The sequence below is a fragment of the Serratia sp. JSRIV004 genome, assembly GCF_019968705.1.
Lineage (GTDB): Bacteria > Pseudomonadota > Gammaproteobacteria > Enterobacterales > Enterobacteriaceae > Chania > Chania fonticola_B.
Window position 1 is genome coordinate 2,586,057 of the sequence record NZ_CP074140.1, and the last position, 114,568, is coordinate 2,700,624.

At 53.6% G+C, this 114,568-nt stretch carries 111 protein-coding genes (1 of these 111 running past the window's edge); 55 read left to right on the forward strand and 56 right to left on the reverse strand.

Translation table 11 applies throughout. From position 1 onward, the window contains the following. Positions 1–237: 237 nt before the first annotated feature. Complete coding sequence (locus tag KGP21_RS12365) at positions 238–651, reverse strand: Exc2 family lipoprotein (protein ID WP_223538368.1); 414 nt, start codon at positions 649–651, stop codon at positions 238–240. A 144-nt stretch (positions 652–795) separates the two neighbouring features. On the opposite strand from KGP21_RS12365, the gene KGP21_RS12370 reads away from it, so the two are divergent. The 3 genes from KGP21_RS12370 to KGP21_RS29635 all read left to right on the forward strand — a co-directional run bounded on the left by KGP21_RS12370 (position 796) and on the right by KGP21_RS29635 (position 1,924). Next, positions 796–1,101, forward strand: a complete 306-nt coding sequence (locus tag KGP21_RS12370; RefSeq protein WP_021804748.1) for a hypothetical protein — start codon at positions 796–798, stop codon at positions 1,099–1,101. Positions 1,102–1,220: 119 nt separating this feature from the next. After that, positions 1,221–1,724: a YlaC family protein gene (locus KGP21_RS12375; protein WP_059200541.1), complete on the forward strand. Its 504-nt coding sequence runs from the start codon at positions 1,221–1,223 to the stop codon at positions 1,722–1,724. A gap of 68 nt (positions 1,725–1,792) precedes the next feature. After that, positions 1,793–1,924: a hypothetical protein gene (locus KGP21_RS29635; RefSeq protein WP_021178340.1), complete on the forward strand. Its 132-nt coding sequence runs from the start codon at positions 1,793–1,795 to the stop codon at positions 1,922–1,924. A 417-nt stretch (positions 1,925–2,341) separates the two neighbouring features. Here the strand turns inward: KGP21_RS29635 and KGP21_RS12380 are convergent, their stop codons facing one another. The 3 genes from KGP21_RS12380 to mdoC form a co-directional block, all read right to left on the reverse strand. Continuing rightward, complete coding sequence (locus KGP21_RS12380; RefSeq protein ID WP_021804745.1) at positions 2,342–4,063, reverse strand: potassium/proton antiporter; 1,722 nt, start codon at positions 4,061–4,063, stop codon at positions 2,342–2,344. Between the two features lie 278 nt (positions 4,064–4,341). Beyond that, entirely contained in the window at positions 4,342–4,566 is a 225-nt protein-coding gene (locus KGP21_RS12385) for a hypothetical protein (RefSeq protein WP_021178338.1), read from the reverse strand. 310 nt (positions 4,567–4,876) lie between these two features. Then, positions 4,877–6,004, reverse strand: coding sequence for a glucans biosynthesis protein MdoC (gene mdoC / locus KGP21_RS12390; RefSeq protein WP_223538370.1), 1,128 nt, complete (start codon positions 6,002–6,004; stop codon positions 4,877–4,879). 252 nt (positions 6,005–6,256) lie between these two features. On the opposite strand from mdoC, the gene KGP21_RS12395 reads away from it, so the two are divergent. The 3 genes from KGP21_RS12395 to KGP21_RS12405 all read left to right on the forward strand — a co-directional run bounded on the left by KGP21_RS12395 (position 6,257) and on the right by KGP21_RS12405 (position 10,700). Further along, positions 6,257–7,825 carry a glucan biosynthesis protein G gene (locus KGP21_RS12395; RefSeq protein ID WP_037374882.1) on the forward strand — a complete coding sequence of 523 codons (1,569 nt, stop codon included), beginning with the start codon at positions 6,257–6,259 and terminating at the stop codon, positions 7,823–7,825. Then, positions 7,818–10,379 (forward strand): glucans biosynthesis glucosyltransferase MdoH, encoded by a 2,562-nt coding sequence (gene mdoH / locus KGP21_RS12400; protein WP_037374880.1) that lies wholly within the window; start codon positions 7,818–7,820, stop codon positions 10,377–10,379. The genes KGP21_RS12395 and mdoH overlap by 8 nt, the downstream gene beginning before the upstream one ends. A gap of 81 nt (positions 10,380–10,460) precedes the next feature. Continuing rightward, a complete protein-coding gene (locus KGP21_RS12405) occupies positions 10,461–10,700 on the forward strand; it encodes a YceK/YidQ family lipoprotein (RefSeq protein ID WP_021804741.1) in 240 nt (79 codons plus the stop codon). Positions 10,701–10,703: 3 nt separating this feature from the next. Here KGP21_RS12405 and KGP21_RS12410 read toward each other — a convergent pair whose 3' ends face one another. Together KGP21_RS12410 and KGP21_RS12415 are read right to left on the reverse strand one after the other, a co-directional pair. Further along, positions 10,704–11,252 carry a GNAT family N-acetyltransferase gene (locus KGP21_RS12410; protein ID WP_209527595.1) on the reverse strand — a complete coding sequence of 183 codons (549 nt, stop codon included), beginning with the start codon at positions 11,250–11,252 and terminating at the stop codon, positions 10,704–10,706. A 98-nt stretch (positions 11,253–11,350) separates the two neighbouring features. Continuing rightward, a complete protein-coding gene (locus tag KGP21_RS12415; RefSeq protein ID WP_021804739.1) occupies positions 11,351–11,728 on the reverse strand; it encodes a MysB family protein in 378 nt (125 codons plus the stop codon). Positions 11,729–11,903: 175 nt separating this feature from the next. On the opposite strand from KGP21_RS12415, the gene leuA reads away from it, so the two are divergent. Next, positions 11,904–13,571 carry a 2-isopropylmalate synthase gene (gene leuA / locus KGP21_RS12420; protein WP_021804738.1) on the forward strand — a complete coding sequence of 556 codons (1,668 nt, stop codon included), beginning with the start codon at positions 11,904–11,906 and terminating at the stop codon, positions 13,569–13,571. On the opposite strand, the gene KGP21_RS12425 is transcribed toward leuA, so the two are convergent. Further along, on the reverse strand, positions 13,543–14,343 hold the full coding sequence (locus KGP21_RS12425; RefSeq protein WP_209527593.1) for a helix-turn-helix transcriptional regulator: 801 nt from the start codon (positions 14,341–14,343) through the stop codon (positions 13,543–13,545). The two genes, leuA and KGP21_RS12425, sit on opposite strands and share 29 nt — an antisense overlap. A gap of 132 nt (positions 14,344–14,475) precedes the next feature. On the opposite strand from KGP21_RS12425, the gene KGP21_RS12430 reads away from it, so the two are divergent. Next, entirely contained in the window at positions 14,476–14,874 is a 399-nt protein-coding gene (locus tag KGP21_RS12430) for a VOC family protein (protein ID WP_115158359.1), read from the forward strand. A gap of 47 nt (positions 14,875–14,921) precedes the next feature. Here the strand turns inward: KGP21_RS12430 and KGP21_RS12435 are convergent, their stop codons facing one another. The 4 genes from KGP21_RS12435 to KGP21_RS12450 form a co-directional block, all read right to left on the reverse strand. Further along, positions 14,922–16,475: a peptide MFS transporter gene (locus KGP21_RS12435; RefSeq protein WP_037374874.1), complete on the reverse strand. Its 1,554-nt coding sequence runs from the start codon at positions 16,473–16,475 to the stop codon at positions 14,922–14,924. Positions 16,476–16,952: 477 nt separating this feature from the next. Continuing rightward, entirely contained in the window at positions 16,953–18,188 is a 1,236-nt protein-coding gene (mdtG, locus tag KGP21_RS12440) for a multidrug efflux MFS transporter MdtG (RefSeq protein WP_021804734.1), read from the reverse strand. 187 nt (positions 18,189–18,375) lie between these two features. Continuing rightward, entirely contained in the window at positions 18,376–18,660 is a 285-nt protein-coding gene (locus KGP21_RS12445; RefSeq protein WP_021804733.1) for a YciI family protein, read from the reverse strand. 59 nt (positions 18,661–18,719) lie between these two features. Beyond that, complete coding sequence (locus KGP21_RS12450) at positions 18,720–19,640, reverse strand: Kdo(2)-lipid IV(A) acyltransferase (RefSeq protein WP_024486561.1); 921 nt, start codon at positions 19,638–19,640, stop codon at positions 18,720–18,722. A gap of 327 nt (positions 19,641–19,967) precedes the next feature. On the opposite strand from KGP21_RS12450, the gene KGP21_RS12455 reads away from it, so the two are divergent. Further along, positions 19,968–20,129: a hypothetical protein gene (locus tag KGP21_RS12455; protein WP_059200549.1), complete on the forward strand. Its 162-nt coding sequence runs from the start codon at positions 19,968–19,970 to the stop codon at positions 20,127–20,129. A 19-nt stretch (positions 20,130–20,148) separates the two neighbouring features. On the opposite strand, the gene KGP21_RS12460 is transcribed toward KGP21_RS12455, so the two are convergent. Next, positions 20,149–21,246 (reverse strand): NADH:flavin oxidoreductase/NADH oxidase, encoded by a 1,098-nt coding sequence (locus tag KGP21_RS12460; protein ID WP_021804730.1) that lies wholly within the window; start codon positions 21,244–21,246, stop codon positions 20,149–20,151. A gap of 208 nt (positions 21,247–21,454) precedes the next feature. On the opposite strand from KGP21_RS12460, the gene KGP21_RS12465 reads away from it, so the two are divergent. Beyond that, positions 21,455–22,507: a rhodanese-related sulfurtransferase gene (locus tag KGP21_RS12465; RefSeq protein WP_021804729.1), complete on the forward strand. Its 1,053-nt coding sequence runs from the start codon at positions 21,455–21,457 to the stop codon at positions 22,505–22,507. 71 nt (positions 22,508–22,578) lie between these two features. Here KGP21_RS12465 and KGP21_RS12470 read toward each other — a convergent pair whose 3' ends face one another. Together KGP21_RS12470 and KGP21_RS12475 are read right to left on the reverse strand one after the other, a co-directional pair. Next, entirely contained in the window at positions 22,579–23,157 is a 579-nt protein-coding gene (locus tag KGP21_RS12470) for a YceI family protein (RefSeq protein WP_021804728.1), read from the reverse strand. A gap of 26 nt (positions 23,158–23,183) precedes the next feature. Next, positions 23,184–23,738: a cytochrome b gene (locus KGP21_RS12475; RefSeq protein WP_223538371.1), complete on the reverse strand. Its 555-nt coding sequence runs from the start codon at positions 23,736–23,738 to the stop codon at positions 23,184–23,186. Positions 23,739–24,165: 427 nt separating this feature from the next. Here KGP21_RS12475 and KGP21_RS12480 point away from each other — a divergent pair, with 427 nt between their 5' ends. Next, complete coding sequence (locus tag KGP21_RS12480; protein ID WP_021804726.1) at positions 24,166–25,224, forward strand: AI-2E family transporter; 1,059 nt, start codon at positions 24,166–24,168, stop codon at positions 25,222–25,224. A 3-nt stretch (positions 25,225–25,227) separates the two neighbouring features. Here KGP21_RS12480 and KGP21_RS12485 read toward each other — a convergent pair whose 3' ends face one another. The 7 genes from KGP21_RS12485 to rne form a co-directional block, all read right to left on the reverse strand. Then, complete coding sequence (locus KGP21_RS12485) at positions 25,228–25,869, reverse strand: LuxR C-terminal-related transcriptional regulator (protein ID WP_037374869.1); 642 nt, start codon at positions 25,867–25,869, stop codon at positions 25,228–25,230. A 214-nt stretch (positions 25,870–26,083) separates the two neighbouring features. After that, entirely contained in the window at positions 26,084–27,196 is a 1,113-nt protein-coding gene (solA, locus tag KGP21_RS12490) for an N-methyl-L-tryptophan oxidase (RefSeq protein WP_166734775.1), read from the reverse strand. Positions 27,197–27,341: 145 nt separating this feature from the next. Next, positions 27,342–27,596, reverse strand: coding sequence for a biofilm formation regulator BssS (gene bssS / locus KGP21_RS12495; RefSeq protein ID WP_024485935.1), 255 nt, complete (start codon positions 27,594–27,596; stop codon positions 27,342–27,344). A 241-nt stretch (positions 27,597–27,837) separates the two neighbouring features. After that, a complete protein-coding gene (locus KGP21_RS12500) occupies positions 27,838–28,116 on the reverse strand; it encodes a hypothetical protein (RefSeq protein WP_021178316.1) in 279 nt (92 codons plus the stop codon). Between the two features lie 134 nt (positions 28,117–28,250). Next, positions 28,251–28,490, reverse strand: coding sequence for a DNA damage-inducible protein I (gene dinI, locus KGP21_RS12505; RefSeq protein WP_021178315.1), 240 nt, complete (start codon positions 28,488–28,490; stop codon positions 28,251–28,253). A gap of 74 nt (positions 28,491–28,564) precedes the next feature. Beyond that, positions 28,565–29,614, reverse strand: a complete 1,050-nt coding sequence (gene pyrC / locus KGP21_RS12510; protein WP_223538372.1) for a dihydroorotase — start codon at positions 29,612–29,614, stop codon at positions 28,565–28,567. Between the two features lie 251 nt (positions 29,615–29,865). Then, entirely contained in the window at positions 29,866–33,180 is a 3,315-nt protein-coding gene (gene rne / locus KGP21_RS12515; RefSeq protein ID WP_223538374.1) for a ribonuclease E, read from the reverse strand. A 553-nt stretch (positions 33,181–33,733) separates the two neighbouring features. Between rne and rluC the strand changes: the two genes are divergently transcribed. Next, on the forward strand, positions 33,734–34,702 hold the full coding sequence (rluC, locus tag KGP21_RS12520; RefSeq protein WP_021178312.1) for a 23S rRNA pseudouridine(955/2504/2580) synthase RluC: 969 nt from the start codon (positions 33,734–33,736) through the stop codon (positions 34,700–34,702). 2 nt (positions 34,703–34,704) lie between these two features. Here rluC and KGP21_RS12525 read toward each other — a convergent pair whose 3' ends face one another. Continuing rightward, complete coding sequence (locus tag KGP21_RS12525) at positions 34,705–35,286, reverse strand: nucleoside triphosphate pyrophosphatase (protein WP_059200556.1); 582 nt, start codon at positions 35,284–35,286, stop codon at positions 34,705–34,707. 141 nt (positions 35,287–35,427) lie between these two features. Between KGP21_RS12525 and yceD the strand changes: the two genes are divergently transcribed. The 14 genes from yceD (at position 35,428) to ptsG (ending at position 47,706) form a co-directional block, all read left to right on the forward strand. Further along, positions 35,428–35,949 carry a 23S rRNA accumulation protein YceD gene (yceD, locus tag KGP21_RS12530; RefSeq protein ID WP_024485941.1) on the forward strand — a complete coding sequence of 174 codons (522 nt, stop codon included), beginning with the start codon at positions 35,428–35,430 and terminating at the stop codon, positions 35,947–35,949. 16 nt (positions 35,950–35,965) lie between these two features. Beyond that, positions 35,966–36,133: a 50S ribosomal protein L32 gene (gene rpmF, locus KGP21_RS12535; protein ID WP_004943042.1), complete on the forward strand. Its 168-nt coding sequence runs from the start codon at positions 35,966–35,968 to the stop codon at positions 36,131–36,133. Between the two features lie 12 nt (positions 36,134–36,145). Beyond that, positions 36,146–37,180, forward strand: coding sequence for a phosphate acyltransferase PlsX (gene plsX, locus KGP21_RS12540; protein ID WP_071680507.1), 1,035 nt, complete (start codon positions 36,146–36,148; stop codon positions 37,178–37,180). A 6-nt stretch (positions 37,181–37,186) separates the two neighbouring features. Beyond that, positions 37,187–38,140 carry a beta-ketoacyl-ACP synthase III gene (locus KGP21_RS12545; RefSeq protein WP_179248035.1) on the forward strand — a complete coding sequence of 318 codons (954 nt, stop codon included), beginning with the start codon at positions 37,187–37,189 and terminating at the stop codon, positions 38,138–38,140. Between the two features lie 18 nt (positions 38,141–38,158). Then, positions 38,159–39,088, forward strand: coding sequence for an ACP S-malonyltransferase (gene fabD, locus KGP21_RS12550; protein WP_021804717.1), 930 nt, complete (start codon positions 38,159–38,161; stop codon positions 39,086–39,088). A 12-nt stretch (positions 39,089–39,100) separates the two neighbouring features. After that, on the forward strand, positions 39,101–39,835 hold the full coding sequence (gene fabG, locus KGP21_RS12555) for a 3-oxoacyl-ACP reductase FabG (protein WP_021178306.1): 735 nt from the start codon (positions 39,101–39,103) through the stop codon (positions 39,833–39,835). Between the two features lie 154 nt (positions 39,836–39,989). Beyond that, on the forward strand, positions 39,990–40,226 hold the full coding sequence (acpP, locus tag KGP21_RS12560; protein ID WP_004719003.1) for an acyl carrier protein: 237 nt from the start codon (positions 39,990–39,992) through the stop codon (positions 40,224–40,226). 81 nt (positions 40,227–40,307) lie between these two features. After that, positions 40,308–41,549 carry a beta-ketoacyl-ACP synthase II gene (gene fabF / locus KGP21_RS12565; protein ID WP_024485943.1) on the forward strand — a complete coding sequence of 414 codons (1,242 nt, stop codon included), beginning with the start codon at positions 40,308–40,310 and terminating at the stop codon, positions 41,547–41,549. A 121-nt stretch (positions 41,550–41,670) separates the two neighbouring features. Then, positions 41,671–42,468, forward strand: coding sequence for an aminodeoxychorismate lyase (pabC, locus tag KGP21_RS12570; protein ID WP_209527579.1), 798 nt, complete (start codon positions 41,671–41,673; stop codon positions 42,466–42,468). A gap of 13 nt (positions 42,469–42,481) precedes the next feature. Next, positions 42,482–43,507 carry an endolytic transglycosylase MltG gene (gene mltG, locus KGP21_RS12575; protein WP_223538376.1) on the forward strand — a complete coding sequence of 342 codons (1,026 nt, stop codon included), beginning with the start codon at positions 42,482–42,484 and terminating at the stop codon, positions 43,505–43,507. After that, a complete protein-coding gene (gene tmk, locus KGP21_RS12580; RefSeq protein WP_021804713.1) occupies positions 43,497–44,135 on the forward strand; it encodes a dTMP kinase in 639 nt (212 codons plus the stop codon). Before mltG ends, tmk begins: the two co-directional genes overlap by 11 nt. Beyond that, positions 44,135–45,142, forward strand: coding sequence for a DNA polymerase III subunit delta' (holB, locus tag KGP21_RS12585; protein WP_059200558.1), 1,008 nt, complete (start codon positions 44,135–44,137; stop codon positions 45,140–45,142). Before tmk ends, holB begins: the two co-directional genes overlap by 1 nt. 14 nt (positions 45,143–45,156) lie before the next feature. Next, positions 45,157–45,933 (forward strand): metal-dependent hydrolase, encoded by a 777-nt coding sequence (locus tag KGP21_RS12590; protein WP_021804711.1) that lies wholly within the window; start codon positions 45,157–45,159, stop codon positions 45,931–45,933. A 339-nt stretch (positions 45,934–46,272) separates the two neighbouring features. Continuing rightward, positions 46,273–47,706 carry a PTS glucose transporter subunit IIBC gene (gene ptsG, locus KGP21_RS12595; RefSeq protein WP_021804710.1) on the forward strand — a complete coding sequence of 478 codons (1,434 nt, stop codon included), beginning with the start codon at positions 46,273–46,275 and terminating at the stop codon, positions 47,704–47,706. Between the two features lie 133 nt (positions 47,707–47,839). On the opposite strand, the gene KGP21_RS12600 is transcribed toward ptsG, so the two are convergent. The 3 genes from KGP21_RS12600 to KGP21_RS12610 form a co-directional block, all read right to left on the reverse strand. Further along, a complete protein-coding gene (locus KGP21_RS12600) occupies positions 47,840–47,992 on the reverse strand; it encodes a type I toxin-antitoxin system Hok family toxin (RefSeq protein ID WP_021804709.1) in 153 nt (50 codons plus the stop codon). 443 nt (positions 47,993–48,435) lie between these two features. Beyond that, on the reverse strand, positions 48,436–48,588 hold the full coding sequence (locus tag KGP21_RS12605) for a type I toxin-antitoxin system Hok family toxin (protein WP_021178298.1): 153 nt from the start codon (positions 48,586–48,588) through the stop codon (positions 48,436–48,438). 441 nt (positions 48,589–49,029) lie between these two features. Then, on the reverse strand, positions 49,030–49,182 hold the full coding sequence (locus KGP21_RS12610; protein ID WP_021178298.1) for a type I toxin-antitoxin system Hok family toxin: 153 nt from the start codon (positions 49,180–49,182) through the stop codon (positions 49,030–49,032). Positions 49,183–49,497: 315 nt separating this feature from the next. On the opposite strand from KGP21_RS12610, the gene KGP21_RS12615 reads away from it, so the two are divergent. Then, positions 49,498–50,094, forward strand: a complete 597-nt coding sequence (locus KGP21_RS12615) for a GNAT family N-acetyltransferase (protein WP_059200561.1) — start codon at positions 49,498–49,500, stop codon at positions 50,092–50,094. Positions 50,095–50,159: 65 nt separating this feature from the next. Here the strand turns inward: KGP21_RS12615 and KGP21_RS12620 are convergent, their stop codons facing one another. Further along, positions 50,160–50,915: an SDR family oxidoreductase gene (locus KGP21_RS12620; protein ID WP_059200562.1), complete on the reverse strand. Its 756-nt coding sequence runs from the start codon at positions 50,913–50,915 to the stop codon at positions 50,160–50,162. 167 nt (positions 50,916–51,082) lie between these two features. Between KGP21_RS12620 and KGP21_RS12625 the strand changes: the two genes are divergently transcribed. The 10 genes from KGP21_RS12625 to KGP21_RS12670 all read left to right on the forward strand — a co-directional run bounded on the left by KGP21_RS12625 (position 51,083) and on the right by KGP21_RS12670 (position 58,927). After that, a complete protein-coding gene (locus KGP21_RS12625) occupies positions 51,083–51,391 on the forward strand; it encodes a helix-turn-helix domain-containing protein (RefSeq protein ID WP_024485953.1) in 309 nt (102 codons plus the stop codon). A gap of 130 nt (positions 51,392–51,521) precedes the next feature. Then, positions 51,522–51,872, forward strand: coding sequence for a purine nucleoside phosphoramidase (gene hinT / locus KGP21_RS12630; protein ID WP_021178295.1), 351 nt, complete (start codon positions 51,522–51,524; stop codon positions 51,870–51,872). A gap of 12 nt (positions 51,873–51,884) precedes the next feature. Continuing rightward, positions 51,885–52,274 carry a YcfL family protein gene (locus tag KGP21_RS12635; RefSeq protein ID WP_021178294.1) on the forward strand — a complete coding sequence of 130 codons (390 nt, stop codon included), beginning with the start codon at positions 51,885–51,887 and terminating at the stop codon, positions 52,272–52,274. Positions 52,275–52,299: 25 nt separating this feature from the next. Beyond that, on the forward strand, positions 52,300–52,881 hold the full coding sequence (gene lpoB, locus KGP21_RS12640) for a penicillin-binding protein activator LpoB (protein WP_037374848.1): 582 nt from the start codon (positions 52,300–52,302) through the stop codon (positions 52,879–52,881). After that, positions 52,862–53,725 (forward strand): phosphotransferase, encoded by an 864-nt coding sequence (locus KGP21_RS12645; RefSeq protein WP_037374846.1) that lies wholly within the window; start codon positions 52,862–52,864, stop codon positions 53,723–53,725. Before lpoB ends, KGP21_RS12645 begins: the two co-directional genes overlap by 20 nt. Positions 53,726–53,762: 37 nt before the next feature. After that, positions 53,763–54,782, forward strand: coding sequence for a beta-N-acetylhexosaminidase (gene nagZ, locus KGP21_RS12650; RefSeq protein ID WP_037374844.1), 1,020 nt, complete (start codon positions 53,763–53,765; stop codon positions 54,780–54,782). A gap of 76 nt (positions 54,783–54,858) precedes the next feature. Continuing rightward, entirely contained in the window at positions 54,859–55,401 is a 543-nt protein-coding gene (ycfP, locus tag KGP21_RS12655) for an alpha/beta hydrolase YcfP (protein WP_021804703.1), read from the forward strand. 332 nt (positions 55,402–55,733) lie between these two features. After that, positions 55,734–57,038 carry an NAD(P)/FAD-dependent oxidoreductase gene (locus KGP21_RS12660; protein ID WP_037374843.1) on the forward strand — a complete coding sequence of 435 codons (1,305 nt, stop codon included), beginning with the start codon at positions 55,734–55,736 and terminating at the stop codon, positions 57,036–57,038. Positions 57,039–57,388: 350 nt separating this feature from the next. Further along, positions 57,389–58,069 (forward strand): hypothetical protein, encoded by a 681-nt coding sequence (locus KGP21_RS12665; RefSeq protein ID WP_196482473.1) that lies wholly within the window; start codon positions 57,389–57,391, stop codon positions 58,067–58,069. A gap of 321 nt (positions 58,070–58,390) precedes the next feature. Continuing rightward, positions 58,391–58,927, forward strand: coding sequence for a glycine zipper 2TM domain-containing protein (locus tag KGP21_RS12670; protein ID WP_021804702.1), 537 nt, complete (start codon positions 58,391–58,393; stop codon positions 58,925–58,927). 111 nt (positions 58,928–59,038) lie between these two features. Here the strand turns inward: KGP21_RS12670 and mfd are convergent, their stop codons facing one another. Further along, the gene (gene mfd / locus KGP21_RS12675) at positions 59,039–62,515 is read right to left on the reverse strand and encodes a transcription-repair coupling factor (RefSeq protein WP_209527576.1); all 3,477 of its coding nucleotides are present in this window, start codon (positions 62,513–62,515) and stop codon (positions 59,039–59,041) included. A 337-nt stretch (positions 62,516–62,852) separates the two neighbouring features. Next, a complete protein-coding gene (locus KGP21_RS12680) occupies positions 62,853–63,833 on the reverse strand; it encodes a threo-3-hydroxy-L-aspartate ammonia-lyase (RefSeq protein ID WP_071680493.1) in 981 nt (326 codons plus the stop codon). Positions 63,834–64,077: 244 nt separating this feature from the next. Between KGP21_RS12680 and lolC the strand changes: the two genes are divergently transcribed. Genes lolC through cobB form a run of 5 tightly spaced genes read left to right on the forward strand, consistent with a single transcriptional unit; the run spans position 64,078 to position 69,043 of the window. Continuing rightward, on the forward strand, positions 64,078–65,280 hold the full coding sequence (gene lolC / locus KGP21_RS12685) for a lipoprotein-releasing ABC transporter permease subunit LolC (protein WP_094981845.1): 1,203 nt from the start codon (positions 64,078–64,080) through the stop codon (positions 65,278–65,280). Further along, positions 65,273–65,977 (forward strand): lipoprotein-releasing ABC transporter ATP-binding protein LolD, encoded by a 705-nt coding sequence (lolD, locus tag KGP21_RS12690; protein ID WP_021178283.1) that lies wholly within the window; start codon positions 65,273–65,275, stop codon positions 65,975–65,977. Before lolC ends, lolD begins: the two co-directional genes overlap by 8 nt. Further along, positions 65,977–67,224 (forward strand): lipoprotein-releasing ABC transporter permease subunit LolE, encoded by a 1,248-nt coding sequence (gene lolE, locus KGP21_RS12695; RefSeq protein WP_021804697.1) that lies wholly within the window; start codon positions 65,977–65,979, stop codon positions 67,222–67,224. Before lolD ends, lolE begins: the two co-directional genes overlap by 1 nt. Before the next feature lie 52 nt (positions 67,225–67,276). Then, positions 67,277–68,194 carry an N-acetylglucosamine kinase gene (gene nagK, locus KGP21_RS12700; protein WP_223538377.1) on the forward strand — a complete coding sequence of 306 codons (918 nt, stop codon included), beginning with the start codon at positions 67,277–67,279 and terminating at the stop codon, positions 68,192–68,194. Between the two features lie 9 nt (positions 68,195–68,203). Beyond that, complete coding sequence (gene cobB, locus KGP21_RS12705; RefSeq protein WP_021804695.1) at positions 68,204–69,043, forward strand: Sir2 family NAD+-dependent deacetylase; 840 nt, start codon at positions 68,204–68,206, stop codon at positions 69,041–69,043. A gap of 60 nt (positions 69,044–69,103) precedes the next feature. Here the strand turns inward: cobB and potD are convergent, their stop codons facing one another. The 4 genes from potD to potA form a co-directional block, all read right to left on the reverse strand. Then, positions 69,104–70,150 (reverse strand): spermidine/putrescine ABC transporter substrate-binding protein PotD, encoded by a 1,047-nt coding sequence (gene potD / locus KGP21_RS12710; RefSeq protein WP_223538379.1) that lies wholly within the window; start codon positions 70,148–70,150, stop codon positions 69,104–69,106. 118 nt (positions 70,151–70,268) lie between these two features. After that, the gene (gene potC / locus KGP21_RS12715; protein ID WP_021804693.1) at positions 70,269–71,045 is read right to left on the reverse strand and encodes a spermidine/putrescine ABC transporter permease PotC; all 777 of its coding nucleotides are present in this window, start codon (positions 71,043–71,045) and stop codon (positions 70,269–70,271) included. Continuing rightward, positions 71,042–71,902, reverse strand: coding sequence for a spermidine/putrescine ABC transporter permease PotB (gene potB, locus KGP21_RS12720; protein ID WP_059200570.1), 861 nt, complete (start codon positions 71,900–71,902; stop codon positions 71,042–71,044). Before potB ends, potC begins: the two co-directional genes overlap by 4 nt. Beyond that, on the reverse strand, positions 71,886–72,992 hold the full coding sequence (gene potA / locus KGP21_RS12725) for a spermidine/putrescine ABC transporter ATP-binding protein PotA (RefSeq protein WP_059200571.1): 1,107 nt from the start codon (positions 72,990–72,992) through the stop codon (positions 71,886–71,888). The genes potB and potA overlap by 17 nt, the downstream gene beginning before the upstream one ends. Positions 72,993–73,325: 333 nt before the next feature. Between potA and pepT the strand changes: the two genes are divergently transcribed. After that, positions 73,326–74,558 carry a peptidase T gene (gene pepT / locus KGP21_RS12730; protein ID WP_024485244.1) on the forward strand — a complete coding sequence of 411 codons (1,233 nt, stop codon included), beginning with the start codon at positions 73,326–73,328 and terminating at the stop codon, positions 74,556–74,558. A gap of 54 nt (positions 74,559–74,612) precedes the next feature. On the opposite strand, the gene KGP21_RS12735 is transcribed toward pepT, so the two are convergent. The 3 genes from KGP21_RS12735 to phoP all read right to left on the reverse strand — a co-directional run bounded on the left by KGP21_RS12735 (position 74,613) and on the right by phoP (position 77,949). Beyond that, on the reverse strand, positions 74,613–75,734 hold the full coding sequence (locus KGP21_RS12735) for a cupin domain-containing protein (protein ID WP_021804690.1): 1,122 nt from the start codon (positions 75,732–75,734) through the stop codon (positions 74,613–74,615). Between the two features lie 80 nt (positions 75,735–75,814). Beyond that, on the reverse strand, positions 75,815–77,272 hold the full coding sequence (gene phoQ / locus KGP21_RS12740) for a two-component system sensor histidine kinase PhoQ (protein ID WP_021804689.1): 1,458 nt from the start codon (positions 77,270–77,272) through the stop codon (positions 75,815–75,817). A gap of 5 nt (positions 77,273–77,277) precedes the next feature. Continuing rightward, the gene (gene phoP / locus KGP21_RS12745; protein WP_021804688.1) at positions 77,278–77,949 is read right to left on the reverse strand and encodes a two-component system response regulator PhoP; all 672 of its coding nucleotides are present in this window, start codon (positions 77,947–77,949) and stop codon (positions 77,278–77,280) included. Positions 77,950–78,301: 352 nt separating this feature from the next. On the opposite strand from phoP, the gene KGP21_RS12750 reads away from it, so the two are divergent. From KGP21_RS12750 to KGP21_RS12760, 3 genes are read left to right on the forward strand one after another with little or no spacing between them, the layout of a single operon-like run. After that, complete coding sequence (locus tag KGP21_RS12750) at positions 78,302–79,552, forward strand: nucleoside permease (RefSeq protein ID WP_223538381.1); 1,251 nt, start codon at positions 78,302–78,304, stop codon at positions 79,550–79,552. A gap of 51 nt (positions 79,553–79,603) precedes the next feature. Next, a complete protein-coding gene (locus tag KGP21_RS12755) occupies positions 79,604–80,623 on the forward strand; it encodes an ADP-ribosylglycohydrolase family protein (RefSeq protein WP_059200573.1) in 1,020 nt (339 codons plus the stop codon). Then, entirely contained in the window at positions 80,620–81,594 is a 975-nt protein-coding gene (locus tag KGP21_RS12760) for a PfkB family carbohydrate kinase (RefSeq protein ID WP_021804685.1), read from the forward strand. The genes KGP21_RS12755 and KGP21_RS12760 overlap by 4 nt, the downstream gene beginning before the upstream one ends. On the opposite strand, the gene KGP21_RS12765 is transcribed toward KGP21_RS12760, so the two are convergent. The 4 genes from KGP21_RS12765 to KGP21_RS12780 form a co-directional block, all read right to left on the reverse strand. Beyond that, positions 81,581–82,345: a GntR family transcriptional regulator gene (locus KGP21_RS12765; RefSeq protein ID WP_021804684.1), complete on the reverse strand. Its 765-nt coding sequence runs from the start codon at positions 82,343–82,345 to the stop codon at positions 81,581–81,583. The two genes, KGP21_RS12760 and KGP21_RS12765, sit on opposite strands and share 14 nt — an antisense overlap. A 129-nt stretch (positions 82,346–82,474) precedes the next feature. Next, positions 82,475–83,743: a cytochrome c gene (locus tag KGP21_RS12770; protein ID WP_021804683.1), complete on the reverse strand. Its 1,269-nt coding sequence runs from the start codon at positions 83,741–83,743 to the stop codon at positions 82,475–82,477. 17 nt (positions 83,744–83,760) lie between these two features. Beyond that, positions 83,761–85,539, reverse strand: coding sequence for a GMC family oxidoreductase (locus tag KGP21_RS12775; RefSeq protein ID WP_223538383.1), 1,779 nt, complete (start codon positions 85,537–85,539; stop codon positions 83,761–83,763). Beyond that, the gene (locus KGP21_RS12780) at positions 85,540–86,259 is read right to left on the reverse strand and encodes a gluconate 2-dehydrogenase subunit 3 family protein (protein WP_080670565.1); all 720 of its coding nucleotides are present in this window, start codon (positions 86,257–86,259) and stop codon (positions 85,540–85,542) included. It lies immediately after the preceding gene. 360 nt (positions 86,260–86,619) lie between these two features. On the opposite strand from KGP21_RS12780, the gene KGP21_RS12785 reads away from it, so the two are divergent. Beyond that, complete coding sequence (locus tag KGP21_RS12785) at positions 86,620–87,321, forward strand: GNAT family N-acetyltransferase (RefSeq protein WP_021804680.1); 702 nt, start codon at positions 86,620–86,622, stop codon at positions 87,319–87,321. A gap of 41 nt (positions 87,322–87,362) precedes the next feature. On the opposite strand, the gene KGP21_RS12790 is transcribed toward KGP21_RS12785, so the two are convergent. The 4 genes from KGP21_RS12790 to ebgR all read right to left on the reverse strand — a co-directional run bounded on the left by KGP21_RS12790 (position 87,363) and on the right by ebgR (position 93,725). Continuing rightward, positions 87,363–88,778 carry an amino acid permease gene (locus KGP21_RS12790; RefSeq protein WP_021804679.1) on the reverse strand — a complete coding sequence of 472 codons (1,416 nt, stop codon included), beginning with the start codon at positions 88,776–88,778 and terminating at the stop codon, positions 87,363–87,365. A 90-nt stretch (positions 88,779–88,868) separates the two neighbouring features. After that, on the reverse strand, positions 88,869–89,321 hold the full coding sequence (locus KGP21_RS12795) for a beta-galactosidase subunit beta (protein ID WP_223538384.1): 453 nt from the start codon (positions 89,319–89,321) through the stop codon (positions 88,869–88,871). A 3-nt stretch (positions 89,322–89,324) separates the two neighbouring features. After that, complete coding sequence (gene ebgA, locus KGP21_RS12800; protein ID WP_223538386.1) at positions 89,325–92,396, reverse strand: beta-galactosidase subunit alpha; 3,072 nt, start codon at positions 92,394–92,396, stop codon at positions 89,325–89,327. 345 nt (positions 92,397–92,741) lie between these two features. After that, on the reverse strand, positions 92,742–93,725 hold the full coding sequence (gene ebgR, locus KGP21_RS12805; RefSeq protein WP_223538388.1) for a transcriptional regulator EbgR: 984 nt from the start codon (positions 93,723–93,725) through the stop codon (positions 92,742–92,744). Positions 93,726–93,979: 254 nt separating this feature from the next. On the opposite strand from ebgR, the gene KGP21_RS12810 reads away from it, so the two are divergent. From KGP21_RS12810 to KGP21_RS12825, 4 genes are all read left to right on the forward strand, one after another. Next, a complete protein-coding gene (locus tag KGP21_RS12810) occupies positions 93,980–95,071 on the forward strand; it encodes a LacI family DNA-binding transcriptional regulator (protein ID WP_223538389.1) in 1,092 nt (363 codons plus the stop codon). Between the two features lie 134 nt (positions 95,072–95,205). Next, entirely contained in the window at positions 95,206–98,298 is a 3,093-nt protein-coding gene (locus KGP21_RS12815) for a beta-galactosidase (protein ID WP_223538390.1), read from the forward strand. A 214-nt stretch (positions 98,299–98,512) separates the two neighbouring features. Beyond that, positions 98,513–99,775, forward strand: coding sequence for an MFS transporter (locus KGP21_RS12820; RefSeq protein ID WP_021804673.1), 1,263 nt, complete (start codon positions 98,513–98,515; stop codon positions 99,773–99,775). Between the two features lie 23 nt (positions 99,776–99,798). Then, positions 99,799–100,407, forward strand: a complete 609-nt coding sequence (locus tag KGP21_RS12825; RefSeq protein ID WP_037374931.1) for a maltose acetyltransferase domain-containing protein — start codon at positions 99,799–99,801, stop codon at positions 100,405–100,407. Positions 100,408–100,512: 105 nt separating this feature from the next. Here KGP21_RS12825 and purB read toward each other — a convergent pair whose 3' ends face one another. The 5 genes from purB to rluE form a co-directional block, all read right to left on the reverse strand. Continuing rightward, positions 100,513–101,883: an adenylosuccinate lyase gene (gene purB, locus KGP21_RS12830; protein ID WP_021804671.1), complete on the reverse strand. Its 1,371-nt coding sequence runs from the start codon at positions 101,881–101,883 to the stop codon at positions 100,513–100,515. 21 nt (positions 101,884–101,904) lie between these two features. After that, on the reverse strand, positions 101,905–102,531 hold the full coding sequence (gene hflD, locus KGP21_RS12835; protein ID WP_223538391.1) for a high frequency lysogenization protein HflD: 627 nt from the start codon (positions 102,529–102,531) through the stop codon (positions 101,905–101,907). 2 nt (positions 102,532–102,533) lie between these two features. Beyond that, positions 102,534–103,637 (reverse strand): tRNA 2-thiouridine(34) synthase MnmA, encoded by a 1,104-nt coding sequence (gene mnmA / locus KGP21_RS12840; RefSeq protein ID WP_021178255.1) that lies wholly within the window; start codon positions 103,635–103,637, stop codon positions 102,534–102,536. Between the two features lie 95 nt (positions 103,638–103,732). Next, positions 103,733–104,179: an NUDIX hydrolase gene (locus KGP21_RS12845; protein WP_223538392.1), complete on the reverse strand. Its 447-nt coding sequence runs from the start codon at positions 104,177–104,179 to the stop codon at positions 103,733–103,735. Positions 104,180–104,188: 9 nt separating this feature from the next. Continuing rightward, the gene (rluE, locus tag KGP21_RS12850) at positions 104,189–104,815 is read right to left on the reverse strand and encodes a 23S rRNA pseudouridine(2457) synthase RluE (RefSeq protein ID WP_037374930.1); all 627 of its coding nucleotides are present in this window, start codon (positions 104,813–104,815) and stop codon (positions 104,189–104,191) included. 140 nt (positions 104,816–104,955) lie between these two features. On the opposite strand from rluE, the gene icd reads away from it, so the two are divergent. Together icd and KGP21_RS12860 are read left to right on the forward strand one after the other, a co-directional pair. Further along, on the forward strand, positions 104,956–106,209 hold the full coding sequence (gene icd, locus KGP21_RS12855) for an NADP-dependent isocitrate dehydrogenase (protein ID WP_021804667.1): 1,254 nt from the start codon (positions 104,956–104,958) through the stop codon (positions 106,207–106,209). A 235-nt stretch (positions 106,210–106,444) separates the two neighbouring features. Then, a complete protein-coding gene (locus tag KGP21_RS12860; protein WP_223538393.1) occupies positions 106,445–107,344 on the forward strand; it encodes an HNH endonuclease in 900 nt (299 codons plus the stop codon). A 472-nt stretch (positions 107,345–107,816) separates the two neighbouring features. Here the strand turns inward: KGP21_RS12860 and KGP21_RS12865 are convergent, their stop codons facing one another. The 8 genes from KGP21_RS12865 to KGP21_RS12900 all read right to left on the reverse strand — a co-directional run bounded on the left by KGP21_RS12865 (position 107,817) and on the right by KGP21_RS12900 (position 114,149). Next, complete coding sequence (locus tag KGP21_RS12865) at positions 107,817–108,554, reverse strand: hypothetical protein (RefSeq protein WP_223538394.1); 738 nt, start codon at positions 108,552–108,554, stop codon at positions 107,817–107,819. A 1-nt stretch (position 108,555) separates the two neighbouring features. Beyond that, positions 108,556–109,938, reverse strand: a complete 1,383-nt coding sequence (locus KGP21_RS12870; protein WP_223538395.1) for a DUF3696 domain-containing protein — start codon at positions 109,936–109,938, stop codon at positions 108,556–108,558. Between the two features lie 392 nt (positions 109,939–110,330). Then, positions 110,331–111,458 carry a site-specific integrase gene (locus KGP21_RS12875; RefSeq protein WP_223538396.1) on the reverse strand — a complete coding sequence of 376 codons (1,128 nt, stop codon included), beginning with the start codon at positions 111,456–111,458 and terminating at the stop codon, positions 110,331–110,333. After that, on the reverse strand, positions 111,439–111,684 hold the full coding sequence (locus tag KGP21_RS12880; RefSeq protein ID WP_223538397.1) for an excisionase: 246 nt from the start codon (positions 111,682–111,684) through the stop codon (positions 111,439–111,441). Before KGP21_RS12880 ends, KGP21_RS12875 begins: the two co-directional genes overlap by 20 nt. Positions 111,685–111,727: 43 nt before the next feature. Next, the gene (locus KGP21_RS12885) at positions 111,728–112,063 is read right to left on the reverse strand and encodes a hypothetical protein (RefSeq protein WP_223538398.1); all 336 of its coding nucleotides are present in this window, start codon (positions 112,061–112,063) and stop codon (positions 111,728–111,730) included. Beyond that, the gene (locus tag KGP21_RS12890; RefSeq protein ID WP_223538399.1) at positions 112,056–112,679 is read right to left on the reverse strand and encodes a 3'-5' exonuclease; all 624 of its coding nucleotides are present in this window, start codon (positions 112,677–112,679) and stop codon (positions 112,056–112,058) included. The genes KGP21_RS12885 and KGP21_RS12890 overlap by 8 nt, the downstream gene beginning before the upstream one ends. 266 nt (positions 112,680–112,945) lie before the next feature. Continuing rightward, the gene (locus KGP21_RS12895; protein ID WP_121606627.1) at positions 112,946–113,176 is read right to left on the reverse strand and encodes a hypothetical protein; all 231 of its coding nucleotides are present in this window, start codon (positions 113,174–113,176) and stop codon (positions 112,946–112,948) included. A gap of 328 nt (positions 113,177–113,504) precedes the next feature. Next, on the reverse strand, positions 113,505–114,149 hold the full coding sequence (locus tag KGP21_RS12900) for a LexA family transcriptional regulator (protein ID WP_179247989.1): 645 nt from the start codon (positions 114,147–114,149) through the stop codon (positions 113,505–113,507). A 101-nt stretch (positions 114,150–114,250) separates the two neighbouring features. Here KGP21_RS12900 and KGP21_RS12905 point away from each other — a divergent pair, with 101 nt between their 5' ends. Together KGP21_RS12905 and KGP21_RS12910 are read left to right on the forward strand one after the other, a co-directional pair. Continuing rightward, positions 114,251–114,460: a Cro/CI family transcriptional regulator gene (locus KGP21_RS12905; RefSeq protein ID WP_179244685.1), complete on the forward strand. Its 210-nt coding sequence runs from the start codon at positions 114,251–114,253 to the stop codon at positions 114,458–114,460. Positions 114,461–114,487: 27 nt separating this feature from the next. Next, on the forward strand, positions 114,488–114,568 hold the 5' end (the start) of the coding sequence (locus KGP21_RS12910; RefSeq protein WP_021805917.1) for a YmfL family putative regulatory protein. It continues 453 nt past the right edge of the window; only the first 81 of its 534 coding nucleotides appear in the window; the start codon lies at positions 114,488–114,490; its stop codon lies off the right edge, out of view.

Genomic DNA, 114,568 nt, shown 5'->3' on the forward strand with positions numbered 1-114,568 from the left:
TTAGCGTTATCTGGAGCTTGAATCAAACCGAGTAAAAAAAGTTATGTTTTTCAGTGACTTTTACGGCGGGAAAGTCTGAGGGATGGGTGGATTTTCATCAATAAAGGGGGTTGAAAAGTGTTCAGTATGTCCCCGAACACCTGTCTACGATGTCCCCGAACAGTACAGGAATGATACAGAGTTAAGGCCCCCACACAGACGCAAGAGCAGAGGCGGTGCTGTTAGCTGGTCGTCTGGTTAAGGCTTGCCGTCATAGCCATCCCAGTAAGTGGCGATAGCATTTTCGAGCAGGATCTCGCGCTGTTTTTTCGGCGAGTCAGCCGTATAGGATTGATTATACATCGTCGCCTTTTGCTCTGATTCAGGTAAAAAATCAGGGTTGCGGAACTCATTCACCCTTTGCTGTGCCTGTTCACGGGTCAGTCCATCTTGGCGATCTTTTTTTCCTGTCTGGTAGAACTGCTCAAAGAATGGGATGGCGGCTTTCGTCGATTTTGAGATATCGGTGCGCGTATCAGGGCCGAAATGCGCCTCCGCCAACTGGAAGGTGGCATGGCGAGCGTGTCTTTCAACGCTACTTTGTGAGGCGGAGCAGGCGCAAAGCAACAGCGCGGCAAGCAACGGGATAGAACGATAACGTTTTGATGGCATGTGATGCTCCTTGTTATAGGTATTGAAGGTCCCAAAGGATGTGCCGCTATTCTATCCCAGTAGCAACATATTGAAACCCATCATGATAGCGCAACCCTTGCTACACTTATTACAGGCAGCATTGCCTGGTGAGTGGAGGTGGATATGTCTGATACCGAACTGCTTCAAGTGCTTTTGCAGCGTATAGAGGCATTGGAAGCCCGTGAACAGGCACTCACTGCGGCCTCCAATGCCTACCAGGCAATCATCACCACCATTTTGGGTAATATGGATAAAACAGCGTGCGACAAGGTGATTTCGATGATCGATCAGGCACATGAAATCGCCTATGTACGTGCTGCACATCGCTGTGACGAACCGCAGAAACGTAAAATCAAGCAGGCGGATGATGTTGCACAGCGTATGTTTATGGTCGCGCAGGGGCAGGGAAGGGCATCACAGTCACGCTGATCCTATAACAGTTTGCGGCGAATAATGCAGGAATTGATCTACCTCAATAAACTGTCATTGTGATAGCTTGGGCTGAGATTGGTGATAGTCACGATGCGCTGAGGCATTAAGGTATGGCGATGGATACGATTAAGAACATCCTGGTTGCGGAGATAGAACAGATTAACCGGCGGGAAGGGCGTGATGGTAAGCCGCGCTTCAACAGCGAGTTTGCACGTACCCATCGCTGGCTGTGTTTTGCCATGTTCGCTGGCTATTTTGCGGTGATCGCGGTGATGTACCCGGTGCCCTACATGGGGCTGTATTCGTTCCTGGGTTTTACTGCCTTTGTGCTGTTTATGTTTGCCATGCTGCTGATAGAAATCAAGCCGGTTTACCGCTTTGAGGACATCGGCGTACTGGATCTGCGAGTTTGTTACAATGGGGAATGGTACTTTACGCGCGCACTGTCGCCGCAGGCTATTGAGGCACTGTTGAACGAACCTACGGTAAGCTCGGTGTTGAAAACCCGTATGCAGGAAATCATCGCCAACAAGGGCGAGATTGATTTCTATGACGTTTACGATCTGGCTTATGCCAAAAAATTAGCTACCCCGTCAGTGCCACAAGCCGCGCTGAGCTGAATAGGTTGCACCGGTGTCGAGGTTGGCTATAATAGCCGTTGGCATGAGACTATTCTTAGGAAATAGCGATGAGTGATGATATTTTTGATTTTGACATTGATGATGAATTAGCCAAAGCAGAAAAAAATGCGGCACAGAAGGCTAGGGAAGTTCCTGAAATTCTTGAGGATGAAGAAGACTGCGAAGGCTGCAAAATCTGATTGAATTGCCAAAAAAACCGCTGCGGCGGTTTTTTTATGCCCGCCCGCCAGACATAGCCTCAATCCAGCACAAAACCCCAGATCAACAGCCCGGCCACGGTAACGAGGCACAGGGCAGAAACGGTCAGCAGCACCTTTCCCAGTAAATCTTTCTCTTGTTGTTTTTGCATCAGGTTACATCATCCAAGTAGTATTCGATGGACCAAATCGGCGATACCCAAATCCAGCAAGGCAACGCTTAAAGCGATGACGGTCAAGGCTGAAAAGAACTTCGTTTTGCTGCTCAAGATCTTATCCGACGGTTGATGTGCCGCAAACGGCCCACCTCAACGCTGGGGCGGGCATTAATGACTGTCATTAAGAGTTTTCCGGGCCGGATTAGTTCCCGCAAGGGAATGGTTAATGGCGATTAACGGGTTAATCGGTGACGATCTTGACGCCTATCTTGCTGATTTGATTAGCATCCATCTCCGCGATAGTCCAGGTCAAACCATCCCATTCCACCTGATCCCCCACCACGGCTTCGCCCCCGATTAACCGGCTAACGAACTGGCCGAGCGTTTGCTGATCGTCCACACCGTCTTGCAGATTCAGGCCGTAGACCTGAGAGATATCACTCAGGCGCGCATCAGATTGCAGAATGAAATCACCGAAGAACCGCTCATCCAGCGTAACCGTAGGTGCCTGGCTGAACAGTTTACCCAACGCAGGCAAATCGTGTTCATGGCCAATAACGCACAGGGTATCGCCTTCCAGCAAGCGGGTGCTGCCGCTAGGGTGTAACAGTTCTTTGCCACGGAACAGCGCGGCAATGTGCGTTCCCGGTGGCATCTTGAGTTCGCGTAGCGCCGCGCCAACGCACCAGTTTTCTGCGCTTAGCTGATAGACAAACTGCTCCCATTGGTTTTCCTGATGAACATCCAGCCCCACGCGGGAGATCGGGGCTAATGCCGGTGGCACCACCACCTTGGCCTTTTTGGCGGCAAAGGACAGCGAAGTGCCCTGCAACAGCAGTGAAACCAACACCACAAAGAACGCGACGTTAAAGAACAGATTGGCATTGGGTAGCCCGGCCATCATCGGAAACACCGCCAGGATCACCGGCACCGCGCCGCGTAAACCCACCCAGGAGATAAACATGCGTTCGCGCAGGTTGAAGTTGCGAAACGGCAGCAGGCCGATAAACACCGATATCGGGCGGGCAAACAATATCATCCACAGCGAGAGCAGCAGGGCAGGGATGGCGATAGGCAACAGGTCGTGCGGGTTAAGCAACAGCCCGAGCACCAGAAACATGCCGATTTGGCTCAGCCAGGCCAGGCCGTCGAAGGTTTGCACAATGCCGTGGTAGTTACGGATTGGGCGGTTACCCAGCAGCAGGCCGCACAGATAGACCGCCAGAATGCCGCTGCCATCCAGGGCCGTGGTCAATGCAAAGATCAAGATGCCGCCGCTTACCGCCAGCAGCGGATACAACCCTTCCGCCAGCTTGATGTGATTGATTAGCGTTATCAGCAACCAGCCTCCGCCCAGGCCGAGTACGATGCCCATGCCGAACTGTTGCAAGAGATGGACGATGAACATCCAGCTTAGCGAGGTTTCGCCAGCGGAAATCATGGCAATCAGGGTGATGGTTAAAAACACCGCCATCGGGTCGTTGCTGCCGGACTCAATTTCCAGCGTCGCGCTGACACGCTCGTTCAGGCCTTTGCCACCCAACAGTGAAAACACCGCAGCCGCATCGGTTGATCCAATAATGGCACCGATCAGTAGCCCCTGGATCAAATCGAGGTTAAACAGCCAGGCGGCGGCCAGGCCCGTCAGACCGGCGGTGATCAGTACGCCGATGGTAGCCAGTGACAATGCTGGCCACAGCGCGACACGAAAGGAGCTGACGCGAGTACGCATACCGCCGTCGAGCAGGATCACGGCCAGAGCCAGGTTACTGACCAGATAAGCGACGGGATAGTTATCGAAGGCGATGCCTCCAGGGCCGTCAACACCGGCCAGCATGCCTATCGCCAGGAAGATCACCAGAATGGGAATACCCAGGCGTGAAGAGAAAGAACTGAGCAGAATACTTGCTCCCACCAACACGGCACCGATGATGAACAAGCTATTGATCGTGCTGGCATCCAAAATAATGTTCTCCTGCGAGTTGAGCTGAAAGGGGGGGCGCCAAAGCAAAGACACCGCATCATAATAGCCTGTTTGTCCTGTGCAACGCCAAGGCTGATTGCCAAAAAAACGGTGTCATTATGGCTACTTGCCGCAAATTTTGATGAAAAGAGAGGTGAAAGGTGGGTATTGCGGTTTTTGTGCCTATTTATCAGCTCATTGAGGACGGTAGGAAACAGGTTATTGATGAAAAACCATTAACCCCCCAGCAGGAGGCTTAATGGTTAGCAGGCGGGAGGTTAGTGATCGAGTGATTGCAGAGCACGCTTGATTAATTCGGCTGCCAGTTTCCTTTCGGCCTCAGAGATCCCGTCCAGGTTGAGGCTGGAAAGCTCGGTGACCAATACGCTGCGATCTTTGCCACTGATAGAAGAATCCAGTGCGGACAGCAGTCTACCCAAGATTTTCAGTAGTGTGGCGTTTTCTGCTACGGCTTCGGTTGCCGCGGTCGGTTTATCGGTCATTAAAAATCCTCTCTGTCGTGACGGAAGGGAAATGTTACCGGCGCACGCGATGGTGATGCGCCATCCCTTAGGGTTCGTGAGCCCAATCGCTACCGTAAGGCAGGGATGTGGATTTTTTCTTATGCACGGTAGTTATAACAACTCACCGCAATATGCTCCAGCACAACTTTGCATCAACGGGTCGTGATAGGTTGAGCACTATGTGCCTGACCACCGATCAATTATAGCTAAGCGGGCGCAGCATGCGGTCTCCTTGAGAGGGCCACATTATGTTTGCAGGGCGCTGCAAGCAACGCCCTTACACAGGAGGTTAGGCTTTACCAGAGAACAGGAAGCGTAACAGCGGGATGCGCTTGTGCAATTCATATAACAGGAAGGCGCAAGCAAAGACGAACACCAGACCCAGCAGGAAACCCAGCAGATTATTATAGATCAGCGGAGTCACGAAGGCGCCGTATATCAGCGTCAGCGGATGGTGAACCAGATAGATAAACAGCGAAGCGTTGACCAGATAGGTAATGCGGGGCGAATGGAAATCGAGCAGCGCATGGCCAAATGCGAACACCACGTTGGCCATCAGGACCCCGAGCACGGCTTTGATCATGATCTCCAGTTCAAACCCGAAGCTGCTGTGCGCCAGCAGTTTCTGGTTGAGCATGTAGGCTACCAACAGCAGCAGTGAGCCCAGTACGGCTGGCCACGAGGGTTTGAGGAACACCGCTTTCAGCCAGGAGTACTTAAACGCATAGGCACCCACAATGAAGAACGGCAGGTAGAACAGGGTTTCCATCACCACGAAGTTGAACAGACCGTTAGACAGTAAATGCGGGGCGGTGATTAAAATAATGCGATGAAACACGCCGTATATAAAGGCATACAATAAAAACCACAATGAGATATTGCTGAGAGTGGTCATTTTATTTATTGGCCGCGGTGCCATCGGCGTTTTTATCGCCTTAATTTTTTTAAACAGATAAAAACAGGCGCAGGTCAATAAGCACAAGGTTAATAAAAACCACAGATGGGAGACCAACTCCCAAACCGCCACGTTTATTTTTTGATAAAGGGTAAAATCATCCCAACCGGTTAATTTATCGGTGTAGTTCTTGAGTAAAAAAAACTGTGGCAGGGTAATCAATGGGATAGAGCTCAACAGCGGAATGGCAACCCGCTCCAGGCGTACCTTCAACCAGCGGTGGCTGTCATAGCGTTCATACAGCATGTAGGAGAAGTAGCCGGAGATAATGAAGAACACCTGCATGCGAAAGGCGTGAATAAAGTCGTTCAGCACCGTCAGCGAAAACGACGGGGCCGCGCTGTTTACCGCCCACGAGTGGCTGGAGTAAATCAGAGAAAGATGAAAAGGAATGCCCAGCAGCATCAAATAGGCCCGGATCGAATCCAGGAAAAACTCGCGCTGGTTAGTGCTGTTAGTCATAGGTTACCGCTGGTGGTTGCATCAGGGGAGTGTAAACCCGCTTAATAAGTCGGCAATGGGGTAATCGCAAACTCAAACCCTACTATAGCGACCGACATTTTTCCATAGCGTCTTGGAGCACGGCTTGCTACGCTGCACAACTGCTTAAACTCTAGGCCGTAAACATCAGCACACGTTTATCATGTTGTCGGCGAGCAGAATAATCCATTAATATGGATTTTGAATATTTTGAGCACACGAATAGGGGGGGATGTGCTAGTAAATCTATTATCAAAAAAACCACACGCCACGAGCGTACGTTGGTTAGGTGCTACCGTTTTATGCACGTTGTTGAGTTCGCAGGCTTGGGCTTTTTCTATCGACGATGTGGCCAAACAGGCACAGGATCTGGCAGGAAAAGGCTTTGAAGCCCCGAAGAGCAACCTTCCTTCTCAGTTTCGCGATATGAAGTTCGCGGACTATCAGCAGATCCAGTTCAATCACGATAAAGCCGTGTGGAGTAAGCTGAAAACCCCTTTCAAGCTTGAGTTCTACCATCAAGGGATGTACTTCGACACGCCGGTTACCATCAATGAGGTCACGGCCACCAGCGTCAAAGAGATCAAATACAGCCCGGACTATTTCAACTTTGGCCCCGTCAAGCACGATCCCGACTCGGTGAAGAAGCTCGGTTTCGCCGGGTTTAAAGTGCTCTATCCGGTCAACAGTGCGGATAAGAACGACGAAATCATGAGCATGCTGGGCGCCAGCTATTTCCGCGTAGTGGGTAAAGGGCAGGTTTATGGGCTTTCTGCCCGTGGGCTGGCGATTGATACCGCCTTGCCATCTGGCGAAGAGTTCCCGCGTTTCCGCGAGTTCTGGATCGAACGTCCTAAGCAGGGCGACAAACACCTGGTGATTTATGCCTTGCTGGATTCTCCACGTGCTACCGGCGCTTATCGTTTTGTGGTTTACCCCGGCCGCGATACCACGGTAGATGTCCAGTCCAAAGTGTTCCTGCGCGACAAAGTGGGCAAGTTGGGTATGGCACCGTTGACCAGCATGTTCCTGTTCGGGCCGAGCAATCCTTCGCCAACGCTGAATTACCGCCCGGCGCTGCATGACTCCAACGGTCTGTCTATCCATGCCGGTAACGGCGAGTGGATCTGGCGTCCGCTGAACAATCCTAAGCACCTGTCCGTCAGCACTTACAGCATCGAAAACCCGAAAGGTTTTGGTCTGCTGCAGCGTGGCCGTGATTTCCGTGATTACCAGGACCTGGACGATCGTTACGATCTGCGTCCAAGCGCCTGGGTTGAGCCGCGCGGCGATTGGGGCAAAGGCAAGGTTGAGCTGGTAGAGATCCCAACTGCGGATGAAACCAACGATAACATCGTGGCGTTCTGGACGCCGGACGTGTTGCCTGATGCAAAAACGCCGTTGGCCTTGAACTACCGCCTGTACTTCACCCGCGACGAAGAGAAGCTGCATTCACAGGATATCGGCTACGTGGGTAAAACCATGCGTTCAACCGGTGATGTGAAGCAGTCAAACCTGATCCGCGAGCCGGACGGCAGCGTGGCCTTCCTGGTTGACTTCGTCGGTCCGGCACTGAAAGCGCTGGATGCCGATACGCCGGTGGCTTCTCAGATCAGCATTGGTGACAACGGCGAAATGGTGGAAAACAGCGTTCGCTATAATCCGGTCACCAAAGGCTGGCGTTTGACGGTGCGTCTGAAAGTGAAAGACGAGAAACAGCCGGTAGAAATGCGTGCTGCGTTGGTCAACGGTGACAAGACCTTGACGGAAACCTGGAGCTATCAGCTACCTGCCAATGAATAAGTCTACTGAAACTGCCCAGGAATATCTTGCGGCAATGCCCCTGACCGATGAGCGGTCAGGGGTGCTCAAACAACAAGTGATGGCGGGTGATACCCCGGCACTGGAGGCTTTGCATCGGCAGATGGGAGCCGCTGATGTCAATGTGGCGTCGCTGCCTGCCGATGACATTGCCCTGGCCTCGGTCAAGGCACGCATCAGCCAGGCTTGGCCGGATGCTGTCGATGATGACGATTTTGATTGTGACCCGGAAGGGCGCACCATCCTGAAAGCCACGCCGCCGGTAAAACGGACCACCATGTTCCCTGAAGCCTGGCGCACCAACCCGGTGGGGCGTTTCTGGGATACTCTGCTGGGCCGTAAGACGCACAATCGTCATGCCAGCAAAGAAGAAGCCGAGGCGGAAAACCGCTGGCGTATTGTCGGTTCAATGCGCCGTTACGTGCTGTTGATCCTGATGTTGGTGCAAACCGGTATCGCCACCTGGTACATGAAAACCATCCTGCCTTATCAGGGCTGGGCGCTGATCGATCCTATCGCCATGTTCGATCAGGATCTGATGCAGTCGATGTTGCAAATATTACCTTATCTTTTGCAGACCGGTATTCTGATCCTGTTTGCCATTCTGTTCTGCTGGGTCTCTGCCGGTTTCTGGACGGCGCTGATGGGGTTCCTGCAACTGCTGATTGGCAAAGATAAATACAGCATTTCTTCGACTATCAAAGGTGATGAGCCGATCGACCCAGCGCACCGTACCGCGTTGATCATGCCGATCTGTAACGAAGATGTCGAACGGGTCTTTGCCGGGTTACGGGCAACCTATGAGTCGGTGAAGGCGACGGGTCAGCTCGAGCATTTCGATATCTATGTGCTGAGCGACAGTTACGATCCCGATATCTGCGTCGCCGAACAGAAAGCCTGGATGGAACTGTGCCGCGATGTTGAGGGCCACGGCCGTATCTTCTACCGCCGTCGCCGCCGTCGTGTGAAACGCAAGAGCGGCAACATCGACGACTTCTGCCGTCGTTGGGGCGGTGAGTACAGCTACATGGTGATCCTGGACGCGGACAGCGTGATGAGCGGCGAGTGCCTCACCGGTCTGGTGCGCTTGATGGAAGCCAACCCGAACGCCGGTATCATCCAGTCTGCGCCAAAAGCCTCAGGCATGGATACGCTGTATGCCCGTGTGCAGCAGTTCGCCACGCGCCTCTATGGCCCGTTGTTCACCGCTGGTCTGCACTTCTGGCAGTTGGGCGAATCCCATTACTGGGGTCATAACGCCATCATCCGGGTAAAACCCTTTATCGAGCACTGCGCGTTGGCACCGTTGCCGGGTGAGGGCTCGTTTGCCGGTTCCATCCTCTCCCATGACTTTGTGGAAGCCGCACTGATGCGTCGTGCTGGCTGGGGCGTGTGGATCGCCTACGATCTGCCGGGCAGTTATGAAGAGTTACCGCCTAACCTGCTGGACGAGCTGAAACGCGACCGCCGCTGGTGTCATGGCAACCTGATGAACTTCCGTCTGTTCCTGGTAAAAGGCATGCACCCGGTACACCGCGCAGTGTTCCTGACAGGCGTGATGTCCTACCTGTCGGCACCGTTGTGGTTTATGTTCCTTGCGCTGTCCACTGCCTTGCAGATAGTGCATACCCTGGTGGAGCCACAATACTTCCTGCAACCCCGGCAGTTGTTCCCGGTGTGGCCACAGTGGAAGCCAGAGTTGGCGATTGCGCTGTTCTCTACCACCATGGTGCTGCTGTTCTTACCGAAGTTGCTGAGTATCGTGCTGGTCTGGGCAAAAGGCTCGAAGCAGTACGGCGGGCCGATCCGGCTGCTGATCTCCATGCTGATGGAAGTGATGTTCTCAGTGCTGTTGGCGCCGGTGCGCATGCTGTTCCATACCGTGTTTGTGGTCAGCGCCTTCCTGGGCTGGGAAGTGGTGTGGAACTCGCCGCAGCGTGATGATGATGACACCCCTTGGGGCGAAGCCTTCAAGCGTCACGGTTCGCAAATGTTGCTGGGGCTGGTTTGGGGCGGCGGCATGGCATTGCTGGATCTGAACTTCCTGTGGTGGCTGTCACCGATCGTCTTCTCGCTGATCCTGTCACCGTTTGTTTCGGCGCTGTCGAGTCGCGCTACGCTCGGTCTCAAGAGCAAGCGAGCCAAGCTGTTCCTGATCCCGGAAGAGTACGATCCGCCGCGTGAGCTGGTTGCCACAGACACCTATCTGCAGCTTAATCGCCAGCGTGCCTTGCGCAACGGTTTTATGCATGCTGCGGTGGACCCGTCCTACAACGCCTTGGCTGCCGCGCTGGCAACGGCTCGTCACCATCTGCGCGCCATTATCGATCGGACGCGGGAAGAGCGGGTGAACGAGGCGCTGGAAGTAGGGCCAGAGAAGTTGGCGAAAGCCAAACGCCTTGAGCTGCTAAGCGATCCGGTGGCGTTGTCACGCCTGCATCAGCGCATTTGGCTGCTGCCGCAGGGCGAGGCTTGGCGCGAACATTATCGGCAATTACCGCATAATGAACTGGCTCACCCCGTCGGCCAACGCTGACGATTAGTATTAATTAAAGGGGAATGCGCACTGCGTGTTCCCCTTTTTCGTTTCAATCTCAAAAAAGTTTGGATGTTGAAAATGGCTTCACTAGTCCGTCTGGCACTGTTGGCCGCTATGGCGACGACATTATCTGGCTGCGGTAGCATTATCAGCCGTACGGTGCCTGGTGCAGGCCACGGGCACCAATATTATCCAGGGGTGCAATGGGATTTGCGTGATACTCCCTGGCGCAGTGTTATGGTGATTGATGTACCGCTCTCGCTGGTGGTGGATACCTTTATGCTGCCGTTTGATGCTCAGCACGGGCCTTACGAATAGGTTCTAGCCTCTGGTTGCGAAGACCACCAGTTGATAGCTTTGGTTATTGCAATCGAAAGTGGTCAACGCCGTCATTCCCAGGCCAGCGACATGGGCGGCCAGCGAGTGCGGGTTATCCTCATTAACAAACAGCGCGCCAACGTCAAAATCCTGCTGAGTTCGCGCTTTCACCGCTGTAAACAACTGGCGTAGCACGCCTTTTCCCCGCCAATCGGCACTCAGGCATACCGGGCCGTACAGAAATACCCGTTGTTGATCCAATGCCTGGTTTTGAAACCGCTGTGTGGCCAACGTGTGCAGCATGGCATCCACTACCGGCGGTCGGGGTTGGGCGTCGGTTGGCATCAGGCAGACAAAACCAGCCAACTGTTCTTCTTCGGTAGCGATCAAAATACCCAGGCCGCTGTTGATACTTGCCAGCTGTTTTTCGTTCATCTGCGAGACGATAAAGCCCTGTTGCCGCTGCTGGGGGCTAAGTTGCTCTGGAGTATTTTGCGCCTGTAGCGCCAGAATTGCGGGATAATCACTGGGAACCGCTTGCCTGATGAGCATGATACCTGCCTGTGTCAAGGGGGAGAATGTAGTAGCATGCAATGCGTAGCCAGGGGCGTCAAGGCGAGGGTGGGCGACCAGGCGCCCACCCAACTGGCTCAACGTTCATCCCATTCGTCGGCAGCGCTCTGGCCTTCTTCAGTATCCAGCGGAGGATCGAGCTGAAAATCCCCTTCCTCCCACTCATGCAGCGTATTTTCGTTGATCCACTCGGCGCGGATCTCAATTTCGTCGTAGTCACCGTCAAAAATGGCCTGGGCGGCAGCACCGCTGCGCATCGTCATGCATTCGACAGACTCACCTTCCTCTTCGAAAAACTCGGCCTGCCACATCGTATCGCCATCCAGCATGATGTATTTCTGCAGGTTAAACTGTTGGGGTACCGGCGGCTCATCATCATCGCCGCCTTCCGCCGTTTCGATAAACTCTTCGCGAGCGGCTTCGATCGCTTCTTCCAGCGTGGCATACAGGCTCATGCTCATCTCCTTTTTCAATCATCTTGGGGAACATCAGCATTAATTGTTGTCGCATCGTCGCAGGATGCAAATTTTTTGTTGTCCGTTTTGCGACGATGATTGTCCATCAGCCGGGAGACGCCTGGCTACGGGCAGGAAATAATGGCTACCCCCTTTGGTCTGTAGGAGAATCAGGATGTTAGCCAACCCAGCAAGCAAGTACCGGCCGTTCCCGGCCATCGATTTACCCGATCGTCAGTGGCCGGGGCGTACCCAGCAGCAGGCACCGCGCTGGTGTTCCAGCGATCTGCGTGACGGCAATCAGGCGTTGGCCGAGCCGATGGATAACGCTCGCAAGCTACAGTTCTACCAACTGTTACTGGCCTGCGGGTTTAAGGAAATCGAGGTGGCTTTTCCTTCCGCATCGCAAACCGATTTTGACTTTGTGCGTCACTTGATCGAGCAACGGCTGATCCCGGATGACGTCTCAATCCAGGTGCTGACGCAGTCGCGCGACGATCTGATCGATCGCACGATGGAGTCGTTACAAGGGGCTCCACGTGCCATCGTGCATCTGTATAACGCCACCGCCCCGATGTTTCGCGATATCGTTTTCAAGCAGGACAAGGCCGCTACCGTGGCGCTGGCGGTGAATGGCGCACGCCGTATTCGCCAATGGTGCGATCGACATCCGGAAACCGACTGGTGCTTCGAGTACTCTCCAGAGACTTTCTGCTTTACCGAGCTGGAGTTTGCCCTGCAAATCTGTGAGGCGGTGGCGGACGTGTGGCAACCTGAACGCCTGCGGCCCATGATTATCAACCTGCCGGCCACCGTGGAGGTAAGTACCCCGAACATTTATGCCGACCAGATCGAATGGTTCTGTCGCCACTTCAGCCAGCGGAAGCAGGTGACCATCAGCGTGCATCCGCATAACGATCGCGGTACCGGTGTTGCTTGCGCCGAGTTGGCCATGCTGGCGGGGGCTGACCGAGTGGAAGGCTGCCTGTTTGGCAACGGCGAACGCACGGGCAATGTCGATCTGGTGACGTTAGCGCTCAATTTGTACACCCAGGGCATCGCGCCAGGGTTGGACTTCAGCCGGTTGAAGGAAGTGGTTGAAGTGGTGGAGCAGTGCAACCAGTTACCGGTACATCCGCGCCATCCTTATGCCGGTGAGTTGGTGTTTACCGCGTTCTCGGGTTCGCATCAGGACGCCATCAAGAAAGGCTTTGCCGCCCAACAGCAGCGTGAAGATGGGTTATGGCAGGTGCCTTATCTGCCGCTTGATCCGGCGGACGTGGGGTGCAGCTATGAGGCGGTGATCCGCGTTAACAGCCAGTCTGGCAAAAGCGGTGCCGCGTGGTTGCTGGAGCAGAATCATGGATTGCGTTTGCCACGTGGCTTGCAGATCGATTTCAGCAAAGTGGTGCAACAGGCCACGGATGAAAGCGGCAAGGAGATGACGGTGGCGGAAATCTGGCGACTGTTCCGCAACAGTTACGGATTGGTGGAACAGCCGCGCTTACAGCTGCTCAGCTATCAAACGCAAAGCCAGGGTGGGGCGGCTTACAGCTTTACGGCGCAGGTGGCTCTGGCGGGGGAACCCATGCAGTTGCAAGGCAGCGGTAATGGGCTGTTGTCCAGCGCGGTAGATGCGTTATGCCAGCGCTTTGGCCTGGTGCTGGCTATCGACGATTACCATGAACACACCCTGGGGCATCAGAGCCATAGCCGGGCAGTAACCTATATCCGTTGTACCCCAGCAAGGGGGGAGGCAATTTACGGCGTAGGGATTGACGCCGACTCGGCCAGTGCCTCGCTCCAGGCTCTGTTCAACGTGGCTGGCCGCTGTTTGCCGTGATCGCTGGCTGAGCCTGGGCAAAATAGGTGCTGGGGGAAACGCCAAGCAGGCGGCGGAACATGGCGCTAAACGCGCTGGGGCTGTCATAGCCCAGATCCAAAGCCACCTCCAGCACCGATCTTCCGGCGGCCAGGGCGTTGAGCGCCGCCAGCAGGCGGGCACGACGCACCCAGTCGCTAAAGCGTAGGCCAGTCTCACGTTGGAAGCGACGGGACAGCGTACGGCCACTGACGTTGATGTGCTGCGCCGCCAGCTCCAACTCCCAAGGCTGCGCCAAAGATTGCTGAATGTGCTGGCACAGGGCCAATAAGACGCCATCGCGTGGCTCGGGAAGGTGTAGGGGCAGGATCGGCAGCATACGCAACTCATCGAGGATCAGTTCCATAATACGTTCTTCTCGTCCGCCGGGCCGGTAGCCGAGCTGAATATCCATCGCGCTGATAATCAGTTCACGCAATAAGGGAGAAATCTGCACAACCTGGCACTGAGCAGGTAAATCGGCACGGGCCAGGGGATCGACGAACAGCGTGCGTATCGCCACGTTACCGCTAAAACGCAGATTATGTTCCACTTTGGCCGGTAACCAAACGCCACGGCCTGGGGGGGCTACCCAACTGCCCACGTGTGTATTCACCTGTACCACACCGCTAAGGCTATGGATCAGTTGAGCGCAGTTGTGGCTGTGATCCGGTTCGCTATCACCATCCTGATAGTCCTTTGAAAATGGCACGATAGACTGATTCTCTGGGAGAAAATCGACGTTAAACAGCATTGTTTCTCCTCTGGATCCTGATGACGTGTCTGTTGCAGCATGCCATGTCTTGCCGCTACCGCAAAGCGCATTTCCTGTACGCCGTTTTGCCATGAAACGGCTTAGGCTAGCTGTTTGCCAACGGGAGGAAATATGGAGCTTGCCAACGCGGTATTACGGATCGCCCGGCCCACCGATCATTTGGCCGCGATTGCCAAAATGTATTGCCAGGGGCTCGGGTTTGAACAACTGGGTGAGTTTGCAAATCACCAGGGGTTCGATGGCATTATGCTTGGCCATCCGCGCCATGCCTATCATCTGGAATTCACTCATCACCGTGGTGTACTGGTTGGACGCGCACCGACACAGGACAACCTGTTGGTATTTTATGTGCCGGAAATAACATGTTGGCAGAGAAGGTGCGATCGGATGCTAGCCAGTGGTTTTGAACGAGTGCAGGCCTACAACCCTTATTGGGATGTGCATGGACAAACGTTTGAAGATTTGGATGGTTATCGCGTGGTGTTGCAAGCACGTGCCTGGCAGGCATAAAAAAGCCAGCGCTTTGCGCTGGCTAAAGGCTGATTACTTAGTGTCTATCAGGCATGCGTGACCGGTTTGTCACCGCTTTTGCCCTGGGTGTTTTCCAGCATGCGGCGGATCGGGACGATCAGCAGGATAAGCACGGCGGCACAGATCACCAGAGCAATAGAGCAGCGGGCGAACAGGGTTGGCAGCATGTCCAACTGATCCGCTTTCACGTGGCCACCGATCAAGCCCGCGGCCAGGTTGCCCAGCGCGCTGGCACAGAACCACAGGCCCATCATCTGGCCACGCATTCTATCCGGTGCCAGAAGCGTCATGGTCGCCAGGCCAATCGGGCTCAGGCAAAGCTCACCCAGCGTCAGCATCAGGATACTGCCCACCAGCCACATCGGTGACACGCCAGCGCCGCCATTGCCCAACACTTGTTGCGCGGCCAGCATCATCAGGCCAAAGCCTGCGGCGGCAAACAGAATACCAATCACGAATTTGGTGATGCTGCTCAGGCGGATTTTGTTACGGGCCAGAGCCGGCCAGGCCCAACTGAAGATTGGCGCCAACAGGATAATGAACAGTGCGTTAATCGATTGGAACCATACCGCCGGGATCTCGAAGTCGCCGATCATGCGGTTGGTGTAATCGTTAGCAAACAGGTTGAACGAGGTCGGTTTCTGTTCGAAGGCCGACCAGAAGAAGGCGGCAGAAATCAGCAGGATAAAACAGACCAGCAGACGCGCACGTTCTTTACGGCTCAGGCCGGCAAAGAAGAACAGGTAGATAAAGTACAGCGTGACCGAGGCGGCGATGACGTAAACCAGCATACTGGCAACGGCGACCGGATTAATGACGATGATGCCTTGTGAGATCATAATCACGATCGCGGCAACGCCTACGGCCAGCGCAATCAGCCAGGCACCCACGCCATTTTTCTTGGCAACCGGGCTATTCCAGGTTGAGTCCAGACCCACTTCGCTGTCATAGCGCTTCATGGCCGGTACGGCGAACACACGGAAAATCACCAAGGCCACCAACATCCCGATACCACCGATGCCAAAGCCCCAGTGCCAACCGTGTGAGCGGATCAGCCAGCCGGAAATCAGCGGGGCGATAAAGGAGCCCATGTTGATACCCATGTAGAACAGCGAGAAGCCACCGTCACGGCGTGCATCGCCTTTTTTGTACAGGGTACCGACCATCACCGAGATACAGGTTTTGAACAGGCCGGAACCGAGCACGATAAACATCAGGCCGACGAAGAACAGGTCGTTGCCCATAATAGCGGACAGGGCAATCGACAGGTGGCCCAAAGCGATCAGAATCGAACCGTACCAAACGGCTTTTTGCTGGCCGAGCCAGTTATCGGCTAACCAGCCACCCGGCAGTGCCGCCAGGTACATACTGCCAGCAAAGATACCGACGATCGCCGAGGCGTTTTCGCGCGCCAAACCCATGCCGCCGTCATAAACCGTGGCGGCCATAAACAGGATCAGTAACGGACGAATGCCATAAAACGAGAAGCGCTCCCACATTTCAGTGAAGAACAGCGAGCCGAGAGGATATGGATGGCCGAGGAACGTCCGGCTTTCTTTCTGATTAACAGAGGATTGCATAAAGTCTTCCCAATATAATGTGCTGCGCGCCGGCAGCAGATACTGTGGTATGTCTGTGTCTGTAAGTGAGGTAATCCCGCTGATGCGGATTACCTGACAAAACCTCAGCCGCAGTGCCTATTAAGCTTGAAAACCCTGCAGGCTATTTTATTCACTTGGTCAGAATGTTACTTCTGGCGTGATATTATTTAACCATTTGATAACTGAATGGTGGCTTTGTCTAGTACCTGTATCCCATTTTTTAGACGAAAAGTCGACAAACATCTACTTTATTGGTTTTTATGTTGGTTGTGGCGTTATTTTCATTGACAGGTGGTTTATTGCTCTGTTTGTGATTTTTATGTATAAAAACAAGGTGTTAATAATATTATTCTTCGAGATTGGGGGCGGGATGAAGCGGGATGGTAACAATAGTAAAAGTAAGGGAAACGGGGTTTGGGCAATATTTATCAGAACAACTGGCGATAAATAGCGCTATTACTCTTCTTGCAACGTGTCTTCACGCGTTCTGGCTGGCCGCCGCTGCAGACACCACCAGGAATAGAACGCGTTAAATAGCACCACCAGCGCTGTCATGCAGAATACCGCGCGGAATCCATAGCTGGCAGAAACGGCAGCGCCGAGCAGTGGGCCGCTAACGTTGCCGATATCTCGGAAAGATTGGTTATAGCTGAATATTCGCCCGGCAACCTGATTGGTACAGTTGTAGATGAGTAAGGTTTGCACAGCAGGCAACAGTGCGCCATCGGCAGCGCCGAGCAGGAAGCGCAATACGCCGAGTTGCCACGGTGTCTGGACAAAGGCCATCGGGATCAGCAACAGCACGGAAATCACCAGCATAAACACCAGGATCCGCTCTGGGCCGATCCTGTCGCCCAGTTTTCCCAGCCGTGGCGCACTCATCAAGGCGGCAACGCCGGGTACCGAAGCGATCAAACCGCTGACAAATGCCAGATTACTGATGTTGCCCGCCAGTTCGCGCACGTAAAGCGTGAGGATTGGGGCAATCGAGCCAGTGGCGATCTGGATAATCATGGTGGTAACAAACAGGCTGAGGATCAGCTTGGGGCTTTTGAGCGAGGCAAACACCTGGCGCGCATGCAGCATGTCTTTTTTCTGTACCGGAGTGAACTGTTCTCGTACGCAGAACAGCGTCAGCAGGAAACAGATAAACAGTACCGTGGCGGTGATGAAGAACACGGGGCGCAGGCCATATTGGTCAGCCAGCAAACCGCCAATCAATGGGCCAATCAGGGCGCCACTGACGCCGCCGGTCGATAGAGTGCCCAGCGCCCAGCCGCTGCGATGGCGCGGCACCTGGGTAGCAATCAGCGCATTGGCGTTGGGAATAAAGCCGCCGAGCAGCCCCAGCACCGCGCGCAGTGCCAGAAACTGCCAGATGTTCTGCGCCATGCCCATCAGCACCATTACAATGCCCATTCCCAGCGCAGAACGCAGCAACATCAGCTTACGCCCACGGCGATCGGCGAGACTGCCCCAGAACGGTGAGGCAATAGCGGAGAACAGGAAAGTGATACTGAATACCAATCCGGACCACATATTCAGCGACTGATGGCCGGTAACACCAAGAGCTTCAACGTAAAGCGGCAGGAACGGCATGATCAGGCTAAAGGCCGCACCGGTCAGAAAGCAGCCCAGCCAGGTGATGAACAGGTTACGTTGCCAATTGATAGGTTCTGCTGCCGGGGCCATAGGTTTCCGTGCGGGGGAAGATATGCCTGGCGATTACGCAAGGCAAAAAAAGTTAGCCTGGTAAGTATGCGCCTAATAACGCAGGTTATCAATTGAGCAACTGTGTGATTTTGCGTGAAAATGAAATAAAGTTTTAAAACAGGGAATGACAATTATTCCCGCGCAGGACAACGCGGGAACGAGGGTTTCAGACACCGGCCAAGGCTTCGAATCCGGCGTTGGTGGTGGTGAGAGCGACGTTTGTCACCTCATAATTGGCCACGGCGACGAAGGGATCTTCTGCCAGGATGGCATCCAGCTTGGAGCGCTCCATGTCTTTTACCAGGATCACGCCGCCAGTACGTGGGTTCTTACGGCCAGAGGCAATAAAGCTGCCAGCTTGAAAATGGTGCTTCAACCAGGCGATATGCCCTTCAAGATGGCCTTCTACTTCTTCAATCGGGCGGTGGTAGGTCAGGCTGACGATATACATAGAAGCTCCTGTTGCTGGGAAAGCGACAATATCATGCGGGCCATCTCGGCCCGTAGCGATTAATAGAGAGAAGGCTCACCTTCTGGGCGGGTCTTGAAGCGGCGGTGTAGCCACATATATTGATCCGGCGCCATCAGGATCTCTTTTTCTACCACCTTGTTCATAAAGGCTGCAGCCTCGACTTCGTTATCCAGCGGGAAATTTTCCACTGCTGGCTGCATGATGAGTTCGTACCCTTTACCTTCTGGCAGGCGGCGTGGCGTAAAGGGAATGATCGCCGGTTTCCCCATGCGTATCAACACATAGCTGCCGGTGGTGGTCGCTGCTTTTTCCACTGCAAACAGCGGGGCAAACACGCTGCTGCGCGGGCCGTAGTCATGATCCGGTGCGTACCAGATGATCTCACCCTGTTTCAGGGCGCGGATCATCCCTTTGACGTCTTTACGATCCAGCATGGATTTGTTCGAGCGCATACGGCCCCAGGTCTGTAGCCAGTCCATCAGCTTGTTGTCGTGTGGACGGTAGACGCCGATCCCCGGATTGTGGATGCCAAAGATACGAGCACCCAACTCCAGCGTCAGGAAGTGCAGGCCGATCAGCAGCACCCCTTGATGATTGTCCCGTGCCTTTTGAATGTGCTCCAGGCCGCTGACGCTGAACCAGCGCTCGATACGCCAGTTGGGCCAAAACCAGGCCATGCCGGTTTCAAACAGCCCCATCCCCACGGATTCGAAGTTCTTGGCGATCAACGCATCACGTTCGGCTCTCGGCATATCCGGAAAGCACAGCTCCAGATTACGCTCAGTTATCGCTCGCCGGCGTTTGAGGAAACGCATTGAAAAGCGACCTAATCCGGTCCCCAAACGATAAATGATTGGGTAGGGCAGCAGGACCAGCAGGTAGAGTAAGGCGATGCCAAACCAGGTAAGCCAGTAGCGTGGATGCAGTAAAGATCGATTGAAAGAAGGAACTTGCGTCATAGGTTCTCAGCTTAGAAGCAGTCATTTAACAGTAATAACAGATAAAATGCATAGGCACGTCGAGTTGCCATAAGTCTTGTTGTGGGTCGCCATCAGAATTTTTTGCTGGCCACGGGTTGCTTGAACGACTCGGTCTATGCAATGGTTTTCTGCCGTTTATAGTAGCGTATTGTGACATTTTTCTTATGTAACAGGAAAACTCACCGCATTAAAACACCCTTTTTAGGCCTAAATTAGGTGCGGTTGTTGGTTTTTTGGCCAAATGAAGTAAGAATCGGCCTATAAGTCAGGCAGTGTTTTATCCGTTTATTGATTCAGGAGGTAACTATGTTGACATCATGGTTAAGCGCTGGGCTATTGGTGATCGGTGGGTTACTTGGCTGTCTTGGTGCCTATATGCAGTACAACCCTTTGCTAGCCGTAGCGGGGGGCGGACTGCTGGCTGGGGCGGTTATTTCTGGGGCAACGGAATGGTCAAGCGGGCGCTAGACACCCGCTTGAGGCCGTTTTAATGGTCTTTGAACAATCCTTTCACCCGGTGTGGTTCTGAGCGCCAATACTGCGGCGGAGCCTGCACTTGGGCCCCCAGTTTGGCGGCTGCGTGCCACGGCCAGCGTGGGTTATAGAGAATACCGCGCGCTAGCGCGACCATATCGGCCTGACCGGTGGCGACGATCGCTTCTGCCTGCTCCGGTTCGGTGATCAACCCCACGGCGATGGTTGGTATCCCTACTTTATGTTTGATGGTTTCGGCAAAGGGGACCTGGTAGTTCGGCCCCACCGGGATTTTTTGCTGCGGCGACAGGCCGCCGCTGGAAATATGAATGTAATCGCAGCCCAATTCCTTTAAAGCGCTGGTCAGCTCAACGGACTGCTGTTCGTTCCAGCCGCCTTCAACCCAGTCACTGGCGGAGATCCGCACGCCAAGCGCTTTGTTGGCGGGGAACACCGCCCGCACCTCGCTGAAAATTTCCAGCAACAATCGCATCCGATTTTGCAGACATCCGCCGTATTGATCGGTGCGCTGATTGGCCAGTGGCGAAAGGAACTGGTGCAACAGGTAACCATGTGCCCCGTGCAGTTCGATCAGATCGAAGCCGAGACGGTCGGCACGCCGTGCCGCTGCAACAAATTGCGCCTTCAACTGCTCAATTTGCTCCAGGCTCATGGCCTGTGGAGCCTCATCCAGAGGGTTAAAGGGCTGGGCAGAGGCAGAGAGCGTTTGCCAACCGCCCTCACTCCTGGCCAACTGGGCTCCACCTTGCCAGGGAAGAGCGCAGGAAGCTTTGCGGCCAGCGTGTCCCAGTTGGATCCCCAAAGGCATGGTGGCGTGTTTTTTCACCGCCTGTACCACGTCGGCAAGTGCCTGTTCGGTAGCGTCGTCCCACAGGCCCAGATCCCCCGGAGAAATACGTCCTTCTGGTGATACCGCAGTGGCTTCCACAATCAGCAAACCCGCCCCGGAAAGAGACAGATGGCCAAGGTGCATCGTATGCCATTCGGTGGCTTTACCGTTGTCGGCAGAGTACTGGCACATGGGGGCGATAATGATACGGTTAGGCAACCGCAGTAGCCCCAGGGTGATCGGAGTAAACAGCTGGCTCATAATTTCCTCATGGTCCGTCAAAATTCGTTGCTACAACTTGCACTAGGCTTATCGGTATTTGCCAATAACGTCAAGCTTTGTGCGGAAATCATTGCCGCCGGGTTAATGCTGTGTTGCAGCCTATTTTCGGGTATGATGTGCGCCGCGCGCGGGCTAACGGCCCGTGGGCACTCAATCAGTCACCTCCCGAAAGACAGGAAAGTACACCATGCCAGTGTTACATAACCGAATTTCTAATGAGGAACTGAAGGCGCGTATGCTGGCCGAAACCGAGCCACGCACCACAGTTTCTTTTTATAAATATTTCACCATTGACGACCCCAAAGCATTTCGCGATAGCCTGTATATTCAGTTCGATAAGCTGAAGGTGTTTGGCCGTATCTACGTGGCCAAAGAGGGCATCAATGCGCAGATCAGCGTGCCGCAGAGTCACTTTGACGCGTTCAAAACCGTGTTGTTTGCTTCGCACCCGGCTCTGGACCAGGTGCGCCTGAATATTGCGCTGGAAGACGATGGCAAATCCTTCTGGGTACTGCGTCTGAAAGTGCGTGAACGTATTGTGGCCGATGGGATTGAAGATGAGACCTTCAACCCTGCCAATGTGGGTGAGTATCTGCAGGCCGATCGCGTTAACCAGATGATCGACGATCCGAATACGGTGTTCGTCGATATGCGCAACCACTATGAGTACGAGGTCGGGCACTTTGAGAAGGCGATCGAAGTGCCTTCCGACACGTTCCGCGATCAGCTACCGATGGCGGTGGAGATGCTACAGGAGCAGAAAGACAAAAATATTGTCATGTACTGTACCGGTGGGATCCGTTGTGAGAAAGCCAGCGCCTATATGCTGCATAATGGCTTCAAAAACGTCTATCACGTGGAAGGCGGTATTATCGAGTATGCCCGCCAGGCGAAGGCGAAGGGGTTGCCACTGAAGTTCATCGGCAAGAACTTTGTGTTTGACGAGCGCATGGGGGAACGTATCTCAGAGGACGTGATCGCCAACTGCCATCAGTGCGGTGCGCCATGTGATACTCACACCAACTGCCTGAACGACGGCTGCCATCTGCTGTTTATCCAGTGCCCAAGCTGTGCCGAGAAGTTTGCTGGCTGCTGCAGCGAGACCTGCCGTGAAGAGCTGAAATTACCGCGTGAAGAACAGCGAGCCCGCCGGGCTGGCCGCGAGAATGGCGTAAAAATCTTCAATAAGTCCAAAGGGCTGTTGCAAACCACCATGCATATCCCAGAACCGAAAGAGTAGGGTGTTGCGCGTAGGATAGAAATAGAAACAAGGGCGCTGAAATTCAGCGCCCTTGTTGTATAAAGAATGTATTACTTCTCGCGAACGCCTTCGACCGAGATGATCAGCTCAACTTCCTGGGAAGCCGGGCCGAGGTCGGTGGTGATGCCAAAGTCTTTCAGCTTGATTTTACCGTTGGCTTCGAAACCGGCGCGGTAACCGCCCCAAGGATCTTTACCTTCGCCGACCAGTTTGGCTGCCAGCGTGACCGGCTTGGTCACGCCGTTCAACGTCAGGTTGCCGACTACGGCATAACCTTCACCGTCTTTTTTCACTTCGGTAGAGGTAAAGGTAGCCTGCTTGTTCTTTTCGACGTTCAAGAAATCGGCGCTGCGCAGGTGTTTGTCACGCTCGGCGTGGTTGGTGTCTACGCTGGCTGTGTTGATGGTTACGTTGACTTTATCGTTAGCAGGGTCTTTTTCATCGAAGGTGAAGCCACCGTCAAAATCTTTGAAAGAGCCATAAATCCAGCTGTAGCCCAGGTGCTGGATGCGGAATTCGATAAAGGCGTGCTGGCCTTGTTTGTCGATTTTATAGTTGGCCGCCAGAGCGGAACCGGCGTTTAACAGCAGGGCACCCGCGGCCAAGCCTAATACGGTTTTCTTCAACATAGCAATATCTCCATAAATCCAAAGGGTTAATCGGTGCTGCGTCCCAGCATCCGTTTCAAAGTCACATCACCATCAATAAAGTGATGTTTAAGCGCGGCCAGGGCGTGCAGTACTGAAAGCACGACGACGGCCCAAGCCAGATAAAGGTGGATAGTCCCGGCGGTGTCGGCCTGCTGTGGCAAATCGGTCACGCTGGCCGGTACGTCAAACCAGCCAAATACGCTGATTGCCTGACCATCGGCGGTCGAGATCAGGTAGCCGCTGATCAGGATGGCGAACAGCACGGTATAAAGTGCGATATGGGCGAGCACGGCACTGATATGCGTAAGACGGCTATAACTTGCCAGGGGCTTGGGCGGCGGCGAGATAAAACGCCAAACCACTCGTACCACCATGACGATAAATAGCAGCGTGCCAATACTTTTGTGGATCTCCGGCGCCTGGTGATACCAAACGTCGTAGTAGCCCAGCGTCACCATCCATAATCCGAGGGCGAACATGCCGTAAACGGTCAGCGCCACCAGCCAGTGGATCAGTACAGAAACGTGACCAAAGCGGTCGGCGGTATTTTTCCAGAGCATCAGTTTTCCTTACAAAACTCATTTACCGACAGCAATACTTAAACTTTAAGAAACATAAATCAATAATAAATTTAACTAAGTAACATCATAAAAATATTAATCAGTAGATTTGTTTGAGTTGTGGCAAGTTGGTCAAAGGAATCGTTGGAGAGGGTGTTTTTTTGGCGATGTTGGGGAAATGCTGGCCAATTGAAATCTATCGACTTTATTCTTCATTGTCAGCTTTTGTCATTTTTCGTAAATACCACCAAAAACCTTGGCAAATAATTGAATAACGACTAGCGACGATTATTTGTTCACCCTGTCGACCAAGATTAATTTAATTCCTTCAGCAACTTGAGGATGATATGCCTGCGACAGCAAGGAATAATTTGCTAACATGTATTTATCAATGGCCTGGCGGGCCTGTATCACACAAGGAACTTTCATGGGCATACCCGAGTTTAATGACCGCAAGCTACGTTTGATCATGATGCTGGCCATGCTGGTGGTGATCCTGGCTGGCATAAAGGCGGCGGCAGATATTGTGGTGCCATTCCTGCTGGCGGTGTTCTTGGCCATCGTGTTAAATCCGCTGGTGCTGCTACTGGAACGCTTTCGGGTGCCCAGAGCGCTGGGGGTGACGCTGTTGGTGGTTGCCATCGTCGTGCTGTTGCTGACCTTGATTGGTATGCTGGGGGCTTCATTAAATGAGTTTGCTCGCTCCTTGCCACAGTATCGAGGCATGATGCTGGAGAAGTTGAGTGAACTGCAATACCAGGCGCAACGCTTCAATCTGGATATTACCTTCTCGGCAGATGCGGTGGTCAAATATGTCGATCCTGGCGCCACCATGAACCTGGTGACCCGCCTGCTAGGGCAACTTTCCGGCGCGATGACCAGCATCTTCCTGTTATTGATGACGGTGGTCTTTATGCTGTTTGAGGTAAAGGTCTTGCCCTTTAAGCTGCAGCAGGCGCTGGATAATCCCACCGAAGGGATGGCCACTATCCGCAGGGCCTTGCAAGGGGTCACGCACTATCTGGTGATCAAGACCGCCATCAGCCTGGCCACAGGTCTGATCGTCTGGGGCTTTTTGAGCTGGGTTGGCGTTCGTTTTGCCTTTATCTGGGGCATGATGGCGTTCATGTTCAACTATGTGCCCAATATTGGTTCGATCATTGCCGCTATTCCGCCGCTGATCCAGGCTTTGCTGTTTAACGGCTTTGCCGATGCGGCCGTGGTGGCTGCGGGTTATATCCTGATCAACCTGATCATCGGTAATATGCTGGAACCGCGGATCATGGGCCGTGGGCTGGGGCTTTCTACGTTGGTGGTGTTTCTTTCCCTGATCTTCTGGGGCTGGCTGATGGGGCCCGTGGGGATGTTGCTTTCGGTCCCCTTGACCATTATCGCGCGCATCACGTTGGAAACCATGGATGGAGGACGCAAGGTGGCCATGCTCCTCGGCGATGGGCGCCAGATAAACGAAATCACGCCGAAATAAGGCTTAAACGGCGGCCCGCAGCTCTAACGAAGCCGAACCCACCGGCTTAAAGGTGGTGGGTTCTGGCGGATAGAAATAACGCAGTATGTTATACAGTGAATAAAATTCAAGCCGGTTACGCACGTTGATTTTCTCGGTGATATGGCGTTTATGCACGTACACCGTATGGGCGCTGATCTGTAATTTTTTGGCGATGCGATAATTCGGCATTTCGGACATCCAATAGCGCATTACCGTCAATTCTTGCGGGCTGAAAAGCGAATGAGCCTCTTCATCCTTCATTAGCTCACTTGGGCTTTTACTTAGCGTTTTTAGCGCAATGGGTAGCACGGTTTTGTTGAATAAAAAAGTATTGCTGGCAATACGCAGCGGGCTTTCACTGTAGGGATAAGGAGCATCCAGATAAATATATACCGTTGCACGCCAGGCCGCCGTGATAAACGCTGAAAGCAGTTGATTGTCTGTTGTGCAGCGGCAGTAGTTGGACAGATTCACCAAAATATGGCTGGGTTTGAAACTGGCCAGTAGAGGAAGCGCGGTGTCGATGTCTGGGCAGCAGTTTACTGACGCAAACACGTTGTCAGTAAAGTGGTTGGCGATCCCAATACGAGTGAAACAGCATTCGTCCACAACGAGTAGTTTCATAGTGACGTCCTTGTTGAAGATACAAAACGGCTAGAGCCTAATTATGTAAAATAGGCCTTACCCGGTTGTGGGATCAATTCGGAAATCCAGTGGCTATAGGAAGATATTTCCGTCCATAGCTTATTTTTCATTAATATCAGTAGGTTGGTGTATTCATATCGCTGGGGTTTTCCCCTGCCGCTGGCCAGAGCGGGGCGAACAGGGGATTGAACGGTCAGAAACGCCGCAGGCTGAAGGGCGTGATATCCAGGGATGAAGGCTTATCTTGCGCAAACAGCGCGGCTATCTCACCCAGTACGCTGGCAAACTTAAATCCGTGGCCACTCAGGCCGGTGATCACCATCAGGCGTTGGCAGCCAGGCAGGGTGTCGATAATAAAGTCTTCATCCGGGCTCATATCATAGCTACAGGCTTCACCGTGCAGACAGACGCCAAGCCCTGGCAGGAAGTGGCGCAGAAAGCCGAATACTTCGGTACCGTCGCTGGCCAGGGAGCCGAACGGCTTGCGCTGATCCGCTGTCTCCATCGGTTGTCCACCATCATGTTTACCGACCTTTAAGCCGTCATTCTCAGAGGGGAAACCGTAGTAGTGGCAGCCGTCTTGCGCTTCAACGGTGAAAGCCGGAAAGCGGTTGTTTTCGCTGTAACGACCATCTGCCTGATACCACGAAAACACCTTACGCACCGGTGAAACAGGAAGCTGTGGTAACAGATTTTTGACCCAGGTTCCCGCGCAGACCACGGCTTTACGCCCTTGGTAGCGCCCCTCTGAAGTCACGACCTCAACCCCCTGATCGATTGGCTCGATGGCGGTTACCGGACAATTAAACAGTTGGGCGCAGCCCGCTTCTCTGGCCAATCTGACGTAGCTGGCAACAATCAGTTCCGAGCGCAGTATCCCTGCATCTGGTTCGAACAGGCCGACATAACCCGCTGGCGCGGTGAACTCTTGCCAGCGTTGTTGGATCTGTTCGGCGCTCAGTAACTCGGTATTGAGGTTAAAGTTTTTGGCACTGCGCTGTGCCGTGGTGACAAATTCACTGTCTTGTGGCCCCAGGGTGAGCACGCCACAGGGATGAAACAGCTTGTCGCCGCTTTTCTGCTCTAATCCATTCCACAGTGCCTGGGCACGCAGCAGAAAAGGCACATATTTTTCGCCCTCGCCGTAAGCATGGCGGATGATACGGGTATCGCCGTGGTGGCTGCCCTGACGATGCGGGGGGAAAGCGCTGTCGATCATTAAGACCTTAAGGCCTGCGGCTGTCGCATAATAGCCTGCAGCAGCCCCAACTGAGCCACTACCCACGATGATCAAGTCATATTCCACGTGCCATGTCCTTTCTTTGATGTGTCGCTGATGGCAGATATGATAAGAGTTTGGCGGCGGTAATGCACCATGAACCGATGCGGGTCGATACAAAAGAAAAGGCGCCGGTTAATTGCCGACGCCTTAGCGGTTGAGGGTGAATGGGTTAATGTTTTCTTCGATCAAGGTCTAAATAATCCGTAGATTCTATCTTGGCGATGCCAGCCTCTAAAATATTGATCAATTGGCGAGCAACGTCTGTGGTTAGCCAAAGAGTCCGATCCACTTGCGCTTCTTCGGCTGTTTGGTCTAGTGAAGACAGGTAATGAAGGCGAATCATCATGGCATCATAAACATCGACGGTACTGATATCCCAGCCAACAAGCGGATGTGTCTGTATTACTTCATCATTTCTGTCCATAAAGACCCCTTATCAAGTAGTGACTAGCTGGAGTTACTAACGAGGATCAATGTGTCTCACCTTCATGGTGAGCTTTTACAGTATACGCATTCAGGATCTGGCGTGGGGTGTTTTCCTGCGGTTTATTGCAAATAAATATTTTTTGCGTAATTAATCGGCTAGCGGAGTGGATAGCTGGGGGTTTTAGGTAAAGGGTTGGGGCAGCTGCATGCTGCGCCCGTGCTTAAGTCATCTAACAATATTACTCTTCGGCGGCAGGAGGAAGTTTCACGTGCGCATGACTTTCCAATTCGGCTGCCAAATGGGCGAAATGCTTTTGCATTTCAGGATCGCGGTTCTGATTTTGTGCTTCCAGTTTCAGGCTGTGGATCAGCAACTGGTTGGCTTTGTCATTCAAGCCAAAAGACAAATAAGAGAAAGCGACCTCGAGTACGCTCAGTCGCCGTTTTTGATCGGCGATCAGGGCCAGCAACTCGCCAAAGGTCATCGCTTCTTCGGGCTTGTCTTTATCAGGAACCATTGTTTATACCTTTGTTGCACCATAAGTTGTCTAATCATTACAGACCACAAGTGCTGTTTCTTCCAGGCAAAACGACGATACGGCAGAAACAAAAAAGCCGGAGAGCGACCCCCGGCAACAACGACATTGCAGAATTATTCTGCACTGAACCAATCGTCGGCACTTTCCCAGGTTTCCTGGAGTATCTCCTCGATCAGGTCTTTATCTGTTTTGGCACCGCCCATGACGGAAAGGCCATTGGCACCGGCATAACGGATCTGGACGGTAGTGTCAGGAAACTGGCGATTGACCCGTTTACTGAATTCGCCGGTCAGGGCTTCGATAGCCCCCGGCGGCAGTGGTTTGGTTTTATCTATAGTGACTTCAACACGCATAATTGCCCCCGGAACTGTCTACTGGATATTTATACAGTCAACTGGCGCCGGAGGCAAGAGCAGAAATAAAATATTTAGCAGTCGGTCACTGACCAGTTAATGGTCTCACCGGCCAGGAAGGGCACCACGGCTTCATTACCCAACGTGATCTCCTCTGGCTGGGCCACCGGCAGGCGTTGCAGCGTGATAAAGTCCTGGTTAACCGGCAAGCCGTAGAAGCGGGGGCCATTCAGCGAGCTGAAGGCTTCCAGGTGCTCCAGCGCGCCTAATTGTTCAAATACGGTGGCATAGGCGGGCATTGCGTTCGGGGCGTTAAATACCCCTGCGCAGCCACAGTTGGTCTCTTTACGGTGTTTGGCATGAGGTGCCGAGTCGGTGCCGAGGAAGAAGCGGTCACAACCGCTGGCAACGGCGCTGCGTAACGCTTCCTGATGGATGTTACGCTTGAGGATTGGCAGGCAGAACAGGTGTGGCCGGATCCCGCCTACCAGCATGTGGTTGCGGTTAAACATCAGGTGCTGTGGCGTAATGGTGGCACCAAGGAAACGATTGCCTTCCTGCACGTACTGAGCGGCTTCCCGGGTAGTGATATGCTCGAATACGATTTTTAATTCCGGGAACTGGCGGCGTACCGGCTCCATCACCTGTTCGATAAAGCGAGCCTCGCGATCGAAGATATCCACGCTGGCATCGGTGACTTCACCATGGATCAGCAGCGGCATACCCATCTTCTGCATCTGCTCAAGCAGGGGATAAATCCCGGTCACATCGCTCACGCCGTGGCTGGAATTGGTGGTGGCATTGGCTGGATAGAGCTTGGCAGCGGTAAACACCCCTTGCTCAAACCCGTTGACCAGCTCTGCCGCAGCGAGGGAATCCGTCAAGTAGCAGGTCATCAACGGCGTGAAGTTATGTTCTGCGGGGAGCGCAGCCAGAATACGTTCACGATAGCTACGTGCCGAGGCAACGGTGGTGATCGGTGGGGCCAGGTTCGGCATCACAATCGCCCGGCCAAACACCTGACTGGTATAGGGCAGAACCGTTTTCAGCATGTCGTCGTCACGCAAATGGATATGCCAGTCGTCAGGGCGGCGGATTTTCAGGGCTTGGGGTTGTGCGGTCATGGTGCAGAGCTCCGGCGGTCAAAAAATCTTAATAAAAGCGAATAAACGGGGGTTATTCACGCCGGGGTGAAAGGATAAGCGGAAAACGGTTTGGATGCATCTGTTAGTTAATGACAAGTTGAAATCAGTTGGCTTAGGCGAACAGAGCAACTTGGGCATTGGGCGTTAACAAACTGAAAAGAAGGGCATGAGTTTTCAGTAGTAAGAAAAAACCCGCCATCTAGGCGGGTTTTTTTATGGCAGGGATTAACTTAGTCGTTAACCGGCTGCGGTTTGGTCGCTGGAGCAGTGGCCTGATTCGCCGCTGCATGGCCGCCAGCAGAACCTTTTCCGTCAAAGTTGAAGGAAGGGCGCTGCCACTCGCTGGTCTTCGCGGCTTCCGGCTTATAATCCGGCGCAGGCGCTTTGGTCATCGGGGCGGTAGCGATATGCTTGTAGAGTGCCGGTTGTGGTTGTGCAACCACTGGGGCCGCTTGCACTGGAGCTGGAGCAGCCTCTGGCTGTGCTGACACGACTTCCGGCTCTGCGGTTACAGTAGCCTCTGCAGGGGCGGCCACAACGGCTTCCACTACAGTTTCTTCCACTACAGGCTCTTGCACTGCGGGCTCAGCGATAACGGGTTCAGCTTGTACCGTGGCATCTGCAACCTTCTCATCCTCAGTTGTTTCACTGACAACGGTTTCATCTACCACAACAGCGGCTGGCTCGGCAGCGACGACAACGGTTTCAACCGGTGCAGTTTCTACCGGGGCTTCAACTACCGGTGCTGCCACCGATTCAGCCACTGCCGGAGCGGTTTCAACGACGCTTGGCGCTTCGTTGACTACAGGCTGAACAGGAGCGGCTTCAACAGCCACCGGTGCAGCAGCAACGGCTACGGTTTCTACCGCCACTGGCGCTTGAGCTTCTTCGTGTTCAACGTAGACGGCGGCTTGTGCCACAGGATAGCTGACCCAAACCTTGCCTGAAGCCATCTCTGGTGAGGCAAACGCCCCGGCCAACGGCATTGGCGACTGGTTCGGATAACGCTCGTCACGATAGCGACGACGGCGCTGACCACTGACGCGCAGATGGCGTGGAGAACGACGAGAACGACGTGGCATGCCGTTTTCACCGTTTCCACGGTTATCAGCTTGCGCGTCATCTTCAGACTGGGCCGCAATGGTCTGTGGCAACAGTTTAACGTTCTCAGCCACTACCGGAGCCTGGCTTTCTTCTACCTTGGCAACTGGCGCTTTAGGCGCTAACAGCTCTTCAGCGGCGCGATGCAGTTCTTCTTCCGCCGACAGGACGCGAACTTTCTGCGTGAGTGGACGGCGTTGACGACGCTGCGTTGGCTGCTGATGACGGTCTTCATCTTCGTCATTGCTATGGCTGGCAACAACGACTTCCGCAGTTTCTGGCACTTTGACGTCTTGCGGAGCCTGGCGCTTTTCTTCCTGACGACGGCGTTGACGCTCGGCACGCTGTTCCCGGCGCTGTTGCTGATCTTCGCGCTGTACCTTGGCTGCTTCTTCAGTCTGCACTTCGGTATTGGCAGCCGCTGGTGCGGTCTGTTGCTGTGCGTTACGGCGGTTGTTGCGGCGCTGGTCGTCACGGTTTTCACGTGGTTCACGCGGCTCGCGATTTTCGCGTGGCTCACGATCACCACGTTCACGGTTGTCACGCCCTTCGCCACGTTCTTTACGCTCGCCACGTTCACCTTTACGGCCAGAACCCTGGCGGCGTTGGCCACGACGATCCTGACGGCGATTGTCGCTGTCTTCTGTTTTCTCAGCTACAACAACCGGCTTAGCTTCAACCACTGGCGTTTCTTCACCGGCGAACAGTGACTTCAAGCCACCAAACAGACGGCTCAATAGGCCAGGTTTGGCTTCAGCAGCAGGGGTTGATGCAACTGCCGGTTTGGCGGCAACGGCAGGCTTGCTAACCACAGGCTCTTCTTCCTGCGGAGGAGCATCCTGTGACAGAGAGAAGGAAGCCAGAGCCGGTTGCTCGCGTTTGCGCTCGACTGGCGCATCATCCTGCGGCTGGGCCATTTCTTCTTCATGCAGCTTCGGCAGCAGGTAGCTCAGGGTTGGTGTTTCTTCACCCTTGCGTACGCGCAGCACGGAGTAATGCGGAGTCTGCATCTGATCGTTTGGCACGATGACCGCTTTCACGCCACCCTGGCGCTTCTCGATCGCGCTGACAGAATCACGTTTTTCGTTCAGCAGGTAGGAAGCAACCTGAACCGGTACGATGGCGTGAACTTCTTTGGTGTTCTCTTTCAGCGCTTCTTCTTCGATCAGGCGCAGAATAGACAGCGCCAGCGATTCGTTATCACGGATGGTGCCGGTACCGGTACAGCGCGGGCACACGTGGTGGCTGGACTCACCCAGTGACGGGCTGAGGCGCTGACGGGACATTTCCAGCAGGCCGAAGCGAGAGATACGGCCAATCTGAATGCGGGCACGATCCTGGCGGACGGCATCGCGCAGACGGTTTTCCACTTCACGCTGGTGACGAACTGGGGTCATATCGATAAAGTCGATAACGATCAGGCCACCCAGGTCGCGCAGGCGCAATTGGCGAGCAATTTCATCTGCGGCTTCCAGGTTGGTATTGAATGCGGTCTCTTCGATGTCGCCACCGCGGGTTGCTCGCGCGGAGTTGATATCGATAGCGGTCAAGGCTTCGGTGGTGTCGATCACGATGGAACCACCGGAAGGTAGACGCACTTCACGTTGGAACGCGGATTCGATCTGCGATTCGATCTGGTAATGGCTGAACAGCGGAATTTCGCCACTGTACAATTTGATCTTGCTGCTGAAGTCCGGGCGGCCCAGGGCAGCGATGTGCTCTTTGGCCAGATCGAGTACCTTCGGGTTGTCGATCAGGATTTCGCCGATGTCCGGACGCAGGTAATCGCGGAATGCTCGCACGATAACGTTGCTTTCCTGGTGGATCAGGAACGGAGCAGGGCGGCCTTCGGCGGCTTTTTTAATCGCTTCCCAGTGCTTGAGGCGGAATGACAGGTCCCATTGCAGAGCGTCGGCAGATTTGCCAACGCCAGCGGTGCGGACAATCAGACCCATGCCGTCTGGCAATTGCAGCGAGGAGAGCGCTTCTTTCAGTTCGGTACGGTCGTCACCTTCGATGCGGCGGGAAATACCACCGGCACGCGGATTGTTCGGCATCAGAACCAGATAGCTACCGGCCAGGCTGATGAAGGTGGTCAAGGCAGCGCCTTTATTACCCCGTTCTTCTTTATCAACCTGAACGATGACTTCCTGGCCTTCACGCAGCACATCTTTGATGTTTGGGCGACCATGGGAAGAGTAATTGCTTGGGAAGTATTCGCGAGCGATTTCTTTTAGCGGAAGGAAACCATGTCGTTCAGCGCCGTAATCAACGAACGCGGCCTCGAGACTAGGTTCAATTCGAGTGATTTTGCCTTTGTAAATATTCGCTTTTTTCTGCTCATGGCCAGGGCTTTCAATATCCAGATCGTACAGCCGCTGTCCATCTACAAGGGCAACACGCAACTCTTCCTGCTGAGTTGCGTTAATCAACATTCTTTTCATCTTAACTTACTCGTTTTTTTTACATTATCGACAAAGCTGCGGGCAAAATAACCTCATGGCCAGGTTAAAACCGAAAACCCCGTGTCTTCTCGCAAAGCCGTCAACCTCACGGTTGTCGCCTGCATAGGGGCGCATTATCTCGGTAAGCCTGTATTTCTTTGTGAAACACAGCGCTTTTGACTCAGGGAATAGCCTCTGATGTATGTTGACAGATCTGATTCCATTTGCCGGCCAAGCTGCAACCCGCAGCCCGCTAATTGTTTGATTTCACATTACGTCTTACGCCATTGCTGCGTTTTTGTGCAACCAGACAAACTGTATAATTCCGCAATTCTCCTCGTTTCAAGGGGATCGGCACGGAAAGTTACAGCATTATTCCATTGCAAGTACCTTTATAGCAAGGTGACTTTGCGCTAACTGTGGCGGAAACCGCAAACGATCAACCTGGCTTGCTGCCTTATTGTTCGCTGGCGTTTCTTTCACAGTCTGAGAGACAGTTAAGCACATAAAAAGAGGTGGCGCTATTGACGCGCTCTATTTAGAATCCCGCCCCATGAAAACGAACATTCCCGCAGTACAATTAGTGACGATTTCTGACGATGAAGCCGGTCAGAGAATCGACAATTTTTTGCTTGCCCGCCTGAAAGGCGTGCCGAAGAGCATGATTTATCGCATCGTGCGCAAAGGCGAGGTGCGGGTCAATAAAGGCCGCATCAAGGCTGAATATAAACTGGCGGCGGGCGACGTGGTGCGCATTCCTCCGGTTCGGGTCGCCGAGCGTGAAGATGCGCCGGTTTCTGCCAAGCTGGATAAAGTTGCTGCCCTGGCGGATTGCATCCTTTATGAGGACGATCACCTGTTGCTACTCAACAAACCTTCGGGAACGGCGGTGCATGGCGGCAGTGGCCTGAGTTTTGGCGTGATCGAAGGATTGCGGGCATTACGTCCGGAAGCACGTTTTCTGGAGCTGGTGCACCGTCTGGATCGCGACACCTCCGGCGTGTTGATGGTGGCCAAGAAGCGTTCGGCGCTGCGTTCGCTGCACGAGCAGTTGCGCCTCAAGGGGATGCAGAAGGATTATCTGGCGTTGGTGCGCGGCGAGTGGCAGTCGCACTGCAAAGCGGTGCAGGCACCGTTGCTGAAGAATATTTTGCAGAGCGGGGAGCGCATTGTCCGCGTCAACAGCGAAGGCAAACCTTCGGAGACCCGCTTCAAGATCGAAGAGCGCTTTGAACATGCCACGCTGGTGAAGGCCAGCCCGATCACCGGGCGTACCCACCAGATTCGTGTGCATACCTTGCATGCTGGGCATCCGATCGCCTTTGATGACCGTTATGGTGACCGGGAGTTCGATCGCCAATTGGCGGGCACCGGCCTGAAACGCCTGTTCCTGCATGCGGCAGCGCTGCGCTTTGAACATCCTGCCACCGGCGAAACGATGCGCATCGAAGCGCCGATGGATGACGAACTGCGTCATTGCCTGCAGGTATTGCGCCAACGGACCGCTGCAGCCAAAAAATAAGCTTATACCAGCGGGTTGACCCCTTCAGCCCGCAACATTTCCAACAATGCGATCAGCGGTAGACCAATCAACGCATTCGGGTCGCGGCCCTCCAGCTTCTCAAACAGCGCAATCCCCAAACCTTCACTCTTGAAGCTGCCTGCGCAGTTGAGCGGCTGTTCCAGGCGTACATAGGTTTCGATTTCCACTTCGCTCAAGGCCCGGAAATGAACGTGGAAAGGTTCACACATCACCTGTAGGCGTTGGCTACGGCTATTATAGAGCGCCAAACCGGTATAGAAGGTCACCAGTTTGCCGCTGGCCTTACGCAACTGCTGGCGAGCGTTCTCTTCGCTATGGGGCTTACCGGTGATTTCTCCGGCGATCACGCAGACCTGGTCGGAACCGATAATCAGATAATCAGGATAGGCCATAGCCAGCGCCTGAGCCTTGGCCGCCGCCAGGCGCAGCACCAAAGCCTCGGCACTTTCACCGGGCAGCGGTGTTTCATCGGTTTGCGGTGCTGCACAAATAAAGGGCAGGTGCAGTTTCTCCAACAGTTGCTGGCGGTAGACTGACGTTGAGGCGAGTAAGAGTCTTTGCATAATTTTTTCCACAAACCATAGCGTAAATATGTCGCTCATCTTAAACTGTCGGCCGCTCTGGAAGCGAATATTGGTGAAAGGTGCCGTTTTAGGGCCTTTTTCTTTGACTCTATGACGTTACAAAGTTAATATGCGCGCCCTATGCAAAAGGTAAAATTACCCTTGACCATTGATGCGGTACGTACCGCTCAGAAACGCCTGGACTATGTTGGTTCCTATGCGCCTGAGCTGGTTACACGTGTTGCCGACTCCGTGGTCAGTGTGGACAGTGATGTCGAAGTGCAGTTGTCATTTGATATTGATAACCAGCGCCTCGCGGTGATAACAGGGCATGCGGACGTCGCGGTAACGCTGATGTGCCAACGCTGTGGTGTCCCGTTTGCGCATCAGGTCCACACAACATATTGTTTTAGCCCGGTCGTCAATGATGAGCAGGCTGAGGCATTACCGGAAGCGTACGAACCGATCGAAGTTGACGAGTTTGGCGAAGTCGATCTGTTGGCAATGATTGAAGATGAAATTATTCTTTCACTGCCTGTCGTTCCGGTACATGAATCTGAACACTGTGAAGTGTCCGAAGCGGACATGGTGTTTGGCAAACTGCCTCCTGAGGCGGAGAAACCAAATCCATTTGCCGTATTAGCCAGTTTAAAGCGTAAGTAATCGAGGAGTAAGGTCCATGGCCGTACAACAAAATAAACCAACCCGTTCCAAACGTGGCATGCGTCGTTCACACGATGCCCTGACCACCACCACCTTGTCTGTAGATGCGACTTCCGGTGAAACTCATCGTCGTCACCACATCACTGCCGACGGTTTCTACCGCGGTCGCAAGGTTATCGGCTAAGTCAGCGATACTTTGACTCGTCTAACCCTGGCGTTAGATGCAATGGGCGGGGATTTCGGTCCCTGCGTCACAGTGCCTGCTTCATTGCAGGCACTGGCCTCTAATTTACAGCTTCATCTCCTGTTAGTCGGCGATCCCGACGTCATCTCCCCGTTACTTGCCAAAGCCGATCCGTCTGTCCTGGAACGCTTGCAAGTCGTACCTGCCGAATCGGTTATTGCCGGTGACGCGAAGCCTTCACAAGCGATCCGGGCCAGCCGAGGTACCTCTATGCGCATTGCGCTGGAGTTGATTAAAAGCGGTGAGGCGCAGGCTTGTGTCAGTGCAGGGAATACCGGGGCGTTGATGGGGCTGGCCAAGCTGCTGATCAAACCGTTGGACGGCATTGAACGCCCGGCGTTGATGACCGTGATACCTAACCAACAGCGCGGTAAAACCGTGGTGCTGGATCTGGGGGCCAACGTAGAATGCGACAGCACGATGCTGGTGCAGTTCGCGGTCATGGGAGCAGTGATGGCGGAAGAGGTATTGGGTATCGCGCAGCCACGTGTGGCACTGCTCAATATCGGCGAAGAAGAAACCAAAGGACTGGATAATATCCGCGAAGCCTCCGCCGTACTTAAAAAAACGCAGGCAATCAACTATATTGGTTATCTGGAAGGCAACGACCTGCTCACCGGTAAAACCGATGTGATGGTCTGCGACGGCTTTGTCGGCAACGTCACTCTGAAAACCATGGAAGGTGTGATAAGACTGTTCTTGTCGCTACTCAAGTCATCCTCCGATGGGGGAAAACAGGCGTGGTGGTTAAAATTGTTGGGTCGTTGGTTACAAAAAAGGGTGGCAAGGCGTTTTGGTCATCTGAACCCCGACCAGTATAATGGTGCATGTCTGTTAGGATTGCGGGGAACCGTGATCAAGAGCCACGGCGCTGCAAACCAAAACGCGTTTGCGGTGGCAATCGAACAGGCTGTACAGGCGGTGCAGCGGCAAGTTCCGGACAGGATTGCTGCGCGCCTTGAAGCTGTATTACCCAAGAGTGACTGATCGTTCATGTATACAAAGATTCTCGGTACGGGGAGTTACTTACCCGCACAAGTGCGCACCAACGCTGACTTAGAAAAAATGGTGGATACGTCTGACGAGTGGATCGTGACTCGCACCGGTATTCGTGAACGTCGTATCGCTGCCCCGGATGAAACCGTGGCAACCATGAGCTTCCATGCCGCGTCTCACGCGCTGGAAATGGCGGGTGTGGCTAAAGAAGATATCGGCCTGATCGTGGTGGCGACCACCACCTCAAGCCATGCGTTCCCAAGTTCTGCCTGCCAGGTGCAGCAGATGCTGGGTATTCAGGACTGCGCGGCGTTTGACATCGCGGCGGCCTGTGCTGGCTTTACCTACGCCTTGAGCGTGGCCGATCAGTACGTCAAGAACGGCGCGGTAAAACATGCGCTGGTGATCGGCTCAGATGTGCTGTCGCGCACGCTCGATCCTGAAGATCGCGGCACGATCATCCTGTTTGGCGACGGTGCGGGCGCGGTAGTGCTGGGGGCTTCTGAGGAGCAGGGCATTATCTCCACCCACCTGCATGCCGATGGTCGCTATGGCAATCTGCTGGCGCTGCCGAATAAAGATCGTCAGAACCCGGATCAGCCTGCTTACGTCACCATGGCGGGTAATGAAGTGTTTAAAGTGGCAGTCACCGAACTGGCACATATCGTTGATGAAACGCTGAAGGCCAACGATCTTGACCGCAGTGAACTGGATTGGCTGGTTCCGCATCAGGCCAACCTGCGCATCATCAGCGCAACGGCAAAAAAACTGGGTATGGGGATGGAGAAAGTGGTAGTGACGCTCGATCGTCACGGAAACACTTCTGCCGCTTCGGTACCTGCGGCGCTCGACGAAGCCGTACGCGACGGGCGCATCCAGCGTGGTCAGTTGGTGTTGCTGGAAGCATTCGGCGGTGGCTTTACCTGGGGCTCGGCGCTGGTTCGTTTTTGATTCAACAGGAATAAAAAAATGACGCAAACTGCTTTTGTTTTTCCAGGCCAGGGTTCACAAACCGTTGGCATGTTGGCCGATTTGGCCGCACAGTTTCCCATTGTGGAACAAACTTTTAGCGACGCTTCAGCGGCTTTGGGTTACGATCTGTGGCAGTTGGTGCAGACTGGCCCGGCAGAAGAGCTGAATAAAACCTGGCAGACACAGCCAGCGTTGTTGGCGGCCTCCGTTGCCATCTTCCGTGTCTGGCAGCAGCAGGGCGGTAACATGCCTGTGATGATGGCCGGCCACAGCCTGGGTGAATACTCGGCGCTGGTGTGTGCCGGTGTGCTGGATTTTGCTGCGGCTATCCGTTTGGTCGAGTTGCGCGGCAAGCTGATGCAGGAAGCGGTACCGGAAGGTACCGGTGCCATGTACGCTATCATCGGTCTGGATAATGCCTCGATTGCCAAAGCCTGTGAGGAATCTGCTCAAGGCCAGGTAGTTTCACCGGTGAACTTCAACTCTCCGGGGCAGGTCGTTATCGCGGGCAACAAAGAAGCGGTTGAGCGTGCAGGTGCAGCTTGCAAGGCGGCCGGTGCCAAACGTGCGCTGCCGTTGCCGGTGAGCGTGCCTTCGCACTGCGCACTGATGAAACCGGCTGCCGATAAGCTGGCTGTAGCGCTGCAAGACATCACCTTCAACGCGCCGCTGGTTCCGGTAGTCAATAACGTTGATGTACGCGCAGAAACCGCGCCAGAAGCAATCCGCAGTGCGTTGGTTCGCCAGCTGTACAGCCCGGTGCGCTGGACGGAAAGCGTAGAATTTATGGCGGCAGAGGGGGTGACTCTGCTGCTGGAAGTGGGCCCAGGCAAAGTGCTGACCGGCCTGACCAAACGCATTGTCGACACTTTGACGGCGGCAGCGGTTAACGATACTGCCAGCCTGTCTGCGGCGTTGGAACAGTAAAAGAGGATAACCATGAGCTTCGAAGGGAAAATTGTCCTGGTCACCGGCGCAAGCCGCGGTATTGGCCGGGCTATTGCAGAGTTGTTTGTTGCACGTGGCGCCAAGGTTATCGGCACCGCTACCAGCGAGAGCGGTGCTGAAGCCATCAGCAGCTATCTGGGTGAGAACGGCAAAGGCTATATGCTGAACGTGGTTGATGCTCAATCTATCGACAACGTTTTGACCTCGATTCGTGCAGAATTTGGCGAAATCGACATTTTAGTGAATAATGCCGGGATTACGCGTGATAACCTGCTGATGCGAATGAAGGATGAGGAGTGGCAGGATATCCTGGACACCAATCTGACTTCCGTATTCCGTCTGTCAAAAGCGGTAATGCGAGCTATGATGAAAAAGCGGTTTGGCCGTATCATCTCTATCGGTTCCGTTGTTGGCACCATGGGGAATGCAGGGCAGGCTAACTACGCGGCGGCTAAAGCCGGTCTGATTGGTTTTAGTAAGTCTTTGGCACGTGAGATCGCTTCACGTGGCATTACGGTCAACGTCGTGGCTCCTGGCTTTATTGAGACGGACATGACACGGGCGTTGACAGAAGATCAACGCGCAGGCATTTTGACTCAGGTTCCGGCTAGCCGGCTTGGGGAAGCTAAAGAAATCGCCAGCGCTGTTGCATTTTTAGCCTCTGACGAGGCCAGCTACATCACCGGTGAAACGTTACATGTCAATGGCGGCATGTATATGATTTAAAAAATGCGAAAACTATTTGCGTTATTTGAGGTAAAAACCGCAAAATAGCGTAAAATCGTGGTTTGACCAGCCGGGATTTAGTTGCATCTTTTTCAACATTTTATACACTACGAAAACCATCGCGAAAGCGAGTTTTGATAGGAAATTTAAGAGTATGAGCACTATCGAAGAACGCGTTAAGAAAATCATTGTTGAGCAACTGGGTGTTAAGCAGGAAGAAGTATTGAACAACGCTTCTTTCGTTGAAGACCTGGGCGCTGATTCTCTTGACACCGTTGAGCTGGTAATGGCTCTGGAAGAAGAATTCGACACCGAAATTCCAGACGAAGAAGCTGAGAAAATCACTACTGTGCAAGCAGCTATTGATTTCATCAACGCTAGCCAGCAGTAAGCGAACATATCTAGGCGGTCACTCGACCGCCTAAGTTTTTTCTATCCCTAGCGTCATATTTTCCCTCCTTGGAGGACAAACGTGTCTAAGCGTCGAGTAGTTGTGACCGGACTGGGCATGTTGTCTCCTGTCGGCAATACGGTAGAGTCCACATGGAATGCTCTTCTTGCCGGTCAGAGTGGCATCAGCCTGATCGACCATTTCGATACTACTGCCTATGCAACGCGCTTTGCTGGCTTGGTAAAGAATTTTAACTGTGAAGATTTCATCTCGCGCAAAGATGCGCGCAAGATGGATGCCTTCATTCAATACGGCATCGTCGCCGGCATGCAAGCCATGCAGGATGCGGGGCTGGATATCAACGAGGCGAACGCCAATCGTATTGGTGCCGCTATCGGCTCTGGTATCGGCGGCCTGGGGTTGATTGAAGAGAACCATAGCTCACTGGTTAACGGTGGCCCACGGAAAATCAGTCCGTTTTTTGTGCCTTCGACCATTGTGAACATGATTGCCGGTCACCTGACCATTATGTACGGCATGCGTGGCCCAAGTATTTCCATCGCTACTGCCTGTACCTCAGGTGTCCATAACATTGGCCATGCCGCACGTATCATTGCTTACAATGATGCCGATGTGATGCTGGCCGGTGGCGCAGAAAAAGCCAGTACCCCTCTGGGTGTCGGCGGCTTTGGGGCGGCTCGTGCGCTCTCAACCCGCAATGACAACCCACAGGCCGCAAGCCGCCCCTGGGATAAAGACCGTGATGGTTTTGTCCTGGGCGATGGTGCGGGGATGATGGTGCTGGAAGAGTACGAACACGCAAAACAACGCGGTGCGAAAATTTACGCCGAAATTGTCGGGTTTGGTATGAGCAGCGATGCCTACCACATGACATCACCACCGGAAAACGGTGCTGGTGCCGCCTTGGCGATGGAAAACGCACTGCGTGATGCAGGTGTGACAACGTCACAGATTGGTTATATCAACGCGCATGGCACCTCGACGCCGGCCGGTGATAAGGCAGAAACCCAAGCGGTGAAATCCGTATTTGGCAGCGATGCCAACCGGGTGATGGTCAGCTCCACCAAATCGATGACCGGCCACCTGCTGGGGGCCGCTGGGGCGATTGAGTCGATCTTTACCGTGTTGGCTCTGCGCGATCAGGCGGTTCCACCTACCATCAATCTGGATAATCCGGATGAGGGTTGCGATCTGGATTTCGTACCACACGAAGCGCGCCAGACCAAAGATATGGAGTTCACGCTGTGTAACTCCTTCGGCTTCGGTGGCACTAATGGTTCGCTGATTTTCCGTCGCGTATAATTATTGCCAACTTAAGTTGATAAAGGCCCGGTGCATTTTGACCGGGCTTTTTTTATGGCTCCAGGCCGTTTATCGTAGTATGCGCCTGTTATGCTGTAGTGATAACACAGTGAGGAAACGCATGTACTGGATCAATGGACAACAACATGACGCCCTGGCAGCCAGCGATCGCGGTTTGCAGTTTGGCGACGGCTGCTTTACCACCGCCAGAGTAGTGGATGGCAACATCGATCTTTTCCCTTGGCATCTTGAGCGCATGCAGCAGGCGGCACAGAAGTTGCTGCTGCCTGCAGTGGACTGGGCGGCATTGGAACTTGAGATGCGCCATGCGGCAGGCTCTCTGTCCCTTGGCGTGGTCAAAGCGATACTGACCAGAGGCAGCGGCGGACGAGGTTACAGCCCGCGCGGCTGCGCTGCTCCTACACGGATCGTTTCACGCAGCACCTATCCCGCTCATTACCTGTCATGGCGTGAGGAAGGGATCAGCCTGACGCTCAGCCCGGTAGCGCTAGGGCGTAATCCATTGCTGGCTGGCCTGAAACACCTTAACCGCCTGGAGCAGGTGTTGATCCGCGCACATCTTGACCAGGCCGATGCCGATGAGGCGCTGGTGCTTGACACTGCGGGTATGCTGGTGGAATGCTGTGCGGCTAATTTGTTCTGGCGTAAAGGAAAAAGCGTCTTTACGCCAAATCTGGATCAGGCCGGTGTCGCCGGTGTGATGCGCCGCCGCGTGATTGAACTTCTGGCGGGCAGCGAGTATCTACTGCATTACGTCAGTGAACCGCTGGAGACGCTGGCCGATGCGGAGGAAGTGCTGATATGCAACGCGCTGATGCCGTTGCTGCCGGTGAATAGGGCACAATCATGGCGCTACCCTTCGCGCCAACTGTATGATTTTTTGCGACCACACTGTTAATGATGGCTGATCGATGAAGAGAAAAAAGCTCAAGATTGTTGTACTGCTGCTGCTCCTGGCGTTGGCTTCGCTGTATTGGGGGCATCAGCGGATTGAACGCTTTGCCGAGACTCCGCTGGCGATTGGGCAGGAAACCTACTTCAAACTGCCCGCAGGCACTGGCCGTGTGGCGCTGGAAGGGCTGCTGGTACGCGACAAGCTGATCCACAATGGCCGTTGGTTCCCGTGGTTACTGCGCCTGGAGCCGGAACTGGCCGAATTCAAGGCGGGTACCTACCGTTTAACCCCGGGGATGACGGTGCGCCAGATGCTGAAACTGTTGGCGAGCGGCAAAGAAGCCCAGTTCAGCGCGCGCTTTATCGAGGGGTTGCGTCTGAAAGATTGGCTGCAGGTGCTGCAAGAGTCCAAATACGTCAAACATACCCTGGCAGGTAAAAGCGAGGCGGAAATCGCCAAGGCACTGGGGCTGCCGGAAGGTGGCGTGCTGGAAGGCCGTTTGTATCCAGATACCTATCTCTATACGGCGGGAACCACCGATCAGGCATTGTTAAAGCGCTCGCAGTTGCGGATGTACAAGGCATTGCAGGACGTTTGGCATGCGCGAGACACCAGCTTGCCATACAAAACGCCGGAAGAGTTGCTGACGATGGCTTCGATCGTTGAGAAGGAGACGGCTGTAGCGGAGGAACGCACCAAGGTCGCTTCGGTGTTTATCAATCGCCTGCGTTTGGGCATGCGTTTGCAAACCGATCCTACGGTGATCTACGGCATGGGCGACAGTTACACCGGGAACATCACCCGTAAGGCTCTGGAGACGGCAACGCCCTATAACACCTATGTGATCAGTGGCCTGCCGCCAACGCCGATCGCCATGCCGAGCCGTGCTTCACTGGAAGCCGCTGCCAATCCGGCTAAAACCGATTATTTGTACTTTGTTGCCGACGGCAAGGGTGGCCATACGTTCACCACCAACCTGGCAAGCCATAATGCTGCGGTGCGTGTCTATCGGCAGGTACAAAAGGAAAAGAATGAAAAGTAACTTTGTAGTGATTGAAGGCTTGGAAGGTGCGGGTAAAACCACCGCGCGCAATACCGTGGTCAACGTGCTTAACGAGCAGGGTATTAATGACATTGTATTTACCCGTGAACCGGGTGGTACGCCACTGGCGGAGAAGCTGCGCGAGCTGTTTAAATGCGGCGCAGACGGCGATTTGCCGACCATCAAGGCGGAACTGCTGATGATATATGCCGCGCGGGTGCAACTGGTGGAAACCGTTATCCAACCGGCGTTGGCGCGGGGAGCCTGGGTAGTGGGCGATCGTCACGACCTTTCCGCGCAAGCCTATCAGGGCGGGGGCCGGGGAATCGATCCACACTTGATGAGTTCGCTGCGTGATACGGTATTGGGTGACTTCCGCCCCGACCTGACCCTTTATCTCGACTTGCCTCCGTCGGTAGGCCTGCAAAGGGCGCGTGCGCGCGGAGAGTTAGACCGTATTGAGCAAGAAGCGCTGCCGTTCTTTGAACGTACCCGCGCGCGCTATCTTGAACTGGCGGCGCAGGATGCGAGCATCGTTACCATAGATGCGGCACAAACGCTGGAACAGGTCACCGCCGATATTCGCCAGGTGGTTGTACAGTGGCTGCAACAGCAGGAAGGGGCGTAATGAACTGGTACCCGTGGCTTAACGCTCCCTATCGTCATTTGGTGGGGCAGTATGCGGCTGGGCGTGGCCATCACGCATTACTGCTGCATGCGGCGGTGGGCAACGGCGATGCTGAGCTACTCTATGCCCTTAGCCGTTGGCTGATCTGCCAAAAGCGCAATGGTGAAAAGAGCTGCGGTGAGTGTCACAGCTGCCGGTTGATGCTGGCAGGCAACCACCCGGACTACCACGTATTGGCCCCGGAAAAGGGCAAGAGTAGCTTGGGTATCGAACCTATCCGCCAGGTGATTGAGGTCCTCTATTCCCATGCCCAGCAGGGGGGAGCCAAGGTGGTGTGGCTATCGCAGGCAGAACTGTTGACCGAGGCCGCCGCCAACGCCTTGCTGAAAACCCTGGAAGAACCTCCGGCCAATACCTACTTCCTGCTAGGTTGCCGTGAGCCCTCACGCCTGCTGGCGACACTGCGTAGCCGCTGTTTCTACTGGCATCTGGCCAGCCCGGATGAACAGCTGAGTCTGCAATGGCTTAACCGCCAGGGCGCGGGCAATTCGGTCGATCGCCTGACCGCATTACGCTTGCATGACGGTGCTCCACTCGCAGCCGAACAGTTGCTGCAACCGAATCGCTGGCAACAGCGGGCCGCACTGTGCAACGCCTTGAACACCGCTCTGCCGCAGTGCGATATGTTGGCCCTGTTGCCGGCACTGAACCATGACGACGTGGCGGACCGGCTACACTGGCTATGCGCGTTGCTGATGGACGCGATGAAATACCAGCAGGGTGCCGCGAGCTATGCTCTGAACCAGGATCAATTGCCACTGGTCCAGCAATTGGCCAGCCGTTTGAGCAGCGTTTCGCTCCAGCAAATCATGCAGCAGTGGCTTAACTGCCGCCATCAGTTACTCAGCGTGGTCGGCGTTAATCGCGAGCTGTTGCTGACAGAACAGTTACTCGGTTGGGAGCAGATGCTCGGCGCTACCGGCTACTCACCCCCTCATTCGTTGTAAAAGAGTTAATTATCATGTTATTAGTAGATTCTCACTGCCACCTCGACAGCCTGGACTTCGCCACCTTGCACCACAGCGTGGACGATGCTCTGGTCAAAGCCAAAGCGCAGGATGTGGGCTTTGTACTGGCGGTTGCCACCACGCTGCCGGGTTACCAGGCGATGACCCAACTGATCGGTCAACGTAACGATGTCGCCTTCTCCTGCGGCGTTCATCCGTTGAATCTGGAGGGGGGCTACGATTATGCCGAACTGCGCAGTCTGGCTGCGGCAGAGCAGGTGGTTGCCCTGGGGGAAACCGGGCTGGATTACTTCTATCAGAAAGACAATATCCCGTTACAGCAAGAGTCGTTCCGCCAACATATTCGTATTGGCCGGGATCTCAACAAACCGGTGATTGTGCATACGCGTGACGCGCGTGACGATACCTTGGCCATTCTGCGTGAAGAGAACGCACAGGATTGCGGCGGCGTGCTGCATTGCTTCACCGAAGATTTGCCAACGGCGAAAGCCTTGCTCGATCTGGGCTTCTATATCTCGTTTTCCGGCATTGTCACTTTCCGTAACGCCGAGCCGCTGCGCGAGGTGGCCCGCTATGTGCCATTAGATCGTATGCTGGTGGAAACCGACTCGCCATACCTGGCGCCGGTGCCTCATCGCGGCAAAGAAAACCAACCCGCCTATGTGCGTGACGTCGCAGAATACCTGGCCGTATTGAAGGGCGTCAGTCTAGAAAACCTGGCGCAAGCGACCACCACCAACTTTTCACGTTTGTTTCACATCGAACTCTGAACCTTCGTCTAGGCTTAGCAAACCGCTGGCGATAATCTAATTCTTTTTAAGCTCGTAATTAATCCTCGAAACGGGTAATGTTCCCACCCGTTTCAGGGGATCGGTCGGGCAAATTTTCATCTTTCTTCGCAAAAAGTAGACGATTTTTGAAAAATGGCCGGTCAGATTCATCGAAACGTGACTGCCATCAAACATTGTTCAGGGTATTTATTTTACTCTGCGTAAAAATTAAAGGGGTGCTCAGACACCCTGAAAATGCAGGGGTTTTCTCTCCCCCCTCTGCAACGCGAAAATTCGCGAGAAGTAGCAAAGCACTATTACTCAGGAGCACACTCAACTATGTTCAAGAACGCATTTGCCAACCTGCAAAAAGTAGGTAAATCGCTGATGCTGCCGGTTTCCGTATTGCCTATCGCAGGTATTCTGCTGGGCGTGGGTTCCGCCAACTTTAGCTGGCTACCGCTGGTAGTCTCTCACGTGATGGCGGAAGCCGGCGGTTCCGTATTCGCCAATATGCCGTTGATCTTCGCTATCGGTGTTGCCCTGGGCTTCACTAACAACGACGGCGTTTCTGCATTGGCCGCGGTAGTGGCTTACGGCATCATGGTGAAAACCATGGCCGTGGTTGCGCCGCTGGTGCTGCATTTGCCAGCCGAAGAGATTGCGGCCAAACACCTGGCGGATACCGGTGTGCTCGGGGGGATTATCTCCGGTGCCATTGCTGCCTACATGTTTAACCGCTTCTTCCGCATTCAGTTGCCAGAATACCTGGGCTTCTTTGCCGGTAAGCGTTTTGTGCCGATCATCTCTGGTCTGGCCGCTATCATTCTGGGTGTGATCCTCTCCTTCATCTGGCCACCAATCGGTACGGCTATTCAGACCTTCTCCGAATGGGCGGCTTATCAGAACCCTGTGGTGGCATTCGGTATCTACGGTTTTGTTGAGCGTGCGCTGGTACCCTTTGGCCTGCACCACATCTGGAACGTTCCGTTCCAAATGCAGATTGGTGAATATACCAATGCGGCCGGTCAAGTGTTCCACGGCGACATTCCACGTTACATGGCGGGTGACCCAACTGCGGGTATGCTGTCTGGTGGCTTCCTGTTCAAAATGTATGGTCTGCCTGCTGCTGCGATTGCCATCTGGCACTCAGCCAAGCCGGAAAACCGTGCCAAAGTCGGCGGTATCATGATCTCCGCTGCGCTGACCTCGTTCCTGACCGGTATTACCGAGCCGATCGAGTTCTCCTTCATGTTCGTTGCGCCGATCCTGTACGTAATCCATGCGATCCTGGCCGGTCTGGCGTTCCCAATCTGTATTCTGTTGGGTATGCGTGACGGTACCAGCTTCTCACACGGCCTGATCGACTTCATCGTACTGAGCGGCAACAGCAGCAAAATCTGGCTGTTCCCAATCGTTGGTGTCATCTACGGTCTGGTGTACTACACCATCTTCCGCGTGCTGATTGCCAAACTGGATCTGAAAACCCCTGGCCGTGAAGACAATGCTTCCGAGCAGGTGGCTCAGGGCGGTTCTGAAATGTCTGCTGCGCTGGTTCAGGCATTCGGCGGTAAAGAAAACATCACCAACCTGGATGCCTGTATTACCCGTCTGCGCGTTAGCGTGGCCGACGTATCCAAGGTCGACCAGGCTGGTCTGAAGAAACTGGGTGCTGCCGGTGTAGTTGTGGCTGGCTCAGGTGTTCAGGCGATCTTTGGTACCAAATCCGACAACCTGAAAACCGATATGGATGAATACATCCGTAACAACTGATTCAGGTAGGGGAGTTAATGGGGAGGCTTAGGCCTCCCTTTTTTTATGGGTTGATTAACAACATGGGGAGGGGCGCTCATGGATCTCAGCTCAAACAACCAACAGGCGGGGCAAGCCCCGCCGTTGGGTTGCCTTACCTTGCGGATTCGTAAGCCATCATGGCCGCAACCTCCGTTTCTCCGCTACGAATGCGGATCTCACAGAGTCTTTTCCTGGTCATCCAGGTAAACACCAGTACGGTGATACAGAGAATAACCAGGGTCATTACTACTAATTTTTGCGGCATGATAGCCTCCTTGTCCTTGCCTTTCGGCGGGTAAGAGGCTACCTTTATGGTGTTCATGCATAAGAGTGGCCTCGGGTTGATTTACATCGATTCGGGGCTTTTCTCTTTCTATCCCTTGCTCATGCTCAGGACAAAAAGATCCAGAGCACCCGCGCGAATTTTACCCCTAATCCCGCCGGGTAATAAATCAGCGCTTTTTTACATAGAACAAGTAAGCTGAACCGGCTCTGTGCTCATCCTTGTTATTTATTGGTTTTTTACCCGTTTCTTGCGGTGACGAATTTCTATATAACTCATTGGTTTTTTTGCATCTGTTTTTCTTACCTATGCTATGGCGGCTGCGGGCTCTTTTGTGTGGGATGGCTTAACAAGATAGGGAGGGGCGCTCATGGATCTCAGCTCAAACAACCAACAGGCGGGGCAAGCCCCGCCGTTGGGTTGCTTTACCTTGCGGATTCGTAAGCCATCATGGCCGCAACCTCCGTTTCTCCGCTACGAATGCGGATCTCACAGAGTCTTTTCCTGGTCATCCAGGTAAACACCAGTACGGTGATACAGAGAATAACCAGGGCCATTACTACTAATTTTTGCGGCATGATAGCCTCCTTGTCCTTGCCTTTCGGCGGGTAAGAGGCTACCTTTATGGTGTTCATGCATAAGAGTGGCCTCGGGTTGATTTACATCGATTCGGGGCTTTTCTCTTTCTATCCCTTGCTCATGCTCAGGACAAAAAGATCCAGAGCACCCGCGCTAATTTTACCCCTAATCCCGCCGGGTAATAAATCAGCGCTTTGTTACATAGAACAAGTAAGCTGAACCGGCTCTGTGCTCATCCTTGTTATTTATTGGTTTTTTACCCGTTTCTTGCGGTGACGAATTTCTATATAACTCATTGGTTTTTGCACCTGTTTTTCTTACCTATGCTATGGCGGCTGCGGGCTCTTTTGTGTGGGATGGCTTAACAAGATAGGGAGGGGTGCTCATGGATCTCAGCTCAAACAACCAACAGGCGGGGCAAGCCCCGCCGTTGGGTTGCCTTACCTTGCGGATTCGTAAGCCATCATGGCCGCAACCTCCGTTTCTCCGCTACGAATGCGGATCTCACAGAGTCTTTTCCTGGTCATCCAGGTAAACACCAGTACGGTGATACAGAGAATAACCAGGGCCATTACTACTAATTTTTGCGGCATGATAGCCTCCTTGTCCTTGCCTTTCGGTGGGTAAGAGGCTACCTTTATGTTGTTGGAGCATAAGAGTGGCCTCGGGTTGATTTACATCGATTCGGGGCTTTTCTCTTTCTATCCCTTGCTCATGCTCAGGACAAAAAGATCCAGAGCACCCACGCGAATTTTACCCCTAATCCCGCCGGGTAATAAATCAGCGCTTTGGTACATAGAACAAGTAAGCTGAACGGGCTCAGTGTACACCCTGCTTAATTTGTTGGTTTTTTTCCCTGTTTATTGCGATGCTGATGGCTGTCCATCGATGCTGCAAGAGAGGGAAAAATGCCCAACCCATCCGTGCTCAAACCATCAACGTTGATCGGCAATCAAATCGAACTACGACCCTTGCAGCCAGAGCACCGTGAGGCAATGCTGAGCGCCGCTGCTGATGGCGAACTGTGGAACCTGAAGGTGACCGCAGTGCCCAGTGCCAGTACGATCGACAGTTATATCGCCACTGCCGTGGCGGGCCGTGATGCTGGTTCCATGCTGCCGTTTGTCATTGTTCAGCGGGATAGCGGATGCATTATCGGCAGCACCCGTTTCTGGAAAATCGACCGGGGTAATCGCAAAATGGAAATCGGCCACACCTGGCTGAGCCAATCGGTGCAGCGCACCGGCGTGAATACCGAAGCGAAATACCTGCTGCTCAACTATGCCTTTGAGATTTTACAGGCGGTACGGGTGCAGTTCACCACCGACGAACTGAACGACAGGTCACGCGCGGCAATTCTGCGGATTGGTGCCAAGCAGGAGGGGATTGTACGCCATGAGCGCATAATGCCCGACGGGCGCAAACGTAACTCGGTCAGGTTCAGCATTATCGATGATGAATGGTGTGAGGTGAAAGCCAGGCTGGAAGTTTTGCTGAAGCGCTAAACTCGAGGAGCAAACAGTGGCAAGATCTCAACGGGCGCAGCATGCAGCGCCCCTACAGCAGCCTTTCAACTCCGCGCTAAATTCCCCACGCCACCGTCGATCAGCAGTTCACTTCCCACCATGTAGCTGGACTCGTCAGACGCGAGAAATACGGCGGCTTTGGCCAATTCCAGCGCGGTCCCCATGCGGCCAATCGGCACCAGCGCGTGGATCTCTTCGCGCAACGCCTGTTCAGCCTGTGCCGGTAAACCCAGCTTGCCCAGTGCCGGAGTTGCCGTTGGGCCAGGGCTGAGGCCGTTGACGCGAATTCCGCGCGGATGCAACTCGGCTGAAAGTGAACGCGCCAAAGACAAAATCCCGGCTTTACTGGCGGCATAGACGCAGCTTTGCGCCAGGCCAATATGCGCGCTGACGGAACCACACAGGATCACCGAGGCAGGGTTGCCCAACAACGGCAACAGAGCCTGGATCAAAAACAGTGGGCCTTTGAGATTGGTGTTCATCAGTTGGTCATAACGCTGCTCATCCCATTCCTGCAACGGCAGGTGGGTGACATCACCGGCGTTGATATACAAGATATCCAACCGGGGCCAGCTTTTAGCCAACTGCGCGGCCAAAATCGGCTGTTGGCCGATATCCCCGGCGTCATTGTGCAACAGCACGACATCCCCTAGCATTTCGCCAGCCGCTGTTAACCCGCTTGCGCTGCGCCCGGTGATCGCCACGGTCGCTCCTTCGGCAATAAACTGCCGGGCCGTCTCCAGCCCGATGCCGCTGGTTCCCCCGGTAATCAACGCGTATTTACCTGCTAATCGTGACATAACCCTTCCTCTCGTTGGTCAGTTACGCCATTATTGGTCTGTCAGTACCTTTTGCATAGTAGGTACCATTTGGATACTAAAGGACAAGGTGGGATGCAATGGCGTCAACAGTGAAAGGGCAGGTTGAAAAAAATTATGCGTTACCGCCTGCGGGGGAGCCGTGCCCGATGGTGAGCTTCGTCAATTTGGTTTCGGGCAAATGGGCCATCCCAATCCTGTATCGCCTGATGGTGATCGACGGCCCGATACGCTTTAGCGAATTACAACGCGCGGTGGCGCCAATTGCGCAAAAAGAGCTGACGCGTCAGCTCCGCCAGTTTGAACAATGCGGTCTTGTCACTCGCCAGGTGTTTCCAGAGGTGCCACCACGGGTGGAGTACCAGATAACGCCGCTGGGTAAAACGTTGCGCCCCACGTTAGACTCGTTGGCTGCTTGGATGCGTGACCATGCGCCTCAGTTGATCGGTAGCCAATAACCGCCGGTAAACTAGTAAGGTTGTGTGATTCTCCATCATTCGATACGGAAAGTGCGCAATCGGGTTGATAGCAGTAGAATTTGTCACGATACTGCGTAAACCAATATTTTCGCTGAACAAGGAGTTCCAGATGGCCGAAGAAACGATTTTCAGTAAAATTATTCGCCGTGAAATCCCTGCCGATGTGGTCTACCAGGACGAACTGGTTACCGCATTTCGTGATATTTCCCCACAGGCACCGACCCATATCCTGATCGTGCCGAACGTGCTCATTCCAACGGTGAACGATGTGACCGTGGAACACGAGGCCGCATTAGGCCGTATGATCACCGTGGCGGCCAAAATTGCCGAGCAGGAAGGGATTGCCGAAGACGGTTACCGCTTGCTCATCAATTGCAATCGTCACGGCGGGCAGGAGGTCTATCATATTCATATGCATTTAGTGGGTGGGCGCGCTCTGGGCCCGTTGTTGTCACGTTAACCGAGGAAGACCATGCGCTATATTCACACGACGCGTTACTTGATGGCGCTGGTGCTCCCCGCCGCGATACTGATGGGCTGTAGCAGCCCGAAGGGCATCTCGGTCAATGAACGGCAAACGGTGGTGATGGATTCACCGGTACTGACGGCAGGTATTCTGGCGGATAACCCGTCTATTGCCGACGCGTCTGGCCGTCTGCGGGCCAGTTCGGTGCTCAGCAACACCCAGACGACGCCGGTGACCCTCCACTATCGTTTCTACTGGTATGACAAACAGGGGCTGGACATCCTGCCTTTTGAACAGCCGCGCACGGTCACCGTCGCTGCCAATTCAGACGCCGAGATTTATTCGTTGAATGGCAACCTTGATGCCAAGCGTGTACGTCTGTATTTATACTTATAAGTTTTGGGTTACGTTGGAGAAGGTAATGAAAAAGTTCCTATGGGTGGCGCTGGCCGCGTTGGTGTTAACCGGTTGTCCATCACGCCCGCCAGAGCCTACGGCACCGGTCACGGTAGAGCCACAGCCGCAACCAGAGCCTCAGCCTGAACCGTTGCCACCAACCACCGAGCCGGTGCCACAGCCGCCGAAGATCCAGCAGCTTGACTGGCTGGGCAGCGTGCAGCCGTTGGTCAATCAGATGCTGAAGGCCGATGGCGTCACGCCTGGCAGCGTATTGCTGTTGGACAGCGTGAAAAACAATACCAATGGCTCATTGAGCATCGGCAACGCTACCTCGGCGCTGCACCAGGCTTTGGCATCCAACAAGACCTTTGCCGTCGTGCCGGAAGCGCAGTTGGCGAGCGCCAAACAGACGCTGGGCCTGTCGGCGGAAGATAGCCTCGGGTCGCGCAGCAAGGCGATTGGCTTGGCACGCATCGTCAACGCGCAATACGTGTTGTATAGCGCCGTCAGTGGCGATGTGAAGTCACCGTCGATGGAAATGCAGCTGATGCTGGTGCAAACCGGTGAGATCGTCTGGTCAGGCAATGGCGACGTCAAATACTGAATCCCAGCTGCGGCGACTCTTGAGTAACAGACTGCCGGCGGTAAATACCGCCGGTTGTCATTTTAGCCTGGTACAAGGGTTGAGCGGCGAGAGCTGGCGGATCGACAGTGGCGATGTGCAACTGCTGGCCCGTCCGCAGACGCCGGAAAAACGCATGCTCGGCGTTAACCGTCGGCGTGAGGGGCAAGTGCTGAAGCGCGCTGGATTGGGCATAGGTCCAAAGGTGTGGTTACAGAGCCCTGAGTGGTTGATCGTCGAATGGCTTGCCGGTGAGAGCGTTGACGAAACGGCGTTTGCTTCCATGCTGGCCAACGGGGAGTTGGCAGCGCTGACCGCTCGGCTGCATAACCGAGGGTTGAGTGGTTACCGGCTGGATCTGCAACAGCAATTTACCCGCTATTGGCAGCAAATTGATCGCCGGCGGATCACTCCTGGTTGGCTGCGTTGGCAGCGCTATTTCATCAACGGCACCATGCCGCGCCCGTTGCAGTTGGCAACGCTGCACATGGATATTCATGCCGGCAATCTGCTGCGACAGACCGGGCAGCTCAGGCTGATCGACTGGGAGTATGCCGCCGATGGCGATATCGGCCTGGAGCTGGCGGCGATGTTTCGCTTCAATCAATTTTCCCCGGCTGTGCAACAACGCTTTTTGGAGCAATATCAACCCCACGGCTATGCCGATTTGCCGCAGTTGGCCTCACAGGTCCGGCGTTGGTTGCCGTGGGTGGATTATCTGATACTGATGTGGTGTGAAGTGCGCTGGCAGCAGTGTCAGGATGCGGAATTTTTGCGTTGGGGCGCAGCGTTATACCGGCGTTTTTGTTTATCATCGTCAAACTAATCATGAATACTGATGTGAGGTGGCCGTGGGCCCAGTAATGCTAGATGTCGTCGGCTATGAGCTGGACGCAGAAGAACGCGAGATTTTAAAACACCCGCTGGTAGGGGGCCTGATCTTGTTTACCCGCAACTTTGCCGATCCGCAGCAGTTGCGTGAGCTGGTTCGCCAGATCCGCGCGGCCTCGCATTCGCGACTGGTGGTGGCGGTTGATCAGGAAGGCGGGCGTGTGCAGCGCTTTCGCGAAGGTTTTACCCGCTTACCGGCGGCGCAGTCCTTTGCGGCGCTCAACGATGCTCAGGAAGGCGGGCGTCTGGCTCAGGAAGCTGGCTGGCTGATGGCCTCGGAAATGATTGCCCAGGATATCGATATCAGTTTTGCCCCGGTATTGGACATCGGCCACGCCAGTGCGGCAATTGGCGAACGTTCTTTCCATAGCGATCCGCAGCAGGCGTTAGTGATGGCCGAACGCTTTATCCAGGGGATGCACAGCGCCGGGATGAAAACCACCGGCAAGCATTTCCCAGGGCATGGCGCAGTCACGGCGGACTCGCATAAAGAAACTCCGCGCGATCCGCGGCCATTGGCCCAAATCCGCGAACATGATATGACTATTTTCCGCGATCTGATCCAACGCGGATTGCTGGATGCCATCATGCCAGCCCATGTTATCTATACTGAAGCAGACCCGCGCCCGGCCAGCGGCTCGCCTTACTGGCTGCAGCAAATCTTGCGTCAGGAGCTAGGCTTTGAGGGCGTGATCTTCTCTGACGATCTGTCGATGGAAGGGGCGGCGATCATGGGCAGCTATGCCGAGCGTGGCCAGGCGGCGCTGGATGCCGGTTGCGATATGATCCTGGTTTGTAATAATCGGGCAGGGGCGGTCAGCGTGTTAGATAACCTGTCCCCGGTCAAAGTAGAGAAATTGCAGCGGTTATATCATCGCGGTCAGTTCACCCGTCAGGAACTGCGCGATTCCGACCGTTGGCAAAAAGCGCATCATGCGCTGAGTCAATTGCATGAACGCTGGGAAGAGCATAAGCAACGCTCAGCGGGGTGAACGGCCAGGGCGCCGCATGAAGGCGGCGTTAATAATGGGGGCTGCCAGCGGCCCCCAGCTTGTTGCGAGGAACCACATGATTATCTATTTGCATGGCTTCGATTCCACCAGTCCCGGCAATCATGAAAAGATTATGCAGTTACAGTTCATCGATCCGGACGTGCGCTTTATCAGCTACAGCACCTTGCATCCGCGCCATGATATGCAGCATTTATTGAAAGAGGTGGACAAGGCGGTTCAGCAGGAAGGGGATGTCCATCCTCTGATCTGCGGCGTGGGTCTTGGGGGCTTTTGGGCCGAACGTATCGGTTTCTTGTGCGGTATCCGTCAGGTGATCTTCAACCCGAACCTGTATCCGGAAGAACATATGCACGGCAAGATCGACCGGCCGGAAGAGTATCGCGATATCGCCACCAAATGCGTGGATGATTTCCGTGAGAAGAACCGTGATCGCTGCCTGGTGGTGCTTTCTCGTCAGGACGAAGTGTTGGACAGCCAGCGTAGTGCCGAGTTGCTGCACAAGTATTATGAAATCGTCTGGGATGAACAGCAGAGTCACAAGTTTAAAAACATCTCGCCACACCTTCAGCGCATCAAGGCATTCAAGACGCTGGCGTAACAGTTTTATAACGCATGACCAAGCCGTAACTGCTGCTCCCTAAGGGCGGCAATTGCGGCTTTTTTGTTTTTATCGAGCCCGTTTTCGCCGGTGGGTAGCAAAGTGCAAAACTGTGATCTCACGCTAACTATTTGAATCACAATCCTCAAAAAAACCCTTCGTCCAGCCTTTAACCAAAAAACTTTGACGTACATCAATTTTGGTATGACCAAATAACCTCTCGTGTTATTCTGGCCCCAGATTGCAGGTTTAACTTAAGCGAACCCTATGTATTCTAAGGATATTATTTATTTACCCTTAGGCAACAATTGGTTCACATTCAGGGGGTCATTTTGACAACGCCAAAGAAGAAAATCGTTATTGTCGGCGGTGGTGCCGGTGGTCTGGAGCTGGCAACCAGCCTGGGCCATAAACTGGGTCGTAAGCATAAAGCGGAGATCACGCTAGTGGATCGCAACCACAGCCATCTGTGGAAGCCGTTGCTGCATGAAGTGGCTACCGGCTCTCTGGATGACGGTGTGGATGCGTTGAACTACCTGGCGCATGCGCGTAACCACTTCTTCAACTTCCAACTGGGTTCACTGGTCAACATTGACCGTGAAAATAAAACGTTGCAGTTGACGCAGATCTGCGATGAGCAGGGCTGCCAGCTGGTTCCCGCCCGCGAGTTGAGCTACGACATCCTGGTGATGGCGCTCGGCAGCACCTCGAACGACTTTGGCACCCCAGGGGTAAGAGATAACTGCATCTTCCTGGATAACCCGAATCAGGCGCACCGTTTCCATAACGAGATGTTGAACCTGTTCCTCAAGTTCTCTGCCAATCCGGAAGAGAAGGAGAGCGTGAATATCGCCATCGTGGGCGGTGGGGCTACCGGCGTTGAGCTGTCGGCAGAACTGCATAACGCGGTCAAACAGCTGCACAGCTACGGCTTTGAAGGGCTGGATAACAGCGCCTTGAAGGTTACCCTGGTTGAAGCCGGTGAGCGTATTCTGCCAGCGCTGCCGCCGCGTATTTCCGCAGCGGCGCACCAGGAACTGAACAAGCTTGGCGTACGGGTATTAACCAATACTATGGTGACCAGCGCCGATGAGCATGGCTTGAACACCAAAGGCGGCGAATTTATCAATGCCGATCTGATGGTGTGGGCAGCGGGCATCAAGGCACCGGACTTTATGAAAGAGATTGCCGGGCTGGAAACCAACCGCATCAATCAACTGGTGGTTGAGCCAACGCTGCAAACTACCCGCGATGCCAACATCTTTGCTATTGGTGACTGCGCGTCCTGCCCACGTGAAGGCGGCGGTTTTGTGCCACCACGGGCACAGTCTGCCCACCAGATGGCATCACGTTGCTATAGCAATATCCTGGCGATGATGCACGATCAGCCGATGAAGCCTTACGTTTATAAGGATCATGGTTCACTGGTCTCGCTTTCCCGCTTCAGCACCGTAGGTAGCCTGATGGGCAACCTGATGCGCGGTTCGATGATGGTCGAAGGGCGTATCGCCCGCGTGGTGTATATTTCGCTGTACCGTATGCACCAGGTAGCGCTGCACGGCTATACCAAAACCGGCCTGATGATGCTGGTGGGTGGTATCAACCGCGTGATCCGTCCGCGCTTGAAGATGCACTAATTTTTTTAACCCATTCGTTCGGTTGATGAAAACCCACGTAGGCTTGCCGCGTGGGTTTTTTATTGCCGTGAGATCAGTAGGTTGCCAGACTGCGCCCCTAAGAACGGAGTGTGCGACTTTCACCGCACTCAATTCACTGACATTTTAATACATTGTTCAATGGCATCGGGGAGCGAGTCACCACCTTGTTAAGAATTGACTAATCAAATATTGGGCTATAGTAACTGTGGCCGTACAGAGAAAGTATCGCCGTTGACATACTCTTTAAAGCCCACGATTAACTTCATAGTTCAAAAAACATGGTTGCTGTTTTTGAGCCATAAAATGTCACTTATAAAACAGGTGTTAAGATGATGAATAAAGTGTCACTCGCGATTGAAATTCAAAAAGACGCTTTTTCCAAACACAAGTTTTTCACTCATATCCGCAATGCAACACTTCCGCTTGAGGAACGACTTTCTTTTCTACCTGGCATGTCACATTTTATTATGAGTTTCGGAGACATAAATAAATATGTGCTACCTTTTGCTTCCCCTAAGAATGAACTTGAAGAAGCGATCAATAAACATGCGAAGGAGGACTCGAATCATTGGCCTTGGTACATAACTGACCTGCAACAGCTAGACATGAACAAAAGTCGTCCCTTCACCGAAACACTACAATACCTCTGGTCAGAGGAGCTTTCGGCAAGCCGAAAACTGACTTACGACCTCATAGAGTTAATAGCGGGTAAAGATGCCAAATCAAGATTGGTCATTATTGAAGTGATGGAGGCAACGGGAAACATCATGTTCACAACTCTGAATGAGATAACTAGTGGAACCAGTTTAAAACTAGAATTTTGTGGTTCCCTGCATGCAAGCCATGAATCAGGACACACAATGGGAGCTGATGATGAAATCATAACCCGGCTAATTTTCACTGAGGATGAATGTCAGTATTTTACATCACTCATTAATGATGGATTTAAAGCGTTTGTCCGCTTTATCGATCAGCTTTATGACGGTATCGAAGCAGCAAAATTTCGGTAAGGAATCGACACGTCTTTACCCATGTTCACCGTATACACTGCCGATTTTTCCAACACAGCGGTTTGATTCCGCACCCATGTCTCACGGTTTTCGATTCGTGAACAACGGGCATGGTTAAGATTCTTCTTAATTCATTGGTTTTGGACCGCTTTCATCGCATTTTGCTCACGGAGTCTTATTGCGAGGGTGAATTTCCTTGTGCAGACTTTAGGGCGTTTACAGACGGCGCGTCACGCACGCCGTAAACCGGGGGGATTGCCTATGATTGAGGCGAGCTTGCCCGGTGCATAATGCGTGGTAACACATTCAGGAGGATTTCCTGTGAACAAATCAATGTTAGCCGGTGTTGGGATTGGTATTGCAGCCGCTCTGGGAATTGCTGCCGTGGCCGGTCTGGACGTATTCACTCCCGGCCCACAATATGCGCAGGTTCTCGCCGCAACACCGATCAAAGAAACCATCAAAACCCCTCGGCAGGAGTGCCGGAACGTCACGGTGACCCATCGTGCGCCGGTCCAGGATGAAAACCGCATCGCTGGCTCCGTGCTGGGCGCGGTTGCTGGGGGGGTGATTGGTCACCAGTTTGGCGGTGGCCGTGGCCGTGATGTTGCGACCGTGGTAGGTGCGTTGGGTGGTGGCTACGCCGGTCACCAGGTGCAGGGGGCCTTGCAAGACAACGACACTACCACCAGCACGCAGCAGCGCTGCAAAACGGTGTATGACAAATCGCAGAAAATGCTGGGCTATGACGTGACTTACAAGATTGGCGACCAGCAGGGCAAAATCCGCATGGATCACGATCCAGGCACCCAGATCCCGCTGGATAGAAGTGGCCAGTTGGTGCTGACCAAGGTCTGATCTTCGGAGTTTACCCTCGGCCCAACCCTCTCCACAGGGAGAGGGAGCCGTTCTGGCGTCCTTATCAGGGAACGGCTTTCCCCTTAAAAGGGCGCTAGAACGGTGCAGTAATCAAACTGCCAAAGTATGTTCCCGGAACGCCGCCAGCAGCTCGCCGATAAACTTCAGTCGTTCGGCCCGGTCAGTGAGATCCAGCATAAACTTCAGCTTGGTTGGCCCATCCAGGCGGTAAACCTGCGGTTTGCTTTGCAGCAAGCCAATCAGATAACCCGGATCGACCCGGTTCTTCTCGCCAAACTCGATAAAGCCCCCGCGCTCGTTGCCTTCGATACGCTTGATCCCCAGTATCTGCGCCTGTTGACGCATCGCCGCGCTTTGCAGCAGGTTACGCGCTGCATCCGGCAGCAGGCCAAAGCGATCGATCAGCTCAACCTTCAGTTCTTCCAGTTCACCCTCATTTTTAGCGCTGGCAATGCGTTTATAGAAGGACAAACGGGTATTCACGTCAGGGATAAAGTCATCGGGCAGCAGCGCAGGCATGCGCAGTTCCACTTCCGTCTGATTACTGGTGAGATCTTCCAGCGAAGGCTCACGCCCGTTCTTCAGGGCGTCGACGGCGCTTTCCAACAGCTCCATATACAGCGAGAAGCCCACGGTGGTCATCTGGCCGCTTTGGTCTTCCCCCAGCAGTTCCCCAGCACCACGGATTTCCAAATCGTGGGTGGCGAGCGCGAACCCGGCCCCCAAATCTTCCAGCGAGGCAATCGCTTCCAACCGCTTGTGTGCGTCGGTGCTCATGACCTTCGGGTTTGGCGTTAACAGATAAGCATAGGCCTGATGGTGCGAACGCCCGACGCGGCCACGCAGCTGATGTAGCTGCGCCAGGCCAAAGCGGTCTGCCCGTTCGATAATGATGGTATTGGCGCTGGGGATATCGATACCGGTTTCAATAATGGTGGTACAGACCAGCACGTTGAAGCGCTGGTGGTGGAAATCGTTCATCACCCGTTCCAGATCGCGTTCCCGCATCTGGCCGTGGCCAATGGCAATCCGTGCTTCTGGCACCAGCTCCGCCAGGCGTTCGGCGGCCTTATCGATATTCTCGACGTCGTTATACAGGTAATACACCTGGCCGCCGCGCAGTACCTCACGCAAGATGGCCTCGCGCACCACCAGGCTATCGTACTCACGGACAAAGGTTTTCACTGCCAGACGGCGGGCCGGTGGGGTAGCAATGATCGACAGATCGCGCATGCCGCTCATGGCCATATTCAGGGTGCGTGGGATTGGCGTGGCGGTTAACGTCAGAATATCTACGTCTGCACGCATTGCCTTGATGCGCTCTTTGTGGCGTACCCCAAAGCGGTGTTCTTCATCAACTACCAACAGCCCCAGATCTTTCCAGCGCAGATCGCTCTGCAACAGCTTATGGGTGCCAATGAGGATATCGACCTTGCCCTCGGCCGCCTCTTCCAGGATCTGCTGCTGCTCTTTGGCGCTGCGAAAACGCGACATCATTTCGATGCGGATGGGCCAGGTGGCAAAGCGATCGCGGAAGTTGTCGAAGTGCTGCTGCGCCAGCAGGGTTGTCGGCACCAGTACCGCGACCTGCTTACCGTTTTCGACGGCCAGGAAGGCGGCACGCATCGCGACTTCGGTTTTACCAAAGCCAACGTCGCCGCAGACCAGACGATCCATCGCCAGTGGCTGGCACATATCGCTCAGCACCGCGTTGATGGCCTGTTCCTGATCTGGCGTGGTCTCAAACGGGAAGGTTTGGCAGAACAGTTGATACTGCTCACGATTATGTTTGAACGCAAAACCGCTCTTGGCGGCACGTTGGGCATAGATGTCCAACAGCTCGGCGGCCACGTCACGCACGCGTTCGGCGGCTTTCTGCCTGGCTCGCGACCAGACATCCCCGCCAAGCCGGTGCAGCGGGGCGTTCTCGTCGGCTCCTCCGGCATAGCGGCTGATCAGGTGCAGGGAAGAGACCGGCACGTACAGCTTGTCTTCACCGGCGTAGGAGAGGATCAGATATTCCGCCTTGATGCCCCCAGCTTCCAGCGTGGTCAGGCCAACGTAGCGGCCAACGCCGTGTTCCAGATGCACCACTGGCTGCCCTGGGTGCAGCTCTGCCAGGTTGCGGATCAGGGTATCGGTATTGATGGTGCGGCGATTATCCTGCCGACGACGGCTGACGCGCTCACCGAGCAGATCGCTTTCACAGATCAACGCCCGATCACGCAGCGTATCCAGGAAGCCACGCTCGGAGGCTCCGACCATCATGTAACGGCCCGATGCTTCGACCTCATCCAGATGATGGATCAGACTGGTACTCAGCTTGATGCGACCAAGCAGATCTTGCAGGGTTTCACGGCGGCCTTCACTCTCTACCGAGAAGACCACGCCACCGGTGAAGCTTTCAATAAAGCGTCGCAGATTATCCAGTGGGGCCTTCTGCTGGGCCTGGACGGCGAGATCCGGCAGGGTTTGATAGCCCAGGTTGGTGCAACCGGCTTTGGCAGGCAGCTCCTCGGTTTTCAACGCCATTCGCGGCCAGGCTTTCAGCTCGGCAAATAGCGCATCGACCCGCAGCCATAGGGTATCCGGGGCCAGCAGCGGCCGCATCGGATCGATCCGCCGGTTCTCATAGCGTTGATTGACATCGAGCCAGAAACGCTCGGCTGCTCCCTCCAGGTTGCCGGTGTTGACGAGCAGCGTATTGGCTGGCAGATAGCTGAACAGTGAGGGCAGAGGCTGGCTGAAGAACAGCGGTTGCCAGTATTCGATACCGGCAGGCCAGGTGCCTTTACTCACTTGCTGATAAATATGTTCGGCGTCGCGACGCACTTCAAACTGTTCACGCCACTGGCTACGGAACAGCTCAATGGCGGCCTTATCGGTCGGGAACTCGTGCGCTGGAAGCAGGTTGATGGCGTCCACTTCGCTCAACGTACGCTGGTTATCCACATCAAAGGTGCGCAGGCTGTCGATCTCGTCGTCGAAAAAGTCGATGCGATAAGGTTCTTCGCTACCCATGGGATACAGGTCAAGCAGCGCTCCGCGCGTAGCAAATTCGCCATGTTCCATCACTTGGTCGACGCTGCGATAACCGGCCTGTTCCAACTGTGCCCGCAGCAGATCCCGCGATAATCGTTGGCCCTTTTTCATCACCAACGCATGGCCATGCAGGAACTCATGCGGGCAGACGCGTTGCATCAGCGTATTCACCGGCAGAATGATGATGCCGCGTGCCATGGTCGGCAGATGATACAGGCTGGAAAGCCGCGCCGAGATGATTTCCTGGTGGGGCGAGAAGCTGTCGTATGGCAGCGTTTCCCAGTCCGAAAGGGTAGTCACCATCTGGTCGGTAAACTGCTGGATTTCGTCACGCAGCCGCAACGCATTTTGCATATCCGGGGCGATGAGCATCACCGGGCCGGGATGGCGTTCGGCGATTTCGGCGCATTCAACGGCACAGGCAGAACCGGTGAGCTGCCCTAGCTGGCGTAAATCGCCCGCGCGGTCAGGAAGAGAGTAACGGTAGGAGGATGCGGAGCTGCGGCTTTTATCAGAAATGCTCATTCAGTTATCTTTAATCAATGAATTGAATAACAGTTTTTGTGGTGTTCACCGTGGCACTTGACGCGTGAATACCACAAAATCCTGTTTACCTGGCGTTTGGCTAAAGCTGACTCGTTCTCCCTCACCCCAACCCTCTCCCCAAGGAGAGGGAGCTGGAACGGTGTTGCGGTTAGGTAACGGAGTATGGCTAAGGCACATTCGGTTCCCTCTCCCTTTGGGAGAGGGGGCTATAAAGTGGTTCAAGCCCATCACCTTTTACCTTGGTTATACTAGCCCAGCGGCGTATAAACTGACACCGGTAAAAGCGCGAGCAAGCTTCCTGTTGGCGGTAATTTAATCAATTCTGCGCCATGGCGAGGTACTGGCCGATTTTATCGACGTCCACGTTGCCACCGCTGACGATCACCCCGACTTTTTTGCCCCGCAAATCGATGACGTGATTCATCGCTGCAGCGGCAGCCAGGCAGCCGGTCGGTTCAACCACCATCTTCATCCGCTCCATAAAGAAACGCATTTGCTGGCACAGCTGTTGGTCGGTCACCGTCAGAATATCTTCCACATAGTGTTGAATGATCGGGAAGGTGAGATTGCCTACCTGCTGGGTCTGTGCGCCGTCGGCAATGGTTTTTGGTACCGGGATCCACACTTTTTCACCACTGCGGAATGCCTGTTGCACATCGTTGCCCGCTTCGGGTTCGACGCCAAATACCCGGCAGCCGGGCGACCAGTGATGTGCCGCAATGGCGCATCCAGAGAGCAGCCCGCCGCCACCGGTACAAACCAGCAAAATATCCAGCGGGCCAACTTCTTCGATCAACTCCTTAGCTGCGGTGCCTTGGCCTGCCATCACCTGCGGATAATCGTAAGGTGGGATCACCGTTAAGCCCTGTTCCGCCGCTAGCCGTTGGGTGATGGCTTCCCGGTCTTCGGTTTGCCGCTGATAGATCACCACGTTTGCACCGTAGCCACGGGTTGCCGCCAGCTTGGCGGCGGGGGCGTCATGTGGCATCACAATTGTGACGCTTACCCCAAGCTCACGGGCCGCCAACGCCATGGCCTGTGCATGGTTGCCGGATGAGAAGGCGATCACTCCGGCCTGGCGCTGAGCCGGAGTCAATTGGCTGATGGCGTTAAAGGCACCACGGAATTTAAAGGCCCCAATGCGCTGGAAATTCTCGCACTTGAAAAAGAGCTGGGCACCGGCGATCTCATCCGCCTGGCGGGAAGTCATTACTGGTGTGCGGATCGCGTGGTTTTGCAGGATTTCGGCCGCTTTGGCAATATCGGCGGCGGTGATGCAGTGGGACGTAACGGTCATGACTACCTCATGTGGTTGGCATTGATTCGTTCAGCCTATTAATTTGCCCGTTGTAAACGGATTGTCAAACGGTTAAGCGGCTGTCAGTCGAAACAACCGTGCCATCAGGAAGGTCAAAATCCGGCATTTTCTGTAAACCCGTGCAAACATGATGAATAAAACCGGCCGGGTGGTTCCATAAACCCGGTAGAGCCTTTATTATCCTTGATCACTTTGCTTAAGCTACGGCAACAAAACGGATTTCATGTATCAACCTGTCGCGTTATTTATTGGCCTGCGTTATATGCGTGGGCGAGCCTCAGACCGCTTTGGGCGGTTTGTTTCCTGGCTATCCACCATTGGCATTACGCTGGGGGTGATGGCGCTGGTGACGGTGCTTTCAGTGATGAATGGCTTCGAGAAAGATCTCGAAAACAACATCCTGGGGCTCATGCCGCAGGCGCTGATCACCAGCAAGCAGGGGTCTATCAACCCTGAACAGCTGCCAGCCTCTGCCGTGCAAAACCTGCATGGTGTCACCCGAGTCACTCCGCTGACTACCGGCGATGTGGTGCTGCAAAGCGCTCGCAGCGTGGCCGTTGGCGTCATGTTGGGGGTTGACCCGCAGCAGCCCGATCCGCTGACGCCTTATCTGGTCAACGTTAAACAGCAACAGCTGCAACCGGGTGAGTACAACCTGATTATCGGTGAACAGCTTGCCGGGCAGTTGGGCGTCAAGCGTGGCGATCAGCTGCGTCTGATGGTACCGAGCGCGAGCCAGTTTACCCCGATGGGCCGCATCCCAAGCCAACGTCTGTTCACCGTGATTGGCACTTTCCATGCCAATAGTGAAGTGGACGGCTATCAGCTGCTGGCGAACCAGCAAGATGCTTCACGTCTGATGCGCTACCCGGCGGGCAATATCACCGGCTGGCGTCTGTTCCTGCAACAGCCGTTGACGGTGGACACCCTTAGCCAGCAAACGCTGCCGGAAGGCACCCAGTGGAAAGACTGGCGCGAACGCAAGGGCGAGTTGTTCCAGGCGGTGCGCATGGAGAAAAACATGATGGGGCTGCTGCTTAGCCTGATCGTGGCGGTGGCGGCATTCAATATCATTACCTCGCTGGGCCTGTTGGTGATGGAGAAGCAGGGCGAAGTGGCCATTCTGCAAACCCTGGGCCTGACGCGGCGGCAGATCATGTCGGTCTTTATGGTGCAGGGGGCCAGCGCCGGGATTATCGGTTCGTTGCTGGGCACGCTGTTAGGCGTGCTGCTTGCCACCAATCTGAACAACCTGATGCCGATCCTTGGCGCGTTGATTGACGGGGCTTCTCTGCCGGTGGCGGTTGACCCTCTTCAGGTGACGATCATTGCCGTAGTGGCGATGGCGGTCTCGCTGTTATCCACGCTTTACCCTTCATGGCGCGCTGCCGCCGTACAACCCGCTGAGGCTTTACGTTATGAGTAACCATCCTTTATTGCAGTGTGAGCGCCTGTGTAAAACCTATCAGGAAGGCAACCTGCATACCGACGTGCTGCGCAATGTCAGTTTTGCCATGCAACCGGGCGAGATGATGGCGATCGTCGGTAGCTCGGGTTCCGGTAAAAGTACTTTGCTGCATCTGCTGGGGGGGCTGGATTCGCCCACTTCGGGTGAGGTGATTTACAAAGGGCAGTCGTTGAACAAGCTTTCTTCCACTGCCAAAGCCGAACTGCGCAACCGCCAGCTCGGCTTTATCTATCAGTTCCATCATCTGCTGCCAGATTTCACCGCGCTGGAAAACGCCGCGATGCCGCTGCTGATCGGTGGCACGAAACCGGCGCTGGCGAAGGAAAAGGCGCTGGAGATGCTGGCGGCCGTGGGCCTGGAAAAACGTAGCAAACATCGCCCGTCCGAGCTGTCCGGCGGTGAACGTCAGCGCGTGGCGATTGCCCGTGCGTTGGTGAATAATCCTTCACTGGTGTTGGCAGATGAGCCGACCGGCAACCTGGATAAGCGCACCGCAGACAGCATCTTCGATTTACTGGGCGAATTGAACGTACGCCAGGGAACCGCATTTTTGGTGGTCACCCACGATCTGCAACTCGCTAAACGCCTGAGCCGCCAGTTGGAAATGGCAGATGGCCATCTACAGGCACAATTGACCCTGATGGGGGCCGAGTAATGAGCGCTTCGCCACTTTCATTGCTGATGGCGCTGCGCTTCAGCCGTGGCCGGCGGCGCGGCGGCATGGTTTCGTTGATCTCGGTGATCTCCACCATCGGCATCGCGCTGGGCGTGGCGGTGCTGATCGTCGGGCTAAGCGCGATGAACGGCTTCGAACGTGAACTGCAGAACCGTATTCTGGCGGTGGTGCCGCACGGAGAGATCGAACCGGTCAAGCAACCGTTCACCGGCTGGCCGGAGATCCTGCAACGGGTCGAAAAGGTACCGGGCATTTTGGCTGCGGCACCCTATATCAACTTTACCGGGCTGATGGAAAATGGTGCTCAGCTACGCGCCGTGCAGGTAAAAGGGGTCGATCCTGCGCAGGAAAAACAGCTTAGCGCGCTGCCAAGTTATGTGCAGGGCGATGCCTGGGCCAATTTCAAAAGCGGTGAGCAGCAGGTGATCCTGGGCAAAGGGGTCGCCGACGCTCTGGGCGTGAAGCAGGGCTCTTACGTCACGGTGATGATCCCCAATAGCGATCCTGAGATGAAACTGTTGCAGCCGAAGCGTATTCGCCTGCATGTCACCGGTATTCTGCAACTTAGCGGTCAGCTCGATCACAGCTTGGCCATGGTGCCGTTGGCGGATGCCCAGCACTATCTGGATATGGGTGACAGTGTCACCGGGATTGCCATCAAGGTCAACGACGTGTTCGCCGCTAACAAGCTGGTGCGTGACGCCGGGGAAGTCGCCGATGCCACAGTCTATATCAAGAGCTGGATTGGCACTTACGGCTTTATGTATCGCGATATTCAAATGATCCGCGCCATCATGTATCTGGCGATGGTGCTGGTGATCGGCGTGGCCTGTTTCAACATCGTTTCCACCCTGGTGATGGCGGTGAAGGACAAGAGTGGCGACATTGCCGTGCTGCGTACGCTGGGAGCCAAAGACGGCTTTATCCGCGCCATCTTTGTCTGGTATGGCCTGTTGGCCGGGCTGGTAGGTAGCCTTAGCGGGGTAGTGGTTGGCGTGATTGCCTCGCTACAGTTGACCAATATCATGAAAGGCATCGAAAAGCTGATGGGCCACTCTTTCCTGTCTGGCGACATCTACTTTATCGATTTCCTGCCGTCCGAGCTGCACTGGCTGGATGTCGCTATCGTACTGGGTACGGCAATCGTGCTTAGCCTGCTGGCCAGTTGGTATCCGGCCAGACGTGCCAGCCGCATCGATCCGGCCCGCGTATTGAGCGGGCAGTAATAAAAACCTGGGGCCGGTAGCGGGCCCCATTTTTTTACCCTGAGGGCGAGTTATGTACTACGGTTTCGACATGGGCGGCACCAAGATTGAACTTGGGGTGTTCGACGCCAACCTGCAGCGTATCTGGCAAAAGCGGGTGCCGACGCCGCGTGACGACTACCGGCAACTGCTGGCGGTATTACGCGATCTTACCCTTGAGGCCGATGCCGTTTGTGGTACGCAGGGGCAGGTGGGTATAGGTATTCCAGGGTTGCCAAATGAAGATGGCACCTTGTTTACCGCCAACGTCCCGGCCGCGATGGGGCAGCCGCTGCCGCGCGATCTGAGCAAGCTGATTGGCCGCGAGGTCAAGGTCGATAACGACGCAAACTGCTTCACGCTCTCGGAAGCCTGGGACGAAGAGTTCCGCCATTACCCGACGGTGCTAGGCATTATCTTGGGTACCGGTGTTGGCGGTGGTTTGATCGTTAATGGTAAAGTGATCTCTGGGCGTAACTTCATCACCGGAGAGTTTGGCCACTTCCGTTTGCCGGTGGATGCGCTGGAGGTGCTCGGGCGTGATATTCCTCGCGTTCCCTGTGGCTGCGGCCATGACGGTTGCATCGAGAATTACATCTCGGGCCGCGGATTTGAGTGGATGTATGCGCATTTTTATCAACAACGGTTGCCAGCGCAGCAAATCATTGCGCATTATCAGGCCGGTGAGCCACAGGCCGTGGCGCACGTAGAACGATTTCTGGATGTCCTGGCCATTTGCCTGGGCAACCTGCTGACCATCATCGACCCCCACCTGGTGGTGATTGGCGGCGGCTTATCGAATTTTGCCGCAATTTATCAGGCGGTGCCCCAGCGTTTGCCAGCCCATTTGTTACGGGTAGCCAAACTGCCACGCATCGAGAAGGCACGCTATGGCGATGCTGGCGGTGTTCGTGGGGCAGCGTTCCTCAATTTGGTGGAAAGTCATAAATAAGGAGAGTTCATGCACACTCGCCATCGGTTGTGTCAGTTTCGCAAGAGTAAGCATGTGCGGCATCAGCGTTTTCGCTCGCGGATATTCCAACGCGATACCATGGCGGCGGCAGAGCTGAAAAAGCCGTTTGTCGTGGTGCTGACGGGAGCAGGGATCTCTGCCGAGTCTGGCATCCGTACTTTCCGCGCTGCCGATGGGCTGTGGGAAGAGCACAAGGTGGAAGATGTCGCCACCCTGGACGGTTATCAGCGCGATCCGGCCTTGGTGCAGGAGTTTTATAATGCGCGCCGCCGGCAGCTGCAGCAGTCGGATATCGGCCCTAATGCGGCTCATCGTGCGCTGGCCGATTTGGAAGAGTGGCTGGGGGAGGAGAACTTCCTGCTGGTTACGCAGAATATCGACAACCTGCACGAGCGTGCCGGTAGCAAGCAGGTGCTGCATATGCATGGCGAGCTGCTGAAAGTACGCTGCACCAGTTCTGGGCAGGTGGTGGAGTGGTTGGGAGACCTGAGCGTGGATGAACGCTGCCACTGCTGCCAGTTCCCTGCGCCTCTGCGGCCTCACGTGGTGTGGTTTGGTGAAATGCCGTTGGGGATGGATGAGATTTACGCCGCGTTGGCCAAGGCCGATTTCTTTATCGCGATTGGCACCTCTGGCAATGTTTACCCGGCGGCAGGCTTTGTTCACGAGGCACGGTTGGGCGGGGCTTATACCATGGAGCTGAATCTGGAGCCGAGCCTGGTGGAAAGCCAGTTCGAAGAGAAGCATTACGGCCCGGCCAGCGAGGTGGTGCCACGCTTTGTGCACAAGTTCCTGATGGGCAAGGTCGAGCGGGCGGATAAGCCTTAATCGAGCGTCGGGTTAAAAGGTGTGGGGAAATTCAATATGTTCTCCACACCTTAATCTAGGTCAGCGTCCAGCTTTTAGCTGCTGGAAGTAGGTCTCATACAGCGTACTGGTATCACCCACATCGTTTTGCCACTCACCGTTCTCAATCACCGCATCATCCGGATACAGCGACTTGTCGTTGGCGATCTCTTTAGGTAGCAGCTTTCTCGCGGCCAGATTGGGGGTAGGGTAACCGATGGTTTCCGCCACCTGCACCGCGATCTCTGGGCGCAGCAGGAAGTCGATCAGCTTCAATGCACCCTCGACGTTCTTGGCGTTAGCCGGAATGGCCAGGCTATCCATCCAGAAAATGCCGCCTTCTTTCGGCCAGACGATCTCCAATGGAGTACCGGCCTGGCGCGCGACATAGGCCGAACCGTTCCATACCATGCCCAGATCGACTTCGCCTTCCATATACGGATTACCCGGATTATCGGAGTTGAACGCCAGCACGTTTGGCATCAGTTTCTTGAGCTCGTTATAGGCAGCCTCGATCTGTTTGGGATCGGTGGTATTGCCTGAATATCCCAGTTTGCTTAGCGCGACCTGGAACACTTCACGTGCATCATCGGTGAGCAGCACGCGGCCTTTGTATTCCGGTTTCCACAGATCGGCCCAGGCGGTTATGGTGTTGGCATCAATGGCATCCGTATTGACGCCAATGGCGGTGGCGCCCCAGATATAGGGAATGGAGTAATCGTTGTTGGGATCGAACGGCTTGTGCAACAGGTTGGGATCGAGATCGTTAAAGTGGCTGAGTTTGCTTTTGTCGATCTTTTGCAGCATCCCTTCCTTGCTCATCTTGGCGATGAAATAGGTGGAGGGTACCACCAGATCGTACGCGCCATCCTGGTAGGTTTTCAGCTTGGCATACATGCTTTCGTTGGATTCATAGGTGGAGTAAATCACCTTGATACCGGTTTCTTTGGTGAACTGTTCCAGCAGACCCGGCGGGACATACTCGGTCCAGTTGTAGAAATAGAGCGTTTTGCCGTCGTCCGCGGCGTTTGCTGAGCCAAGGCTCAGTGCCATCATCCCGGCTGCGAGCAGATGTGACCACTTTTTCATGGTGCGGATCCTTTAGCAGTGCATGTTTTTACAGTATAGCGTGATGCGCCATACCCCAGAGAGCGGCCATTATAAGTGGCGTACCCAACGGGGTAAAGACGCTTATCCCATTGGCAAATCAGTGTTTTTGCCGATCGCGCAGCAGCAGTTGGCTGGTGAGCACCAGCGCTAGCGATAACACCAGCAGAATGGTCGCCAGGGCGTTCACTTCAGGAGATACGCCGACCTTGACCATCGAATAGATCTTCAAGGGCAAAATCTCGTAGCTCGGCCCGGTCACGAACGAAGAGACCACGACATCATCCATCGACAGCGTGAAGCTTAGCAACCAACTGGCGGCGACAGCGGGCATCGCCAGCGGCAGGATGATTTTGCGCAGGATCACCATTTCGCTGGCACCCAGATCGCGTGCGGCTTCCAGCATCTTGACGTCAAAGCCCTTCAGACGCGCATAGACGGTGACCACTACAAAGGGCAGGCAGAAGGTGATATGCGAAAATAACAGCGACCAGAAGCCCAACGAGACGCCTAGCAGCATAAACAGCACCAGCAGCGAGATGGCCATGACGATATCCGGCGACATCATCACCACAAACAGCATGCCACCGACGAAGGGTTTCCCACGAAAACGATAGCGATACAATGCCACCGCCGCCAAAGAGCCGATCATGGTAGCAAAGCTGGCGGACAGCACCGCCATGGTCAGTGAATGCCCAGCGGCCTGCAACAGGCTGTCGTTGTTCATCAACATGCTGTACCAGTGGGTGGTAAAACCCCGCCAGTTGATGCCAAAGCGCGAGGTGTTAAACGAGTTAACGATCAGGATCACGATGGGAATATAGAGATAGGCGTAAATCAGGCTCATAAAGCCACCGCGCAACAGGCGTCCGATCATTCCAGCTCCCCCTTTTTGTTCAGCAGCTTGGCGGCTCGGTAATAGATCCACAGCATCAGCCCCATCACCAGCGTCAGGCAAATGCTGGTGGCGGCACCAAACGGCCAGTCACGGATATTCAGGAACTGGCTCTTGATGACGTTACCGATCAGCAGGTTTTTGGCTCCGCCCATCAGGTCGGCCACGTAGAACAGCCCCATAGCGGGCAGCAGTACCAATAGGCAACCGGCGATAATGCCTGGCATGGTCAGCGGAATGATGATGCGGATAAAGGTTTGCAGCTTGCTGGCCCCGAGATCGCGGGCCGCCTCCAGACAGGATTTATCCAGCTTTTCCAGGCTGGAGTAGAGCGGCATCACCATAAACGGCAGCAAGATGTAGACCAGCCCCAGCACCACGGCGCCAGAGGTATACATGATGCGTAACGGCGTATCGATGATCCCGGCCCACATCAGGAACTCGTTCAGATAGCCGCGGGTGCTGAGAAACAGCTTCAGGCCATAGATACGGATCAGCGAGTTGGTCCAGAAGGGCACAATCAGCAGGAACAGCAGCAGCGGACGCACCCTTTGCGGCAGGCGAGCCAGAATAAAGGCAAAAGGATAACCCAGCAGCAGGCAGCACAAGGTGGCGATCGCCGCCATGTTCAGCGAGTGCAGCATCACCTGGCCGTATAGGGGATCAAACAGCCGGGTATAATTATCCAGAGTGAACACCATCTGCACCAGATTGGCATCGTCACGGGTGAGGAAACTGGTACCGATGATCATCAGGTTCGGTAGAAAAACAAACAGCACCAGCCAGCCGACGGTGCCGATGATCACCAGGTTTTGCAGCAAATTACGCGATTTCTTCATCGGCCAGCACTACCTCCCAGCTTGCAACCCAGGTTATCGCCATCTTCTGGTTTAACGAGTGGTCAAAGTCAGGGTCGTCTTCATTGAAGAACTCGCTGACCATCACCATCTTACCGTTTTCCAGTTCAACCACCGATTCCAGCGTCATGCCTTTATAGTTGCGTTCGCGCACGTAGCCGATCAGGCCATCTATCTGCTCGCTGTCGTTCACCTCTTCGACGCGCAGATCTTCCGGGCGCAGCAGAACCTTCAGGGATTGCCCTGGCTCGACCGGGAGATCGGCGTAGATATCACATTCGCGGCCTTCCACACGAGCGCGCACCCGCTGCGGATCGATACGATGTAGCACTACCGCGTCAAAGATATTGATCTCACCGATAAAGCTGGCGACAAACAGGTTCTTGGGTTCCTCGTAGATTTCCCGTGGAGTGCCGTCCTGTTCTATTCGCCCGTCGCGCATCACTACAATCCGATCGGACATGGTCAGCGCCTCTTCCTGATCATGCGTGACGAACACAAAGGTGATGCCCAATTGGCGCTGTAGCGCCTTCAACTCGTTCTGCATCTGCTTGCGCAGCTTGTAGTCCAGTGCCGAAAGCGACTCGTCGAGCAGTAACAGTTTAGGTTTATTCACCACGGCCCGGGCAATCGCGACCCGTTGCTGTTGCCCACCAGACAGCTGATGCGGGCGGCGCTGAGCGAACTCGTCCAATTGCACCATGCGCAGGGCTTCCTCCACGCGCGGCGTTAGCTCTGCCTCTGGGGTTTTCTGCATGCGCAGGCCAAAGGCGACATTTTCAAACACGGTCATATGGGGGAACAGGGCATAGCTTTGAAACACGGTGTTAACGTGCCGATGCTCGGCCGGAATAGCGGTGATATCTTGCCCGTCGAGCACGATCTGCCCGTGGTCGGCATTTTCCAACCCGGCAATCAACCGCAGCACGGTAGTTTTCCCGCAGCCGGAAGGGCCAAGCAGGGTCAGGAATTCACCATCGTTAATCTTTAGGTTGAGATCGCGGATGATCTCTTTGCCGTCAAAGCTTTTACTCAGGGCGTTCAGTGTAACCAAAGAGGATTGTTCAGTCATTTTAGTGTCTCTATCCCGTACGGTGGTGCAGATAGAACCGTCGCTGGAAAAGACTGCGCGAGCTTACGGGAGTGACCCGTCAGGTACTGAAGCTCAAAGCCAGCGGCGCCGATCAAAAATTTAAGAGGGCGCATAATAGACGCTGAATCCGGTAATTGAAAGCCAAACCGCCTATAAGTCATGCCCGTTGGCCGATTTTTGCGTCGGTAGTTACCCTATTAAACCATCACTTGCTTTAATGATTTGTGTTAAATCTGATTATTAATGACCTGTCTCAATATTTGATCCGGATCGGTTCCGCATAATGAAACGCGAAATTCTGAGGGCGGAACCATGGATAAACTACTAGATCGCTTTTTTAACTACGTCTCATTTGACACACAGGCTAAAGCGAACGTCAAACATGTGCCTAGTACCGAAGGGCAACTGAAGCTGGCGCGTGCGTTGCAACAGGAAATGATTGGGCTGGGGTTTGAACGGGTATCGCTAAGCGAACATGGCTGCGTGATGGGCACGCTGCCTGGCAATGTGAGCTGGCCAGTGCCGGCCATTGGCTTTATTTCTCACCTTGATACCTCACCCGATTTTTCGGGTAAGCATGTGACACCGCAGATAGTGGAAAACTATCGCGGCGGTGACATTGCCTTGGGCATCGGTGATGAAGTGTTATCGCCGGTGATGTTCCCGATCTTGCATCAGATGCTGGGGCAAACGCTGATCACCACCGACGGCAAAACGCTGTTGGGGGCCGACGATAAAGCCGGGATTGCCGAGATCTTGACCGCGATGGTGCGGCTAAAGCAGCAAAAAATTCCTCACGGCGATATCCGCGTGGCGTTCACGCCGGATGAAGAGGTGGGCAAAGGGGCGCATTTCTTTGATGTTGCTGCGTTCGATGCCGAGTGGGCCTACACCGTCGATGGTGGTGGGGTGGGCGAACTGGAGTGTGAAAACTTCAATGCAGCGGCGGTGACGGTCAAAATCGTCGGCAATAACGTCCATCCAGGCAGTGCCAAAGGGGTGATGGTGAACGCGCTGTCGCTGGCAACCCGTTTCCAACAGGAGCTACCGGCCGAGGAAACACCGGAGCACACCGAGGGGTATCAGGGTTTTTACCATCTCAACAGCATCAAGGGGAACGTTGAACGTGCCGAGATGCACTACATCTTGCGGGATTTTGAGCGTGAAGGCTTTGAGGCTCGCAAGCGCAAGATGATTGAAGTCGCGCAAAAGGTTGGTCGTGGGTTACCACGGGATTGCTACATTGAGGTGGCGATCGAAGATAATTACTACAACATGCGTGAGCAGGTGGCCGAGCATCCTCATGTGATCGAGCTGGCACAGCAGGCGATGCGGGACTGCGATATTGAGCCGGTGATGAAGCCGATCCGCGGTGGTACCGATGGCGCGCAGCTATCCTTCAAGGGGCTGCCTTGTCCAAACCTGTTTACCGGTGGCTATAACTTCCATGGCAAGCATGAGTTTATTACGCTGGAAGGGATGGAGCAGGCGGTTGCGGTGATCATGCGCATTGCCACTCTGAGTGCCGAGCGCGCTAAACGGTAGTTTTTTGCGTTAATAGATTGAGTGAGGGGCCAGTTTGCCCCTCACTCATTATGATTAGTCGTTAAAATACCAGTAACCGCTGTTAATCAACGCCGTTAGCAGGGCCAGGAACGATGGGTCGTCCACCGCGTCGCCCAGCAAGGCGGCATCAACGCTGGCGTGCTGGCACAGGGCATCGGCGGCTTGCAGATGTTCGGTGTCGATTAGCTCACCGTTGACAAAGCATTGGTCGCCAACGCGCAGCACGCGCAACCCACCCAGACGTTGTAATGGCTCACCCTGTTGCAGCAGCTCATAGATTTCACCGGCCTGATAAGGCGGCTCTGGCGGCGCGATGTCCAGCTCGTGACGCGACTGCGAAATAAACTCGCCAAACCAGTTCTGGAAGTGCTCCGGTTGCTGCACCAGCTCCAGGATCATCCCACGCAGTGCATCGACCTCATGGGGGAGAACCATCGCCGGGTGATCGCGCAGCGCGATATCCGGATCGGTGTAACGCTTGCTGCCCAACTCGCGCGCTAGCACGTAGTCTGCATAGCCACTCACCATTTCACGGCCATTCGGCGCACGGAAACCGACGGAATAGTTGAGCGAATTTTCCAGCGAGTAGCCTTCATGAGGGAATCCCGGTGGGATATACAGAATATCGCCAGGCTCCATCTCTTCGTCAATGATGGCGTCAAACGGCTCAACCTGTAACAGGTCCGGGTGCGGGCAGTGCTGCTTCATCGGCACTTTTTCGCCCACGCGCCAACGGCGGCGGCCAGTACCCTGGATGATGAACACGTCGTATTGATCGAGATGTGGGCCAACGCCGCCGCCCGGCACCGAGAACGAAATCATCAGATCGTCCATGCGCCAGTCTGGCAGCTTACGGAACGGTTGCATCAGCGCACTGGAAGGCTGATGCCAGTGATCTACGGCCTGCACCAGCAATGACCAGTTGTTCTCGCCCAGATGGTCGAAACTTTCAAACGGGCCGTGGCCAACCTGCCAGCGACCTTCCTGATGGCTCACCAGGCGGCTGTCCACCTCGTTTTCCATAGCCAACCCGGCCAGCTCATCCGGGGAAATCGGATCGATAAAGTTGTTAAAACCACGCTTGATAATTACCGGACGCTTTTGCCAATAGCGTTGCAAAAAGTCGTTCCAGTCGAGATCTAATTGGTAATCCATGTTCTATTCCAGGATAGAGTGAGCCTGCAGGGATTATAACGGAAGTTAGGCCCCGTGGATCGGGGCCTGAGCGAGAGAATTTAATCGTGATGGTGGGAGTCGTGCTGGCGGGAGAAGGTGACCTCCATCCGTGCTCCACCCAGCGGGCTGTCGCTGATGGTAATTTGGCCGTCATATTGCTCGATGATCTCGGCGGCGACCGACAGGCCAATCCCCTGGCCGGGGCGCAGAGTATCGACGCGTTGGCCGCGTTGGAAGATCAGCTCACGCTTGCTTTCGGGGATGCCGGGGCCGTCGTCATCAATGACGATCGTCAGGTATTTGTCCGAGTGCAGCGAGGTGATCTCCACAAACTCCAGGCAATATTTACAGGCGTTCTCCAGCACGTTGCCCATCACCTCCATAAAGTCGTTTTTCTCGCCCATAAAGGTGACTTCTGGTGAGATATCGAGGGTGATGACTACCCCTTTACGCTGATAGACCTTGTTCAGTGCCACGCTCAGGCTGTCGAGCAGGGCAGAAACCGAATGGATCTCGCGGGTCAGCACGGTTTGACCAGAGTTGATGCTGGCCCGATGCAGGTAATAACCAATCTGTTGCGAGATACGGCTAATCTGCTCGAGCATGATCGGCTCGACCTCTTCGATGGTGGTCTGCTTGCTGGAACGCAGCGAGCGCAGGGTGGTCTGCAATACCGCCAGCGGGGTTTTCAGGCTGTGGGTGAGATCGGACAGCGTAGTACGGTATTTGGTGTAGCGCTGGCGCTCGTTGCGCACCAGGATATTCAGGTTCCGTACCAAGCCACGTAGTTCACTGGGGGGATTTTCATCCAGTTGCTCGCGCTCGCCGTTTTCCAATTCACCCACCTGGGTTATCAGCGCCTTGATCGGCCGCAAACTCCAATACGCAGCTAGCCAGAGCAGAGGTACGACCAGTAGCAGATTGGCCAGCAGAACGTAGCTGAACCATTCCCACACCACGTCCGAGCGTTGCAGCTCCTGCGGAATGCTGTCGACCACCACGATGCTCAAGGCGGGCAGGCGTGGGGTGGCGGCATAGGTATTGACGGCCACCGAGTGGGTTAACGCCTCATGGTCGGTATCGTCATAGTCTTTCAGCTGATCCTGGGCTTTGGGATTGTCGCCCAGCACTTCGCTACTGATGCGGGTGTCCGTGTCTATCTCATAGAAACCGGACTCTTCCAGCCACTCTTTCTGGATCCGTTTTTCCAGCTCCGGCACCGAGCGCTGGCTCCACAACAGGTTGCCTTTTTCGTCGTAGATAAACACCAGCGTTGGGGAGTTGAGATCGAGATCGGGCGGGATGGCAATGGTCAACTTCTGGTCTTTCCACTGCGCCAGGCTGAAGAACAGGTTGCTCTCACCGCGCAGCAGGCGGAAGGCGGTTTTATCAAAGCTGACGATATAGCCGACGACCGCAACCAGCCCGTAGGACAGCGACAGCGCCAGGATCACCCCGGCGGTGGCCATCAGAAAGCGGGCGCGCAGTGAGAAGGGCTTTTTATCTCTGTTGAACATTATGCTCACTTGGCATCGAAACGGTAGCCCTGACCACGTACGGTGGTGATCACTTCCTGTGGGTATTCGGCCTGTAGTTTTTTACGCAGGCGGCCCATTAATACGTCGATGGTGTGGCTTTCGCGCAGTTCGGCATCCGGGTAGAGTTGCAACATCAATGAATCTTTACTGACCACTTTACCCGCGTTACGGATCAACGTTTCGATAATGGTGTACTCAAAGGCCGTCAGTTTGATTTGCTGTTCGTTGACGCTCAGCTCACGGCGTGAGAGGTCGATCTGGAACGGTGGCAGTACGATCACCTGTGAAGCCAGGCCGCTATTGCGGCGCATCAAGGCCTGCATGCGGGCAATCACTTCTTCCAGGTGGAAGGGCTTGGTGACGTAATCATCGGCACCGGCTTCCAGCACCGCCACCTTATCCTGCCAGCTTTCACGGGCGGTCAGCACCAGGATCGGCAACTTCATCTGGTTGGCACGCCAACGGCGGATCAGGCTCAGGCCATCTTCACCCGGCAACCCGAGATCGACAATGGCGATATCAGGCGCATGTTCCTGCAGAAAATAGTCAGCTTCTTTGGCATCTTCTGCGGCATCAACCTGATGCCCCATTTCACGCATTTGCACACTAAGATGGTGGCGCAATAGGCCATTGTCTTCAACAACCAGTACTCGCATGGTACAGACTCCTGTTGTTTAGGCGGGTGCAACTCCAGGCACCCACACTGAAAAGGTTACACGCTGTTGGCCACGTTGTGGTAACGCGCATTAGCTGACCATTCCCTGATCGTTTAATTCTGTCATCCATTGATTATCGGCAATGGCTGATAAACGCAGGATAAACAGCGCAGTGCCAAAGGTAAACAAAACTTAAACAAAGCTGACTGCCTGAAGTGTGAGCAGGATCGCTGCAAAGGATTAAAGGTATCATTAAGGTATTATATAGGTATCGTTATGATACTAATACCAGGAACCCTACACCGCTTTCCCGAGCCGAAGCCGGGAAGGTAGCCAGCAAGGATACATAATAATGAAACGTCCTCATCTGAAGCTGTCTGTCATGATGTTTATCGAGTGGTTTATCTGGGGAGCGTGGTTTGTTCCCCTATGGCAATACCTCAACAAACTGGGCTTTACGCCGGGTGAAATTGCCTGGTCGTACAGCAGTACGGCGATTGCGGCAATCCTCTCGCCGGTACTGGTTGGCGTTATTGCCGATCGCTACTTCGCCGCGCAAAAAGTCTTGGGCTGGTTGCATCTGGCTGGCGGGGTGCTGATGTTTATCATCGCCCGGCAAACCACCTTTGCCACCTTCTTCCCGCTGCTGGTGATTTATGCCATCACCTATATGCCGACCGTGGCGCTGACCAACAGCATAGCCTTTGCCAACATTACCGATACCGAAAAAGAGTTCCCGCGCATCCGCGTACTGGGCACCTTGGGTTGGATTGCCTCCGGTCTGGTGGTGGGCTTTATGCTGCCGCCGCTGCTGGGGTTAGGCAATATTTCCGATAGCAACCTGCCGTTAATCATTACCGGTGTGGCCTCGATCGCGCTCGGTTTGTACAGCTTTGTGCTGCCCAATACGCCAGCCAAAGGCTCTGGCCCGGTGGATATCAAGGCGTTGCTGGGCCTGAACGCGCTTGGCCTGCTGAAGGATCGCTCATTTGCCACCTTCGCCCTGTGCTCGTTCCTGTTCTGTATGCCGTTGGCGTTTTACTACCAGTTTGCCAATGGCTATCTGACGCAGGTTGGGCTGCCAAATGCCACCGGCTGGATGACGCTGGGGCAGGTTTCGGAAATCTTCGCCATGCTGGCGCTACCTTTGCTGCTTAAGCGTTACGGCATCAAAAAGGTGCTGCTGCTGGGCTTTGTGACCGCAGCGATCCGCTACGTGTTCTTTATCTACGGTGGCACCGCCGACGTCTGGGCTTACAGCATGCTGTTCCTGGGCATTTTGCTGCACGGTGTCAGCTACGATTTCTATTTCGTGACCGGCTATATCTACGTCGACAAAAAAGCGCCGCCGCATATGCGTACCGCCGCGCAGGGCCTGATCACCCTGATTTGCCAGGGGTTGGGCAGCTTTATCGGTAACTGGCTCGGGGGCCGTGCAATGACCACTTTCGCCCTCGAGCAGCCGCGAGACGGTATGACGTTTGACTGGTTCGCCGTGTGGGGCGTTGGTGCGGTGATGGTGGTGGGCGTCATGCTGCTGTTCCTGCTGTTCTTCCGTGAACGCAGCGACAACATCACCCCGATTGACGTAGCACGGTCTTAATTCGTTGCGCCGGGCGTGTTGCCCGGCAAGGTAAAAATTCAGGAGAAAAAGATGAAGCAGTTAACCCAGGAACAACGCGTGGTGGGCGCACTTTATGGCCAAATGTTGGGCGACGCGCTCGGCATGCCTTCCGAGCTGTGGCCGCGTGAGCGGGTTAAGCGCCACTTTGGCTGGATCGACCGCTTCCTCGACGGCCCGGCAGAGAACAGCGCCGCCTGCTATTTCACGGCAGCGCAGTATACCGATGATACCTCGATGGCTCTGGCGCTCGCCGACGCGTTGATCGAGGCCGATGGTGAAGTGGTTCCGGAGTTGATTGCCCGCAACGTGATCCGCTGGGTCGATAGTTTTGACGCCTTCAACAAAAACATCCTTGGTCCGAGTTCCAAACTGGCACTGGGGGAGCAGAAGAAGGGCACGCCGATTAGCGATTTGGAAAACAACGGTGTGACCAACGGCGCGGCGATGCGGGTTTCCCCGTTGGGTTGTGTGCTGCCTTCTGCGCCGTTGGAGCAGTTTTGCCAGCAGGTTTGGCTGGCCTCCAGCCCGACGCATAAATCCGATATCGCGGTTGCCGGTGCGGTGGTGATTGCCTGGGCAGTTGCCAAGGCGGTCGAAGGGGCCAGTTGGGCAGAGATCCGTCTGGCATTGCCGGGAGTGGCAGATTACGCTCAGCGCCGCCAGAGCACCACCTTCAGCGCTTCTTTAGCGGCGCGTATCGAACTGGCCTTCCAGGTAGTCGAACAGGCTGGCGGTACCGAGCAGGCCTCAGAACGGGTTTACCAACTGGTTGGCGCAGGGGTCAGCACCATAGAATCCGTGCCGGCCGCGTTGGCGATGGTCGAACTGGCGCAAACCGATCCTACCCGCTGTGCGATCCTGTGCGCCAACCTGGGCGGTGATACCGACACCATTGGCGCGATGGCAACGGCGATCTGCGGTGCCCTGAACGGTATCGACGCGTTTGACGCGACTATGTTGGCAGAATTAAAGCGGGTGAATCCGCTGGATATCAACCACTACGCGCAGGCCTTTCTCCGTTTCCGCCAGCGCTGGCAGGAGGCTGAATGAGTAACGAAAGACGCGAGTTATTGCAGACGCTGACCCAGGGCGGCTGGCATCAGCAGTGCCCGGTGACGGTGATTGGCGCAGCGGTGATGGATATGGTGGTGAGCGCCGATGCTTTGCCAGTGCGCGGTGGCGACGTGTCGGCCCAGATGCAGGGGCTGCATTTAGGGGGCTGCGCGCTGAATATCGCCGTGGCTCTGCGCCAGTTGGGCATTACCAGCCGCAATCTGCTGCCGGTGGGAGAAGGCGTGTGGGCAGAGCGTTTGCGTAACGAGATGGCGCAGCGCGGCGTGAGTTCCGATCTGCAAGTGGGTGGTGAGGATAACGGCTGGTGTTTGGCGCTGGTCGAGCCGGACGGAGAGCGTACCTTTATCTCTATCGATGGCATTGAGAACCAGTGGCAGCCTGAGTGGTTGGCAGACGCGACGCCACAAAGCGGGCTGGTTTACCTTTCCGGTTATCAACTGGGTGCCCGGCAGGGCCACGTGCTGGTGGATTGGCTGTTACGCCTGCCCGAACAGGTGCGGGTGGTGCTGGATATTGGCCCGCGCATTGACGTGATGGCGCAGAGCCTGTTGCAACGCCTGATCCGCCCTGGGGTGATCCTGACGCTAAACCAGCGTGAAGCTCAGCACCTTGGCATGCAGGAAGATATTGCCGGTTTTTGCCAGCGGTTATGGTCAACCACCGGGCAACTGGTGGTTGTGCGCTGCGGCGGGGAAGGCGGATATTACTTTGCCGGGCCGGACGATCAAGGCTGGATCGCCGCTCGTCAGGTCAAAGTGGTAGACAGCATTGGTGCTGGCGATAGCCACAGCGCCGGTTTGCTAGCCGGGCTGGCACTGGGCCTGACCGCCCGCCAAAGCATGACGCTAGCCAATAGCATCGCCGGTTACGTGGTATCACAGGCCGGTGGGGATTGTGCGCCAACCCTGGCCCAGCTCCTGGCCAGCGAGGAACTCAATCCTCGCTGATAAACTCGTACATGTCGCTGCGGCAGAAGCTTTCGCTGTATTCGATCGGTTTTTTCCGGTTGTCGAACAGCGTTTGCTTGATGATCAGCAGCGGCATAGGTTCTTTCAACTGCAGTGCTTGCAGGGTTTCACCGTCGCTCATGGCGGCGCTGACCTGGCTACGCAGCGATCCCAACTCCACGTTGTTCAAACGGAAGTAGTCATACAGAGAAACGCCAATATCATCAACGTTGGCTATCGCCTCCGCCACCACATAAGACACCGCCACCGACATGGGGCGCTGATCGATAAAGTGAATACGTTTGAGTTTGTACACCGGCGTATGCTCGGCTAGCGACAGTTTCTCGGCCAGTGCGCTATCCGCCGGGATTTGCTCACGGCTGATCCACATGGTGTCCGGTTTACGGCCTTGCAGCATCACTTCGCGTGAAAAGCCTTTCACATCCGCCAGCGAATAGGCCAGTTTAGGTTGAGCCACGGTATTTTGAATGAAGGTGCCATAGCCCCGCGAGCGGCCGATAATGCCGTCCTGCTCCAGGCAGGCAAGGGCTTTGCGTACCGTAATGCGCGAGATCCCCAGCCGTTCGGTGAAATGGCGCTCACTGGGCAGAAAATCCCCCTGGCTCAATACGCCAAGCTCAATGGCCTGCCGTACCGATTCGTTAAAGCGCAGGTAGAGCGGCATAGCGCCAGCGCTGGTCAGATCGTGTTGCAGTTTGTCCAGCAGGCGCTGGTTGGGATCCGTGCTCATAGTCGACCGAAATCCTGTAGCCTCAATGCGATAGCTTATTTAAGGTGATTTCGCCGGGCGGTGCAACCGTGCACGGTGAGATCGGTGGAAATGGTTGGGCCTGGCAGACCAGGCCCGTTGTGGTATTTACTACTGAGAAGGTTTGGTGGCGCTGCTCTCCCGTATTTCTTTGACCTGATCGGCGGTGACTGGAGCGGCGTTATTCCCCCAACTTGTGCGTACAAAAGTGGCTATCTGGGCCACCTGCTGGTCGCTCAGACGCCAGCCAAAGTCCGGCATGGTTAGCCCGGTAGGGGCGTCTAAAGTCATCGGCGTACGTGAACCATGCAGAATGATGCTGATCACCGAAGCCGGGTCTTCCGCCAGCAACGCCGGATTATGGGCCAACTGTGGGAAGGTATTGCGATAGCCCTGGCCATCGCTGCGGTGGCAGGCGGCGCAGTTATCCAGATAAGCCTGCCCGCCTGGGTTGCCTTGGTCGGTGCTGTAGAGTGCCAGCGGCTGGTTGGCCGTTGGCGTTTTCTGCTCATCCCCCGCAGGTAGCGATTTCAGATAGGCGGCGATCGCCTGCAAATCCTCGTCGCTCAGGTGCTGAGTGCTGTCTTGTACCACGTCTACCATGGAGCCAAAGGCGGCAAATCTGTCGCTGTGGCCGGTTTTCAGGAAACGAGTCAGATCTGCCGCGTTCCAACTACCCAACCCGCTGATTGCATCGCCACGCAGGCTGGCGGCGTGCCAACCCTCCAGCGTCCCGCCGCTCAGATAGTCGTCATCCGTCTGGTTCAGCGCCTTCTCCTGGAAGCCAATGCCGCGTGGCGTATGGCAACTGCCGCAGTGGCCCAATCCTTGTACCAGATAGGCCCCACGGTTCCATTGTGCGCTTTGGTTAGCGTCTGGCTGATAGGCGCCATCCTCGCGGAATATGCCGTCCCACATCGCCAACGGCCAGCGCATATTCAGCGGCCATGGGATATCGCTAGCCTTGTTCTGCTGCACCACCGGCGTTACCCGTTGGGTGAAGTAGAGATACAGATCGCGTATATCCTCATCATTGATTTTGGCGAAAGAGGGATAGGGCATGGCCGGGTAGAGCCGAGTGCCATCGCGCCTAATGCCTTTACGCAGGGCGTCGGCAAACTCCTGTAGATCGTAGGCACCGATCCCGGTGGTTTTGTCTGGGGTGATATTGGTGGAATAGATCGCGCCAACCGGGGTGGTCATCTTCAGCCCACCGGCGAATGCCATGCCACCTGGCGCGGTATGGCAGGCGGCACAGTCACCGGCGCGGGCCAGATATTCGCCATGAGCGATTTGCCCGACCTGGTGGGTATCCTCGGCGGCCAGAGCGCTGGCGCTTAATACCAGCAAGGCCAGCAGCGAGGGGGTTAATCCTTTCATCGTCTTCTCCTTGCGTATCAGGCCTGAACCAACGGGCCGGGGTTGTTCAGATACTGATTACGGATCGCTTCTGCTGAATAATAGGCCAGCGCACCGACGATCCCGGTGGGGTTATAAGCCAGGTTCTGCGGGAAGGCGCAGGCGCCGGTGACAAACACGTTGGGCACGTCCCAGCATTGCAGATACTTGTTCACCACGCTGGTTTTTGGGTTGTCGCCGGTGATTGCCCCGCCGGTAGTGTGGGTGGATTGATACGGGCGCACGTCATAGTGCGAACCGCTGCCCATCACCGAAATCGCCATCTGCTTCGGCTCCATGGCTTTGGCGATGTTCGCCATCTTGCTGGTAATGTGCTGGGTCATCTTGATCTCGTTAGCCTTCCAGTCGAAGGTCATGCGCAGCAGCGGTAGCCCATAGGCATCCCGATAGGTGGGATCGAGATCGAGATAGCAGTCGCGATAGGGCATCACTGAGCCTTCAGAGCCAATGCTCATCGAGTGCTGATAATTATCTTTGATACCTTGTTTCCAGCCACTGCCCCAGGTGGGGGTCCCCGGCGGTAACGACATCTGTTGGATCGGGCGGCCACCGGTGCGGGTGGCGGAAATATAGGCGCCGCCGATAAAGCCTAGCGCGCCGTGATCGAAGTTTTCCGAGTTGAGATCGTCGATCACCATGCCCGCGGCTCCGGCTCCGATAAACGGGTTGAAGTGGGTGTCCTTATCGTAAAACAGCGAAATGCCGCTGTTCATCTGATAGGCGTAGTTCTTGCCGACAACTCCTTCGCCGGTGACGGGGTCATAAGGTTTACCGATGCCGGAGAGCAACAACAGACGCACGTTGTGCAGTTGGAAGGCGCTGAGGATCACCAGATCCGCCGGTTGTTCAATCTGTTGGCCCTGGGCATCGACATAGGTGACGCCGGTGGCCTTTTTGCCACTGCTGTCCAAATTGACCTTGATGACCTGCGACTGAGTGCGCAATTCAAAGTTTTTCCGCTTCATCAGCACCGGCAGAATGGTGGTCTGTGGTGAGGCCTTGGAATACATAAAGCAGCCGAAGCGCTCACAGTAACCGCAGTAGTTACAGGGGCCGAGTTGCACGCCGTAGGGATTGGTATAAGGCTCCGAGCAGTTGGCTGCTGGAATGCTGAACGGGTGATAGCCGAGCGACTCGGCCGCCTTACCAAACAGCGAACCGGAATAGAGCTGCTTGAGGGGTGCAGTGGGATATTCGCTGGTGCGTGGCCCTTCGAACGGGTTGCCGCCTTTGATGATGTTGCCTTGCAGGTTACCGGCCTTGCCTGCGGTGCCACAGACCTTCTCGAACTTATCGAAGTAAGGCTCCAGCTCGGTGTAACTGAGAGGGTAATCCTGCAACAACATGCCTTCGGGCACCCATTTGTCGCCATACTTTTCCGTCACCGTCGTACGCATTTTCAGATCGGCGGGCAGGGCGCGCCAGTGCATGCCGTTCCAGTGGACGCCTGCACCGCCAACGCCGTTGCCGGGCAAAAAGGATCCAAGCTGACGATAAGGCACGGCGAAATCCGCTGGCGTGTGGCGCACGGTGACGGTCTCGTGCGCCATCTCCTGCTCCAGTTTCAGACGGATGCCATAGGTCAATTCGTCGGCAATCCGTGGATAGGCAAAATCAGGGTAAGTATCGCGCTGCTCACCGCGCTCCAGTGCCAATACGCTCAGGCCGGTTTCGGTCAGTTCCATGCCCATAATGGCACCGGTCCAGCCAAATCCGACAATCACCACGTCTACCGGTGGCTTTTTTATCGTGCTCATTTATGCATTCCTTTTGCTGGAGATACTTACCGGGCCAAGGGGATAGGCCTGATTAGGATGATCGACCCAGTCGGTGTAATCCGCCCGCGCACCAGGGAAACCGATCAGTTTCCATGAGGCCATCGACTGGTTACCGCCGTGCTGCGGATCGGCCAGATAACCCTCTTTGGTGTTTTGCAGCAGTTGGCTGAAAAAGGCTTGACCGGGCAGGGCTTCGGAATCCAGCTCACCTTTCTCCAGCGCCGTCAGGATTTGTTCTTGCTGGCTATGTTCCAAGTCTGCAAAGGCTTTCTGGTACTGCTGCTGGCAGTGCGCATTGAGGCCTCGAATGCCAATACGGTAGGTATCACGCGGCGTCAGTTTGGACTGATAACCCAGTTCGGGGGCCGAAGGGACAAACGGCGGGTGCATATACCACAGGCCACCGTGGCCATAAGGCGTTTCCATCTGCTTATCGATAAAAATCGGCACGCCTTCTTCGACGGCACCGGGGCCATTGCTATCGCTGGGGATCAGTCGATCACAAGCCGCCAGCAGGAAGCGCCATTCCTCGTTATTGAAATAAGCGGGAACATAGTGAGAGGAGACACCCGCCGCCGAGGCTGGTGAGGGCGTCATCATCAAAACGCTGGTGCTTCCAGCGGCAGCCAGCGGTATTAGTGCTAGCGTTTTCTTTAGAAAGTTCCGCCGAGGCGGTTCTGGAGAGTGCTGTCGAGACATAATTCCACCTTGAATATGTTTCACAGAAATGCCCGCGTGGCCGCAGTCTTGGGCCGTAAAAACGGGCAGAGAGAGTTGCTATTCCATGACCAACAATGATTAGCAAGCTACTGGTATGGTGATTCAAGTTTAAGTCTTGGCAGCTAAAACAAACAATAAAGCATCTGTTTCAAAACATTTTCTTCACATTGTTTTTGATTTAGATCATTTCATTAACAGTTTACCTTGACTCATGCCCTTAACAGGCGGTTGGTGATTGGTCTAGTCGCTGGGGGTTAATTGGTCTGTATGCTGCGATCTGGCATCGGTATATGCTGTTGCGGAGAACCTACTTTTGAAGCAACCAGACGGAATACTTTTATGGCGATAAATCAATATGGTCAGCCGGTGGGCGAACCCTTGGCGCAATGGCATGCCTTGCCACGGCCGCAGGAGGTGACGCTGACGGGCAAATTTTGCCACCTTGCGATGTTGGACGCCGAGCGGGACTTTGCCGCGCTATTTGCGGCTTACCAGCTTGCGCCAGATGGACGTGACTGGACTTACCTGATGAGGGAGCGGCCTGAAAGCCCGCAGGAACTGCGTGCGCATCTGGAAAACCTGCAGGCCAACCCGACGCTGGTGAATCTGGTGGTGTTCGATTCAGCCACCGATCTGCCCGTTGGCACGGTGGCCTTTATGCGGATTGAAGAGGCCAGCGGCGTGTTGGAAATTGGCCACGTCTGTTGGTCACCGCTGATGAAGCAGCGCTCCTGCGCCACCGAGGCGATTTACCTGATGTTGCGACACACCTTTGACGAGTTGGGCTATCGCCGTTGTGAATGGAAATGCGATAGCCTGAATGCGCCTTCCAGGCAGGCGGCACTTCGCTTTGGTTTCCACTACGAAGGGCGTTTTATGCAGGCATTGGTCATCAAGGGCCGCAACCGGGATACCGACTGGTTCGCCATGATCGACCAAAACTGGCCCCAGATGCGTAGTGCGTTCGAAGGTTGGCTGGCTGACGAAAATTTTGGCTCCGATGGCCAGCAGATACAGCGTTTGCAGGCGTTTATGCCTTGATATGTAGGGGGCGAACATGTGCATGTTCGCCCCTATGTAGCTTACTGTTCGCTCAGCGCCGCTTTATTTCTTACCTGTTTAGCCTCGAAGCGTGAAATCCACCACCAGGCCAGTGCCGAGAATACCGCGGTCATACAGACGTTGATAAAGAAGGCTTTCATCAGATCGACCCCCGGCGGGAATGCCGACGCCGTCATGCTGACCACAAAGATGGTGATCAGCACCGAAACCACGCTCATGCCAAACTTGCGCGATCCCATGCGGAACTCGCGCGGCGTATCGTCATGCTTCCAGCGGAACACGAAGTAGGCCACCATGATAAAGATCGGCGGCAGCATCGCCGTACCCGCCGTCAGGTTGATCGCGGTGTTCATCATCTGCTGTACCGATTCGGAACCAAAGCCGTTAACCACCAACATCACGAACACGAAGGCAAATTGCCACCATGCAGCACGAACCGGAACGCCATGCTTGTTCAGTTCGGTGGTTTTCTGGCCGTAAACGCCTTTCGGGATCTCAGAGAAGTGGATCTTCACCGGCGCAGAGGTCCACATCATCATCGAACCAAAAATGGCGATGAACAGTACGATGCCCACCAGGCGGCCTACCAGCGTTTCTGAAATGCCGAAGTACTTGGCCATCCCGGTGAATATTTCCACCATGCCGCCCGCGTAGGTCAGGTTTTCACGCGCGACAAACACGTTAACCAGCAGGGAACCGACGGCATACATCCCGCCGATAACCGCACCGGCAATGATAATCACCTTGATAAACGACTTTTGGCCCCCTTTGACGTCATTGAGGTAGGCCGCTGCCGTTTCCGCACCGCCAGCCGCCTGGAAGATCCAGCACATGATACCCAACGTTGCCCAGTTCACCGTCGGCGTCATCGCCTCCAGCGTGATCGGTTGCGCCGGGACGTGATCGCCGCTCAGCGCCATCAGCGCGCCCAGCACGTAAATCGCAAACAGGGCAAACACCCCATAGGCGACGACTTCGGCAATCTTGCCCAACCAACTGGCACCCTTGGTGGAAATATGGGTGGTGGCGGCAAACAGTACGATCGAGATGATCGATACCATCACAGGTGAAAAGGCGTATTCGCGGCCCATAATGGCGTACGACGCATAGGCAATCACGTTAGGCAGCAATGATACAAACCAGAACAGGTTGACGAACCAATACAGGAACGACCCCATATAGGCTGCTCGGGTGCCCAGAGGCTGTTTTAGCCAATCGTACATTCCCGACTCCGAGTTCTTATTGGCGGACACAAACTCCGCGATAATAAACACAAAGGGAATGAAGTAGACCAGGGTTGCAAACAAAAATACCGGGGCTGAACTCAAGCCCAGTTCAATGTTGTTGTTGACGATATTGCGTACGTTGAACACCGCCGCAAAGGTCATCGACAACAGGGCAAACTTGCCAATCGTGCCACGTAAAGAATCGGACATAGCGTCCTCCGATGAACGACATCAATGATGAACTCAATCTGAATTGAGCGGGAGTGATTTCCCGCCCGGTTCGTTTCATAGCCAGCAGGATCACTTGTTCAACATGTAGCCATCCTCAATGGTGACCCGCAGCACCACTTTTCTTACCCGGTTATCGCCGTGGAAGCGGTAGGCTTCCTGGTTGTCAAAAATCGCCAGTTGCCCGGCACGTAATTCACAGGTTTGCCCGGTGCCTTGCAGATATTCGCGGTCGGTTTCATCGCGGTAGGCCTCAACGGGGGAAAGGGTGGATTTTTTCGCGAACTCTACCGTTTCGCCGCCCTCGAGGTAGTAATGGATGGTGAAATAACGACGATTGCCTTCAAAGGTCAAGCGATTGCGGGTGACGCCGTCTTCAATCATATAAACCAGCGTATCGCCGATGGAGTGCATCACGCCGTCTTTGATATTGGCAATGTTGTCAATGGCTTCCACACAACGGTTCCATTTACGGCCGTCACGGTAAACCACTTTGAATTGCTCCAGGTTGTCTAATACGTGCATGGATCAGGCCTCGTTGGTGGTTGGAGTGAAGAAGTCGTTGGCAAAGTCATGGTTGGCCAGCGCCTGGGCGCTGACGTCACCGGCTTGCAGTGGCATCAGGGTCAGGCCATAGCGGAAGGGCGCCATGTAAACTCGGTAGGAATCGAGGACTTCGCTGCCCCAGGAGTTGGAACCCAGGCCCATCACCTGGTGGTCAAGGTTGAGGGTGATATAACCGCTCGGTTGCAGCTCATTGGTGTGCTGCGACTGATGAAGGTTCTGGCTGGTGTACTGCCAGACGCTGAAGTTGATCGGTTGCTGCGGTTTGACCAGCAGGCCGGTACCGTGGCGATTGGTGAGTGCGGCCCAGCGCACATGCTGGCGGTTACCGTTGTTTTGTGGGAACGGATAGTGTTCAAACATCTCGGCCACCGTAGTCTGGTAGATATCGATCAGGTTGGCCTGCTGGCTGTCCTGATAGTTTTCTTCCGGGCCGCGACCATAGTAGTTCACCCGGTCAAAGCCGCCGTTAATGCCGACATCCAGCCCGATGGCCGGGATCACGTACGAGTAATCGCCATAACGCTCGCCGCTGAGTTCCATGTTGAGCTGGCCTTCGGCATTGATTTGGTAGCGGTAGCAGCAGCGCATGCCGAAGTCGAAGACCGGCGGGGCGATGATGCTGGTGACGGTGATTTCAACGCGGCCATCGGCCTGAACGACGTCCAATGTACGGAAGTGCTCTTGCATGATTTGCAGATGAGCGGGTTCCCACAGGCCCTGATACTCCTGTTTATGGTTATCGATCATCGGTTTGAAGAAGCTTAATGCCGGAGCAGAGGCGATGATTTCTTCCCCATTGCTCATCCAGGAGGTCAGCTTGCCGTTCACCTTGGAGAAGGTCAGCGTAAAGTCCTGGCCGCTGATGCTGTACGCCAGGCGGCTTTCTGCTACCCGTAGTGGCAGGGCATTGAGGTTGGTATAGGCTTCTGCCTGCGCAGTATTCTCTTTGAGCTGGAACTGGTACACCGCGATGTCGTGATTGGCCGGGCTGTATAGGGTGCTGGAATTCTTACGCACGGTGAAGTTTACAAAGGCTTCGCGCTCATCCAGCTCAGGCAGCTCAAGGCGGAACTCCCGTGAAGAGTTGGCCGCCAGATCTTTCAGCCGCAGAGACCGCGTTGCCAGCGTTTCCCCTTCTGCGCGGATCTCGGCGGTGAGGGTGTAATCATCCAGATTGGTAAACCACAGCTTGTTTTCAACCAGGAAGGTGCCAAGGCGAGCCTCAAGCGCGCGGATTTTCACTGGCGCAATAACCTGCTTGTACTCCTTCAGGCCCGGCCCAGGCGTTTGATCCGGGAAGATCAGCCCGTCCATGCAGAAGTTGTAGTTGTTCGGATAGTCGCCGAAGTCGCCACCGTATTTGTAAAACGCCTGGCCTTGCTCATCGTGCGCCAGGATGCCGTGATCGCACCACTCCCAAACGTAGTGACCCTGAATATGATCGTGCTGGTAAAACACGTTCTGATATTCCGTCAGGCCGCCGGGGCCATTGCCCATGGCGTGCGCGTATTCACAGATGATGCGTGGTTTGGCGTGAGGGTGTTCACCAAACTCATTCATCAATGGCGCGCGGGTATACATGGTGGAGATGATATCCACCACCTCGGCGTCGCGGTCTTCCTCGTAGTGCACCAGGCGGGTATCGTCAATGGCCTTGGTGGCGTGGTACATCGCGTGGATGTTGCAACCGTAGCCGGACTCATTGCCCAACGACCACATCACGATCGACGGATGGTTCTTTTGCGCGTGAACGTGACGCACGATGCGATCGACGAATACCGTTTCCCAGGCCGGATCGTTGGTGATGCGGCTCAGATCGCCCACGTTGGCAAAGCCGTGGGTTTCGACGTCGGTTTCGGCCATGACGAACAGCCCGTAAATGTCGCACAGTTCATAAAAGCGCGGGTCGTTAGGGTAATGGGCGGTACGTACCGAGTTGATATTGTGCTGTTTCATCAGGATCAGATCTTTTTCGACGCGATCCATGCCTACCGCACGGCCTTTCAGATGGTCGTTATCATGGCGGTTGACGCCGTGCAGCATCACATACTGGTTGTTGATGTAGAACAGTCCATCACGCACCTTGATATCGCGGAACCCGACGCGTTGAGGTATCACCTCCAGCACGGTGCCGTTTTGGTCTTTAAGCGTGATAAACAGCTGATAGAGATAAGGGTTTTCCGCAGACCACTGGATTGGATTTGCCAGATTGATAGCAAAATGGGTCTGGGTTTGTGCGCCGAGACTCTGCTGTACCAGCAGGTTATCGTTATCAAACAGGGCATATTCAATCACGTAGTCCGCTAGCGGTGTCCCCGATAGGTTTTCGATCTCCAGTACGCAAGACAGGGTCGCGCTTTGGTAGTCGGCGGCAAAATCGGTGCGAACGGTCAGATCCTGCACGTGAACTGGCTCTTTGCCCACCAGATAGACATCGCGGAAGATGCCGGCTGTCCACCACATATCCTGATCTTCAATGTAGGTCGAATCCGCCCACTGCATGACTCGCACGGCCAGCAGGTTTTCCCCTGAGCGCACGTAACCGGAGATATCAAATTCGGCGGTCAGGCGGCTGCCCTTGCTGAAGCCCACATACTGGCCGTTGACGTACACTTCAAAATAGGTCTCAACACCGTCAAATTTGATGATGGTCTGCTTTCCGTTCCACTGTTCGCTCAGCGTAAAACTACGTTGGTAAGCACCGGTTGGGTTGTCTGTGGGGACGAAAGGCACATCGATCGGGAAGGGGAAGCCTTCGTCGGTATATTGCAGAATGCCATGGCCTTCCATTTGCCACATGCTGGGCACCGTGATCTGGCCCCAGTCAGTCATCCTTTGTGAATAAAAATCTTCGGGCACCAGCAACGGATTGGTGAAGTAGTTAAAGCTCCATTGGCCGCTGAGCGCTATAAAGTGGCTGCTGAGGGCGCGCTGAAAGGTTTGGGCACGCTTGAGTGAGTCATATGAGAAGAAGTAGGCGCGGGGCGCCATTCGGTTCTCATGCAGGTGTTGAAAGTTTTCCCAATTATTCACGTCATCTCTCCTGGTCTGAATGCTGTAGGCCGCAGTCTTGGCATGGAATGCGTCAATGCTTGGAATGATTTTAGTAAAACATTTACTAAAATATAGCCGATAATTTGTTTTGCTTTAACTCGATCACGCTTTATGTCCATTGCGCTAGTGGATCTGTGATCGGGTTAAAGAAATGGCTGATTGGTGTAGTAGGCGGAGAGAATTGGCATAAATTGGTGTATTTTGAGGTAAAAAATCCCGTAATTATTAGTGTTTTTTACTAATAACAGGGCGTTTGGATGCGGGATTGGTGCTTTATCGGGCGCAGCATGCGGCGCCCCAACATGGCGAGACTTGAGCGATCAGTTACTTGGTGGTTTCACGCAGCTTTAACTTGCTTGGCACGTAGACCTGCAGCGGCAGGGCGCGGCCATCACGGGACTTCTCCAATAGCAGGTTGACCCCTTGGATCCCCATCATTTCCGAGTGGATACGCACGGTAGAAAGCGGTGGGAAGGTAAAACGCGCGGTCGGGATATCGTTCACGCTGATCAGGGCGATGTCCTGTGGGATTTTCAACCCCAACTCATGAATGCTGCGCAGCACCCCAATGGCAATGGAGTCTGAGGCGACAAACAGCGCGGTAGGATAATCCGCGGTAGCCAGCATTTTTTTCGCCAACTCATAACCAGAGGCGCTAGAGAAGTCACCACGATAGATATCTTGCTCACGGACCACGCCTTTCAGCCGCCCATATTCTACAAAGGCCGCTTCGCGGATATCCGCTTTATTCGGCTCATCGGCTCCGCCGATAAAACCGATGCGTTTGGCCCCGTGCTCAATAAAGAAGTCGATAATCTCTTTGCTGATCCTTGCCAGATCGATATCCACCGAGTCGTATTCGGAACCGGGCTCATTAAAATCAATAAAGCAGATGTTGTCGGTTAACGCCGCTGCCTTACGCAGGGTCTCAGGCGTGGGTTTGCTGACGATCAGTACGCCGGTGATCTTCTTCAGGTCCGGTAGCTGGTTATTTTTATAGCAGTTAGTGAGTTCAATCCCCAGCCTCTCGCACTGGGTTTCGATGCCGTGACGGATGGAAAGGTAATAAGGATCGTTGATTTCCATCTCTTGCTTATAGCTGTATAGCGCCAGCACGTGGTGCTGTACCACCGCGTTAGTCAGATGCTTTTTGGCACTGCTGGTCTTGTATTCCAGCTTTTCGGCAATTTCCAGAATGCGATGCTTGGTCTCTTCTTTGACGTTGAGCGTGGGATCGTCATTCAAAACCCGGGAGACCGTCGCTAATGAAACTCCTGCTTCGGCCGCGATATCTTTCAGCGTTGCCATATCTATCCTTATCTCACAGCCTGAACGGCAAACTTCGTTATCTGGCATTGTAAGTGATGTCGGCGAACTTTCACCAGTTTTTAGTAAAAAATAAGGGTTGTGTGATTTACGGGTTCAGTCTTTAAGGGCCGAAGGCCTGAAATCAATACCTTCAGGCCGTACTGTCAATAATACCTGGTTGGATAGCTTTTTAAACTGCTATGATTGATACTCATTAGCTTGATTTCTTTGCATTAATCGACGCGAGAAACCGTATGAAGCCTAAATCTGTCACGCTGAATGACGTCGCCGAGTATTCTGGAGTGTCGTACCAAACCGTGTCGCGGGTATTAAATCGTGCTGAACACGTTTCGGATAAAACCCGCGCGAAGGTTGAGCAGGCCATGGCTGCGCTGAATTACGTACCAAACCGTGTCGCGCAGCAACTTGCAGGCAAACAGAGTTTTACGCTGGGGCTGGCGACTACAGAACTAGCTCTGCACGCACCTTCTCAAATCGCGTCGGCAATTAAAACGCAGGCAAACCAGATGGGATTTAACGTGGTGATTTCCATGGTGGAAGATCTTAGCGTTCATGCCTGTCGCACTGCGATAAATGAGCTGTTGTCGCAAAGGGTAGATGGATTGCTGATTAATGTTTCGCTCTGCGCTGAAGATGCTCACGCAATTGAACAAGTTTGTAGCGAGGTGCCTGCGCTGTTTTTGGACGTCGACCCTGATTCTGATGTCTCCAGCATTCTGTTTGATCCCTATGAGGGGGCTCGTCAAGGGGTAGAACATGTCGTTGCTCTTGGGCATCGTGATATAGCACTGATTACCGGGCCGCTGGTCTCGATTTCGGCGCGTTTGCGCTATCAGGGGTGGCTGACGACCTTAGCAGAGCATCAGCTGAAGCCTTGTTCGGTACTCCATGGCGATTGGAGTGCGGCTTCCGGTTATCAGCTTGCCGGGCAGATCCTGAGCTTGCCAAAACACCCTACGGCGATATTGGTTGCTAACGATCAAATGGCGTTAGGGGTGCTGCGCGCGCTGCAGGAGTATGGGTTGCACATTCCAGCGCAAATGTCGGTAGTGGGGTACGATGATACTGAAGACAGTGCTTATTATTACCCACCGCTGACCACCATTAAGCAGGACTTTCGGATGTTGGGGCAGGAAAGCGTTAAACGCCTGGTTCAGTGTCTGGAAGATCGACATATGTCTCATGCCGGTTCTTTGCGTCTGACGACTAGTCTGGTGCAAAGGCATACCACGGCGGCTATAAATCAGGATAAGGTATCGCTGCAATCGTTGTCTCAGGAGTTGCTGCGTATCGCACGTCAAATCTCCGCGCTTGAGGGCAAATAGCCGCTAACGTCAGGGATCGGTTGCGATCCCTGAGCTTAATTTGTGACCGACCTCGCTTTCCCAAGTATATTTGCTTTACACCCCTACGCGCATTGTTCATTTTATTGTGAGCGTATAACATTTGAAGGGGAAGCATGAACTCATCTCAAACAGGGAAATCACTCAGCGCTGTTTTATCTCGTCGAGACTGGGAAAATCCTGCCTGTACGCAATACCGTCGCCTACCCGCGCATCCGCCATTTCAAAGTTGGCGCAATGAGCAAGATGCAAGAGAAGATAGGGCTTCAGCTCAGTCTGCTTCGTTAAATGGCACCTGGAAGTTTAGCTATTTTAGTCAGCCAGAAAGGGTGCCGGAGACCTGGCTACAGAGCGACCTGGACAACGCTGATGAAATACAGGTGCCGTCAAACTGGCAATTGGCTGGCTACGATGCACCGATTTACACCAACGTTACCTATCCGATCCCGGTTAATCCGCCTTTCGTCCCGGCAGAAAACCCCACAGGATGTTATTCGCTCACATTCAATGTCGATGAGGGGTGGTTAGCACAGGGACAAACCCGAATTATTTTCGACGGTGTCAATTCTGCGTTTTATCTGTGGTGCAATGGTCAGTGGGTTGGCTATTCACAAGACAGTCGTTTACCTGCCGAATTCGATCTCAGCGACGTTTTGGTTGCAGGGGAAAACCGGCTGGCGGTGATGGTATTACGCTGGTGCGACGGCAGTTATCTGGAAGATCAGGATATGTGGCGCATGAGCGGGATTTTCCGCGATGTTAGCCTATTGCATAAACCCGCCACTCACCTGAGCGATATCTCTATCACCACGCCATTAAGTGACAGTTTCCGCCGAGGGGAACTGGTAGTAGAGGTGCGCGCTCATCAGCCACAACAACACCAGGTGCAGGTGCAACTGTGGCGTGAAGATGCCCTGATCGGCGAAAAAACTCAGGCCTTCGGCAGCGAGATAATCGATGAGCGCGGCGCTTATGATGAGCGGACGACTCTGCGCCTGCCGGTGGAACAACCCGCCTTGTGGAGTGCAGAGGCCCCGGCACTGTATCGCGCAGTGGTCAAATTGCTCTCCCCATCAGGTGAATTGGTGGAGGCTGAAGCCTATGATGTGGGTTTCCGCCAGGTTGAAATCAGCAACGGCTTACTGAAGCTTAACGGACAACCGCTATTGATACGTGGCACCAACCGCCATGAGCACCATCCTGAGCAGGGGCAGGTCATGGATGAAGCCACTATGCGTCAGGATATCCTGCTGATGAAGCAGCATAATTTTAATGCCGTGCGCTGTTCCCATTATCCGAACCACCCGCTGTGGTACAAGCTGTGCGATCGCTACGGCCTGTACGTCGTGGATGAGGCGAACATTGAAACGCATGGCATGCAGCCGATGAACCGGCTGTCGAACGATCCGCTCTGGCTGCCTGCCATGAGCGAGCGTGTTACGCGCATGGTACAACGCGATCGCAACCATGCCTGCATCATCATCTGGTCTCTGGGCAACGAGTCCGGCCACGGCAGCAACCATGATGCGCTGTATCGCTGGGTGAAAAGCCAGGATCCTACTCGTCCGGTGCAGTATGAAGGCGGCGGTGCCAATTCGGCGGCAACGGATATTGTGTGCCCCATGTATGCCCGTGTCGACCAGGATCAGCCTTTCCCGGTAGTACCCAAATGGTCGATCAAGAAGTGGATCGGCATGCCCGATGAAAACCGCCCACTGATCCTGTGTGAGTATGCCCATGCGATGGGTAACAGCTTTGGTGGCTTTGATCGCTACTGGCAGGCTTTTCGTAAACATCCGCGACTCCAGGGGGGCTTTGTTTGGGACTGGGTCGATCAGGCACTGAATCGCACAGATGACAGCGGCCAAACCTATTGGGCCTACGGCGGCGACTTCGGTGATACGCCTAACGACCGCCAATTTTGTCTGAACGGGCTGGTATTCCCCGATCGCAGCCCGCACCCGGCACTGTTTGAAGCGCAGCGTGCCCAGCAGTTTTTCCAGTTCCAACTGCTCGAACAGCAGCCGTTAACGATTGAAGTGAACAGTGAGTATTTATTCCGTACCAGCGATAACGAGCGGCTTTATTGGAATGTAGCCTTGGACGGGAAAGCTATCGCACAGGGAGAGGCTGAACTGTCATTAGCGGCGCAGGGGACACAGAAAATCGTATTGGGTGATATTCCCGAACTGAAAGAGAGCGGTGAACTGTGGTTGAACGTGGAGGTTCGCCAAATCAAGGCAACGGCATGGTCTGAAGAGCATCATCGTTGTGCCTGGGACCAGTGGCGTTTACCTCGACCATTAACCTTACCAATCGATCACAATGACGTTCAGGCGCAGTCACCTCGGTTAAACGAGCATAATGACGCTTTCAGCATTGAGTGGGGTACACAGCGCTGGCAGTTCAATCGGCAAACCGGTTTGCTTGAGCAGTGGTGGCAGGATGAAAACGCCGCTCTGTTGACGCCGTTACGCGACAACTTTACCCGTGCACCGCTTGATAATGACATTGGTGTGAGCGATGCCGCTCACATCGATCCTAATGCATGGGTAGAACGTTGGAAGAGAGCGGGTATGTACGCGCTAGAAACGCGCTTACTGCAATGTGAAGCCGATTCGATTTCACAAGGCGTGCAGATCCGCACGGCCCATGCTTATGCCTACCAAAACAGCATCATGTTCATCAGCCGCAAGACCTATTTGATCGACTGCCAGGGTAAACTGCAGATTGATGTCAATGTTGATGTAGCCTACGGAATTCCAGCACCGGCGCGGATTGGCTTGAGCTGCCAGTTGGCGGAGGTTGCCGAACAAGCAACGTGGCTGGGGTTAGGCCCACACGAAAACTACCCTGACCGCCAGCTTTCCGCTCAGCTTGGGCGGTGGACGTTACCGCTTTCTGAGCTACAGACGCCATACATTTTCCCTACGGAGAATGGATTGCGTTGCAATACTCGCCAACTGAAATTTGGTCGTTGGCGGTGGCAGGGGGATTTCCACTTTGGCCTCAGCCAATATAGTCAGCAACAATTAGCGGATACCTCGCATAACCATTTGTTGCGCCCGGAGCAGGGGGTTTGGGTCAATATAGATGGTTTCCACATGGGGGTCGGCGGCGATGATTCATGGAGCCCGAGTGTGAGCCCGGATTTTATCCTGGATGCTGAGCACTATAACTATAAGCTGGTTTGGCAGTACGGTGAATAATACTTATTTATCATGGGATGGATTCTTGGTCGCACTTGTTTACTCCAGTCACAGGATTATCTATGTGACTGGAGTAGTGGGTTTAGCACCTCACTACAACCCAACTTTTTATAATACAGAAAAACATCCATCATCCTACCTGATGAATATATAAATAATATCGCGTACCTGAGTATGGACTCAAACGCGCTTGGGTTTTGCACAAGGAGTTCGCATGTACTATTTAAAAAATACCAACTTCTGGATGTTTGGGCTGTTTTTCTTCTTCTATTTCTTCATCATGGGGGCCTACTTCCCATTCTTCCCTATCTGGTTGCATGACATCAATCAGGTCAGTAAAAGCGATACCGGCATTATCTTTGCCAGCATATCCTTCTTCTCATTACTGTTTCAGCCGATATTTGGCCTGCTGTCAGATAAACTGGGGTTAAGAAAACACTTGCTGTGGATAATCACGGGGATGCTGATATTATTCGCACCGTTCTTTATCTATGTTTTCGGCCCGCTATTACGCACTAATATTGTCTTGGGTTCCATTGCTGGCGGGATTTACCTTGGTTTTATTTATAACGGGGGTGCGCCAGCCATTGAGGCGTATATTGAGAAGGTAAGCCGCCGCAGCTCGTTTGAATTTGGCCGAGCACGCTTATTTGGCTGTGTGGGCTGGGCTTTGTGTGCCTCGGTGGTCGGCATTATGTTCACCATCAACAACGAGTTTGTATTCTGGCTCGGTTCTGGCTGTGCCGTGATACTGGCGATCCTGTTACTTATCGCTAAACCTGAGGCAGGCAGTACCGCCCAGGTTGCTGACAAATTGGGGGCTAACAGTAAGCCGTTTAATTTGCGCTTGGCGTTCGAATTACTGAAAGACTCTAAACTGTGGTTTTTAGCCCTGTATGTGGTGGGCGTTTCCTGTACCTATGATGTGTTTGATCAGCAATTCGCCAACTTCTTCACCTCGTTCTTCTCATCAAGCGAACAAGGTACGCGTGTTTTTGGTTATGTCACCACCATGGGAGAGTTACTGAATGCGTCAATCATGTTCTTTGCCCCGCTCATTGTTAACCGCATCGGTGGGAAGAATGCGCTGTTGCTCGCGGGGCTCATCATGTCGATACGTATTATCGGCTCTTCATTTGCGTCTACACCGGTAGAAGTGGTTATTCTGAAAACCTTGCATATGTTTGAAATTCCGTTCCTGATCGTTGGCTGTTTTAAATATATCACTTCGGTATTTGAGGTGCGCTTCTCTGCCACTATTTATCTGGTTTGTTTCTGTTTCTTTAAACAATTAGCGATTATGTTCATGTCGGTCTTTGCCGGGAATATGTATGAAAAAGTCGGCTTCCACGGAACCTACCTTATTCTGGGGCTTATTGCGCTATCGTTTACTCTGATATCAGTCTTCACTTTGTCGGGACGTGGGCCGCTGTCAGCGTTTAAACCTGAACCAGAAGCCGTAAGGAATATGGCATAGTCAACGACAAGGATAATACGATGATGACGCAACGGGAAAAGTTAGCCAGTGGGTGTTTATACACTGATATGGATGAAGGTATGGCAGAAGAGCGCCTGCGCGGAAAAGAATTGGTTTATGACTTTAATCATACGCGGCCTTCAGAGCAAAAAAAACGTGAAGCGCTGATCCGTCAACTGATGGGGAGCGTCGGCAAGAACGTTTGGATTGAGCCGCCACTGCATGTTGCTTATGGTAGCCAGATCGCTATTGGTGAAAACTTTTACGCCAACTTTAATCTGGTAGTGGTGGATGACGGTAAGGTGCTGATTGGCGACAACGTGATGATTGCGCCGAATGTCACGATATCTACCACGGGGCACCCAGTGGATCCTGCGGTGCGTATTACCGGCCAGCAGTTTTCTTTGCCCGTCACCATTGAAGATAATGTCTGGATTGGTAGTGGGGTCATCATTAACCCTGGTATTACCATCGGTCGTAACAGCGTTATTGGTGCAGGGAGCGTGGTGACCAAGGATGTGCCTGCAGACGTGGTCGCTGCGGGCGTTCCCTGCCGTGTACTAAGACCCATCGGTGAGCACGATCGAGTTTTCTACCATAAAGGGCGGCGTTTCACAGATAGCTCACTATAAACGGCAGGGCTTGTTATTTCATAGGGGGGCAGATTCAGCTCGGTTAAAGTTAACCCGCCCTTGGGCGGGTAACTAAAGAGCCTCTAAAGCTGCAAGGGAAGGCGCTTACTTCAGCTCGTCAACCATGGTGGTGGCGCGGCCAATGTAGTTAGCTGGCGTCATGGCTTTCAGGCGGGTTTTCTCGTCTTCCGGTAGTTCCAGGCTATCGATAAAGGTTTGCATACCGGCTGCATCTACGCGCTTGCCACGGGTCAGCTCTTTCAGCTTCTCGTACGGCTTTTCGATACCGTAACGGCGCATCACGGTCTGGATCGGCTCGGCCAGCACTTCCCAGTTGTGATCCAGTTCGTCCAGCAGGTGTGCGCGGTTCACTTCCAGCTTGCTGATGCCTTTCATTGTGGCCTGATAGGCAATCAGCGCATAGCCCAGGCCCACGCCCAGGTTACGCAGCACGGTGGAGTCAGTCAGGTCACGCTGCCAGCGGGAAACCGGCAGTTTGCTAGCCAGATGGCCCAGTACCGCGTTAGCCAGGCCCAGGTTGCCTTCGGAGTTCTCGAAGTCGATCGGGTTAACCTTGTGCGGCATGGTGGAAGAACCGATCTCACCGGCAATGGTTTTTTGCTTGAAGTGGTTCAGGGCGATGTAACCCCAGATATCACGGTCGAAGTCGATCAGGATGGTGTTGAAACGTGCCACGCAGTCGAACAGCTCGGCGATATAGTCATGCGGCTCGATCTGCGTGGTGTACGGGTTCCAGGTCACTCCCAGCGAGGTGACAAACTCTTCGCTGAAACGGTGCCAGTCCACTTCCGGATAGGCGACGATGTGGGCATTGTAGTTACCTACTGCGCCGTTGATTTTACCGAGGATCTCAACGCGCTCTAACTGGCGATATTGACGCTCCATCCGGTAGGCCACGTTGGCAAACTCTTTACCCACGGTAGACGGGGTAGCGGGTTGGCCATGGGTACGTGACAGCAGCGGAATATCACGATATTCCAGCGCCAGCCCTTTGATGGATTCGATGATTTTGCGCCAGTGTGGCAACACCACATCCTGACGCGCAGTGTGTAGCATCAACGCATGGGACAGGTTGTTGATGTCTTCAGAAGTACAGGCGAAGTGGATAAACTCAGACACGGCGTGCAGAGCAGGTACTGATTCCACTTTTTCTTTCAGGAAGTATTCCACCGCTTTAACGTCGTGGTTGGTGGTGCGCTCGATGGTCTTGATGCGCTGGGCGTCTTCTTCACTGAATTCTGCGACGATCTTATCAAGGTAAGCGTTTGCGTCGGCGTCAAAAGCGGGAACTTCTTTGATCTCTGCGCAAGCGGCCAGTTTTTGCAGCCAACGTACTTCAACCTGCACGCGGAATTTCAGCAAGCCATACTCGCTGAAAATGGTGCGCAGTGCGCTGACTTTATCACCGTAGCGTCCATCAATGGGGGAAACGGCGGTCAGTGAGGATAATTCCATCGGTAGCAACTCCTGGGAAGTTTAACAATAAGCAACGATATTTTGCGCCTGCTTGAGCAGACGATTACGGGAAAACATTAACTGCAGGCGGCTACCGCCAACCTGCTGCCACAGCACGGCGGCACGGATACCGGCGAGCAGGGTGGCACGAACTTTGGCCTGTACCTGCGGATTTTGCAGGATGGCGGGTGAACCTGTTACCTGGATGCGCGGCCCCAATGGTGCCACAACATCGACATAGATACCGGCCAGGGCGCTGATGATGGTATCTGAACCCAGTTCATAATGCGCCAACTGACGCTCCAACTGGCTCAACCGCTCGCCGAGCGTATTCATCGCCGTTTTGTTGGTGTTCAGCTTGCGCTCCAGCACCATCAGGCTGATGGTGTAGCGGGTCAGCTCGGCGGCCGGGCCTTTGTTATTGGCGTTGAGTACGCCAATCAAGGTTTCCAGCCCCATCTTCAGGTTACGCTCTTCGCCGCCGAACACCGCCAGGGTAGAAGGGGGATCCATCTGCAACAGGCTGTTGAGTGAGGTATGGAAGGCTTCGCTATCCATTTGCCCTTCGTGCGCCAACTGCTGTACCAGACGGGCCGCTTGGCTAATCCCGGCCATGGCCAGCGTGATGTCGTAATAATTCTTCGCCACGGTTACTCCTGTATACGCTGTTCAATAATGCCGCCGCCCAGGCAGATATCGCCCTGATAGAACACGGCGGACTGGCCTGGGGTGACGGCTGCGACCGGCTCGTCGAAGCGAACTTCGATGCGCTCGGCGTCTAGCGGCGTCACGGTGCAGGGAATATCCTGCTGGCGATAACGGGTTTTAACCGTACAGCGCAGAGGTTGTGTCAACGGCAGGCGATCCACCCAATGCAACTGCTGGGCGATCAGGCCGATAGACATCAGGCGCGGATGTTCGTGGCCTTGAGCGACCACCAGAATATTGTTGGCGACGTCTTTATCCACTACGTACCACGGATCTTCGCTGCTGTCTTTCATACCGCCTATGCCCAAGCCTTTGCGTTGGCCGAGGGTGTGGTACATCAAGCCCTGGTGCTCGCCGATGGTTTGGCCGTCGACGCTAACAATCGGGCCAGGTTGTGCTGGCAGATAGCGGCCCAGGAAGTCGCGGAATTTACGTTCGCCGATAAAGCAGATGCCGGTAGAGTCTTTTTTCTTGGCGGTAACCAGTTCCAGTTGCTCCGCAATGCGGCGGACCTCTGGCTTTTCCAACTCACCGACCGGGAACAGGCTTTGCGCGACCTGCTCGTGGCTCAGGGTATACAGGAAATAGCTCTGGTCTTTGTTACCGTCGACGCCGCGCAACAGGCGGCTTTTGCCGTCCACGTCCTGGCGGCGGACATAGTGACCGGTAGCGATAAAATCCGCCCCCAGATCTTCAGCCGCAAACTCCAGGAACGCTTTGAATTTGATTTCTTTATTGCACAGGATATCCGGGTTAGGGGTACGGCCCGCCTTGTACTCTTCAAGGAACAGCTCGAACACGTTGTCCCAGTACTCCGCCGCGAAGTTCACCGTATGCAGCTCGATGCCCAGCTTGTCGCAGACGGCTTGTGCATCGGCCAAATCGGTGGCGGCCGAGCAGTATTCCTCGTCATCGTCTTCTTCCCAGTTCTTCATGAACAACCCAGCGACCTGATAGCCCTGTTGTTGTAACAGATAGGCGGTAACGGAAGAGTCGACGCCGCCGGACATTCCGACGATCACTTTTTTCTGGCTGTTGTCTGACATGGGGATCTCACGAACTTGAACACGTACTGTGCGATAAAAAACAAGCGCAGGATTTTACCACGTTGGCCGCCTGCGCGCACGGCCCTTATTTGCCGTTAAAGCGGCCAGTTAAAGCTGGCAACCAGCGACAACGGGTAGCGTTCCGGCTGCTGATAACAACGGATCGTCTCGGCCACCAGCGGTGAACGCAGGTTTTCAGCCTCCAGGATCTGCTCGGCGGTCAGCCACAGGCAGCAGTCTATATCATCGTCTTGCGGCTCGGTGGGCAGCGGCTGCTCCAGCTCAATCACAAAGCAGAAGCGCAGAAACGGCGTGCGGTCTGGCGCGATCCACTGATGCATCCGCAGAAAAGACTGCGGCTTGGCACGGATGCCGGTTTCTTCCCACAGTTCGCGCTCGGCGGCCTGGACCAGCGTTTCATCCGCTTCGAGATGGCCGGCTGGTTGATTCCACAGGGCTTTACCGTTGATGGTTTCTTCGACCACCAAAAATTTACCGGCGGCATGAACCGCGCAGGCAACGGTGACGTGCGGCTTAAACATGGCGGTTCCTTATAGTGAATCGACGGTCTGCCATTCCCCAGGTTGCAAGCCCCCCAGAGAAAGATTGCCCATACTGTAACGAATCAGGCGCAGGGTAGGGAAGCCGATATGTGCCGTCATGCGACGCACCTGGCGGTTTCGGCCCTCGTAGAGCGTGATTTTCAGCCAACTGGTGGGGATGGTCTTGCGTTCGCGGATCGGTGGATTGCGCGGCCATAGCCATTCTGGCTCTTCAACCCGTTCCGCTCCGGCGGGCAGGGTTGGCCCATCGTTCAGCGTCACGCCAAGGCGCAATGCGGCCAGATCGCTCTCCTGGGGTTCGCCTTCCACCTGCACATAATAAATCTTACCGGTGCGTTTGCCGGGCTGGGTTAGCTGTGCCTGTAGCTTGCCGTCGTTGGTCAGCACCAGTAAGCCTTCGCTGTCGCGATCGAGCCTTCCTGCGGCATAAACATCGCTGAAAGGAATGAATTTTTTCAGAGTGACGCGGCCTGCTTCGTCGGTAAACTGTGGTAACACATCAAAGGGTTTGTTGAAGATGACCACTCGCCGCGGCGCCTGGGATTTCTGGCGTGCTGCGGGTTTACTGCGGCTGAATCGTTTAACTTGGTGATTTTTAACAGAGAATTTAGTCATGGTCTTTGAGATTTCGAATGATAAGCGCATTATAGCCTAATCCGTTTCGGATTGGCGCGAGCTGAATATTCAAGTAGTATTGACACGCATCTTACAAAGCATTAACAAAAATTGCGCTTGAAGACAGAAAGGAGAGGTTGATGGAAAGCAAAGTAGTTGTTCCGGCAGAAGGTAAAAAGATTACGGTTGATGCCCAGGGTAAACTGGTTGTTCCGCATAACCCTATCATCCCGTTCATCGAAGGTGACGGTATTGGCGTTGACGTGACTCCTGCCATGATCCACGTGGTGGATGCAGCGGTTAAAAAGGCCTACCACGGCGAACGTAAAATCTCCTGGATGGAAATCTATACCGGTGAAAAATCCACCCACGTTTACGGGAAAGACGTGTGGCTGCCGGAAGAAACACTGGAACTTATTCGTGACTACCGCGTAGCGATCAAAGGCCCACTGACTACGCCAGTGGGTGGCGGTATTCGTTCTCTGAACGTGGCACTACGCCAGCAGCTCGATCTGTACGTGTGTCTGCGCCCGGTGCGTTATTATCAGGGCACACCAAGCCCGGTTAAGCAGCCAGAGCTGACCGATATGGTGATCTTCCGTGAAAACGCCGAAGACATCTACGCCGGTATTGAATGGAAAGCGGGTTCTGCAGAAGCGGACAAAGTGATCAAGTTCCTGCGCGACGAAATGGGCGTGAAGAAGATCCGTTTCCCAGAGCAGTGCGGTATTGGCGTTAAGCCTTGTTCCGAAGAAGGCACCAAGCGCCTGGTTCGTGCGGCTATCGAATATGCTATCACCAACGATCGTGATTCAGTGACGCTGGTTCACAAAGGCAACATCATGAAGTTCACCGAAGGTGCCTTCAAGGATTGGGGCTACGAACTGGCACGTGAAGAGTTCGGTGGTGAATTGATCGACGGCGGCCCATGGCTGAAAATCAAGAACCCGAACACCGGTAAAGAGATCGTGGTTAAAGACGTGATCGCCGACGCCTTCCTGCAGCAAATCCTGCTGCGCCCGGCAGAATACGACGTGATCGCCTGTATGAACCTGAACGGTGACTACATCTCCGACGCCCTGGCCGCTCAGGTTGGTGGTATCGGTATCGCCCCTGGTGCCAACATCGGTTCCGATTGTGCGCTGTTTGAAGCCACCCACGGTACTGCGCCTAAGTATGCTGGCCAGGACAAAGTGAACCCAGGTTCCATCATCCTGTCCGCTGAGATGATGCTGCGTCATATGGGTTGGTTCGAAGCTGCTGACCTGATCGTTAAGGGCATGGAAGGCGCAATCGCGGCTAAAACCGTGACTTACGACTTCGAACGTCTGATGGAAGGCGCTAAGCTGCTGAAATGTTCAGAGTTTGGCGACGCTATCGTTAAACACATGTAAGTGTGTTTTAGCGCTGAATGATTACGGGAGCCTGATGGTTCCCGTTTTTTATTATTCAAAATGCAACGGTTATCAAAACGTTATCAAAACAAGTTATCAAAACTCTACCATTTAGGGGCTTTTGAGAATTAAGCTCTAAAGGTTGAGCAGAGTCTAAATTTTGCTGTAAAACTGCCGATAAACTACCTATAAATGCACTTTTCGTCATGAGAAAAGAATCCTACAAGAGGTATGAATGAGCTTTTTCTGGGTGAACATTGGTAGTAGCTATAAAGAAGTTAAAGAGCAGAATTTCCTCTGGGCTCCACAATATGGCATGAACAAGAATGGGCAAAAGTTCAGCAATGCTTCGTGGGAGGCAGTAAAGGGCGTAAAAGCCGGAGACGTCATCTTTTGTAATAAGGATAGGGAGATAGTCTATGTGGCTACCGCCACGGCCGACGCAGAACCTGCACCACGCCCCCTTAGTCGTTCCTTTGATAAATGGGAACGTGAGGGCACTCGAGTAGACGTAGAGTTGACCGTTTTGGAGCACCCGATCGATGTTTCGCAGTTTAGCGAGATATTTATGAGTTCATATAATGAGTCAAGTCGTCCATCAGTCTTTGCCGAGAATGGTTCGTGCACACAAACGTATATGTGTGAGATTCCCGAAGTCGCGGCAAAAATGATAGCAAGCTTCATTAGTGAAAATGTCTCAATAGACTTCAATAAAGAGACTGCTAAGGTAAAAGAAGCAACCGGAAGCACCAAAGAAACCATCATTCAGGCTCGTGTTGGTCACGGTCCCTACCGAGATAAATTATTTAAGAAGTGGGGCGGAAAATGCGCGGTCACAGGCATTGCGCTTGAGTCAATGCTAACCGCGTCCCATATTGTTTCGTGGTCTATCTCAAATGACAAAGAGAAAGTTGACCCTTACAACGGATTCCCCCTCATTCCTAACCTGGACAGGTTGTTCGATCGGGGCATGATCAGTTTTGATGATAATGGGCACTTATTGCACAAGACAGAATTTGCAGGTCTGCTTCGTGATTTGAAAATCCCCTTGGACTCAAAAATTGATGGGCTGTTTGAGGAGAATAAAAAATACTTAACACGGCATCGCGTGACCTTTGGGTTTGAGAAAGAGTAAAAGTTTGAGGGGGAACCCTCAAGTGTTATACCTCGGATCTGACACGGCTAGGGCACTAAACCAACCCCAATCTGACAGGGCTGCTCTGTGCAAAAAAATGGACATTATTTACACCGCCGAAATAAACTAAAAATACTTATACAAAGGTTAGTTAACTTAGTAAACAGGTTCACCCATATTTGTTACCAATACACAAAGCACTTTCACTTGTACTCAATTGAAAAGTTAGAAAAATTAGCGTAATTCCCTACCTTGTTTTTCAGTATTAGAAATCGGCACTTGGAAGTCTAAATTATATTGTATTGACAATGCCATATCACATGCGATTCGTTTTCAATCCTACTCATGGAAAATTCCATATCAGTTATGGATATAATAGATATGGATTTCCCATGAGTAGCATTATTGATAGAGCTAAAACCGATAACCACGTCCATAGGACGTGGTATTTAGTTAGAAAGAATTTAGACAATCAATCATTGTCTAAAACTTTCCCTTCAGGTGATACGTTTGTATAATTATCTCTTCCACCACCTGGGTTTTGTACATCCCAATGATTTTTGTGTAATAAGTCCCATATCCATTCGCGACGAGCTGAATCTATATAACCGTGACTCGGAGCATTACCTTTACGAGGTATAATGCTGCGCCTCCATGCCTCAGGTGGTACAAAAGGAAATTCGCCTTGACAAGGAAGATTAGATGGATAAATTTTGTACCACGTAAATTTAGCAAATTTTATCTGCTCAGGACTATCTATTGTAATAAACTCGTTAAAATTAGCACACCATGGAGTTGGGATGAAAATTGCTTCTTCATTAGCATTATTCGGTAACGTATGCGTTGCAATTGCATCAAGAAAATCGTCAAATATTTTATTAATATGCGCTGGAAGTTCATCACAACGAGTCAAGCCTTCACCATCTAATATAGGATGTTTAAGGATTTCTGCTCTACTAAGGAGAGGTTTTAAAAGACTATACCAATCATTAATCCATTTTTTCCAAATCGGATCATTCATTAATCGCCATGGATGAGTGTTCTCAAATTCAGTCATAAGGGTTTGAGATACACATACAGTTAATTCGTTATTAAACGCGTTTTCCAAGAAGTTAACTAAAGGTTCAATGAAATACTTTTCGATTACTTCAGGAGTAATATTTTCCTTGATATCGATTATATGATGTGGGCAGAAAGTGACTTTGGCCATTTTATTTTTCCCACGGAGCTTTTAAAGAATCATTTTTTGAGATTCGCGCTTTTATTATTGCATCTGCTATTTTAGTCGACTCATCAAGAAAACCATCAGGGTATTCTGGGAACATACCATTTTCATCAATATGGAATTGTCTTATTGTCGCTCCTTGCGGTTGTTTCTCGGACGAACTTTCAATGAATGCTATATTAATCTTGTTTTTTAAGTCTACCTTTTCAATTACTCTAAGGCGTAGTCTGCTAATCATTTCAGCGCTATGGGTTTCAACGATAATACGTCTTCCATCTGCAATAAAGGCTAAAAATAAGTCAGCCAAATTTGCCGCGCTTGAGGGGTGCAAGTGAATTTCTGGTTGTTCTAATAAAATCAGGTCACCAGGATTGCTCAATAAACACATTAATATGATAGGAATTACTTGAGAATAACCAAATCCAACGTCAGAAATTGTTACGTCGGCATTGCTATCCTTGTTTTTTAAATTAATCTTATATATTAAATCACCTATTCTTGATGGTGTTACTTCTTGACTTAACCCCATCATTTCAATGCAAAGGTTTAAAGCCTCTTTCAACTTATACTCTTTACCTTTAAACTTTACGGATTCATTTTGTCGCGCCCACAATACATGGGCCGCATTCTCCCCTGATGGGAGTAATTCATATGCTACCTCAGTGAAATGGACATATGCTCTTTTTGGTAACGCTCTTAATGGTCCAAGGTATTTTATATTGCGTATATCTTCAATTAATGTGTCGGTTAATTGCATTTCACTACTGAAGAAAAGTTCCACTGGAAATGACATTTTATTTATACGAGGCTTCTCATTACTTGATTTTTCCACTAAATTAAATGAAAAAACCTCCGGATAAAAAGAAGATAAAATAGTCTCCGTGCCACCTATTTCAATTCGATCATTTTTAAATAAAGAAGATAAATATACAGGAGAGTCTTTCTTTTTTAATTTGTAATTAAGAAAGTTTACTTTTCTATTATTTCCGACTTCATTATGCACTTCGACTTTATACTCACTAACAATTGGCAAGTAGTGGTCTAATTTCTTTTTATTGCCAAATGAAAGATTAATTCGACCTTTTTTTGAGTAGTTTGAGACTACAAACTCATATCCAATGCTGGCTCTATTCACACTTGGCATTGAAAATGAAACTTCTTTTAAGTTGGAATAAGTTAGGTATTCTCCCTCTAATTCCAATTGACCCCCATCTCTTTTGATTAAAGTTTGCTTCAACAATAAAAGACTCTGAAGTATAGAAGATTTACCGCAGTTATTTTTTCCCGCAATAACTGTGAGATCATTTATTTTAAATGAATCTAATTTTTTAAAGGATTTAAAATTTTTTAAAGTAAGTTCTTGTATCATAAAACACTCCGTAAATAAAAATCTTTAACTATCAAACCAACTCAACTCACAAGGAATCTAACTAAAATCGCAAAATTGGTTTTTTACGATGATTTTAATTAGCTTGACACCTAAAAAACATCATTCCGCGGTCACTAAGAAGATACTAAACGTTATTCAAATATTTTCAATGTTTTTTAATTATTTACAAGTCCATCACTGATTCATCATATGTAAACAAGATATGCGAATGGACTCAAGTTTACCAGATATCTTAGAGCCATGTTAGTGAATCTAGGGGGGGGTAAGGATAGTAAGTGTAACGTCTGTTCTTCGCTTAAAGCCGATTGTTGATAAGATACCGTTCTCTCCGTGGGAACTGTCAGCTCAGGTCTGAGCTAATACACCTAAAGCTAGCAGCTGACTTTGATCCAATCCTTGCCCCTATCATCATGATAGCGGTCCGTCTGAGATTGTGTTTTGTGTCCCAGGAGTATCTGTGTGTTTACGCCCTGGGACTTATACAGCCTCTCGGCGAGCGAACGCTGTTCATGAAATGTTGCTGGTGTACCGTTTCCCCAATCAATATCAGTTTTATCTCTGGCCTTGCGAAAGTTGGTTGTCATCGTATTACCGGAAACTTTGGCGCCACGCTGGGCCATTGATGTCGAACGGAAGTAATGTACTAGATACGGACTTACAGCATAATCTCGGCAGCGCGAGATAACCTCACGCAAGGATATGTTCAAAGCATCGCATCGAAGAGAAAGCGGTATTGCTAACTTGGAACCTGTTTTTTCTTGTGAAACATGCAAGTGATCATCCCAGACATCACTGAATTTCATCTCTGAGATATCACCCAGGCGCTGCCCTGTGACTATGGCTAAGAGCATCGCATTGCCCATGTATTGATGCTGTTTATCAGCAATATCGAAGATTTTCTGCCACTCTTCTAAGTTCAAGCGCTGGCGTGTAATTTTCCTCCGCGGCTGCTTAGTGGCCTCTGCAGGGTTATAACCCGGTGGGACCTCTCCTGCATGTTGAGCCTCTTTGAACACATCGATCAAAACAGAACGCACAACCTGAGCCATACGGGCCTGCCCAATAGCTTTGTACTCGTCAAGGATTGCCGCGATATCGCGAGCATCAACAGCAGGTAAGGGTTTCATGCCAAGACTGTGGCGCATCAACGCCACGGGTTTATGTTTCTGCTTAAAAGTGTTTGGCCGAATATCTTGCGTGGCTAAGCGTTCCTCTTGAATCTTCCAATAGCGATCGAGCCAGGTACTGACAGTAATTTCCTTACCCTTAATCCGAGCCAACCGATCGCTTAGAGCCAAGATCTGCCGGCTACGCTGCTCCGCCAGTCGGCTGTTCGCTTCGATCGCAATTTCACGGGCTTCCTGTTCATTATCACCAAGGGCGTGATACTTTCCCGTTACTGGATGTCGATACCGCCAATACACCTTGTTGACCTTGCGGCTAAATAGCGGGTATAGGTTAGGGATATCAACATTATTCTTACGTGGACGGGCTGCCATCGCTCAAGATCCTCAGTAACTTTGGATTGTCAGTGTGCTTAATGATTGGGGAAGTGAGCGGGCCAACCAGCTCCGCATCTTCACGTACACGCCATAACTTGCCTTCTTTACGTGCTGGTGGGGCGAAGTGGCCTTCCTTTGCACAACGTCGTAAAGTATTCAGTGAGGGCGGTTTACTGCGGTATCGCTCCGCTGCCCATTCTTCAAGGGTTAACATCTGTAGCATAGGTTTTCTCCACACATAGCCCGCCGCATACGGGTGTGACACGTCACATTAATTTAAGATCATGCCAGCCGAGGTTTACCCAGCATGCCGCCTCGGTATCGAGACAGCACTTACCGACCGGCAGCCGTTCGCCGCACCGTTGGCACTTCTTACCATTCAGCTCCGTGAGCCTTTCTTTCAGTTCCGCATGGTCTTTACGGATCAGCATGGAAACGTACTCATTGAAATCATACGGTTTCCGGCCAGGACGGCGGATCACGCAAGCCTCTTCGACCATTTTGTTTTCTTGCGCATCCAGGCGCAATTCCCGAAGCACATCACCAGCGGCCCGTTGCCGGGCGCGCTGTTCTGCTTTACGTTCAGCAGATGGTTTAGCCACAATTAGCTACCTGTTGAGAATTCACCTGGTAGGCGATAGCCATCTGCTCTGCATCATTCATGGCATCATGCAGGGAGTGGTGTTTAACCATGGCAAAGCATGGCTGGTGGGTTTTGGGCAGGTAGCCTTTGGTACCTTTCACCATGGCATCGATATACGTACGAACATCGCGCTTACCGGCAAAATGCCAAGGGCAGGTTAGGCCGCAGGTACGGTAAGCATTTTCGAGGATCGAACCATCAAAATCGGTGCCGCGGAAGAATATGCGCGCGTCCGGGTGCTTTTGGATCCACGCGGTAAGGTTAACCAGCGCCTGGCTCAGTGGTTCACGTTGGCCTGCAAGCGCTTCATGCGCTTCCTCTTCCTGCTTTTGCCACCATTGCTGCGTTTGAGCGCTAACTGTCCGGCCTTGCATCAACTGGCCGAAGGTATCAACCAACCCATAAAAAGCGGCGGGGGAGTAGTTCGCTAGCTCTGGATTGCGGGCTATCTCAAGGATCGATGATTGAACGCCTTTTACATCCCGAATATTGAAAGCGAATCCACCGATAGAAAGGATCACTGCCGATGGCTTTACATCCATTGTTTCTGTATCAATCGTGATTGTGTTGAACATCGCTAATTACCCCACACTGATTTTCGGCAAAGCGAAGCCCCGCCAGAATTGGCAACTTTTCGCTGAGGGAAAATCGGGTTTAAAGATGGGAGGGCGCCCGCATAGCGCAGATCCTCCCGGTTAATTACTCACACATCAGGTGGCGCACCGTTCCGGTGGTTCTTAGACTATCCAGGTTTAAGGGACCGGACAGTACGCCACCTGATATGTAATTTCGTCGGATATCCGCGCTCGCTTTCGCTACGGTGCCGCCGACACGGCGCATGCTATTTCAGTGGTGACACTCGGCGCGAAACGTCGTAATCACCATATGGTGTATCACCCAGATCATCAGAGCCTTTAGCCCCCGCAAACTCATCAACCCGGATGATGCTGTAAGCGGCCCGAGTGAAATGGCGTGGAACACGTTCTATAAACGTACCGTGGTATTTTTCACCTAAAGCATAATGTGGCTGAATCAGTACCCGCATACCGGGCTTAAGTGCTGTAGGTTTCATCGTTAAGATCCCCCTTATCCGGCGATACGTATCACTGCTACAATCAGCGCGCCCCAAATGACAGACCCCGCCAAAACGCTAAACACCACTGCTCTACATCCGTTTTTGCTCATACTCTGCTTTCCTTACCGAGTACCACTACTGAGCGAATCATCCCGTTCTTCATACGCCTCGGGCGGCTACTTCGTGGGCGTCCTGCTTGTTCGCTGATGATGGCTTAAATCTAAAATAACTTAGCTATATCGTCAAGCTAAAAAACTAAATAAACTTAGATTTTAGTTCATAAACCTGCGGACACAGGTTTTAAGGAAGGATTGAAAAGGGGTTTTTAGCGGCGCAATAAACGTCGATGCTCAACAAGAACACCTATTATTTCAATGCGTTCTGTAAGCGAGCTTTTGGTGGGATAATCAGGATTTAGTGGGACTAATTCAAAGACGTCCTGGCCATCTTGGGTAACGCCACGCGAACGATATTTTTTGAAAGTTGCCTCATGCTCTCCATTTTTTGCTACGACGTAATCGCCTGGGAGAGGGTTTATGTCTGGATCAATAATAATCAAATCGCCCTCTTTAAAGTCAGGCTCCATTGATTTCCCTTTGATTTTTAATGCAAAAGCCCCTTTGGATAGGGTTTGCTCTGTTAGCAGATAGTCTACGTTCCCCTCCAAGCTTCTCGCGTCACTTTCAGCCGTCCAAACACCAGCTTGCACATAGCTAATTAAAGGAACTCTTGTTGAGCCGAGAGTGGCCGGCGCTACATTGGAAACATCATCTTTCCCATAAAGTAGATATTCCTCTGTTACACCGAAATACCTGGCTAGCCCTGTAAGAGACTTACCGCCCGGCTCATTAAGATCACGCTCCCAGTACCCCACTGTAACGTCACTAACTTTCAGCGCCTTTGCTACCTGAGCCTGGGTAAGTTTCTTGGCCTTCCTAAGCCCTTTTAGTCTCTGTCCGAGTGTTTCCAAAGCATCACCCTCAATCAAATAAAGCTAAGTTATCTTAGTTTTTATTGACCAAAATTAAATTAGGAAATAGTATCTAAGTATTCTTAGAAAAGGAGGGTGTTATGACCACTAAAGAGCTGGAGGACTACTTTGGCAATCCAAACAAAGCTGCTGCATTTTTCGGCATTTCTCCAGAGGCGTTTTATCAATGGAGAAAAAGGCCTGGAATGCTAATCCCGAAAGGGCGCGCAGCTGAGGCATTTGCGCGAACGGGGGGAAGGCTTGTGTTTAACCCACTGCTTTACAAAAAGTCTACCGCCCCAGCGGCTTAACCAAAACCACAGAAGGGGGGAAACCTTGTGGACAACAGAGACTTTCCAACCCAGGACGATATCAGCGAAGCCATACACAAGCTGATCACCCTGACGCCTGGCAAATAC

Coding starts and splice junctions, on each gene's coding strand:
- KGP21_RS12365 (WP_223538368.1), bottom strand. CDS start 651: ATGCCATCAAAACGTTATCGTTCTATCCCGTTGCTTGCCGCGCTGTTG.
- KGP21_RS12370 (WP_021804748.1), top strand. CDS start 796: ATGTCTGATACCGAACTGCTTCAAGTGCTTTTGCAGCGTATAGAGGCA.
- KGP21_RS12375 (WP_059200541.1), top strand. CDS start 1,221: ATGGATACGATTAAGAACATCCTGGTTGCGGAGATAGAACAGATTAAC.
- KGP21_RS29635 (WP_021178340.1), top strand. CDS start 1,793: ATGAGTGATGATATTTTTGATTTTGACATTGATGATGAATTAGCCAAA.
- KGP21_RS12385 (WP_021178338.1), bottom strand. CDS start 4,566: ATGACCGATAAACCGACCGCGGCAACCGAAGCCGTAGCAGAAAACGCC.
- mdoC (WP_223538370.1), bottom strand. CDS start 6,004: ATGACTAACAGCACTAACCAGCGCGAGTTTTTCCTGGATTCGATCCGG.
- mdoH (WP_037374880.1), top strand. CDS start 7,818: ATGAATAAGTCTACTGAAACTGCCCAGGAATATCTTGCGGCAATGCCC.
- KGP21_RS12405 (WP_021804741.1), top strand. CDS start 10,461: ATGGCTTCACTAGTCCGTCTGGCACTGTTGGCCGCTATGGCGACGACA.
- KGP21_RS12410 (WP_209527595.1), bottom strand. CDS start 11,252: ATGCTCATCAGGCAAGCGGTTCCCAGTGATTATCCCGCAATTCTGGCG.
- KGP21_RS12415 (WP_021804739.1), bottom strand. CDS start 11,728: ATGAGCCTGTATGCCACGCTGGAAGAAGCGATCGAAGCCGCTCGCGAA.
- leuA (WP_021804738.1), top strand. CDS start 11,904: ATGTTAGCCAACCCAGCAAGCAAGTACCGGCCGTTCCCGGCCATCGAT.
- KGP21_RS12425 (WP_209527593.1), bottom strand. CDS start 14,343: ATGCTGTTTAACGTCGATTTTCTCCCAGAGAATCAGTCTATCGTGCCA.
- KGP21_RS12430 (WP_115158359.1), top strand. CDS start 14,476: ATGGAGCTTGCCAACGCGGTATTACGGATCGCCCGGCCCACCGATCAT.
- KGP21_RS12435 (WP_037374874.1), bottom strand. CDS start 16,475: ATGCAATCCTCTGTTAATCAGAAAGAAAGCCGGACGTTCCTCGGCCAT.
- mdtG (WP_021804734.1), bottom strand. CDS start 18,188: ATGGCCCCGGCAGCAGAACCTATCAATTGGCAACGTAACCTGTTCATC.
- KGP21_RS12445 (WP_021804733.1), bottom strand. CDS start 18,660: ATGTATATCGTCAGCCTGACCTACCACCGCCCGATTGAAGAAGTAGAA.
- KGP21_RS12450 (WP_024486561.1), bottom strand. CDS start 19,640: ATGACGCAAGTTCCTTCTTTCAATCGATCTTTACTGCATCCACGCTAC.
- KGP21_RS12455 (WP_059200549.1), top strand. CDS start 19,968: ATGTTGACATCATGGTTAAGCGCTGGGCTATTGGTGATCGGTGGGTTA.
- KGP21_RS12460 (WP_021804730.1), bottom strand. CDS start 21,246: ATGAGCCAGCTGTTTACTCCGATCACCCTGGGGCTACTGCGGTTGCCT.
- KGP21_RS12465 (WP_021804729.1), top strand. CDS start 21,455: ATGCCAGTGTTACATAACCGAATTTCTAATGAGGAACTGAAGGCGCGT.
- KGP21_RS12470 (WP_021804728.1), bottom strand. CDS start 23,157: ATGTTGAAGAAAACCGTATTAGGCTTGGCCGCGGGTGCCCTGCTGTTA.
- KGP21_RS12475 (WP_223538371.1), bottom strand. CDS start 23,738: ATGCTCTGGAAAAATACCGCCGACCGCTTTGGTCACGTTTCTGTACTG.
- KGP21_RS12480 (WP_021804726.1), top strand. CDS start 24,166: ATGGGCATACCCGAGTTTAATGACCGCAAGCTACGTTTGATCATGATG.
- KGP21_RS12485 (WP_037374869.1), bottom strand. CDS start 25,869: ATGAAACTACTCGTTGTGGACGAATGCTGTTTCACTCGTATTGGGATC.
- bssS (WP_024485935.1), bottom strand. CDS start 27,596: ATGGACAGAAATGATGAAGTAATACAGACACATCCGCTTGTTGGCTGG.
- KGP21_RS12500 (WP_021178316.1), bottom strand. CDS start 28,116: ATGGTTCCTGATAAAGACAAGCCCGAAGAAGCGATGACCTTTGGCGAG.
- dinI (WP_021178315.1), bottom strand. CDS start 28,490: ATGCGTGTTGAAGTCACTATAGATAAAACCAAACCACTGCCGCCGGGG.
- pyrC (WP_223538372.1), bottom strand. CDS start 29,614: ATGACCGCACAACCCCAAGCCCTGAAAATCCGCCGCCCTGACGACTGG.
- rne (WP_223538374.1), bottom strand. CDS start 33,180: ATGAAAAGAATGTTGATTAACGCAACTCAGCAGGAAGAGTTGCGTGTT.
- rluC (WP_021178312.1), top strand. CDS start 33,734: ATGAAAACGAACATTCCCGCAGTACAATTAGTGACGATTTCTGACGAT.
- KGP21_RS12525 (WP_059200556.1), bottom strand. CDS start 35,286: ATGCAAAGACTCTTACTCGCCTCAACGTCAGTCTACCGCCAGCAACTG.
- yceD (WP_024485941.1), top strand. CDS start 35,428: ATGCAAAAGGTAAAATTACCCTTGACCATTGATGCGGTACGTACCGCT.
- rpmF (WP_004943042.1), top strand. CDS start 35,966: ATGGCCGTACAACAAAATAAACCAACCCGTTCCAAACGTGGCATGCGT.
- KGP21_RS12545 (WP_179248035.1), top strand. CDS start 37,187: ATGTATACAAAGATTCTCGGTACGGGGAGTTACTTACCCGCACAAGTG.
- fabD (WP_021804717.1), top strand. CDS start 38,159: ATGACGCAAACTGCTTTTGTTTTTCCAGGCCAGGGTTCACAAACCGTT.
- fabG (WP_021178306.1), top strand. CDS start 39,101: ATGAGCTTCGAAGGGAAAATTGTCCTGGTCACCGGCGCAAGCCGCGGT.
- acpP (WP_004719003.1), top strand. CDS start 39,990: ATGAGCACTATCGAAGAACGCGTTAAGAAAATCATTGTTGAGCAACTG.
- pabC (WP_209527579.1), top strand. CDS start 41,671: ATGTACTGGATCAATGGACAACAACATGACGCCCTGGCAGCCAGCGAT.
- mltG (WP_223538376.1), top strand. CDS start 42,482: ATGAAGAGAAAAAAGCTCAAGATTGTTGTACTGCTGCTGCTCCTGGCG.
- tmk (WP_021804713.1), top strand. CDS start 43,497: ATGAAAAGTAACTTTGTAGTGATTGAAGGCTTGGAAGGTGCGGGTAAA.
- holB (WP_059200558.1), top strand. CDS start 44,135: ATGAACTGGTACCCGTGGCTTAACGCTCCCTATCGTCATTTGGTGGGG.
- KGP21_RS12590 (WP_021804711.1), top strand. CDS start 45,157: ATGTTATTAGTAGATTCTCACTGCCACCTCGACAGCCTGGACTTCGCC.
- ptsG (WP_021804710.1), top strand. CDS start 46,273: ATGTTCAAGAACGCATTTGCCAACCTGCAAAAAGTAGGTAAATCGCTG.
- KGP21_RS12600 (WP_021804709.1), bottom strand. CDS start 47,992: ATGCCGCAAAAATTAGTAGTAATGACCCTGGTTATTCTCTGTATCACC.
- KGP21_RS12605 (WP_021178298.1), bottom strand. CDS start 48,588: ATGCCGCAAAAATTAGTAGTAATGGCCCTGGTTATTCTCTGTATCACC.
- KGP21_RS12610 (WP_021178298.1), bottom strand. CDS start 49,182: ATGCCGCAAAAATTAGTAGTAATGGCCCTGGTTATTCTCTGTATCACC.
- KGP21_RS12615 (WP_059200561.1), top strand. CDS start 49,498: ATGCCCAACCCATCCGTGCTCAAACCATCAACGTTGATCGGCAATCAA.
- KGP21_RS12620 (WP_059200562.1), bottom strand. CDS start 50,915: ATGTCACGATTAGCAGGTAAATACGCGTTGATTACCGGGGGAACCAGC.
- KGP21_RS12625 (WP_024485953.1), top strand. CDS start 51,083: ATGGTGAGCTTCGTCAATTTGGTTTCGGGCAAATGGGCCATCCCAATC.
- hinT (WP_021178295.1), top strand. CDS start 51,522: ATGGCCGAAGAAACGATTTTCAGTAAAATTATTCGCCGTGAAATCCCT.
- KGP21_RS12635 (WP_021178294.1), top strand. CDS start 51,885: ATGCGCTATATTCACACGACGCGTTACTTGATGGCGCTGGTGCTCCCC.
- lpoB (WP_037374848.1), top strand. CDS start 52,300: ATGAAAAAGTTCCTATGGGTGGCGCTGGCCGCGTTGGTGTTAACCGGT.
- KGP21_RS12645 (WP_037374846.1), top strand. CDS start 52,862: ATGGCGACGTCAAATACTGAATCCCAGCTGCGGCGACTCTTGAGTAAC.
- nagZ (WP_037374844.1), top strand. CDS start 53,763: ATGCTAGATGTCGTCGGCTATGAGCTGGACGCAGAAGAACGCGAGATT.
- ycfP (WP_021804703.1), top strand. CDS start 54,859: ATGATTATCTATTTGCATGGCTTCGATTCCACCAGTCCCGGCAATCAT.
- KGP21_RS12665 (WP_196482473.1), top strand. CDS start 57,389: ATGATGAATAAAGTGTCACTCGCGATTGAAATTCAAAAAGACGCTTTT.
- mfd (WP_209527576.1), bottom strand. CDS start 62,515: ATGAGCATTTCTGATAAAAGCCGCAGCTCCGCATCCTCCTACCGTTAC.
- KGP21_RS12680 (WP_071680493.1), bottom strand. CDS start 63,833: ATGACCGTTACGTCCCACTGCATCACCGCCGCCGATATTGCCAAAGCG.
- lolC (WP_094981845.1), top strand. CDS start 64,078: ATGTATCAACCTGTCGCGTTATTTATTGGCCTGCGTTATATGCGTGGG.
- lolD (WP_021178283.1), top strand. CDS start 65,273: ATGAGTAACCATCCTTTATTGCAGTGTGAGCGCCTGTGTAAAACCTAT.
- lolE (WP_021804697.1), top strand. CDS start 65,977: ATGAGCGCTTCGCCACTTTCATTGCTGATGGCGCTGCGCTTCAGCCGT.
- nagK (WP_223538377.1), top strand. CDS start 67,277: ATGTACTACGGTTTCGACATGGGCGGCACCAAGATTGAACTTGGGGTG.
- cobB (WP_021804695.1), top strand. CDS start 68,204: ATGCACACTCGCCATCGGTTGTGTCAGTTTCGCAAGAGTAAGCATGTG.
- potD (WP_223538379.1), bottom strand. CDS start 70,150: ATGAAAAAGTGGTCACATCTGCTCGCAGCCGGGATGATGGCACTGAGC.
- potC (WP_021804693.1), bottom strand. CDS start 71,045: ATGATCGGACGCCTGTTGCGCGGTGGCTTTATGAGCCTGATTTACGCC.
- potB (WP_059200570.1), bottom strand. CDS start 71,902: ATGAAGAAATCGCGTAATTTGCTGCAAAACCTGGTGATCATCGGCACC.
- potA (WP_059200571.1), bottom strand. CDS start 72,992: ATGACTGAACAATCCTCTTTGGTTACACTGAACGCCCTGAGTAAAAGC.
- pepT (WP_024485244.1), top strand. CDS start 73,326: ATGGATAAACTACTAGATCGCTTTTTTAACTACGTCTCATTTGACACA.
- KGP21_RS12735 (WP_021804690.1), bottom strand. CDS start 75,734: ATGGATTACCAATTAGATCTCGACTGGAACGACTTTTTGCAACGCTAT.
- phoQ (WP_021804689.1), bottom strand. CDS start 77,272: ATGTTCAACAGAGATAAAAAGCCCTTCTCACTGCGCGCCCGCTTTCTG.
- phoP (WP_021804688.1), bottom strand. CDS start 77,949: ATGCGAGTACTGGTTGTTGAAGACAATGGCCTATTGCGCCACCATCTT.
- KGP21_RS12750 (WP_223538381.1), top strand. CDS start 78,302: ATGAAACGTCCTCATCTGAAGCTGTCTGTCATGATGTTTATCGAGTGG.
- KGP21_RS12755 (WP_059200573.1), top strand. CDS start 79,604: ATGAAGCAGTTAACCCAGGAACAACGCGTGGTGGGCGCACTTTATGGC.
- KGP21_RS12760 (WP_021804685.1), top strand. CDS start 80,620: ATGAGTAACGAAAGACGCGAGTTATTGCAGACGCTGACCCAGGGCGGC.
- KGP21_RS12765 (WP_021804684.1), bottom strand. CDS start 82,345: ATGAGCACGGATCCCAACCAGCGCCTGCTGGACAAACTGCAACACGAT.
- KGP21_RS12770 (WP_021804683.1), bottom strand. CDS start 83,743: ATGAAAGGATTAACCCCCTCGCTGCTGGCCTTGCTGGTATTAAGCGCC.
- KGP21_RS12775 (WP_223538383.1), bottom strand. CDS start 85,539: ATGAGCACGATAAAAAAGCCACCGGTAGACGTGGTGATTGTCGGATTT.
- KGP21_RS12780 (WP_080670565.1), bottom strand. CDS start 86,259: ATGTCTCGACAGCACTCTCCAGAACCGCCTCGGCGGAACTTTCTAAAG.
- KGP21_RS12785 (WP_021804680.1), top strand. CDS start 86,620: ATGGCGATAAATCAATATGGTCAGCCGGTGGGCGAACCCTTGGCGCAA.
- KGP21_RS12790 (WP_021804679.1), bottom strand. CDS start 88,778: ATGTCCGATTCTTTACGTGGCACGATTGGCAAGTTTGCCCTGTTGTCG.
- KGP21_RS12795 (WP_223538384.1), bottom strand. CDS start 89,321: ATGCACGTATTAGACAACCTGGAGCAATTCAAAGTGGTTTACCGTGAC.
- ebgR (WP_223538388.1), bottom strand. CDS start 93,725: ATGGCAACGCTGAAAGATATCGCGGCCGAAGCAGGAGTTTCATTAGCG.
- KGP21_RS12810 (WP_223538389.1), top strand. CDS start 93,980: ATGAAGCCTAAATCTGTCACGCTGAATGACGTCGCCGAGTATTCTGGA.
- KGP21_RS12815 (WP_223538390.1), top strand. CDS start 95,206: ATGAACTCATCTCAAACAGGGAAATCACTCAGCGCTGTTTTATCTCGT.
- KGP21_RS12820 (WP_021804673.1), top strand. CDS start 98,513: ATGTACTATTTAAAAAATACCAACTTCTGGATGTTTGGGCTGTTTTTC.
- KGP21_RS12825 (WP_037374931.1), top strand. CDS start 99,799: ATGACGCAACGGGAAAAGTTAGCCAGTGGGTGTTTATACACTGATATG.
- purB (WP_021804671.1), bottom strand. CDS start 101,883: ATGGAATTATCCTCACTGACCGCCGTTTCCCCCATTGATGGACGCTAC.
- mnmA (WP_021178255.1), bottom strand. CDS start 103,637: ATGTCAGACAACAGCCAGAAAAAAGTGATCGTCGGAATGTCCGGCGGC.
- KGP21_RS12845 (WP_223538392.1), bottom strand. CDS start 104,179: ATGTTTAAGCCGCACGTCACCGTTGCCTGCGCGGTTCATGCCGCCGGT.
- rluE (WP_037374930.1), bottom strand. CDS start 104,815: ATGACTAAATTCTCTGTTAAAAATCACCAAGTTAAACGATTCAGCCGC.
- icd (WP_021804667.1), top strand. CDS start 104,956: ATGGAAAGCAAAGTAGTTGTTCCGGCAGAAGGTAAAAAGATTACGGTT.
- KGP21_RS12860 (WP_223538393.1), top strand. CDS start 106,445: ATGAGCTTTTTCTGGGTGAACATTGGTAGTAGCTATAAAGAAGTTAAA.
- KGP21_RS12865 (WP_223538394.1), bottom strand. CDS start 108,554: ATGGCCAAAGTCACTTTCTGCCCACATCATATAATCGATATCAAGGAA.
- KGP21_RS12870 (WP_223538395.1), bottom strand. CDS start 109,938: ATGATACAAGAACTTACTTTAAAAAATTTTAAATCCTTTAAAAAATTA.
- KGP21_RS12875 (WP_223538396.1), bottom strand. CDS start 111,458: ATGGCAGCCCGTCCACGTAAGAATAATGTTGATATCCCTAACCTATAC.
- KGP21_RS12880 (WP_223538397.1), bottom strand. CDS start 111,684: ATGCTACAGATGTTAACCCTTGAAGAATGGGCAGCGGAGCGATACCGC.
- KGP21_RS12890 (WP_223538399.1), bottom strand. CDS start 112,679: ATGTTCAACACAATCACGATTGATACAGAAACAATGGATGTAAAGCCA.
- KGP21_RS12895 (WP_121606627.1), bottom strand. CDS start 113,176: ATGAAACCTACAGCACTTAAGCCCGGTATGCGGGTACTGATTCAGCCA.
- KGP21_RS12905 (WP_179244685.1), top strand. CDS start 114,251: ATGACCACTAAAGAGCTGGAGGACTACTTTGGCAATCCAAACAAAGCT.